The 115,343-nt window shown below is 28.9% G+C and carries 116 protein-coding genes, 1 tRNA gene, 1 other RNA gene and 1 pseudogene; 15 read left to right on the top strand and 104 right to left on the bottom strand.

The features are described from left to right. Positions 1 to 87: 87 nt before the first annotated feature. From HZY82_RS03460 to HZY82_RS03355, 22 genes are all read right to left on the bottom strand, one after another. On the bottom strand, positions 88 to 633 hold the full coding sequence (locus tag HZY82_RS03460; protein ID WP_167753207.1) for a CvpA family protein: 546 nt from the start codon (positions 631 to 633) through the stop codon (positions 88 to 90). 56 nt (positions 634 to 689) lie between these two features. Then, positions 690 to 2,303, bottom strand: coding sequence for a DAK2 domain-containing protein (locus tag HZY82_RS03455; protein WP_228098231.1), 1,614 nt, complete (start codon positions 2,301 to 2,303; stop codon positions 690 to 692). A 44-nt stretch (positions 2,304 to 2,347) separates the two neighbouring features. Continuing rightward, positions 2,348 to 2,710 carry an Asp23/Gls24 family envelope stress response protein gene (locus HZY82_RS03450; protein ID WP_135155939.1) on the bottom strand — a complete coding sequence of 121 codons (363 nt, stop codon included), beginning with the start codon at positions 2,708 to 2,710 and terminating at the stop codon, positions 2,348 to 2,350. Between the two features lie 79 nt (positions 2,711 to 2,789). Beyond that, positions 2,790 to 5,618 carry an excinuclease ABC subunit UvrA gene (gene uvrA, locus HZY82_RS03445; RefSeq protein ID WP_135155940.1) on the bottom strand — a complete coding sequence of 943 codons (2,829 nt, stop codon included), beginning with the start codon at positions 5,616 to 5,618 and terminating at the stop codon, positions 2,790 to 2,792. A 54-nt stretch (positions 5,619 to 5,672) separates the two neighbouring features. Then, positions 5,673 to 6,734 carry a hypothetical protein gene (locus HZY82_RS03440; RefSeq protein WP_135155941.1) on the bottom strand — a complete coding sequence of 354 codons (1,062 nt, stop codon included), beginning with the start codon at positions 6,732 to 6,734 and terminating at the stop codon, positions 5,673 to 5,675. Positions 6,735 to 6,798: 64 nt separating this feature from the next. Next, positions 6,799 to 6,872, bottom strand: a tRNA-Arg gene (locus HZY82_RS03435). Between the two features lie 128 nt (positions 6,873 to 7,000). Beyond that, positions 7,001 to 7,273 carry a 30S ribosomal protein S15 gene (gene rpsO / locus HZY82_RS03430; RefSeq protein ID WP_135155942.1) on the bottom strand — a complete coding sequence of 91 codons (273 nt, stop codon included), beginning with the start codon at positions 7,271 to 7,273 and terminating at the stop codon, positions 7,001 to 7,003. A gap of 100 nt (positions 7,274 to 7,373) precedes the next feature. Continuing rightward, positions 7,374 to 8,324: a bifunctional riboflavin kinase/FAD synthetase gene (locus HZY82_RS03425; protein WP_135155943.1), complete on the bottom strand. Its 951-nt coding sequence runs from the start codon at positions 8,322 to 8,324 to the stop codon at positions 7,374 to 7,376. A gap of 13 nt (positions 8,325 to 8,337) precedes the next feature. Next, positions 8,338 to 9,258 (bottom strand): tRNA pseudouridine(55) synthase TruB, encoded by a 921-nt coding sequence (gene truB, locus HZY82_RS03420; protein WP_135155944.1) that lies wholly within the window; start codon positions 9,256 to 9,258, stop codon positions 8,338 to 8,340. A 29-nt stretch (positions 9,259 to 9,287) separates the two neighbouring features. Next, entirely contained in the window at positions 9,288 to 10,619 is a 1,332-nt protein-coding gene (locus HZY82_RS03415; RefSeq protein WP_135155945.1) for a DEAD/DEAH box helicase, read from the bottom strand. 121 nt (positions 10,620 to 10,740) lie between these two features. Beyond that, complete coding sequence (gene deoC, locus HZY82_RS03410; RefSeq protein ID WP_135155946.1) at positions 10,741 to 11,403, bottom strand: deoxyribose-phosphate aldolase; 663 nt, start codon at positions 11,401 to 11,403, stop codon at positions 10,741 to 10,743. Between the two features lie 13 nt (positions 11,404 to 11,416). Beyond that, positions 11,417 to 12,721, bottom strand: a complete 1,305-nt coding sequence (locus tag HZY82_RS03405) for a thymidine phosphorylase (protein WP_135155947.1) — start codon at positions 12,719 to 12,721, stop codon at positions 11,417 to 11,419. Positions 12,722 to 12,836: 115 nt separating this feature from the next. Beyond that, positions 12,837 to 13,139: a hypothetical protein gene (locus HZY82_RS03400; RefSeq protein ID WP_135155948.1), complete on the bottom strand. Its 303-nt coding sequence runs from the start codon at positions 13,137 to 13,139 to the stop codon at positions 12,837 to 12,839. A 4-nt stretch (positions 13,140 to 13,143) separates the two neighbouring features. Next, on the bottom strand, positions 13,144 to 13,554 hold the full coding sequence (locus HZY82_RS03395) for a hypothetical protein (RefSeq protein ID WP_135155949.1): 411 nt from the start codon (positions 13,552 to 13,554) through the stop codon (positions 13,144 to 13,146). 9 nt (positions 13,555 to 13,563) lie between these two features. Continuing rightward, on the bottom strand, positions 13,564 to 14,541 hold the full coding sequence (floA, locus tag HZY82_RS03390) for a flotillin-like protein FloA (protein WP_167753210.1): 978 nt from the start codon (positions 14,539 to 14,541) through the stop codon (positions 13,564 to 13,566). A 47-nt stretch (positions 14,542 to 14,588) separates the two neighbouring features. Beyond that, on the bottom strand, positions 14,589 to 15,224 hold the full coding sequence (locus HZY82_RS03385; RefSeq protein WP_135155951.1) for an NfeD family protein: 636 nt from the start codon (positions 15,222 to 15,224) through the stop codon (positions 14,589 to 14,591). A 9-nt stretch (positions 15,225 to 15,233) separates the two neighbouring features. Next, a complete protein-coding gene (locus HZY82_RS03380) occupies positions 15,234 to 15,956 on the bottom strand; it encodes an MBL fold metallo-hydrolase (RefSeq protein WP_135155952.1) in 723 nt (240 codons plus the stop codon). Between the two features lie 94 nt (positions 15,957 to 16,050). Further along, a complete protein-coding gene (locus HZY82_RS03375) occupies positions 16,051 to 16,950 on the bottom strand; it encodes a C39 family peptidase (protein ID WP_179938637.1) in 900 nt (299 codons plus the stop codon). 62 nt (positions 16,951 to 17,012) lie between these two features. Then, positions 17,013 to 18,335 (bottom strand): DUF2130 domain-containing protein, encoded by a 1,323-nt coding sequence (locus tag HZY82_RS03370; RefSeq protein WP_135155954.1) that lies wholly within the window; start codon positions 18,333 to 18,335, stop codon positions 17,013 to 17,015. A 79-nt stretch (positions 18,336 to 18,414) separates the two neighbouring features. After that, on the bottom strand, positions 18,415 to 18,987 hold the full coding sequence (locus tag HZY82_RS03365; protein ID WP_135155955.1) for a hypothetical protein: 573 nt from the start codon (positions 18,985 to 18,987) through the stop codon (positions 18,415 to 18,417). A gap of 8 nt (positions 18,988 to 18,995) precedes the next feature. Beyond that, the gene (locus HZY82_RS03360; RefSeq protein WP_209304962.1) at positions 18,996 to 19,529 is read right to left on the bottom strand and encodes a GNAT family N-acetyltransferase; all 534 of its coding nucleotides are present in this window, start codon (positions 19,527 to 19,529) and stop codon (positions 18,996 to 18,998) included. Positions 19,530 to 19,647: 118 nt separating this feature from the next. Continuing rightward, a complete protein-coding gene (locus HZY82_RS03355) occupies positions 19,648 to 22,227 on the bottom strand; it encodes an ATP-dependent Clp protease ATP-binding subunit (protein ID WP_179938635.1) in 2,580 nt (859 codons plus the stop codon). Between the two features lie 142 nt (positions 22,228 to 22,369). On the opposite strand from HZY82_RS03355, the gene HZY82_RS03350 reads away from it, so the two are divergent. Next, complete coding sequence (locus tag HZY82_RS03350) at positions 22,370 to 23,218, top strand: RluA family pseudouridine synthase (protein WP_135155958.1); 849 nt, start codon at positions 22,370 to 22,372, stop codon at positions 23,216 to 23,218. Between the two features lie 19 nt (positions 23,219 to 23,237). Here HZY82_RS03350 and HZY82_RS03345 read toward each other — a convergent pair whose 3' ends face one another. From HZY82_RS03345 to gmk, 17 genes are all read right to left on the bottom strand, one after another. After that, positions 23,238 to 24,377 (bottom strand): MFS transporter, encoded by a 1,140-nt coding sequence (locus HZY82_RS03345; RefSeq protein ID WP_179938633.1) that lies wholly within the window; start codon positions 24,375 to 24,377, stop codon positions 23,238 to 23,240. A gap of 13 nt (positions 24,378 to 24,390) precedes the next feature. Continuing rightward, positions 24,391 to 25,095, bottom strand: a complete 705-nt coding sequence (locus HZY82_RS03340; protein WP_179938631.1) for a CPBP family intramembrane glutamic endopeptidase — start codon at positions 25,093 to 25,095, stop codon at positions 24,391 to 24,393. Positions 25,096 to 25,128: 33 nt separating this feature from the next. Further along, positions 25,129 to 26,124 carry a tRNA dihydrouridine synthase DusB gene (dusB, locus tag HZY82_RS03335; RefSeq protein WP_135155961.1) on the bottom strand — a complete coding sequence of 332 codons (996 nt, stop codon included), beginning with the start codon at positions 26,122 to 26,124 and terminating at the stop codon, positions 25,129 to 25,131. Continuing rightward, on the bottom strand, positions 26,117 to 26,596 hold the full coding sequence (gene folK / locus HZY82_RS03330; RefSeq protein ID WP_135155962.1) for a 2-amino-4-hydroxy-6-hydroxymethyldihydropteridine diphosphokinase: 480 nt from the start codon (positions 26,594 to 26,596) through the stop codon (positions 26,117 to 26,119). The genes dusB and folK overlap by 8 nt, the downstream gene beginning before the upstream one ends. Beyond that, on the bottom strand, positions 26,593 to 26,976 hold the full coding sequence (gene folB, locus HZY82_RS03325; protein ID WP_135155963.1) for a dihydroneopterin aldolase: 384 nt from the start codon (positions 26,974 to 26,976) through the stop codon (positions 26,593 to 26,595). Before folB ends, folK begins: the two co-directional genes overlap by 4 nt. A gap of 100 nt (positions 26,977 to 27,076) precedes the next feature. Then, complete coding sequence (locus HZY82_RS03320) at positions 27,077 to 27,439, bottom strand: single-stranded DNA-binding protein (protein WP_135155964.1); 363 nt, start codon at positions 27,437 to 27,439, stop codon at positions 27,077 to 27,079. A 341-nt stretch (positions 27,440 to 27,780) separates the two neighbouring features. After that, positions 27,781 to 28,404 (bottom strand): nitroreductase family protein, encoded by a 624-nt coding sequence (locus HZY82_RS03315; RefSeq protein ID WP_135155965.1) that lies wholly within the window; start codon positions 28,402 to 28,404, stop codon positions 27,781 to 27,783. A gap of 142 nt (positions 28,405 to 28,546) precedes the next feature. Continuing rightward, positions 28,547 to 30,538 carry a methionine--tRNA ligase gene (gene metG / locus HZY82_RS03310; RefSeq protein WP_135155966.1) on the bottom strand — a complete coding sequence of 664 codons (1,992 nt, stop codon included), beginning with the start codon at positions 30,536 to 30,538 and terminating at the stop codon, positions 28,547 to 28,549. A 122-nt stretch (positions 30,539 to 30,660) separates the two neighbouring features. Then, positions 30,661 to 31,722 carry a PTS sugar transporter subunit IIC gene (locus tag HZY82_RS03305; protein ID WP_135155967.1) on the bottom strand — a complete coding sequence of 354 codons (1,062 nt, stop codon included), beginning with the start codon at positions 31,720 to 31,722 and terminating at the stop codon, positions 30,661 to 30,663. Positions 31,723 to 31,879: 157 nt separating this feature from the next. Continuing rightward, entirely contained in the window at positions 31,880 to 32,590 is a 711-nt protein-coding gene (gene rsmG / locus HZY82_RS03300; protein ID WP_135155968.1) for a 16S rRNA (guanine(527)-N(7))-methyltransferase RsmG, read from the bottom strand. Further along, positions 32,583 to 34,469, bottom strand: a complete 1,887-nt coding sequence (mnmG, locus tag HZY82_RS03295) for a tRNA uridine-5-carboxymethylaminomethyl(34) synthesis enzyme MnmG (protein ID WP_135155969.1) — start codon at positions 34,467 to 34,469, stop codon at positions 32,583 to 32,585. The genes rsmG and mnmG overlap by 8 nt, the downstream gene beginning before the upstream one ends. Before the next feature lie 147 nt (positions 34,470 to 34,616). After that, positions 34,617 to 35,063: a flavodoxin domain-containing protein gene (locus tag HZY82_RS03290; protein WP_135155970.1), complete on the bottom strand. Its 447-nt coding sequence runs from the start codon at positions 35,061 to 35,063 to the stop codon at positions 34,617 to 34,619. A 47-nt stretch (positions 35,064 to 35,110) separates the two neighbouring features. Further along, on the bottom strand, positions 35,111 to 35,626 hold the full coding sequence (locus HZY82_RS03285; RefSeq protein WP_135155971.1) for an Rrf2 family transcriptional regulator: 516 nt from the start codon (positions 35,624 to 35,626) through the stop codon (positions 35,111 to 35,113). A 12-nt stretch (positions 35,627 to 35,638) separates the two neighbouring features. Next, positions 35,639 to 36,775 (bottom strand): THUMP domain-containing class I SAM-dependent RNA methyltransferase, encoded by a 1,137-nt coding sequence (locus HZY82_RS03280; RefSeq protein ID WP_135155972.1) that lies wholly within the window; start codon positions 36,773 to 36,775, stop codon positions 35,639 to 35,641. A gap of 120 nt (positions 36,776 to 36,895) precedes the next feature. Beyond that, positions 36,896 to 37,277, bottom strand: an RNA gene (gene rnpB, locus HZY82_RS03275) — RNase P RNA component class B. A gap of 888 nt (positions 37,278 to 38,165) precedes the next feature. Further along, positions 38,166 to 38,363 (bottom strand): DNA-directed RNA polymerase subunit omega, encoded by a 198-nt coding sequence (gene rpoZ, locus HZY82_RS03270; protein WP_135155973.1) that lies wholly within the window; start codon positions 38,361 to 38,363, stop codon positions 38,166 to 38,168. A 12-nt stretch (positions 38,364 to 38,375) separates the two neighbouring features. Beyond that, on the bottom strand, positions 38,376 to 39,002 hold the full coding sequence (gmk, locus tag HZY82_RS03265; RefSeq protein WP_167753208.1) for a guanylate kinase: 627 nt from the start codon (positions 39,000 to 39,002) through the stop codon (positions 38,376 to 38,378). A 134-nt stretch (positions 39,003 to 39,136) separates the two neighbouring features. Here gmk and HZY82_RS03260 point away from each other — a divergent pair, with 134 nt between their 5' ends. After that, positions 39,137 to 40,789 (top strand): Rqc2 family fibronectin-binding protein, encoded by a 1,653-nt coding sequence (locus HZY82_RS03260; protein ID WP_135156184.1) that lies wholly within the window; start codon positions 39,137 to 39,139, stop codon positions 40,787 to 40,789. Positions 40,790 to 40,810: 21 nt separating this feature from the next. On the opposite strand, the gene gorA is transcribed toward HZY82_RS03260, so the two are convergent. The 3 genes from gorA to rny form a co-directional block, all read right to left on the bottom strand. Next, a complete protein-coding gene (gorA, locus tag HZY82_RS03255) occupies positions 40,811 to 42,163 on the bottom strand; it encodes a glutathione-disulfide reductase (protein WP_135156183.1) in 1,353 nt (450 codons plus the stop codon). A 14-nt stretch (positions 42,164 to 42,177) separates the two neighbouring features. Further along, on the bottom strand, positions 42,178 to 44,283 hold the full coding sequence (locus HZY82_RS03250) for a DNA topoisomerase 3 (RefSeq protein WP_179938629.1): 2,106 nt from the start codon (positions 44,281 to 44,283) through the stop codon (positions 42,178 to 42,180). A gap of 108 nt (positions 44,284 to 44,391) precedes the next feature. Beyond that, positions 44,392 to 45,942 (bottom strand): ribonuclease Y, encoded by a 1,551-nt coding sequence (rny, locus tag HZY82_RS03245; RefSeq protein ID WP_135156181.1) that lies wholly within the window; start codon positions 45,940 to 45,942, stop codon positions 44,392 to 44,394. A gap of 248 nt (positions 45,943 to 46,190) precedes the next feature. On the opposite strand from rny, the gene rplK reads away from it, so the two are divergent. Both rplK and rplA read left to right on the top strand, forming a co-directional pair. Next, a complete protein-coding gene (rplK, locus tag HZY82_RS03240; RefSeq protein ID WP_135156180.1) occupies positions 46,191 to 46,616 on the top strand; it encodes a 50S ribosomal protein L11 in 426 nt (141 codons plus the stop codon). A gap of 13 nt (positions 46,617 to 46,629) precedes the next feature. Then, on the top strand, positions 46,630 to 47,322 hold the full coding sequence (gene rplA / locus HZY82_RS03235) for a 50S ribosomal protein L1 (protein ID WP_135156179.1): 693 nt from the start codon (positions 46,630 to 46,632) through the stop codon (positions 47,320 to 47,322). A gap of 90 nt (positions 47,323 to 47,412) precedes the next feature. Here the strand turns inward: rplA and msrB are convergent, their stop codons facing one another. The 8 genes from msrB to HZY82_RS03195 form a co-directional block, all read right to left on the bottom strand. Further along, a complete protein-coding gene (gene msrB, locus HZY82_RS03230; RefSeq protein ID WP_135156178.1) occupies positions 47,413 to 47,850 on the bottom strand; it encodes a peptide-methionine (R)-S-oxide reductase MsrB in 438 nt (145 codons plus the stop codon). Between the two features lie 2 nt (positions 47,851 to 47,852). Next, on the bottom strand, positions 47,853 to 48,083 hold the full coding sequence (acpP, locus tag HZY82_RS03225) for an acyl carrier protein (protein ID WP_135156177.1): 231 nt from the start codon (positions 48,081 to 48,083) through the stop codon (positions 47,853 to 47,855). 5 nt (positions 48,084 to 48,088) lie between these two features. After that, positions 48,089 to 49,054 carry a phosphate acyltransferase PlsX gene (gene plsX, locus HZY82_RS03220; protein WP_135156176.1) on the bottom strand — a complete coding sequence of 322 codons (966 nt, stop codon included), beginning with the start codon at positions 49,052 to 49,054 and terminating at the stop codon, positions 48,089 to 48,091. Between the two features lie 12 nt (positions 49,055 to 49,066). Continuing rightward, positions 49,067 to 51,088 carry an ATP-dependent DNA helicase RecG gene (recG, locus tag HZY82_RS03215; RefSeq protein WP_135156175.1) on the bottom strand — a complete coding sequence of 674 codons (2,022 nt, stop codon included), beginning with the start codon at positions 51,086 to 51,088 and terminating at the stop codon, positions 49,067 to 49,069. 68 nt (positions 51,089 to 51,156) lie between these two features. After that, positions 51,157 to 52,827 (bottom strand): ribonuclease J1, encoded by a 1,671-nt coding sequence (gene rnjA, locus HZY82_RS03210; RefSeq protein WP_135156174.1) that lies wholly within the window; start codon positions 52,825 to 52,827, stop codon positions 51,157 to 51,159. Beyond that, positions 52,820 to 53,038, bottom strand: a complete 219-nt coding sequence (locus tag HZY82_RS03205; RefSeq protein ID WP_135156173.1) for a DNA-dependent RNA polymerase subunit epsilon — start codon at positions 53,036 to 53,038, stop codon at positions 52,820 to 52,822. The genes rnjA and HZY82_RS03205 overlap by 8 nt, the downstream gene beginning before the upstream one ends. Before the next feature lie 124 nt (positions 53,039 to 53,162). Further along, positions 53,163 to 54,365: an NAD(P)/FAD-dependent oxidoreductase gene (locus HZY82_RS03200; RefSeq protein ID WP_179938627.1), complete on the bottom strand. Its 1,203-nt coding sequence runs from the start codon at positions 54,363 to 54,365 to the stop codon at positions 53,163 to 53,165. A gap of 32 nt (positions 54,366 to 54,397) precedes the next feature. Further along, on the bottom strand, positions 54,398 to 54,742 hold the full coding sequence (locus tag HZY82_RS03195; RefSeq protein WP_179938625.1) for a HesB/IscA family protein: 345 nt from the start codon (positions 54,740 to 54,742) through the stop codon (positions 54,398 to 54,400). A 168-nt stretch (positions 54,743 to 54,910) separates the two neighbouring features. Here HZY82_RS03195 and HZY82_RS03190 point away from each other — a divergent pair, with 168 nt between their 5' ends. From HZY82_RS03190 to HZY82_RS03175, 4 genes are read left to right on the top strand one after another with little or no spacing between them, the layout of a single operon-like run. Beyond that, positions 54,911 to 55,360, top strand: coding sequence for a MarR family transcriptional regulator (locus HZY82_RS03190; protein WP_135156170.1), 450 nt, complete (start codon positions 54,911 to 54,913; stop codon positions 55,358 to 55,360). A 2-nt stretch (positions 55,361 to 55,362) separates the two neighbouring features. Further along, the gene (locus HZY82_RS03185) at positions 55,363 to 56,070 is read left to right on the top strand and encodes a metal ABC transporter ATP-binding protein (RefSeq protein WP_135156169.1); all 708 of its coding nucleotides are present in this window, start codon (positions 55,363 to 55,365) and stop codon (positions 56,068 to 56,070) included. Continuing rightward, positions 56,054 to 56,857 (top strand): metal ABC transporter permease, encoded by an 804-nt coding sequence (locus tag HZY82_RS03180; protein ID WP_135156168.1) that lies wholly within the window; start codon positions 56,054 to 56,056, stop codon positions 56,855 to 56,857. Before HZY82_RS03185 ends, HZY82_RS03180 begins: the two co-directional genes overlap by 17 nt. A gap of 12 nt (positions 56,858 to 56,869) precedes the next feature. After that, complete coding sequence (locus tag HZY82_RS03175; protein ID WP_135156167.1) at positions 56,870 to 58,369, top strand: metal ABC transporter solute-binding protein, Zn/Mn family; 1,500 nt, start codon at positions 56,870 to 56,872, stop codon at positions 58,367 to 58,369. 66 nt (positions 58,370 to 58,435) lie between these two features. Here the strand turns inward: HZY82_RS03175 and HZY82_RS03170 are convergent, their stop codons facing one another. From HZY82_RS03170 to malQ, 7 genes and pseudogenes are all read right to left on the bottom strand, one after another. After that, complete coding sequence (locus HZY82_RS03170; RefSeq protein ID WP_135156166.1) at positions 58,436 to 60,130, bottom strand: septation ring formation regulator EzrA; 1,695 nt, start codon at positions 60,128 to 60,130, stop codon at positions 58,436 to 58,438. Positions 60,131 to 60,224: 94 nt separating this feature from the next. Next, positions 60,225 to 60,998, bottom strand: a complete 774-nt coding sequence (gene truA / locus HZY82_RS03165; RefSeq protein ID WP_135156165.1) for a tRNA pseudouridine(38-40) synthase TruA — start codon at positions 60,996 to 60,998, stop codon at positions 60,225 to 60,227. A 106-nt stretch (positions 60,999 to 61,104) separates the two neighbouring features. Then, positions 61,105 to 61,581, bottom strand: coding sequence for a PTS sugar transporter subunit IIA (locus tag HZY82_RS06615; RefSeq protein WP_245174671.1), 477 nt, complete (start codon positions 61,579 to 61,581; stop codon positions 61,105 to 61,107). 54 nt (positions 61,582 to 61,635) lie between these two features. Then, a pseudogene (locus HZY82_RS03160) lies at positions 61,636 to 63,273 on the bottom strand (PTS transporter subunit IIBC); the annotation flags it as partial. A gap of 30 nt (positions 63,274 to 63,303) precedes the next feature. Then, positions 63,304 to 64,095 carry an endonuclease/exonuclease/phosphatase family protein gene (locus HZY82_RS03155; protein ID WP_135156163.1) on the bottom strand — a complete coding sequence of 264 codons (792 nt, stop codon included), beginning with the start codon at positions 64,093 to 64,095 and terminating at the stop codon, positions 63,304 to 63,306. 22 nt (positions 64,096 to 64,117) lie between these two features. Next, positions 64,118 to 66,379: a glycogen/starch/alpha-glucan family phosphorylase gene (gene glgP / locus HZY82_RS03150; RefSeq protein WP_135156162.1), complete on the bottom strand. Its 2,262-nt coding sequence runs from the start codon at positions 66,377 to 66,379 to the stop codon at positions 64,118 to 64,120. A 1-nt stretch (position 66,380) separates the two neighbouring features. Next, positions 66,381 to 67,877: a 4-alpha-glucanotransferase gene (gene malQ, locus HZY82_RS03145; protein WP_179938623.1), complete on the bottom strand. Its 1,497-nt coding sequence runs from the start codon at positions 67,875 to 67,877 to the stop codon at positions 66,381 to 66,383. A 176-nt stretch (positions 67,878 to 68,053) separates the two neighbouring features. Between malQ and HZY82_RS03140 the strand changes: the two genes are divergently transcribed. Next, positions 68,054 to 68,761 carry a GntR family transcriptional regulator gene (locus HZY82_RS03140; protein ID WP_179938621.1) on the top strand — a complete coding sequence of 236 codons (708 nt, stop codon included), beginning with the start codon at positions 68,054 to 68,056 and terminating at the stop codon, positions 68,759 to 68,761. 132 nt (positions 68,762 to 68,893) lie between these two features. Here HZY82_RS03140 and groL read toward each other — a convergent pair whose 3' ends face one another. From groL to prmA, 24 genes are all read right to left on the bottom strand, one after another. Beyond that, entirely contained in the window at positions 68,894 to 70,495 is a 1,602-nt protein-coding gene (gene groL / locus HZY82_RS03135) for a chaperonin GroEL (protein ID WP_135156159.1), read from the bottom strand. Between the two features lie 19 nt (positions 70,496 to 70,514). Next, positions 70,515 to 70,787 (bottom strand): co-chaperone GroES, encoded by a 273-nt coding sequence (locus tag HZY82_RS03130; protein ID WP_179938619.1) that lies wholly within the window; start codon positions 70,785 to 70,787, stop codon positions 70,515 to 70,517. A gap of 81 nt (positions 70,788 to 70,868) precedes the next feature. Further along, positions 70,869 to 71,069, bottom strand: a complete 201-nt coding sequence (gene mtrB / locus HZY82_RS03125; RefSeq protein ID WP_135156157.1) for a trp RNA-binding attenuation protein MtrB — start codon at positions 71,067 to 71,069, stop codon at positions 70,869 to 70,871. Positions 71,070 to 71,079: 10 nt separating this feature from the next. Further along, positions 71,080 to 71,640, bottom strand: a complete 561-nt coding sequence (gene folE, locus HZY82_RS03120; protein WP_135156156.1) for a GTP cyclohydrolase I FolE — start codon at positions 71,638 to 71,640, stop codon at positions 71,080 to 71,082. A gap of 63 nt (positions 71,641 to 71,703) precedes the next feature. Next, positions 71,704 to 71,976 (bottom strand): HU family DNA-binding protein, encoded by a 273-nt coding sequence (locus tag HZY82_RS03115; RefSeq protein ID WP_135156155.1) that lies wholly within the window; start codon positions 71,974 to 71,976, stop codon positions 71,704 to 71,706. Between the two features lie 126 nt (positions 71,977 to 72,102). Further along, the gene (locus HZY82_RS03110; protein ID WP_179938617.1) at positions 72,103 to 73,113 is read right to left on the bottom strand and encodes an NAD(P)H-dependent glycerol-3-phosphate dehydrogenase; all 1,011 of its coding nucleotides are present in this window, start codon (positions 73,111 to 73,113) and stop codon (positions 72,103 to 72,105) included. 96 nt (positions 73,114 to 73,209) lie between these two features. Then, on the bottom strand, positions 73,210 to 74,517 hold the full coding sequence (gene der, locus HZY82_RS03105; protein ID WP_179938615.1) for a ribosome biogenesis GTPase Der: 1,308 nt from the start codon (positions 74,515 to 74,517) through the stop codon (positions 73,210 to 73,212). 116 nt (positions 74,518 to 74,633) lie between these two features. Then, positions 74,634 to 75,839, bottom strand: coding sequence for a 30S ribosomal protein S1 (gene rpsA / locus HZY82_RS03100; protein WP_135156152.1), 1,206 nt, complete (start codon positions 75,837 to 75,839; stop codon positions 74,634 to 74,636). Positions 75,840 to 76,005: 166 nt separating this feature from the next. Next, positions 76,006 to 76,743 carry a tRNA (guanosine(37)-N1)-methyltransferase TrmD gene (gene trmD / locus HZY82_RS03095; protein WP_135156151.1) on the bottom strand — a complete coding sequence of 246 codons (738 nt, stop codon included), beginning with the start codon at positions 76,741 to 76,743 and terminating at the stop codon, positions 76,006 to 76,008. Beyond that, positions 76,743 to 77,249, bottom strand: a complete 507-nt coding sequence (gene rimM / locus HZY82_RS03090) for a ribosome maturation factor RimM (protein WP_135156150.1) — start codon at positions 77,247 to 77,249, stop codon at positions 76,743 to 76,745. The genes trmD and rimM overlap by 1 nt, the downstream gene beginning before the upstream one ends. Before the next feature lie 9 nt (positions 77,250 to 77,258). Further along, entirely contained in the window at positions 77,259 to 78,821 is a 1,563-nt protein-coding gene (locus tag HZY82_RS03085; RefSeq protein WP_228098227.1) for a PhnE/PtxC family ABC transporter permease, read from the bottom strand. Further along, positions 78,793 to 79,527, bottom strand: a complete 735-nt coding sequence (gene phnC / locus HZY82_RS03080) for a phosphonate ABC transporter ATP-binding protein (RefSeq protein WP_135156149.1) — start codon at positions 79,525 to 79,527, stop codon at positions 78,793 to 78,795. The genes HZY82_RS03085 and phnC overlap by 29 nt, the downstream gene beginning before the upstream one ends. A gap of 151 nt (positions 79,528 to 79,678) precedes the next feature. Next, on the bottom strand, positions 79,679 to 81,391 hold the full coding sequence (ptsP, locus tag HZY82_RS03075; protein ID WP_135156148.1) for a phosphoenolpyruvate--protein phosphotransferase: 1,713 nt from the start codon (positions 81,389 to 81,391) through the stop codon (positions 79,679 to 79,681). A gap of 1 nt (position 81,392) precedes the next feature. After that, on the bottom strand, positions 81,393 to 81,656 hold the full coding sequence (locus HZY82_RS03070) for a phosphocarrier protein HPr (RefSeq protein ID WP_135156147.1): 264 nt from the start codon (positions 81,654 to 81,656) through the stop codon (positions 81,393 to 81,395). 177 nt (positions 81,657 to 81,833) lie between these two features. After that, on the bottom strand, positions 81,834 to 82,835 hold the full coding sequence (gene ruvB, locus HZY82_RS03065; protein WP_135156146.1) for a Holliday junction branch migration DNA helicase RuvB: 1,002 nt from the start codon (positions 82,833 to 82,835) through the stop codon (positions 81,834 to 81,836). A 1-nt stretch (position 82,836) separates the two neighbouring features. Next, on the bottom strand, positions 82,837 to 83,412 hold the full coding sequence (ruvA, locus tag HZY82_RS03060) for a Holliday junction branch migration protein RuvA (protein WP_135156145.1): 576 nt from the start codon (positions 83,410 to 83,412) through the stop codon (positions 82,837 to 82,839). 75 nt (positions 83,413 to 83,487) lie between these two features. Beyond that, positions 83,488 to 83,937, bottom strand: coding sequence for a signal peptidase II (gene lspA, locus HZY82_RS03055; RefSeq protein ID WP_135156144.1), 450 nt, complete (start codon positions 83,935 to 83,937; stop codon positions 83,488 to 83,490). Position 83,938: 1 nt separating this feature from the next. Then, positions 83,939 to 84,592: an endonuclease III gene (gene nth / locus HZY82_RS03050; protein ID WP_179938613.1), complete on the bottom strand. Its 654-nt coding sequence runs from the start codon at positions 84,590 to 84,592 to the stop codon at positions 83,939 to 83,941. After that, positions 84,573 to 85,100 (bottom strand): DnaD domain protein, encoded by a 528-nt coding sequence (locus tag HZY82_RS03045; RefSeq protein WP_135156143.1) that lies wholly within the window; start codon positions 85,098 to 85,100, stop codon positions 84,573 to 84,575. The genes nth and HZY82_RS03045 overlap by 20 nt, the downstream gene beginning before the upstream one ends. A 1-nt stretch (position 85,101) precedes the next feature. Beyond that, on the bottom strand, positions 85,102 to 86,388 hold the full coding sequence (gene asnS, locus HZY82_RS03040) for an asparagine--tRNA ligase (protein WP_135156142.1): 1,287 nt from the start codon (positions 86,386 to 86,388) through the stop codon (positions 85,102 to 85,104). Between the two features lie 68 nt (positions 86,389 to 86,456). Continuing rightward, the gene (locus HZY82_RS03035; RefSeq protein WP_135156141.1) at positions 86,457 to 88,301 is read right to left on the bottom strand and encodes an exonuclease domain-containing protein; all 1,845 of its coding nucleotides are present in this window, start codon (positions 88,299 to 88,301) and stop codon (positions 86,457 to 86,459) included. Positions 88,302 to 88,305: 4 nt separating this feature from the next. After that, on the bottom strand, positions 88,306 to 89,475 hold the full coding sequence (locus HZY82_RS03030; protein ID WP_167753218.1) for a CCA tRNA nucleotidyltransferase: 1,170 nt from the start codon (positions 89,473 to 89,475) through the stop codon (positions 88,306 to 88,308). Then, positions 89,453 to 90,748, bottom strand: a complete 1,296-nt coding sequence (gene purB, locus HZY82_RS03025; RefSeq protein ID WP_135156139.1) for an adenylosuccinate lyase — start codon at positions 90,746 to 90,748, stop codon at positions 89,453 to 89,455. Before purB ends, HZY82_RS03030 begins: the two co-directional genes overlap by 23 nt. Before the next feature lie 124 nt (positions 90,749 to 90,872). Continuing rightward, entirely contained in the window at positions 90,873 to 91,808 is a 936-nt protein-coding gene (gene prmA, locus HZY82_RS03020; protein ID WP_135156138.1) for a 50S ribosomal protein L11 methyltransferase, read from the bottom strand. A gap of 133 nt (positions 91,809 to 91,941) precedes the next feature. On the opposite strand from prmA, the gene uvrB reads away from it, so the two are divergent. The 3 genes from uvrB to HZY82_RS03005 are packed head-to-tail and all read left to right on the top strand — an operon-like array spanning position 91,942 to position 96,423. Beyond that, on the top strand, positions 91,942 to 93,936 hold the full coding sequence (gene uvrB, locus HZY82_RS03015; RefSeq protein WP_179938611.1) for an excinuclease ABC subunit UvrB: 1,995 nt from the start codon (positions 91,942 to 91,944) through the stop codon (positions 93,934 to 93,936). Positions 93,937 to 93,992: 56 nt separating this feature from the next. Further along, positions 93,993 to 95,060, top strand: a complete 1,068-nt coding sequence (locus HZY82_RS03010) for a D-alanine--D-alanine ligase (protein ID WP_179938609.1) — start codon at positions 93,993 to 93,995, stop codon at positions 95,058 to 95,060. 1 nt (position 95,061) lies between these two features. Continuing rightward, positions 95,062 to 96,423 carry a UDP-N-acetylmuramoyl-tripeptide--D-alanyl-D-alanine ligase gene (locus HZY82_RS03005; RefSeq protein WP_179938607.1) on the top strand — a complete coding sequence of 454 codons (1,362 nt, stop codon included), beginning with the start codon at positions 95,062 to 95,064 and terminating at the stop codon, positions 96,421 to 96,423. A gap of 102 nt (positions 96,424 to 96,525) precedes the next feature. Here the strand turns inward: HZY82_RS03005 and HZY82_RS03000 are convergent, their stop codons facing one another. From HZY82_RS03000 to HZY82_RS02895, 22 genes are all read right to left on the bottom strand, one after another. After that, entirely contained in the window at positions 96,526 to 97,065 is a 540-nt protein-coding gene (locus HZY82_RS03000) for a 5-formyltetrahydrofolate cyclo-ligase (protein WP_135156134.1), read from the bottom strand. Positions 97,066 to 97,226: 161 nt separating this feature from the next. Then, positions 97,227 to 97,964, bottom strand: a complete 738-nt coding sequence (locus tag HZY82_RS02995; protein WP_135156133.1) for a type 1 glutamine amidotransferase — start codon at positions 97,962 to 97,964, stop codon at positions 97,227 to 97,229. 2 nt (positions 97,965 to 97,966) lie between these two features. Further along, positions 97,967 to 99,277: a MurT ligase domain-containing protein gene (locus HZY82_RS02990; RefSeq protein WP_179938605.1), complete on the bottom strand. Its 1,311-nt coding sequence runs from the start codon at positions 99,275 to 99,277 to the stop codon at positions 97,967 to 97,969. A 9-nt stretch (positions 99,278 to 99,286) separates the two neighbouring features. Then, positions 99,287 to 99,985, bottom strand: a complete 699-nt coding sequence (locus HZY82_RS02985) for a response regulator transcription factor (RefSeq protein WP_135156131.1) — start codon at positions 99,983 to 99,985, stop codon at positions 99,287 to 99,289. A 20-nt stretch (positions 99,986 to 100,005) separates the two neighbouring features. After that, positions 100,006 to 100,734 carry a pseudouridine synthase gene (locus HZY82_RS02980; RefSeq protein WP_179938603.1) on the bottom strand — a complete coding sequence of 243 codons (729 nt, stop codon included), beginning with the start codon at positions 100,732 to 100,734 and terminating at the stop codon, positions 100,006 to 100,008. A gap of 12 nt (positions 100,735 to 100,746) precedes the next feature. Next, a complete protein-coding gene (scpB, locus tag HZY82_RS02975) occupies positions 100,747 to 101,298 on the bottom strand; it encodes an SMC-Scp complex subunit ScpB (protein ID WP_135156129.1) in 552 nt (183 codons plus the stop codon). Between the two features lie 21 nt (positions 101,299 to 101,319). Next, positions 101,320 to 102,012 (bottom strand): segregation and condensation protein A, encoded by a 693-nt coding sequence (locus tag HZY82_RS02970; protein WP_179938601.1) that lies wholly within the window; start codon positions 102,010 to 102,012, stop codon positions 101,320 to 101,322. 6 nt (positions 102,013 to 102,018) lie between these two features. After that, positions 102,019 to 102,906: a tyrosine-type recombinase/integrase gene (locus tag HZY82_RS02965; protein ID WP_135156127.1), complete on the bottom strand. Its 888-nt coding sequence runs from the start codon at positions 102,904 to 102,906 to the stop codon at positions 102,019 to 102,021. Positions 102,907 to 102,914: 8 nt separating this feature from the next. Beyond that, the gene (locus tag HZY82_RS02960; protein WP_167753217.1) at positions 102,915 to 103,625 is read right to left on the bottom strand and encodes a YoaK family protein; all 711 of its coding nucleotides are present in this window, start codon (positions 103,623 to 103,625) and stop codon (positions 102,915 to 102,917) included. A 742-nt stretch (positions 103,626 to 104,367) separates the two neighbouring features. Beyond that, positions 104,368 to 104,571 carry a DNA cytosine methyltransferase gene (locus HZY82_RS02955; RefSeq protein WP_245174670.1) on the bottom strand — a complete coding sequence of 68 codons (204 nt, stop codon included), beginning with the start codon at positions 104,569 to 104,571 and terminating at the stop codon, positions 104,368 to 104,370. Between the two features lie 60 nt (positions 104,572 to 104,631). Beyond that, positions 104,632 to 105,162: a restriction endonuclease subunit S gene (locus tag HZY82_RS02950; RefSeq protein ID WP_179938599.1), complete on the bottom strand. Its 531-nt coding sequence runs from the start codon at positions 105,160 to 105,162 to the stop codon at positions 104,632 to 104,634. A 17-nt stretch (positions 105,163 to 105,179) separates the two neighbouring features. After that, a complete protein-coding gene (locus HZY82_RS02945) occupies positions 105,180 to 105,707 on the bottom strand; it encodes a restriction endonuclease subunit S (RefSeq protein WP_179938598.1) in 528 nt (175 codons plus the stop codon). Further along, complete coding sequence (locus HZY82_RS02940) at positions 105,694 to 107,478, bottom strand: HsdM family class I SAM-dependent methyltransferase (protein ID WP_179938597.1); 1,785 nt, start codon at positions 107,476 to 107,478, stop codon at positions 105,694 to 105,696. The genes HZY82_RS02945 and HZY82_RS02940 overlap by 14 nt, the downstream gene beginning before the upstream one ends. 219 nt (positions 107,479 to 107,697) lie before the next feature. Continuing rightward, on the bottom strand, positions 107,698 to 108,144 hold the full coding sequence (locus tag HZY82_RS02935) for a type II toxin-antitoxin system HicB family antitoxin (RefSeq protein WP_135156123.1): 447 nt from the start codon (positions 108,142 to 108,144) through the stop codon (positions 107,698 to 107,700). A gap of 32 nt (positions 108,145 to 108,176) precedes the next feature. Then, positions 108,177 to 108,356, bottom strand: a complete 180-nt coding sequence (locus HZY82_RS02930; RefSeq protein ID WP_228098224.1) for a type II toxin-antitoxin system HicA family toxin — start codon at positions 108,354 to 108,356, stop codon at positions 108,177 to 108,179. Between the two features lie 76 nt (positions 108,357 to 108,432). Continuing rightward, entirely contained in the window at positions 108,433 to 108,693 is a 261-nt protein-coding gene (locus HZY82_RS02925) for a type II toxin-antitoxin system RelE family toxin (RefSeq protein WP_135156121.1), read from the bottom strand. Beyond that, the gene (relB, locus tag HZY82_RS02920) at positions 108,693 to 108,920 is read right to left on the bottom strand and encodes a type II toxin-antitoxin system RelB family antitoxin (protein ID WP_135156120.1); all 228 of its coding nucleotides are present in this window, start codon (positions 108,918 to 108,920) and stop codon (positions 108,693 to 108,695) included. Before relB (HZY82_RS02920) ends, HZY82_RS02925 begins: the two co-directional genes overlap by 1 nt. 171 nt (positions 108,921 to 109,091) lie before the next feature. Then, on the bottom strand, positions 109,092 to 109,367 hold the full coding sequence (locus HZY82_RS02915) for a helix-turn-helix domain-containing protein (RefSeq protein ID WP_135156190.1): 276 nt from the start codon (positions 109,365 to 109,367) through the stop codon (positions 109,092 to 109,094). Between the two features lie 62 nt (positions 109,368 to 109,429). Next, complete coding sequence (locus HZY82_RS02910) at positions 109,430 to 109,708, bottom strand: type II toxin-antitoxin system RelE family toxin (RefSeq protein WP_135156119.1); 279 nt, start codon at positions 109,706 to 109,708, stop codon at positions 109,430 to 109,432. Further along, the gene (relB, locus tag HZY82_RS02905) at positions 109,701 to 109,925 is read right to left on the bottom strand and encodes a type II toxin-antitoxin system RelB family antitoxin (protein WP_135156118.1); all 225 of its coding nucleotides are present in this window, start codon (positions 109,923 to 109,925) and stop codon (positions 109,701 to 109,703) included. The genes HZY82_RS02910 and relB (HZY82_RS02905) overlap by 8 nt, the downstream gene beginning before the upstream one ends. A 245-nt stretch (positions 109,926 to 110,170) precedes the next feature. Beyond that, positions 110,171 to 110,770 carry a GNAT family N-acetyltransferase gene (locus tag HZY82_RS02900; protein ID WP_135156117.1) on the bottom strand — a complete coding sequence of 200 codons (600 nt, stop codon included), beginning with the start codon at positions 110,768 to 110,770 and terminating at the stop codon, positions 110,171 to 110,173. Further along, entirely contained in the window at positions 110,761 to 110,940 is a 180-nt protein-coding gene (locus HZY82_RS02895) for a hypothetical protein (protein ID WP_135156116.1), read from the bottom strand. Before HZY82_RS02895 ends, HZY82_RS02900 begins: the two co-directional genes overlap by 10 nt. A 330-nt stretch (positions 110,941 to 111,270) precedes the next feature. Here HZY82_RS02895 and HZY82_RS06610 point away from each other — a divergent pair, with 330 nt between their 5' ends. From HZY82_RS06610 to HZY82_RS02885, 3 genes are all read left to right on the top strand, one after another. Next, positions 111,271 to 111,396 (top strand): hypothetical protein, encoded by a 126-nt coding sequence (locus HZY82_RS06610; RefSeq protein WP_255459276.1) that lies wholly within the window; start codon positions 111,271 to 111,273, stop codon positions 111,394 to 111,396. Positions 111,397 to 111,547: 151 nt separating this feature from the next. Next, entirely contained in the window at positions 111,548 to 111,739 is a 192-nt protein-coding gene (locus tag HZY82_RS02890; protein ID WP_135156115.1) for a hypothetical protein, read from the top strand. 202 nt (positions 111,740 to 111,941) lie between these two features. Further along, on the top strand, positions 111,942 to 112,424 hold the full coding sequence (locus tag HZY82_RS02885) for a hypothetical protein (RefSeq protein WP_135156114.1): 483 nt from the start codon (positions 111,942 to 111,944) through the stop codon (positions 112,422 to 112,424). Positions 112,425 to 112,536: 112 nt separating this feature from the next. Here HZY82_RS02885 and HZY82_RS02880 read toward each other — a convergent pair whose 3' ends face one another. Next, positions 112,537 to 114,228 carry a relaxase/mobilization nuclease domain-containing protein gene (locus HZY82_RS02880; RefSeq protein ID WP_135156113.1) on the bottom strand — a complete coding sequence of 564 codons (1,692 nt, stop codon included), beginning with the start codon at positions 114,226 to 114,228 and terminating at the stop codon, positions 112,537 to 112,539. Positions 114,229 to 115,343: the final 1,115 nt, after the last annotated feature.

Raw genomic sequence — 115,343 nt, 5'->3', positions numbered from 1 at the left:
ACAATATTATACTATGTATTAATCTAAAATACCACTATTGTTATACTATAAAAAGGCTTTGATTAAGTTAATCAAAGCCTTTTTATCTTAAAATTTATAATTAAAATATTCTTCTAATATTTGTTTCGATAAAATTGGTGTTTCTTCAAAAATGAAACTCGCAAAAGTAGATTCATATAGATATGATTTCCATTCAAAATCTAAAGGTAATACATATAATAAGTAAACTACAACAAATATTATAATATATACTTCTACGAAACCTAGCATAGCACCTAAAAATTTATTAACTGTGCTTATTACTGGAATTTTTGTAACAACTTTAACCGAATTAAATATTATTTTTAAAATTAATCTAATAGTAAAAAACAAGATAAAAAATATTATAATTTTATGAAATCCTTGATTAATATTCAAATTAGTTAAAGTCTTACTGATATTCATAACAATTAGATTATCATCTATATTTATAAAGCCCGGTAAAAACATAACTAGCCTATTTGCTAATACAAATGATAAAACATAACCTATTACTATCATTAATAGACTAAATAATTGATCTAAAAATCCTTTTCTATATCCTCTAAGGATACCTAATAAAATAAGTATCAAAATTATTATATCTACTATCACACTCATCCTCCTTGTAGTTAACAAAGCAAACTGAGATTTAATCTACTTTACTAATATTACTCTAGTCCTATTACAAATTGATATACTGGTTGACCTGATTCTACTATCTCTACTTCCACATCAGCATATTTTTTTTCTAATAATTCTATTATAAAATTCGTTGTTTCTTCTGTTGCATCAGCTCCAACATACACAGTTAAAATTTCAACATCTTCATTTACAGTTTTTTCAAATAATTGAGTAATTAATTCTTTGATATCTTTTTCAGATGACACAATCTTCCCATCTGCAATCCCCATAAACTCAGAAGCCTTTATTTCTACACCTTCAATATTAGTATCTCTGATTGCATGTGTAACTTCTAATGTTTTAACTGTAGATAAACTACTTTGCATGTTTTCAAAATTTTCTTCCGGACTAGCATCTGGAGAAAACACCATTATTGCAGACACTCCTTGAGGTGCTGTCTTACTCTCTATAACAAAAACATTTTCTTCAACTAAATCTGCAGCCTGTTTAGCTGCTAATTGAATATTTTTATTGTTTGGAAGAATGTAGATATTTTCAGCATTTACTGATTTAATAGCCTTTATCATATCCTCTGTCGATGGGTTCATTGTTTGACCACCCTCTACAATATAAGAAACTCCCAATGATTTTAATAATTTACTTAAGCCGCCGCCCATTGAAACAGCAATACTGGCATATTTAACTTTTTCTTTTTGTTCTTTTTTAACTTCTCCTTTTCTAAGAACTTCTCGATGTTGCTCTCTCATATTTTCAGATTTAATCTTAATTAACTCTCCATACTGTTGACCATAATTAAAAACATCTCCTGGACTTTCAGTATGAACGTGAGTTTTTGCATACTCATCATCAGCAATTACTAATAATGAATCTCCAAATTTACTTAAATCTTCTCTAAATTTTTCTTCGTTAAATTCCTTTTTAGATTTATCTAATCTTACTGTAAATTCTGTACAAAATCCATGAACTATATCTTCCGGCGACATAAAATCCATACTAGCATGATCGTCTTCAAATTCCATGTTTAAAATATCTGTTTCTACAGAATCAAGACCTTCTATTTCTTCTCCTTTAAGAGCAGCCAAGAATCCTTGATAAACACAAACTAATCCCTGTCCCCCAGAATCTACAACACCTACTTCTTTCAATATAGGTAGTAATTCAGGAGTTCTTTGCAAAGATTTTTGTGCTCCTTCTAATAATGCCTCCATTACTTCTATAACAGAATCTGTATTTTTAGCCGCTTCTACGGCAATTTCAGCCGATTCCCTTGCAACTGTTAAAATAGTTCCTTCTACAGGTTTCATTACTGCTTTATAAGCTATCGAAACTCCATTTTGAACTGCAGCTGCAAATTCTTTTGCATTAATTTCTTCTTTTATTTCAATATATTGAGATAAACCTCTAAATAATTGTGATAAAATAACCCCTGAGTTACCACGAGCTCCCATCAATAATCCCTTAGAAAATGATTTTCCTAATACACCTATATTGTTATTTGGATTAGTTCTTACTTCAGCTGCTCCTGATGTCATAGATAAATTCATGTTAGTTCCAGTATCTCCGTCCGGCACTGGAAAAACATTTAATGCATTTATTTTTTCAGCATTCTTAGTTAAATTTCTTGCTCCCAAGTCTATCATCTGAGCAAATATTATACCATCTATCTTTTTCAACGATCTTCCTCCTAGTTGTCTACAACTTTAATTCCTTGTATATTTATATTTATTGCATTCACACTAACACCTAGTGTTTTTTCAATTTGATATTTAACAGTTGACTGTACATTATTTGCTATAACAGAAATTTTTGTTCCATACATAACTATTATATACATATCAATAATTAATTTGTCTTCACTTCTATTTATTACTATACCTCTTGAATAATTCTCTTTCCCTAGGATATCACTTATTCCATCTTTTACTTGATTTTTACTAGCCATTCCTATAATTCCATAACATGAAACCGCAGCACCACCAGCTACTGAAGAAATAACATCATCATTTATAGATATTGTTCCAAAATTATTTTTTATTTCTAAAACCATCATATCCTCCTAAATATAAATTTTACTATCAATTATACCTTTATTAAAGAAAAAATACAAGTTCAACTATTATTGTATATTAATTCAATAATTTTTTTAAGAACTGACCTGTATAGCTTTTCTTAATTTTTGTTAATTTTTCTGGTGTACACTCTGCTACTATTTCCCCACCTTTTACTCCACCTTCGGGACCTAATTCAATTAAATGATCACAACATTTTATCACATCTAAATTGTGCTCAATGACTAGTACACTATTGCCACTATCAACTAATGTATCAATAATTTTAATAAGTTTACTTATATCGTGTATATGTAAGCCTGTAGTAGGTTCATCCAATATATATAATGTTTTACCTGTCGATTTCTTATATAATTCACTAGCTAATTTTACCCTCTGTGCTTCACCACCCGATAAAGTTGTTGCACTTTGACCTAATCTTATATAATCTAAACCAACTTTTATTAGTGTTTCTATTTTATTCTTAATTTTAGGTACATTATAAAAGAATTCATAAGCATCTTTTACCGTCATATTTAAAACATCAGAAATATTTTTTCCTTTATAATTAACCTCTAAAGTTTCTCTATTATATCTTTTTCCTTGACATTGTTCGCAAGCTACATGAACATCTGGTAGGAAGTGCATCTCGATTTTTATAATACCATCTCCTGAACAAGCTTCACATCTCCCGCCTTTAACATTGAAACTAAACCTCCCTTTTTTATATCCTCTAAGCTTGGCTTCATTTGTACTAGCATATAGATCTCTTATATCATCAAATACGCCAATATAAGTTGCTGGATTACTCCTTGGCGTTCGTCCAATTGGAGTCTGGTCTATATCGATTATTTTATCAATATTACCTTCTACTCCGACTATATCTCTAACTACTGTTCTATCTATACTTTCTTTACTTAAGATATTTTTTACAGACTTGAATAATATTTCATTCACTAAAGTAGATTTACCACTTCCAGATACTCCTGTTACCCCAACTAATTTTCCAAGAGGTATTTTCACAGAAACATTTTTTAAATTATTCTGTTTCGCTTTAATAACCTCTATGAAACTTCCATTTCCTTTTCTTCTTTCTTTAGGAAGTTCTATTTTCATTTTTCCAGACAAATATTGTCCTGTAAGAGAATTTTTATTTTCCATTATTTCCTTAAGTGATCCTTTGGCTACCACTTGACCTCCGTGTTCCCCGGCACCTGGTCCTATATCAACAATATAATCACATTCTCTCATAGTATCTTCGTCATGTTCAACAACTAATACTGTGTTACCTAACTCTTTCATTGACTTCATTGTATTAATTAGTTTTTCATTATCTCTTTGATGTAGTCCAATAGAAGGTTCATCTAATATATAAGTTACCCCCATAAGTTTAGATCCTATTTGAGTTGCTAATCTAATCCTCTGTGCTTCACCACCAGATAAAGTACCTGCTGCTCTATCTAAAGTTAAATAATCTAATCCTACATCATTTAAAAATTGTAACCTTGCTTTAATTTCTTTAAGGACTAGATCAGCAATTTGGGCATCTTTCTCACTCAATTCTATATTGTTAAAAAAGTCATATCCATCTCTTATTGATTTCGCTACTATATCAGCAATATTTTCATTACCAACATAAATAGATAATATCTCTGGTCTTAATCTTTTACCTTTACAAGATTTACAAATATCTTCTTTTATATATTTTGACATTGCTTCTCTAGTGGACTTTGACATACTACTCGTATATCTACGATAAACTATGTCCCTTACACCTTCAAAATAATTAACTCTAGTCTTATTTAGACCTTCCATATTAATATATTTATGAATTACCTCTTTTTCCCTATTTCCATTAAAAATAATATCTTGATCTTCTTGAGATAACTCTTTAAAAGGAGTATTCATATCTATTCCAAAAGTCTTGCATACACATTCAATTAGCGATGGATAGTAAACTGATGTAGCACTAGAAAAAACATTTATTGCCCCTTCTTTAATGGATAAGTCAAAATTTATAACCTTATTTATATCTACATTATCACGAAAACCTAAGCCATCACAATTTTGACAAGCTCCTTGAGGGTTATTGAAAGAAAAAATTCTAGGTTCTACTTCTCCTATAGAATAGTCACAATACTTACACGAATACTTTGTTGAATATAAATTTATACTATTTTCATTAATATTTTCAACTTCTACCATTCCATTATCAGCTAATTTTAATGCAGTTTCTACAGAATCAGCCAGACGATTTTGAATATCTTCTTTAATAATTATTCTATCTACAATTACACTTATAGAATGTTTCTTATTTTTATCAAGCTCAGGTAAATCATCAGATTCATAAATTTCACCATCAATCTTGAATCTTACATACCCATCTTTAAGTAATTTTTCTAGAACTTTCTTATGAGTTCCTTTTTGTTCCTTTACTACAGGTGCTAAAATTTGTAATCTAGAACGCTCTGGCATTTCCATAATCGAATCTACTATCTGACTCACAGATGATGGCTCTATTTTTTCCTTATGCTTAGGACAATACACCTGTCCTATTCTAGCATAGAGTAATCTTAAATAATCATATATCTCCGTAACTGTAGCTACTGTTGATCTGGGGTTTCTAGACGTTGTTTTTTGGTTAATGGATATAGCTGGGGATAAACCTTCAATAGAATCCACATCTGGTTTTTCTAAATTACCTAAAAATTGCCTTGCATAAGCACTCAAACTTTCTACATATCGTCTCTGTCCCTCAGCATAAATCGTATCAAAAGCTAAAGAACTTTTACCACTTCCAGAAACCCCAGTTATTACAACAAAACTATCCCTAGGAATTTCTAAATCTATATTCTTTAAATTATTTTCTCTAGCTCCTTTTATTACTATATTTTTATTACGTCTCATTTATTTATCTCCTATATTTAAAAAAGCACGATCCAATCGTGCTTTATATGTATATTAATTACCAGTAGCAGTAGATGCACTAACTGTATTATTTGTTGTTGAATTTTCTGCTATAACTTCTACTGAAGTAGAAGGAACAGTTGTTGAAACAAATGAATTTGACATTGTCGTTACTACTGGAACATTAGTTGTATTTACTGTAGAAGTAGGTGGCCCTGAAACATATCCATATATTTCTACACTAGTTGTTACTGTAGCCGGACTTGGTTGTTGCACTCTATCTGTTATATTTGAAGAATTTTTAGTTGTTATAGACTGTTGAACTGAATTCACTCTAGTAGAACTAATTTCGCTTGAAATACTTGTATCTGATGTTGTAACAGCGGTATTTGTTTCAACTAAGATAGCATTACTCTCTACCTTTAATTCTTCTTCACCATCTTTAAAAACAATATGATCACTAGATAAATTTATTTCTTCAATTATTTTATTTTCTTTTAATAATTTCTCTATCTCTTCTATAGTTTTAGCAGATTCAATTTTCTTAATAAGTTCATCTTTTAAGCTTTGTTCCAAGGAGCTCATTTCAACTTTTTCAATATAAAATTCTTTTTCTTGTGCTTTAAGACTAGATACTAAAACTTCACCTTTATTATCACCAACAAGAAATTCTACACTCTCTATCATTCTAAAGTTACTTGTTAATTCTGGAACATTTTTTATTGTTAATGATTCTAATTTATTTCCTAAAGGAACCTCCATTTTTTTTATAGCTCCTTTTTCTAAGATAGGAATTAATACTTCTGCAATCTTATTTTCTTTATATGATACTTCAACTATAAGCTCTGTAAGATTTCTTTCTGCTAAATTTTCTAATGAAACAATAGCTGTATTTTCATCTTTAATTTCCGTTGAAATCTTAACATTTTTTTCATTCAATTTTAATTCATTTTTAGTCGTAGTTACTGCCGTCGTAGTCTCTATAACCGTAGATTGTGTCTGACTAATTTTTTCGTTAGATTTGGATGTATTTGCATTATAATAATATATCGCACCTCCAATTACCAACACCGACATAACAGAAATAGTTATTCCTAATTTATTACTTTTACTCATATCTATCTCCTCAATTATTAATTTTTTAAAAAAATAACCAAGAGAATACTCTCTTGGTTTCTGACGTCCCGAAAGGGATTCGAACCCCCGACCGACGGCTTAGAAGGCCGTTGCTCTATCCTGCTGAGCTATCGAGACTTAATTAATAAGTTGTACTCTCAAGTACTGTTTTAGTATATAACATTTTTAAAAACTTGTCAACATTTTTTTAAATTTTTTTAAAAAAAGTTGTAGAAGATTTTTAAGTCTTCTACAACAATTAAAAATTATCTTCTCAATCCAAGTGACTTAATTAATTCACGATATCTTTGAATATCTTTTCTAATTAAGTAGTCTAATAAGTGACGACGACGGAATACTTTTTTAAGTAATCCACGTCTACCTGCGTGATCTTTCTTGTGAGTGTTTAAGTGAGCAGTTAAAGCTTCAATTTCAGCTGTTAAAACTGCAATTTGTACTTCTGGTGAACCTGTATCAGATTCGTGAGTACGATATTTAGCGATAATCTCGTTTTTTCTTTCTTGACTAATTGCTGCCATGAGGCACCTCCATAAAATTATTTTTAGCCATTAATCTGAGTGTAAAATCTGGAGTGTTTCTACACCAAGAATAAGGACAATATTAATTATATATTACTTTTTATTTTTTTTCAATACTTAATTCCATATTAAATTTTTCTGCTAAAGCTTTGTCATTTAATAATTGTTTTTTTAATTCTTCTAATCCTAAAAATTTCTGCTCTTTTCTAAGATAATCATAGAACTCTAACTCTATTTTCTCACCATATATATCTTCACTAAAATCTAGAATATATGTTTCTATGGATAAATTTCCTGAGTCAGAAACCGTGGGGTTTTTGCCTATATTGGTTATTCCTTTATAATATTTACCCTTTACCTTAACTTTTGTCAAATATACTCCAAATTTATTAGGAATTACATACTCTTCGTCTAATTCTAAATTTACAGTAGGAAATGAGATCGTTCTTCCTAATTGCTTTCCTTTTTTTACTTTCCCTGAAATTTTATAATTAACCCCTGAAATTTCTTTATATTCAAATACCTTACCTTCAATAATAAGATTTCTTAAATATGTTGATGATATTTTATTATTATCCTTTGATTTGATTAGTTTTACAATATTTACTTTAATACTTCCTTTAGTATACTCTTCTATAAAAGCAGGGGTCCCTTGGCCTTTGCTTCCGAATAGATAATCTTCACCACAATATACACTTACTATATTTAATTTTTTTAAAACAGTTTCTATAAATTCTTCTTTTGAAATTTTACTTAATTTATCATTAAATTTTAAAATATAAAGTTCATCAATACCTAATTCATTTAAGATAGATATTTTCCTTTGCTTAGGAGTTAATAATTTTATTTCTTTTCCTGAAAAAAATTCCTTCGGACAAATATCAAAAGTTAGCAAACAAGACGTCATACCCTCATTTTTTGCACCTGATATTGTATTCTCTATTATCTTTCTATGCCCTTTATGGATACCGTCAAAAAAACCTAAAGCTACTGCTCTTTTAATATTATCCTCTTTTATTTCACTCATATCATTTATGTAAAAAACCTTCATAGTTCCAACTCCTTTAACTTATTTCCTTAGGAAAAGTAGTTTTCACTGATAGTAATTCATCATTTTTATCACGCAAATGATAAATAGCAATTGCATCTCCTTCATAAGTAAAAACAATTCCTTCAGTGAAATCTAATTCAGAAAATTGATTTTTTCTAAATCTTAATCCATTCATTACCTGCTTAGCTCGATATTTAGGTAACTCATAAAATTTATAGGATTCTAGTGCATATTCTTTTTTATAAAGAATTTGAGATATCTCTTCTTTGGTCATCTCACTAATTTGTTTTAGAGTATAACAATTCTCTATTGTTATTTTTCCACTACTTGTTCTCCTTAAACTACTCATACAACTTGGAACATTCAATAGCTCTCCTATCTGTGTTGCAATTGTTCTTATATAGACGCCCTTACCACAATGCACATTTATAGTAAAATATATTCTACTCTTCTTGTTTACAATACTAGCTTCATCAAGTTTAATACTATGTATATATACTTCTCTACTAGGTCTTTCTACATCAAAATTCCCATTTCTTGCATACTCATACAATTTTTTTCCCTTTACTTTAACTGCTGAGTAAATAGGAGGAATTTGAGTGATTCTACCTATTAATTTTGAACAAGCATTCTTAATTTCTTCAGCTGTTATCTGTCCTAATCTAACTTCTTCTACAATATCTCCACTTATATCTTCAGTAGTAGTACTTAAACCTAAGCATACTTCTGCCTTATAAGATTTACCAAGATTCATAGCATAGTCACTAACCTTCGTTGAATTACCTAATAATATTAATAAGACACCATCTACTTCAGGATCTAATGTTCCAGAGTGACCTATCTTTTTCATTTGCAATATCTTTCTTAATTTAAATACTACATCATGGCTAGTCATACCTTTTTCTTTAAAAACCGGTAATATACCATCTAACATACTTATTACCTACTTCCAAAATTTTAAATTTACTTAGCTCTATTAGCTCTATTTTGTCGTTTAGCAAATTTTCTTCTTTCCTTTTGCTTAAGTTTATCCATTTTATACTTATGTTTCTTTTTGTAACCTGGTTTAACTTTATTGCTTGACTTAACTTTTGATTTTAATTTCTCAGTTAGATTATGATCAGCAATAACTTTCTCCCTATTTTTACGTTTATTTCTATCTTTTATTTCAATAAATTCATTATTCTTAATATCTACATGATCAAACTTGATTCCTCTACTTTCAAGTTGTTGTAATTTTTCTTCATCCTTATTATCAAAGATTGTTATACAGTCACCATCTAAACCTGCTCTAGCTGTTCTTCCTGCTCTGTGTATAAAGAAATCCAAATCGTTAGGAATATTGTAATTGATTATGTGACTAACTCCCTCTATATCAATTCCTCGACTCATTAAATCACTAGCAACTATATATGTAAAGTCCAGATTTGCAATTCTTTTTTGCATTTGCTTTCTTTCGCGAGGTGTTAAATCGCCATGAATAATACCTACATTTAATCCATTACTGCTTAAATAAGAACTAACTTCTTCAACTTCAGTTTTCTTGTTGGCAAAAATAATAGCTAAATAAGGATTAATAACTTTTGTAATATCTAATAATTTTTCCAATCTACTAGAACTCTTAATATGTATTAGTGAATAAGTAATCTTACCTTTATTTGCATTATCCACTTCAATATATTGTGGATTTTTTACATATTTTTTCAAGAAGTGTGACATTTGAGTTGGAATTGTAGCAGAAAATACTAAGAATTGCGAAGTTTCTGATGATCGTTTAGCAATCTTATCAATATCTTCTATAAAGCCTAGATCAATCATCATATCACATTCATCAACAACAATAGTTTCAACTTCTTTAATATTTAATGAACTTGCCTTATCTAATTCTAAAATACGAGTTGGTGTCCCAATTAAAATATGAGGTGTATTTATAACCTTTTCTTTATCTCTTTGTAAATCTTGACCACCAATAAATAATCCAACCTTGAATTCCTTCTCAGAAAATTCTGCTATATGATTTGCCATTTCATATAACTGACGAGATAATTCACGAGTTGGTGCCATAATTATTGCTTGTACTTTATTTACTTCTAAATTTATTTTACTAAAAATTGGCAGCAAGAATGAGTGGCTTTTCCCACTCCCTGTTTCAGATTTTGCTACAACATTTTTCCTTTTTAAAACAGGAGAAAAAACTCTTTCCTGTATCTTTGTAGGATTTTTAAATTTCAAATCGATTATCGCTTCATTTACAAAATCTTTAAACTTAAATTGTTCAAATGATTTAGATAGCATATTTTATTATCTCCATTCTTTATAAAATTATTTTTAATTATACAATATCTAAATGAATTTTACCAAAATTTAAATAAACATTTACTTCAAGAGCAAATGTTTATTTATAAAACTTAAGATATTAATATATAGAATTACTTACTTCATCTTTCATTATTGCTATACCTGAACTAGTCCCAAGTCTTTCTGCACCTAATTCGATATATTTTAAGGCACTTTCCTTATCTCTAACCCCGCCAGAAGCCTTAACTTTAGCATCTTGTTTGACTACCGACTTCATTAATTCCACATCTTCAAAAGTAGCACCACCGCTTCCAAATCCAGTAGATGTTTTAACATAATCAGCACCTGCTTCTACAGCTAATTGGCAAGCTTTAACAATATCTTTTTTATCTAAGTAACAATTTTCCAAAATTACTTTCAATGTATTACTTCCGATAACTTCTTTAATAGCACGTATTTCATCTTCAACATAAGAATAATCACCATCAAGTAATCTTGAAATATTTAATACCATGTCTATTTCATTAGCACCTTTTTCTATTGCATCCTTAGCTTCAAAAACTTTTGCTTCCGTACTCATAGAACCCAAAGGAAATCCTACTACTGCAGCAATTTTTACATCAGTTCCTCTCAATTGTTCTTTACAAAACTCTATATATGAGCTATTGACACATACGCTAAAAAAATCAAATTCTTTAGCTTCTTTACACAATGTTTCAATTTCTTCTTTTCTTGCTGTTGCTTTTAATAATGTATGATCAATATATTTATTTAATTTCATGAATTTCTCCTGTTTATTCAACTATTTCTAATACTACTTTTTTCTTTTCAATTTGACTATCTTGAATTTTATAAGCATCTAGTATCATATTTCTACTATTTTCTAAATTTTTTTCATCGTTAAAATGGATCCTTGCTAGTAATTCACCACTTTTTACATAATCACCAACTTTTTTATGCAAAGTTATACCTACTGCATGATCAATTAAATCTTCTTTAGTAGCCCTTCCAGCACCAATAATCATTGCTGCTATTCCTATCTCTTCAGCTTTTATCTGATTAACATAACCTGTTGATATAGATTTTACTTCATAAAAACTCTTTGCTGTAGGTAACAATGAATAATTATTTACTAATTCAGGCTTACCTCCACTTTCTTTAATAAATTCTTTGAAAATAGCTAAAGCAGAACCATCCTCTATAACCTTATCTAGTAAGAAACTTGCTTCTTCAAAAGTGGTCACTTCTCCCTTTTCTTTAAGGGCTAAATAAGTTATATAATAGACTACTTCTTTTACATCATCTGACCAATTACCTTTTAAAGCCTCTATTCCTTCAATAATTTCATTAGAATTTCCTACTTCACTTCCTAATGGTTCTTCCATACTTGTAAGTAAGGCAACTGTTTTTCTTCCAAGGTTATTTCCTATCTTAACCATAGTTCTAGCTAATTCTCTTGCATCATCAACAGTTTTCATAAAAGCACCATCTCCAAATTTTACATCAAGAATGATAATATTTGACTCTATGGCAAGTTTCTTAGACATAATGCTGCTTGCTATCAATGGAATAGAATTCACAGTCCCAGTCACATCCCTAAGCGAATATAGCTTTTTATCTAAAGGTACGATAGTATCACTGTAGCCCATTATTCCAACACCAGTTTTATTAACTATATCTACAAGTTCCTTTCTAGTACTAGAAAACTCAAAATCTTTAATGGATTCAAATTTATCAATAGTTCCACCAGTATGTCCTAAGCCTTTTCCTGAAAGTTTAGTAGTAGCCATACCTAAAGCTGCAAGTAAAGATCCTAAAATGACTGTTACCTTATCTCCAACCCCTCCTGTAGAGTGTTTGTCAACTAAAAATTTATCTATATCAGGAAATGATATTACATCACCAGAATCCCTCATTTTTAATGTGAAATATGCTAACTCATCTTCCGTCATTCCTTTAAAAAAAACAGCCATTAAATAAGCACTCATTTGATAATCCGGAATATTATTATTTAAATACTCATCCAATAGAAAATCTATTTCACTCTTTTCTAAACTTTTACCACTTTTCTTTTTTTCAATAATATCAACTATTCTCATAATGACCTCATTAAATTTATTTATCTTATTCTTAGTTTATTATATAACATATCTTACAAACTTGACAATATAAAAACAATAGGAAATTTGTGATATCACAAATTTCCTATTGTTTTTATTGTTTTTTACTTTTAGGTTTTGCAAGAATTTCTGCCATTATATAATCTTGAAGAAAGCTATCGTTTTTTAATAGATTCTTTCCACCAAGAATTTCATCTTCTTTATCAGCGACCCTTAACCTTGAAGAACTAGTTTCCGTATTAGAATTTGTAGAGAAATGCCCATTTGCTTGTTCTTTACAAACATCTATAATTTCATCTTGCTCTTCAGTAATATCTTCTTTTATTTCCTTTTTTCTATGCTCATAGACATGCTTTCCAAGCAAAAATATTATACTCAAAATACCCCATATAGTCATAAGATCATCCTCTACCTTTCTTTTCAAGATATTCTTTTGTAATCAAACCTTTAACTATATTAGTTTTAGAAAAATTAAGAATAGATTTATTCTCAACAATATTAGAAATCTCTTTTTTCTGCGAATTCTTTCTTAATTCCTCTAACTCTGCTCTAAGTTTTTCAATTTCTTCTGCTTGAGTATTAACTTTAGAATTTAGATCGTCCATTTCATTTGAATTTTCTTCTAGAGTAAATTCCCTATTTTTTAACTTTCTTACTTCTTCTAAAGCCGCTTCTTTATTTCTTTCTAATTCTAATTGCCTTGCTGTATCCATATTGTTCACATGTTTATTACTATCGCTAAACATAACTATAACAAATATAAGACCAACCAGTACAACTATAACTGGAATTGCTACAAATAGAAAATTCATGATATTCTCCTATTTATTAGACTCTGCTTCTGGTTGTGACATTTTCTTAATAGAATCTCTCATTCCTGTATCTGCTTCTAGATTTTTATAATTCATATAATCCATTACTCCTAGATTTCCTTCGCGGAAAGCTTTTGCCATAGCAAGTGGTAATTCTGCCTCAGCTTCAACAACTTTAGCTCTCATTTCTTGGATACGTGCCTTCATCTCTTGTTCTTGGGCTACAGCCATTGCTCTTCTTTGCTCTGCCTTAGCCTGAGCAATATTTTTATCAGCAATTGCTTGTTCAGTTTGAAGGTTTGCACCAATATTTTGACCAATATCAACATCTAAAATATCAATCGATAAAATTTCAAAAGCTGTTCCAGCATCTAGACCTTTTTCTAAAATTGTTTTAGAAATTCTATCAGGATTTTCTAATACGACTGTATGTGATGCAGAAGAACCAATAGTTGACACGATACCTTCCCCTACACGGGCAATTACTGTATCTTCTCCAGCTCCCCCTACTAGCCTTTCAATATTTGCTCTAACTGTTATACGAGCCTTTGCTTTTACTTCAATACCATTAATAGCAACACCCGCAATATATGGAGTTTCAATAACTTTTGGATTAACACTCATCTGTACTGCTTGAAGTACATCACGTCCAGCTAAATCAATAGCTGCACATCTTTCAAAAGTTAAACTAACAATATTTGCTCTATGAGCCGCAATTAAAGCATTAATAACTCTATCTACATTTCCACCTGCTAAATAGTGACTTTCTAATTGATTAATTGTTACATCCAATCCGGCTTTATGAGCTTTAATCATTGGATTAATAACTCTACTTGGAACTACACGTCTTAATCTCATACCAACAAGTGTAAAAATTGAAACCTTTACTCCTGCCGCAATTGCACTAATCCATAATCCTATTGGAAAAAATGTGAAAAATACCGATAATATTATTAATACAAAAATTATCGTTAGACCTGGTGTCATAACCGAAAAAATTGATTCAGATAACATAAATTCCATCTCCTTTTATTTTATTTTTTTCTTACTACTATTCTCATACCTATAGTTTCCGTTACTATAAGGCTACTATTTTTTTCTATAAACTCTCCTTGACTTACTACATCATACTTTTTGCCATCCAAAATAGCAATTCCTGCGGGTCTTAAATCAGTATAGGCCTTTAACTCCTTGCCGACTAGACTTATATCACTCTTATTTGCAATGTAACCTTCTTCAGTTAATAATTTATCTTTAAGAATTAATTTATTCAAAAATAGCATTTTTTTCTTAAAGAGATAAATATTTAAAAGTGACATGATAACAAAGACTATCAAGGATACAACTATGGCTAAAACAATGTACTGATTAATTTTATTTATAGAAACTAGGGCATATCCTAAAACTAAAATACCTAGTATTCCTAGTATTCCCCCTGGAACAAATAACTCCAGTATTATAAATATTATTGCAGATATAAACATCAACAAAGCTAGAATATTAAAATTTGAATATATGGAATGCAATGAAAAATATAAAGATATCGATAAAATAGCAGTTATTCCATAAAAATTAAATTTGCTTGAAAACAGTTGCTGACTTGTTGAAAAACTCAGAATAAATAATAATAAATAGTCTAAATAAATTAAATATTCCGGATTATTCATCATAACACCTCCTTAATTTAATTTATAAAATTCTTCTTCTAAAGTACTTAGTAATTGTTCTTTTTCATATATATTGCCGTGGCCTGGTATTGCAAAATCAAAATCTAAATTTCTTATAAAATCAATATAGTCTCTTAATTTTTTTTTATCAAAAGACATAGGATTTGTTGAATAACTTTTTGAATGGCTATCTCCAATAAATATAACTCTATCTTCTGTAGAGTGAATAATTATAGCGTCATCAGAATGAGAATTATCATTTATATAAAACTTAATTACATTATTTCCCAAATCAAAAGAAAAATTGTTAGCTTTAGTTAAATCTGGTATCTTTATTCTGATATCTTTTAGATCAGGGTAAACTTTTTTCATAGTATCCACTGAAAATTTAGTTTCCTTATTAAGAGCTAGCCTTTCGTCAAGTAGAGAATCAGTCCACTCTCTACTATTGAAATCTTGCAAATATTTCTTTGCCTTTAAACTTGAAATAAGTGGAATGTCTGTATGAGCAGCTCCAAAACTATGGTCCCAATGATGATGAGTTAATATTATGTAACTTGGTAATTCTAAATTATTTTCCTTTAGTAATTCAAAAAATTTTTCAATTTGTTCTTTCGAATTACCAGAATCAATCATTATGGAAATTCTATCCCCTTTAATATATCCAATAGCTGGTTCTAAATACATAAATCTATGTTTACTATAATATACTCTATCTGAAAATTTGTATAACATCTACTTATCTCCTTATGTTATATACTTACAATTATACCATTTATAACGTTTTCTTTCAAATATAAAAGGCAGCTAACCCAATGTTAGCTACCTCTTATACATTTTCAGTTTTTTTACTTAATGAGAACATTCCCTTTATTTCTGTACTTAATTCGTTATAAGACCACACTTTCAAAGATCTCCCTAAGGAATTTGGATCATTAATTATATAATTTCCTGATTCATCTTTACCTGTAATCAATACAATATGTCCTACTGTTGTAAATTTACCGGGCTTTACTGATAAAATTATAGGTTTACCGTCATCTATAACTTTATCTATATCTTCTCTGCTTATATTTACCTCTTGGTAATTCATATTATACCTATTTGCAATATATTTAAAGAAAGACCATGCAGTACCACTAGGAGTATAGTGTCCAGATTGATTTTCAATTTCAACTATAGTTCTTGGTGTAATTGATGGATCTTCTAATTCTCCTGATAGTAACATTGCTACAACCACCGGTCCACATCCACCAATTGCAACATCGTCTGCTCCCAACGGATCATAAGCCCAACGTCTATCCCATTGAATATAGTATGGATACTTTCTATCTAACTCAACAGACTCTCCCTCTCTATATTCCACTCGTTTTCCAGTTAAATATCCATAAATATAGTCTACTGTATCTTTATTATTAGCTAGTAATCTTTTTTGAGCTATCGGTAATCTATCTATATTATCATAAATATATTTTGCTTTCATGTTTTCAGTAGAATATTTCTCTAAATCATTCTGCACAAGCCCTTCATCTCTTAAAAATGGAAAAGGTTGCGTTACTCCGCGTATGTTATCTTTACTTAAGTGTTCAGCATTAGCAACTTCTATTTCTGTACTTTTAGTGTAAGTTGTTAGTAATATTGTCGTTAATAATCCTACTCCTAGCATCTTCATAACTCTATATTGTTGTTTTTTCCTAATTTTTTTCCTTCTTATTTTCTGCCTTCTCATTATCTCTCCTTAAAATAAACTATAACAGTCTAAGATATTAGACTAAAAATAAATATATAGTTCTACTTATCTAGTCCCTCAAATTTCGATTTCATTGTTGGATTTTTTTTTACTAATTTTTGAACAGTTACTGCTTCTGCCTTATTATTAGCTAATCTCAGATTATTTTCCGATGATAACAAGGCCTCCTTAGTTTTTTGAAGATGACTTATTGTCTTATCAATTTCATCAATAGCCGTTTTAAATTTTCTACTAGCCAGTTCATAATTTTTAGCAAAAGCTGCCTTAAATTTATTTAAATCATCTTCAAAATTAGTAATATCTATATTTTGTTCACGTATAATTTCTACTTCTTTCTTATATGATAAAGCATTTAAAGCTGAATTTCTAAGTAAAGAAATAATTGGTATAAAAAATTGTGGTCTGACTACATACATCTTTTCATATTGGTAAGAAACATCGACAATACCGTTATTATATAAATCATTATCAGCTTCTAACATAGATACCAAAATTGCGTATTCACATCTCTTTTCTCTTCTATCCTTATCTAATTCCTTAAAGAAATGCTCATTTTTCTTTTTTGTTCCCGTTGTTTCATTCTCATTTTTCATCTCAAACATAATAGAAAGTATTTCTACACCATCTTCATCTAACTCTCTAAATATATAGTCACCTTTACTCCCGCTACTAGCGTCATTATCTTTACCAAATTCTGCTCTAGGAAAAGCTGTCATACGTAACTTATTAAATTCATTCTCACAATGCTGCTCCAAGCTTTCTCCAACCATCTTAGTAGATTGTTTAGCCTTAAAATCTTTATAAAAAGCTACTTCTTCTTCTTTTTGTTTCAGTAGTAACTCATATTTTTCTTGAATCGATTTTTTCTCTAATTCCTTCTTCATATCAATAGATGCTAATTCAGATTTAAATTTATCTAATTCTTTATCCTTTTGACTAATAGCTTTATTTAGTTCTATTTCCAAATTAAGCTTATTTTTTTCCTCTAACTGCTGAATTTCTAAATAAATTTCCTTGTTCTTTAAAGCTAGTTCTGCAAGTTCTCTTTCTTTAAAAATAAGTTTTTCTTCTAATTCTTTTTTAGCATTTAAAATTTCTAATTCCTTATCTTTATCGCTAGCTGATAATTTAGCTTTTAATTCTAGAATTTCTTCATTTTTTTCATTTAAATACTTTTCTTGAATATTTTTATTTTTTTCTTCAAAAAGGCGTAATTCTTGATCATAAGTTGCTCTTACCTGCTCTAATCTAGCATGTACTTCATTGTCAAACTCTAGGTTTCTAATTTGATTTACTATATTTTCATATTTAGACTCATCTATTGTAAAAGATTCATTACAATGCGGACATTTTATTTGTTGCATATCTACCCTTTCTTTTATTATATTCATCATGGACCTATAATAATTTTCACTTCTAACAGATATTTAATATCTACTTTAACTAATATTTCTTTTTAGGATGCTTATCAACTATCGCCTGATTATTCTCTAATGCAGCTTCCCCTTTTTCAGTCAGAGCATACTCTCTAATCAATTCCTTGCTTAACAATTCTTCTTCACTATAATTCTCTCTTATAGCAATATGTACATCATCTTTCTTCATCTTTGATACACCTTTAATAGACTTTTCTTTTAGTAAGTTTTTTAATATTGCTAATGGTGTATGTTTCAAAGATTCCATAATTGATTTTATGTAAACCAATTCGTTTTCTAATAAATTCTCTAGATTTTTCTCTCCATTTATACCATATGTATACTCAAAATATTTTGGAAAATAGTTTGATTGTACTGTGTCAGTTGTAAATGTCCCAAAATGTACACGCCATAATAAAATAATATCCCCTGCAATCAGACCCTCGTCTGTTTTTTCCATATTTTTCTTCGGCACCAATTTAGATTTTGATAAAGAAACCTCTTTTAACCAAGTATCAAAATCCCTATCGTCTGATATATAAGGAACTGTTTCATAATCTAAATAATATTTTTCTACTATTTCTTTAATTTGTTTTGTCATATATCCCCCTAAAATTCAACATCTATTTCTCCTATCCATTTAACTTTTCCTGGATTATCTTCATGCTTAGTTAATGCCTTTTCATACCAAACAACATCATGCCACTTACCAAATTTATAACCTACCTTAGTGAAATGTGCTACTTTCTTGAATGAGTTTTTTTCATGAAAAATAATACTTTTTTCATTTGGATATGTTATACAAGCTTGAATAGTTACTATATTTTGCATTTTTAATATTTCTATAAGTTTATCTAATAATATTTGCCCTAGTCCTTTAGCAGAATAATTTTTATCAAGATATATCGACCACTCTACTGTCCAATTATAAGCAGTCCTTTCTTTAAATGTATTAGCATATGCATATCCAAGTACTATGCCATTTTTTTCTGCTACAATATAAGGATATTTCGATGATATATTCCTTATCCTGTCTTTAAATTCTTCCTCACTAGGAACACCATATTCAAAACTTATATTTGTTTTTTCTACATAATAAGAGTATATTTCTAACAACCTAGTAGAATCACTATCTTTAACCATTCTTAATCTAATTTTCTACACCCTCCTTCTATTTCACTATTCCTCATATATCTCTATTATCTTATCATACTTATAAAATAATATAAAGCAGACTGATAATAAATCAGTCTGCTTTATATTATTTTATTTCTATATCTAAATTTCCATTGTAGTTTAGACTTATGTAACTATTTTCTTCTACACTTTTCCTAATTATTTCCAAAGCTAGTTTATTTTCTATATTAGTTTGAATAAATCTTTTCAATGGTCTTGCTCCAAACTTAATATCATAGCCTGCTTCTGCTATCCATTTTATTACTTCTTCTGTATAAGTAAGTTTTAGATTGCGTTTACCTAGTCTCTCTACTAAATCATTTAATAATTTTTCTACAATAGCTCCTATATTTTTCTTACTTAATGGACTAAATATTATTATATCATCCATTCTATTTAGAATCTCTGGTTTGAAATAAGAGTATAATTGATCAGTTACTCCTTTTCTTGTTTCATCATCTATATTACCATCTTTAGCATTTTCTAATAAATCTAAAGAACCAATATTTGATGTCATTATAATAATAGTATTCTTAAAGTCAACATTTACTCCCTTAGAATCTGTTAATCTTCCTTCATCTAATAGTTGCAATAGAATATTAAATACATCTGTATGAGCTTTTTCCACTTCATCTAATAAAATTATACTATAAGGATTTCTTCTAACAGCTTCTGTTAACTGTCCTCCTTCTTCATAGCCCACATATCCTGGAGGTGCTCCTATTAATCTACTTACCGAGTGTTTTTCCATATACTCACTCATATCTATTCTTACTATATTTCTCTCATCATCGAATAGATTAAGTGCTAATGCTTTAGCCAGTTCTGTTTTACCTACTCCAGTTGGTCCAAGGAATAAGAAAGAACCTATTGGTCTATTAGGATCAGATATTCCTGCTCTTGAACGAATGATAGCATTTGTTACACTTTGCACAGCCTCATCTTGCCCTACTACTTTCTTATGTAAACTATCTGCTAAATTTATTAATTTTACTTTTTCATTTTCAGCAAGTCTTTTTACAGGTATCCCTGTTATTTGTGCTACTATGTTAGCAATCTCATTCCCTCCCACTTCTTGTTTCAATAGCATATAATCGTCTTTTGAAAAGGTATCTTCTGCTTCTCTTAAGTCATCTTCTAATTTTGGCAATATAGAATATTTTAATTCTGATGCTTTTTCTAAGTTATACTCATTCTCTGCCTTTTCTAATTCTAATTTTACCCTATCTATATCAAATCTTAACTTACTCACAAGTTCAATTTTTTCTTTTTCTTTATCTACTTGCAACTGTAATTTATCTTGTTTTTCTCTTAATTCTGCTAACTCTTTTTCTATATCTACTAATCTCTTAGCTGAAATTTCGTCATCTTCAGAATTTAGGGCTTTTTCTTCTATTTCTAACTGCATTATCTTTCTATTAATACTATCTAATTCTTCTGGATTTGAAGAATTTTCTGTTTTTATAGTTGCACAAGCTTGATCTATAAGATCTATTGCCTTGTCCGGTAAAAATCTATCACTAATATATCTGTCAGATAATTCAGCAGCATCTACTATTGCCCTATCTGATATCTTAACTCCATGATATAGTTCAAATCTTTCTTTAAGTCCTCTTAATATAGAAATAGTATCTTCAATAGTTGGCTCTTTAACAAGAACTTTTTGGAATCTTCTTTCCAAGGCAGAATCTTTTTCTATGTAATTACGATATTCATTTAGAGTAGTTGCTCCAATACAGTGTAGTTCTCCTCTAGCAAGCATTGGCTTTAAAATATTACCTGCATCCATAGCTCCATCAGTTTTTCCTGCCCCTACTAGCATATGAATCTCGTCAATAAATAAAATAATATTTCCATCTTGTTCTTTGATTTCCTTAAGAACAGCTTGCAATCTTTCTTCAAATTCTCCTCTAAATTTAGCTCCTGCAATCAAGCTAGTTAGATCTAATTCGAAAACAGTTTTATTTTTCAAATCTTCTGGTACATCTCCCCTAACTATTCTTTGAGCTAAAGCCTCTACTATTGCTGTCTTCCCAACACCCGGCTCTCCAATTAAAACTGGATTGTTCTTAGTCTTTCTTGACAATATTCTTATTACATTTCTAATTTCATCATCACGACCTATTACTGGATCGATCTTTCCATTTTTGACTTCTTCTACTAAATTACGTCCATATTTTTCTAAAACTTCATAAGTGTTCTCTGGATTTTGTGTCATAATTTTCTTACCCCCTCTTATTGTAAGTATTAATTTTTCTAATTTTTCTAAGTTTGATTTTTTATCTATATTTTTCTTTATTATTTCATTTTTAATATATGCTGCTAGTACTACATGCTCCAAGGAAAGATAAGTATCTTCATACTTTTCTCTGTATTTATCTGCTTCTTGAAGCAAGATATACAAATCACCACTTATATTTGTTCCATATTCTATACCTTGACCAGAAACAGCATTTATTTTCTTAATCTCTATATCTAAATCTTTTAAAATTTCTTTTACATTTGCACCAATCCTAGATACTATATCAAAAAATAAATTATTATAGGATAATGCTTCATAAATTAATATATCACTAGTTATAAATTGACTCTTTACTTCTCTTGCTTTCTCTTGTGATTTAGCAAGAAGTTCTTTCATTGAATTAGTCATTTTTTCTATATTCATAAAATATACCTCGCTTTGACCTTTTTTGACTTTATTTAATTATACACTATTTGACTAAATTTGACAATAGTTTTTATTAAAATTTACAAAAAATTTTTTTAATGATACAATTAAATATAGAAAAATCAAAGGATAACAAGCAATGAAATTTATTATAAATAAAGATTATAAAACTATTAGAGATTATCTAAGTAAATTTTTATTATTATCTAAAAAAAATTTACATGTGCTTAATATGGCAAAAGATGGAATAAAATTAAATGGAGAAAATGTAACTTTATATAAACAAATACATTCAAAAGATCTTTTAAATATTGACATAGAACTTGCTAAATCTAACTATATAAAAAATAATTCTAAAAACATTAAAATTGAATATGAAGATGAATATATCTTAATAGCTTCTAAACCATTTGGTATGAAAACTCACCCTAACCAAACAACACTTGAAAATGATAGTCTTGTAAACTATCTCATAGGTGATAGACCATACTTAGAAGCTATTCATAGACTTGATATTGATACCTGTGGATTGGTAGTATTCTCCAAATCAAGCCTGGTAAAATCAAAATTAGATTATATGTTAGAAAAAAGAAAAATAAAGCGGATTTATTATGCTCTTGTAAAGAATTATATGCAAGAACAGACAATCATAACTAATATTGGGCGTGATTCTATAAACAAAAACAAAATGGCTGTCACTTCAAAAGGAAAAAAAGCCATTACCAATATTTTAAAATGTGAAAAATTTAAGGATAAATATAAACTAACCCTATCTTTAGAAACAGGACGAACTCATCAAATCAGAGTTCACCTAGCCTACTTAAATAATCCTATTCTAGGTGATAGGCTTTACTCTAAAGACTACGGTATGTATGAAAATATGTATCTAGGTGCTATAAGAATAGAGTTTATTCACCCAATTACTCTTGAAAAAATTTTGGTAACTTCTTCCTTAGATAACTTATTTAATCAACAAAAAAAGCAATAGAAAATTTCTATTGCTTTTTTTATTTTAATCTCAACTTTCTTGATAATATTAAAGCCATTAAGGCTATTAATGACGATACTGCAAATACCATTTCTGTACTAATTTCCCAAATATATCCTACTATGTACATACCTATAAAGGCTGATAATTGGAAAGCTATTGATGAATATAAATTTTGCATAGTTAATATTTTTCTTGAAGAAAAATTTTTATTCAGAAGCAAAATGAAAGATAGCTGTGCCAAAGCAAATGTAATTGCATGTAATAGTTGCGTAAAAGCAAATATGTATATATTGGGAAATATTGCTAATATTGCCCATCTAAATACTGCAACTGAACATACAAACGTAACTAAATTCTTAATATTTATTTCTAAGGGAATCCTATTAGAAAAAGCGAAGAATAAAATTTCAGCTACTATTGAAAGACTAATTAAAATTCCTAACATCCACTTCACTGATAAATTTAAACTCTCTACATATAATACACTATAATTATTATAGGCAGCATGGCTTAATTGTAATAGAAAAAATAATAATATTATTAATATTGCATTCTTATCATCTTTTATCCAATAGAAAGAAATAGGTTCTTTTTCATCTCTCTCACTATCTTCTAAAGATTTTGGAAGCGGAATAAAGACAAATATTACATGGCTTATTATCAGCGCAATCAATATATAATATATAAATTCTTTACTTATATAAGCTAATATTGTACCTACTATTAGTCCCGTTAGCATATAAGATGCAGACCCAAACATTCTTACTTTACCGTAATCTAAATTTTCTTTTCTTAGAAATATAGAAGCGGCTGTCTCTGTTAGTGGAGATAAAGAAAAAAATGTTGCACCTACAAATAAAGTAACTATACTCAAAGTTAAATTACTATCTGTAAAGTTATAAAGCAATGCCGACAATAAGCCACCTATACTTAATATTCTATATGATATTTTCATATCAAATTTATTTACTAAACTAGTGACTAATACAACTCCTCCTACAAATCTTCCTATGTACACCATTGCAAAAATAGAACTCGCTTCAAGTACTGTAAAACCTTTGGTCACAGTCAAGTAAACTAACCAATATTGAAAAAATACTCCTTGAACCGCAAATTGTAAAAAATAATTTAAGGATAACCATTTTTTTGATTTCATATTTTTATACCGCCTATGCCAAATTAATTTGTACTATAACTACTGCTAAATTCATCAATATATGTGCTGTTATTGGTGCTATAATATTTGATGTTTTTTTATACAAATATGCAAAAATCATAGCCATAACTATATAAACAATAGCTATTGGTGAAATCCCGTCATGAGGAATTGCAAATATTAATCCAGATAAAAAAGCAGCTAATATAAATCTTAATTTTTCTCTGGATGTATTTATTATATCGTAAAGATAAGCAAATATAGCTTTTCTAAACACTAATTCTTCCAATATAGGAGCAAATACAACAACATAAAGTATTATAATTGGTTGACTTTTAATTGCTAGAGAAATTTCTTGGGTATTTTGACTAACTGGATTAAAAGAAAAAATATGGGCTAATATTTGAAGTATTATACTTAATATCATTTGTAACAACATCATTATAAAAAAGAAAGACATTCCTTTACCTACGGATTTTAGAAAACCATATCTTTGATTAGTATTTTCTAAAGAATTTAGTCCATTTTTTTGTATAATTATAGTCATTATTACTATAGCTATTACTTGCCAAAATAATAAGACGTAATATCTTTGTCCTGCTTCTGTTATATTTAAAAAATGCAATGTTATCTTTGGCATCAAGAATAAAGATAATACATATGTACAGACGATTGATAGAAGTAATATAAGATTACCATTTTTAAAATTAAATTTCATTATGTCACCACTTTCTTAAATTATATAGACTTATTATAAAATAATCTTCTTCTCTTTATTTTCTACAAAATCTACATACTCAGAAAGTAGTGCTTCCATTTCTGCATAAGTATTCATTTCATTTAAACGTGCTTTTACTTTAGCTCCCCCTTTGATACCTTTCATGTAATAAGCCGCGTGTTTTCTCATCTCATGTACTGCAACTTTCTCAGGTTTAATTTCCATTAATCTTCTTAAATGTAATAAACATACATCAATTTTTTCTCTTGGAGCCGGTTCATTTGCTATTTCGCCTGTTTCTAGATATTTTACAGTTCTATACAGCATCCATGGATTACCTAAAGCTGCACGACCAATCATGATTGCGTCACATCCAGTCTCCTCTAATCTCATCTTAGCTTCTTCTGGGCTAGTAATATCTCCATTACCAATAACAGGAATTTTTAACATTTCTTTTACTTCTTTTACATACTTCCAATCAGCTTTTCCTGTATACATCTGCATCTTAGTACGACCATGAATAGCAATAGCGGAAGCCCCTGCTTTTTCAGCATTTAAAGCATTTTGATGAATATATATCTTATCCTCATCCCATCCTGTACGCATTTTTACAGTTACAGGCTTAGCTACTGCATCAACAACTCTAGATACTACATCGTAAATTTTATCTGGATCTAATAATAATTTAGAGCCACAATCACTTTTAGTTATTTTCGGAACTGGACATCCCATATTAATATCAATAATATCCGCTTCTGTATTTTTATCTACATATTTAGCAGCCTCTACTAAAGTTTCGGCTTCACTTCCAAAAATTTGTAAACTTAAGGGCCTTTCTCTAGGATCTATATATAACATATTCATAGTCTTTTGGTTATTGAATAAGATAGCTTTATCACTTACCATTTCAGCACAAACTAATCCTGCACCAAATTCTTTTACTGTTAATCTAAAAGCTGCATTACAAACCCCAGCCATAGGGGCAAGTACTACTCTATTCGATATATCTATATCTCTAATTTTAAACATTATCTACTCCTATATCTATTATTTCTATTTTTTCTTTAATTTTTTCTAACCAGGTACTTAGCTTAACATCCTCTAATTCTATATCTCCTACTACATCTATTAATGGCTTTAAAACAAAATTTCTATCTTTTATATATTTATGAGGTACAATTAATTTTTCATCATTATATACATCATCATTATATAGAATTATATCTATATCTATTGTTCTATCTGCCCAATGTTGATCTCTAGTTCTACCCAATCTGTACTCTATTTCATGGCAATTTTCCAATAATTTATAAGCATCTTCCTGAGTTTCTATAACTATACACATATTTAAAAATTCATTTTTTGCAACTCCACCCCATGCTAAAGTTTTATATACCTTACTTTTTTTCAATATTGGATATTTTTTTTCAATTTCTACTAAAGCATCTTTCAAATACTTATCTTTAGGTTCTATACTACTACCCAAAGCTAAAACAATCATATTAATTCCTCTAACTCTCTTCTAGAAATTTTTAAAAAAACACCGCACTCTTTGAATAGTTGCTTTACAGGTGCATTAGGTTTATCGATAGTCAAACTAATATCATCTATCAATTTATGTCTTTCGAATATTGTTTCTGCAATTTTAAAGGCTAATCTCTCTAATAATTTGTAAGTATTATTTGTTGAAACTTCTTCTATTATTTTAGCAATATCAGCATAGCTTACACTTTGGTCTAGTTCATCAGTAAACATAGCATTCTTGAAATCTAGACTAGCCTCAATATCAAAAATAAATTTTTGTCCTAAACATGTCTCTTCTGGAAATACACCATGATAAGCATATATCTCTATCCCTTTTATATAGATTTTATTTCTCATAATTAAACCTCTATTTAAAAATTCATATTTTTCTATTTTAGCACATATTTATTTATTTATCTAAATAAAAAGAACTATAGTATTTCTACTATAGCTCTTTTTATTGTCCCAAGGTAAAGACATCATCCATATCTTTAATTTCTTCTTTTTTATTCACTCTACTTAAAAAATTTATCTGATTTGCTATTACAGACAACTGATAATGATTAACACCATTCTTATCTGTATAGGTATTATTTGATAAGGAAGCTACTATATTAATCATACTCCCTTTATCACAATACTTAACTGTATTATGGGCTAACTTTCCAAAAGCGGTAAAATCTATAAATTCAACAGATCCATCTTTTGACTTATAAGACTGTACAGCAATGCATGCCTTTAGATATTCTAAGCCAGATTCACTCGTTCTTAACTCTGGTTTCCTAACTAATCTTCCTATTAAAGTCACTTGATTTAACATCTTATTCTCTCCCCTTAAAATTTTATTTATTTTTATATCTATATCTTACAACAAGTTTTTGAAAAATACTATGGGGCTCTTGCTTCTGAAAAGATTGAAAATTATAGCTTTCTTTTTAGAAGGATTATTAATTCAAAATATCTAAATATATAAATATTTATTGTGAAAATTTTTTTGATAATTTTTGTAACTATTAAAATAAGTTACTTTTAAGAATAAAATAAAATTTAACTTTTTATCAAAGTAACTTTTATCTGCTTATACTTATTTACAATTTAATATATACTTTCGCATATTTACTATAATATCATTTCTAAATTGCTACTTCTTTAATTATATATTTACAAGAAAGTGACAATATCTCTCACATCACGTCTCACACTTGGTCTACCTTCTTTTGCCGCTTTACCAATAGAAATTAACATAACTGTGCAGTATTCATTTTTACTTAGTCCCAACATATTTAAGACACCCTCAGAATCGAAACCTCCTATGGCATTAGTAGCATAACCGTGGGATCTTGCTACAAGCATTAGCTGCATAGATGCTAACGATGCGTCAATTTTAACTACCTCTATCATTTGTTTCTTTGAAAAAGAATCATACATCTTAGTGTACATTGGGAATAATTTTTCCTTAACTTCCTTAGACATATAACCTTTCTCTACTGCTTTATCATATATTTTCTCTGCTGATTTTTGTGGTTTTAAGTCTGCTAATACAACTATCATAGCTGAAGATGTATCATTTTGTTCCGTGTTAAAAGTTACATGAGGACGCAATTTTTTTTTCCCCTCTTCCGTATTTACTACTACAAATTTCCAAGGCTGAAAATTTACTGATGACGGAGCACTAGTAGCTTCTTCTATCATTTTTAATAATTCTTCATTTGAAATTTTTACATTTTTATCATAAACTTTAACACTTCTTCTACCTAATAATATATCTTTAAAATCATTATTCATTCTACACACATATCTCCTATTTATTTTATTCAACTTTTAAAAGTATATTTTAAATATCAAGGAATGTCAAATTATTATCCTTAATCATTACTCTCAATAATTAATAAAAGTATCTCAATAATTATTGAGATACTTTTATTAATTATCTTATTTCCGCTCCATTTGGAACTTCAGAATTAATTTCTACAAGTCTTAAAACTCCATCTTTTTCAGCAGATAAAATCATACCTTCACTTAATTCACCCATTAGTTTTACAGGTTTTAAATTAGCAACTACTGCTACTTTTTTTCCCATTAAATCTTCTGGTTTGTAAAATTTAGCTATCCCTGATAAAATTTGACGCTGGTGATTCCCCATATCGATCTTAAATTTCAGAAGTTTAGATGATTTCTTAATCTTTTCACATTCTATTACTTGTCCTACTCTTAGCGAAGTTTCAAAGAATTTATCAATACTAATTTCTTCTGCAAGTGCTACATAAGTATCTTCTTTCTCCTCTGTTTCAAGATTTTCTAATGCTTCAGCAGACATTTGAGATTTAATATATTCAACTTCAAGCTCTTTATCAAATCTTGGGAATATTGGCTCAGCTTTTTCTATTACTTTAATAGTCCCTTTAAACACCCCAAAGTTTGAAACTGTTTCATATTCTAAATGTTCCTCACTTAAATTTAACTGCTCTTTTATTTTTGCCGGTGCTTGAGTTAAGAATGGTGTAATTACTATAGTAGCAATACGTAAAGATTCTGCTAAATAATTCATTACTTTATCCAATTCTTCTTTTTTGGATTCATCTTTAGCTAACACCCAAGGTAAAGTTTGATCAATATATTTGTTTGTACGAGAAATAAATTTCCAAACAGATTCTAATGCTCTAGAGAATTGCATAGACTCCATATAGTTCTCATATTCTTCAACAAGAACTTTAGCTGAATTAATTAAATCATTATCAAACTCATTGTCAGTTTTAATAAAAGCAGGAATTATTCCATCACAGTACTTGTTAATCATAGCTATTGTTCTGTTTAAAAGATTACCTAAGTCATTAGATAAGTCCGAGTTAATTCTATCGATAAAACTTTCTGGAGTAAATATTCCATCTTGTCCAAAAGCTACTTCTCTCATTAGATAGTAACGCACTGAATCTAGTCCATACCTTTCAATTAACATATATGGATCCACTACATTCCCTTTAGATTTCGACATTTTGCCATCTTTCATAAGTAGCCAACCATGAGCAAATATTTTTTTAGGTAATGGTAAATCTAGTGCCATAAGTAGAATTGGCCAATAGATAATATGAAATCTTACTATTTCTTTACCTACTACTTGGACATCTGCAGGCCAATATTTATTGAAAAGTTCTTCACTTTCTCCAGTTGCATAACCTAAAGCCGTGATATAGTTTACTAGAGCGTCAATCCATACATATACAACATGTTTTGGATCTGAATTGACCTTTACTCCCCAGTCAAATGTTGTACGACTTACCGCTAGATCTTCAAGCCCAGGCTTAATGAAATTGTTTAACATTTCATTTTTTCTACTTTCAGGTAAAACAAAATCTGGATGTTCTTCATAATATTCTACTAATCTATCTGCATATTTACTCATTTTAAAGAAGTAAGATTCTTCTTTCACTAGCTTTACTTCATTTCCACTTGGAGCAATACCTCCAATCATTTTTCCATCTTCATCTTTAAAAACTTCTTTTAGCTGAGTTTCTGTAAAATATTCCTCATCACTAACCGAATACCATCCCTCATATTGACCTAAATAAATGTCACCTTTTTCTAATAATTTATCAAAAATTGCAGCAACTGCTTTTTTATGAGACTCATCAGTTGTTCTAATGAACTTACTATAATCAACTTCCATTGCAGACCATAATTTTTTAACATCTGCAATCATTCCATCTACATATTCTTGCTCACTTATAGCTTTTTCTTTAGCCTTTTCTTGAATTTTTTGACCGTGTTCATCCGTTCCAGTTAAAAAGAAAGTATCATAACCTTTTATTTTCTTATATCTTGTTAAAGAATCGCATGCTACTGTTGTATAGGCATGACCTATATGTAAATTACCACTTGGATAATATATAGGAGTTGTAATATAAAATGTTTTCTTTGTCATTACAAGTTTTCCTTTCTAAATCAATATAGATATTTCATACTATTTTACCATAAAGAATAGTCTCTGTACATAATGAACCTGTAAAAAATAGACTATCCTACAGGATAGTCTATAAAAATATTTTATTTTCCGTAATTTCCACTTTCATAAGCATCTTTTTTGTATAATTTTAATACATCTCCAAATAACTTATCAAATAGGAAAGCTGATGAAAATGGAATTACAACATAAGTTAATAATGCTACTAAAAGACTAGCTCCTTTTTCAATAGCTTTTAATGGTCCTATCAAACCAATTATTCCGAATCCAGCACTTGTTTGATCTCCTAAGATATTAAAGAACCAAGCCCCTAATCCACTAACTGCGGCTGTTGCAAAAATTGGAACTAATAATAAGGGTGTTCTTGCTACATTAGGCATCATAAGTTTTATTGCTCCAAGTACGATAGCAACACTTACCCCTGAAGGATTCTTAATTTTTATAGAACCTACCATTAATACTGCCGCCGCTGAAACAACTCCGATTGCTGCTGCTCCAGCTCCTAAGTAGTTAGCATTAGAGAACAAAACAATTCCCATAGCTACTGTAGATAGTGGAGTTACGATAAATAATGAAAATGAAAGAGCAATTAATACTGCCATAGTCGCTGGTTGAAGAGTAGTAAATGTCATTACTCCATCAGCTAAAAACTTAGTAATTTTCTTAACATGTGGTAATGTATATAAACCTACTAAAGCAGGAATTCCCCCACCAATTATCGGTAAAAAAATGATTGTTAAAGACCCAAATTTACCACTTAATTTATGAATTAAGTAAGTAGCAAATAAAGCAATCAATAATACATTAATTAAATCACCCATCGGTACCGTTGTATATACTTTTAATTCTGAATTATAAACTATTGAACCCGAAGCTACCAGTAGTGCTGCACCTAAAACTGTATTTTCTAATGCAGTAAACTTCATAGTCATACCTATGGCAGTACCAACTAATACCGGTACTGCAAATTGTAATAAATAGACTGCTTGAGACGCTGTTTTAAAAAATTCTGGTAAAAATAACATTCCTGCATATTTGAATACTGCACTTAATACAGCATTAGCAATTAAACCAGAAACAACCCCTACAGCCATACCGTTTAATACGGTATTAAATAAAGACTTAAATGTTAGTTTTTCAGTCATAATACATATCTCCTAAAATATAAAATTAATATCAATAAATATAAATACATAAATGATATAAAAATATGATAACATATTTTCAGAATATTTCAATAGTTTTTTTTATTTTTCCCAAAAATAAATGCACTCTATTTAAAAATAGAGTGCATCTCCTAGTTTATATTATCGGATTTTTAAGCGGTGTCCCTGCTTTTCTTGGATATTTATTAGGAGTTTCTTTTAGCTTTATAATTTTTAGAATATGTCTTTCATCTCCATCAATGTAAAATTCTGAATCAGTTTCTAACTCAGCACCCAGTAATTTTATAGCCTTAGTAGCTTCTTCTTTTTCTTGATTAGATTTCTGTGCCTTAAGACTTAAGAAATAACCACCTTTTTTTACCAATGGAATACATAACTCTGATAGTACATTTAACCTGGCTACAGCTCTAGCTGTAACTATATCGAATGATTCTCTATAATTTTTGTTTTGTCCAAAATCTTCCGCTCTTGAATGTACAAAATTATAATTTTCTAAACCTAATTCTTCTGCCAGTAGATTTAAAAATTTAATTCTTTTATTTAAAGAATCCACAATTGTAACTTCAAGATGTGGGTATATAATCTTCAAAGGAATCGATGGAAATCCTGCTCCACTTCCCACATCACATATTGATTTTACATCTTTAAAATCATGATAGAATGCAGTTGCTATGGAATCATAAAAATGTTTAGTATAAAAATCATCTTCCTCTGTTATAGCTGTAAGATTAATTCTTTCATTCCAATATACAACTAATTTATAGTATTTCTCTAATTGAGATTTTTGTAAATCATTAATTAAAATCCCATTAATTTCTAAATTATTATAAAAATCTTCCTTATTCATTAGTTTTTCCTGCTCTTTTTTGTTCTAAATAGATTAATAAAATAGATATGTCTGCTGGATTAACTCCCGAGATACGTGATGCTTGCCCTATTGTTAAAGGCGCTATTTTAATAAGTTTTTCTCGAGCTTCTAGGGATAAACTTGGAACATCATTATAATCTATATCCAATGGAATTTTTTTAGCATCCATTTTCTTCATTTTTTCTACTTGTTGTAGTGACTTCTTAATGTAGCCTTCATACTTAACTTCTATTTCAATTTGCTCAATAATTGCCATAGGTAATGTGACCTCTTGATTAGCTAAGTACATAATGTGTAAATAAGTTAACTCCGGTCGTCTTAGCAAATCAATAGCTAAAATACCATCACGAAGTTCAGCAGTATTCAATTCCCTCATTTTTTCTAAGGTTGCTTTTGTTGGTGTAATTCTAAAAGTTTTTAATCTTTCAATTTCCTCATTAATCAATTCACGTTTTTTCTTGAATTCTTCATATCTATCATCACTAATAAGTCCATTTTTATAAGCAATGTCAGATAAACGCATATCAGCATTATCATGTCTTAATAATAACCTGTGCTCTGCTCTAGATGTTAATAAACGGTAGGGTTCATTAGTTCCTTTAGTTACTAAATCATCAATCATTACCCCTATATAGGCTTCATCACGTCCCAAAATTAAAGATTCTTGTCCTAATACTTTAGCAGCTGCATTAATACCAGCCATGATCCCTTGACCAGCAGCCTCCTCATATCCAGACGTTCCGTTTAATTGACCCGCAGTAAATAAGCCAGAAATCAATTTAGTCTCTAAAGTTGGATATAATGTTGTTGGATTAATTACATCATACTCTATTGCATAACCATTTCGCATAATTGTAGCATTTTCCAATCCTTTGATTGATTTAATCATATCCCTTTGAACATCATCTGGTAAAGAAGTTGATAAACCTTGAACATAAATTTCTTTAGTCCCACGCCCTTCAGGCTCTAAAAACAATTGATGTCTCTCTTTATCATTAAATCTTACATACTTATCTTCAATACTCGGGCAATATCTTGGACCAGTACCTTTAATAACTCCTGAATACATAGCCGAACGTCCTAAATTATTAGCTATAATTTCATGAGTTTCTGAATTTGTATAGGTTAACCAACAAGGTACTTGATCCTTAACAAATTCTGTTGTTTCATAAGAAAATGCATATTCTTTCTCATCTCCAGGCTGAATTTCTGTCTTAGAAAAATCTACCGTATCAGCCTTTACTCGTGGAGGCGTTCCTGTCTTAAATCTTAATAATTCAAAACCTAATTCCTCTAATTGTTTTGGTAAGTCAATAGATGGCAACTGGTGGTTAGGTCCTGAAGAATACTTAGTTTCTCCAATTACTATTTCCCCACGTAAATATGTACCCGTTGTTATAACTATCGCTTTGGCACCATAACGTGTTTTAAGCATAGTTTCTAAACCTACTACTTTACTATCTTCTATTAGCAATCTTTTTACCATTGCTTGCTCAATATCTAAATTCTCTGTATTTTCTAATAAACGTTTCATTTCTAATTGATACTGAACTTTATCAGATTGTACCCTTAAAGCTCTAACTGCAGGTCCTTTGGCTGTATTTAACATTCTAATTTGAATATTAGTTTTGTCTGCTATTCTTGCCATAGCACCACCCAAAGCATCAACTTCCCTAACTACTACTCCTTTAGCTGGCCCTCCAATAGCTGGGTTACATGGCATAAAACCAATAGTATCTAGATTAGTAGTTACCATAAGTGTTTTAGCACCCTTTCTGCTAGAAGCTAAAGCAGCCTCTATTCCTGCGTGTCCCCCACCTATTACTATTACATCATATTCTTTAAAAAATTGTGTCATAATTCCTCCTAAATATTTACTTAAATAAATATCAAAATTATGCTTTCACCAAAATTTTGAATAAAATAAACTTATAACTTATACTAACATAATTTTAATTTTTTAACTACTAATTCCTCCTCTTAAAAAAACTAGCACTTAGGCTAGTTAATTTAATGCTGCTATAAAATCTTTAACAAATTTTTCTAAATTTTCCTCTTCTTCTTCCGTATCTACTTCAAATTCAACTTTTAAATTTTGAGTTGGATTATTTGCACCTGAAGCTTTTATTCGTTTATCAAATTGGTCTACAGCAGAACAAAAATGCTCATAGATTGTATCTCCTGTACCTATAACTCCAAATATCTTTCCAGATAAATCCATATCTGCTAATTCTTCAAAAAATTCTTCCATTTCACTCGGTATATCACCTTCATCATAAGTATAGCTTGCAACTATAAAAGCATCTGATTCTTCCACTATTGAAAAATCATCCATATCTTCAATAAAATGTAATTCTACATCAGTATCCTTTTCACGAAATTTTTCCACTACAAGTTCACTCAGTGTTTCTGTATTCCCTGTCAGACTTGCATATATTAAATTGACAACCATTTTCTTTCTCCTTACCTACTTAATTTAATAAAAGATTGTAAGCATAGCTACAATCCTTTGTTTTCTTCCATTTTTTTATAAATATTTTCTAACTCTTTTTCCCACTTATTCCAGTCTAACTTAATATCAACATTTTCTTTCAAAATATTTGCTACAACATCATCAATCGTAAATGAGTTAAGGGCCTCCTCTAAAGCTAGGTTTATAGCATTTAGATGCTCAAGATATTCTTCATATCTTGTATGGGTATGCCTAACACCTGTAAATATTTTCTCGATATAGTCAGATTTTAAAACAAAAATCTCTACTTTTCCGTTTATAGCTTTATATATTTGATAAAATGTTACTTTTTTCTTAGGTCGATATTTGTACCCGCCTCCTACTCCTGGATTAGCTTTTACTAATTTATTAAGAACTAACTTTCTCATAATTTTTTTCAGATAAGTTTGAGAAATATCCAGACGCTCACTTATTTCTTTAGAACTTAAATAAATATTTCTATCTTGAATATACAACAAAATCATTATGCAAATAGCCTGTTCTGTTCCTTTTGTTAAATGCATAATTTAATCTCCTTAATTATTATTTCTTAATCTTTCTCCCCAGTACTGGTAGTAAGTACACTCAATCGAACCATTGAACAATTTTCTTCTTTTAGTAGCTTTCTTACCATATAGATTCTCAAATAATTTATGTGAAGTTAATAAATATAAAGACCAGTATGGTTTATCTTTTAAAGCTTGCCCTAAAAAACGATACATCTTCTCAACTTCTGCTTTTTCCCCAATACGCTCTCCGTAAGGTGGATTAGCAATTATGCAAGCTGTTTCTTTTTTAGCAACAAAATCATAAACTGTCATTTGTTTTAACTCTATAAGACTACCTAAGCCAATTTCATCAACATTATTTTGAGCAGTCTCAATCATTTTAGGATCTAAATCAGAACCATATAATTCTAATTCTTTTTCATAGTCAATTGCTTCTTCTGCAAAATTTCTTTCTTCCTCCACTAATGCCTTTGGCATCCAGTACCATTTTTCAAAATCAAATTTTCTGTTTATACCTGGTGCCATATTTTGTGCCATCATTGCTGCTTCTATTAATAAAGTACCTGATCCACAAAATAAATCATAAAAGGGAATATCACCTTTCCAGTTTGTTAACTTAACCATTGCTGCAGCTAATGTTTCTTTAATAGGTGCTATCCCTTGGTTAGCTCTATAACCACGTTTGTGCAACCCATCTCCAGAAGTGTCTAACAATATAGTAGCTTCATCATTAAGCATTATAATTTCTAACCTAAATCTTGCTCCTGTTTCCTGTAACCAACCAGAAATACCATATGATTTTTTCATTTTTTCTACTATTGCTTTTTTTACAATTGATTGACAATCCGAAACACTAAACAATTTTGACTTATGACTTCGACCATCTACCGGAAATTTAGCATCTTCTGGTAGATACTTAGCCCAATCAATTGCTTTTGTTTTTTCAAATAATTCTTCAAAGGTATAAGCTGGAAATTTAGCAACAACAATCTTAACTCTATCAGCACATCTTAACCACAAGTTAGATTTAACTATAGCTCTCTTATCTCCCGAATAATATACCCTTCCATTTTCCACTTTAGTTTCATATCCTAATTCCTGTACTTCTTTAGCTACAATCGATTCTAAACCCATAGGCGTTGTAGCAACTAAATTATATTTCATTATTTTCTCCTAATTAGATTGATATACTAATAATCATTGTACTATATTTCTCAAAATTAACCTAGTAAAAATCTATAAATAAAAAGGTAGAATTAAATTCTACCTCCTAGTTATTTACTTTATCATAAGCCATATTCTGTCTCTATCCTTACTCAAACAAGAACTAGAACTTTCGTAAAGATAGCTGTGATCATCTGTCTAGACAATATTATTGTCTCCTATTTCTATATTCATTTCTATGAAATAAGTGCTTCTACCAAAATTTGAATTGCTCGCTCAAGGGGTTTACCGCGTTCCACTTCTCATATTTCTATGAAAACTCCGTCACTGTGGCACTTTCAAGATATAATATTCCATATACAGAGTACTTAGGAATATTTGTCTGCCGTTACAACATAGGTGTACCTAAACTTATTGTTTCGTTTAGCATGAACACTACAAGCATCTCAGCTTGTGCGAGTATGGACTTTCCTCACCTAAAAAGGTGCGATCACATCAAAAGCAAATCTAATTATATCATAATTTCTATTTTTTTACCATAGGATTTAAAAAAGTTAGTAAATAGTCGCAAAATGCAGAAGAGTAATCTTAGAAAGATAAGATTTAAACGAAATAAAAAAGAGTATGACAAATTGAAAGTGATAAATGTTTTACAGCTTTCGACAGCTATCATTCAATTAATCAATACTCTTTTAAAAATTTTTAGATGAACTATAATCAGCCGAAAAGTTAATTGTAGAACTCATCTTTAGTATACTATGAAATTAAATATTTTACAAAAAATAACAATTGTTTGTTTAGTAATAACATTCATATTACAATTGTATATAATATTTTTTAAATAAGGAGTTTTATATGAAAACAAGTGATGTACAAAAAAGAGCTAGTGTCAAATGAAATAGTAATAGATAGATGAAAAAAGAATTATATAGTGAAAAAATCAATAGCAAAAAGTTTTATAAAAACACTTAACTTCTGTGATTTCTAAAATATGATGTAGCTATAAAAAATGATATATAAGATTTAAAATTTTTTAATTTTTAACAAAAATATACTCATTTCATCCCCCATAATAAAAAAACTAATACAAATGTACTAGTTTTTTAACTTAACAAATAATACTATAAAAATTCAAAATAATGTAAAAGCTAATATAGAAAATTTAGATACTAAAGCTAAAAAAATCTAATTAACTTGAAAAACCCCTAAGCATTTATTTACATTAATTATAAGTCAAAAAATTTTGAATAAAAATGGATAAAAACTCTATATATTTTAAAAGTCTAAAGTAATACTTAAAGTTTCATCTCCAACTTTATAAACTACTTTTAATAACTCCTACTAGATTAATAAGTCTAATTTTCTTATTTATAGATATTTTTTATAGTATTTATTTTTTTAAAACATTTATTTTTTCTGCTGCGATTTCTTCTAATGCTCTTCCTACTTCTTTGTGAGAAACATATTCATCTAATTTTCCATCTTCAGGATTTTCAAATAATTCTCTAGCTCTCTTACTGGCTAAAGACACTAACATATATTTAGAATTTACAGCTTTTTTTAATACGTCTAACTTTGGATATAACATCACTATTCTCCTTTAAATTTCATCATCTTCTAATTCTAATAAAGCTCTACGGTATTGCATTTCAACGCGTTCTCTTCTCAAATGCTCACTCTTAATAATAGCATTAATTCTATCAACCGCTAAATCTACTTCATCATTAACCACAACGTAGTCATATAGATACATCATTTGAATTTCTTTTCTTGCTTTTTCTACTCTTTCTTGGATAACCGCCTCAGTTTCTGTTCCTCTACCTTTAAGACGACATTCTAAATCTACAATACTTGGTGGTGCCAAGAAAATAAATAAAGCTTCTGGCATCTTATTTTTAACCTGCTCAGCTCCTTGAACTTCTATTTCTAAAAAGATGTCCTTACCTTTCTCCATTGTTTCCCTAACATATTTTACAGGTGTTCCGTAATAATTATCCACATATTTAGCATATTCCAATAATTCACCTTGTTCAATTAATTCTTCAAATTCTTCCTTTGTCTTAAAAAAATAGTCCATCCCTTCTTCTTCTCCCACTCTCTTAGAGCGAGAAGTCATAGAAATAGAATATTCATAGTCTACATTATTTTCAAACAATGCTTTTCTTACTGTTCCTTTCCCGACTCCAGAAGGTCCAGATAGTACAATTAATAATCCTTTCTCAATCATATCATACCCTTTACTAAATTATTTAATATTATCTATTTATCTTATCACATTTGTAGTGTTTTTAAAACTGATTATGTGTTAATTAGTCTATTTTTATGTTATCATTAATTCTAGTATAAGAAAGGAGTATTAATATGACATTTGATGGTTTTTTTATAAATAAACTAATTACTGAATTAAAATCCGAATTAGAATTCTCTAGAGTAAATAAAATAAATAATATTTCTAACAATGAGTTTATACTTACTATGAGGAAGAATAAAAATAAAAAATTGTTTATTTCATTAAATCCCCAAAATTCAAGGTTACATATAACTACACATAATTATGAAAATCCTAAGACACCCTCAAATTTTTGTACTTTATTAAGAAAGCATCTCAATAACTCTTTATTAGAATCTATTAACCAGATTAATAATGATAGAATTATAGAATTTAAATTTAAAACAACTGATGAGTTGGGCTATAGAAAAAATATTTACTTGATTGCAGAACTTATGGGAAAACATTCAAATTTAATTCTTACAGACCAAAATAGAAAAATACTTGATTCTGTAAAAAATAGTTATGATATAGAATATGCAAGAACAACTATTGCAGGACTAGATTATAAACTTCCTCCAACTAGTTTTAAAATTAATCCATTTAATTTCGATAAATATATAAATATAAATAGTTCTGATTTTTCATTCAAAACTCTACTCAATAATTTCTACGGTGTCTCTAAAAAATTAGCTCAGCAATTTACATCTCTTGAGGAGTTTAAATTTTTTTGTAAGAACTTTCAAAATATTGGTAGACCCCTATCTTTAAATATAGACAATAAGGTAGATTTTTATTTCTTGAACCTAAAAAATTCTACCGAAAGGTTTTCTTTCGATACTTATTCTGAATTATTAGATTTTCATTATATGAATATAAACAATAGTGACAATACTGTAAAAAATAGTAAATCCTATCAATTTGTGGTTAATAAAATACAGAAATTAGAGAAAAAAATTATTATCTTACAAAAAGAAATTGAAAAAGCATCATCTGAGAATATGTATCAAATAAAAGGTAATTTATTATTAGCGAATAATTATCTATATAAAAATTCTATTCCAAAAAAAATCATATTACAAAACTTCTATTCAGATGAATTAGAAAATATAGAAATAAAATTAGACCCCACTCTATCTATAGAACAAAATGCAAAATATTACTTCAATATAGGTAAAAAAAATAAGAAAAAGCGTGAGATTCTATCTGAACAGGTTGAAATTAGTAAAAATGAATTACTATATTTCAAAAATTTGGAAACTCAGATTGAAAATGCAAACGTATCTGATTTAGAAGAAATTAAAGAAGAACTACTTAATTATGGCTATATAAAGGAGAAAATAAACAAAAAAAATAAGAAAATAAAATACACTATTATTAACTATAATGGAACTGACATCTATATTGGAAAAAATAATCTTCAAAATGATACAATAACAAATAAATTGGCCAAGAAAAACTATTTATGGTTTCATATAAAAGACTTGCCTGGTAGTCATGTAGTCATTTTTGATGCAAATCCTGATGAAGAAACTATTAATATTGCTGCTATGCTAGCCGCCTACTTTTCTAAATCAGCTTCGGAAGACTCAGCAATAGTAGATTACACTTTAATAAAAAATGTTAAAAAAATACCTTTTGCAAAAAAAGGTATGGTTACATATACTAACCAAATGTCTATTAAAACTAAAATCGATAAGCTAGTCTTGCTTAAACTTCTAAATAAAAATACTAAGTCCAATTAAAATCGGACTTAGTATTTTATTTTATCTCATTGTTACAAATTCTTCTGACCCTGTTGGGTGGATAGCTACTGTATTATCAAAGTCTTTCTTTGTTGCCCCCATTTTAATAGCAACAGCAAATCCTTGAATCATTTCATCAACACCATAGCCTATTCCATGTAATCCTATAACCTTTTCATCAGGACCTAAACATATTAATTTCATCACTGAAGCTTGTCTATGACTTGTTATAGCTGAGTACATCGGCGTAAATGATGATTTATAAACTTTAATATTTTCCTTTCCATACTTATCTATAGCCTGTTTTTCTGTTAAACCAACCGTTCCAATTGCTGGATGTGCAAACACAACTGTTGGTATATCAGTGTAATCTAAATGTTCTTCTGGCTTATTGTTAAATAATCTTTCTGCTAATTTTCTTCCAGCAGCCACTGCTACTGGCGTTAATTCAACTTTTCCAATGACATCACCAACTGCATAAATTCCTTCAACATTTGTATTTTGGAATTTATCAACAACAATATATCCCTTTTCGTTTAATTTAACACCTGTTACATCTAGGTTTATTTCATCAGTCAATGGTTTACGTCCTATTGCCCATACTAAATAGTCAACAGTAAATTCTCTTCCATCTTCTAATATTAATGTTAAAGAATCATCCTCATTTTTAACAACTTTCTTAGGTACTGCAAAGCTATGTAAATTTGGTCCTTCTTTTTCAATAATTTCTTTCAATGTTTCTACAATAGTTTCATCAAAATTTCTTAATGGTGCATGTTGTCTTACAAATAAGTGAGTTTCAGAACCTAGTTCCTGTAAAACTCCTGATAACTCAACAGCTATGTAACCTGCTCCTACTACTGCAACACGTTTAGGTAATTCTTTAAGGTCAAATATTTCATTAGATGTTACTCCATATTCTGCTCCTTCAATATTAGGAATTACTGGTTTTCCTCCAGTTGCAATTAAAATATGAGGTGCTGTATACTGCTCTCCGTTTACTTCAATAGTGTTTTTATCTACAAACTTTGCATATCCTTTTACTACATCTACTCCATTGTTAGTTAATACTCTATTATAAGATGCGTGAATTCTTTCAATATAAGCTGTTCTGTTTTTCACTAATGTTTCAAAATTAAAGTCTTTAACCTCTACATTAAAACCATAATCACTAGAATATTTGTATATTGCTTCTGCTACCTGAGCACCATACCACATAACTTTTTTAGGAACACATCCAAGGTTAACACAAGTACCTCCTAAATCTTTAGCTTCTACCAATAAACATTTTTGTCCGTATGATGCAGCTCTATTTACAGAAGAAATACCTCCACTTCCTCCTCCTATTGCGATATAGTCATATTTTTTTACCATAGTCTTTCTCCTTATTATTTTAATTTCAATCCTGTTAATAATTCTTTCATAGGATTATGATTTTCGGTTTCTTTTTTCATATACTTCTTCAAATCTTTATATGAAGCCTTATCTCTTTTATTTGACTTAATATTTTTATCAACTTCCTTTTGTTTAATAGAATTACCACATACACATCTATATGTAGCATTGTCACCTTTACCGAACATCGTCATTCTCTTTTTACAATTTTGGCAACGAAGGTTTGTTAACCTACTAATGACTTTTCTATTCTTACAACTTGGACTAGAACATTTAAGAATTTTACTTCCTTTTTTATCAACCACAAGCATATAGCTACCACAGTCTTCACATTTTTTACCAGAAATATTATCATGTTTAAACTTATCTTCACTAGTTTTAATTTCTGAAATAAATTCCTTGGTATATGATTTTACTTCATTTAAGAATGTATCTTTAGATAGTTTATTCTTAGCAATATTATATAATGATTTTTCCCATAAAGCCGTTAATGATGGACTCTTTAATTTTTCAGGAACTAGATTCAATAATTGCCTAGCCTTATTGCTAGTTTTAATTATCCCATTATCTAATACTAGATAATCATTAGTAAATAATTTTTCTAATATATCTGCTCTTGTAGCTACTGTTCCAATTCCATTTGTTTCCTTTAGAATCTTCCTTTCAGCTTCACTATCTACATACTCAAAAGGATTTTCCATAGCATAAATCAAACTTCCTTCTGTAAAGTATGAAGGGGGGGTAGTTTCTTTCTTCGCATATGTCAGGCTTTCCACTTGTCCGGATTTTATAGGTTCAACTGATTTTTTCGATTCTTCATCAAAAATTTTATAACCTAATTTTAAGCTTTGTTTACTAGTATTTGAAAATTTCTTACCATCAATTTCAAAGTACATTGTTATTTCTTTATACTCGTAATTATCGAGCAGATTTTCTAAAAATCTTTTAGTTACTAAATTATAAATCTTAGTTTCCATATCCGACATAAGCATATAATTTGCTCTCTCTTCTGTTGGAATAATTGCATGGTGATCAGTAACCTTAGCATTATTTACTATCTTAGTAGATTTAATATCTTTTGCTTGTAATATTTGCTTAGCTACACTTGAATATTCTCCACCACTTATTGCCCTCACTCTATCAATAAGAGTAGATTTCATATCACTTGTGATATAGCGACTATCTGTCCTTGGATATGTCAGAACTTTATGCTTTTCGTATAAGGACTGTACAATATTCAAAGTTTGCTTGGGAGAAATTTTATAAAGTGAACTTGCTAATTGCTGTAAATCTGTAAGATTATATAGAGCTTTTGGACTAGAACTTTTAACTTTTTCCAAAACTTTTATGTTAGTAATATTAAAGTTTCTATTTTTCTTAACAAAATTATCTGCCTTGTCTATACTAAAATCACTATCATTGGATACAAATGTTATCCCATCAACTTTAGCTTCGTAGGTGAAATATTCTTTTGGTTTAAAGTTCTTAATTTTTTCTTCCCTATTTAGCACCATTTGTAAAGTTGGAGTTTGCACTCTACCACAATTTAAGGAGGCATTATATTTAAGAGTTAATGCCCTTGAAGCATTTAATCCAACAAGCCAGTCAGCATTTGCTCTAGCAATACCTGAATGATATAGACCTATATAATCTTTAGCGTTTTTAAGATTTCTAAATCCCTCTTTTATAGCCTTATCAGTTACAGAAGAAATCCACAACCTTTTTAATGGTTTATTTGTTTTAGATTTATCAATAATATATCTAGCTACAAGTTCTCCCTCACGTCCAGCATCGGTGGCTATAATGATTTCATTTATGTCTTTTCTATTTATTGCTGTCTCAATGATTTTATATTGTTTAAAAGTTTTCCCTATAACTTCTGTTTTCATAAATTTTGGAATCATTGGTAAATCTTCTAAAGTTACATTTGAAAATTCCTTATACTTATCAGGAGTTTGCAATGTTATTAAGTGACCTAAAGCCCAGGTAACTACATAATTTTCTCCTTCTAAACATCCATTTTTGTTTTCTTTAGCAGCCAAATTTCTAGCAATATCTCTGGCTACTGAAGGTTTCTCACAAAGTACTAAACTTTTCATTTCTGCTCCTTCTTAATTTCTTTGCTTTAATTATAAACCTTCACTACATATTTTCCCAATAATTGAACTGAAAGATAATAAAAAAGAAGTAGCTTTCGCTACCTCTATTTATTTTGCAATCTTAACTGCTCGAACTTCTCGAATTACATTTACTTTTATATTTCCTGGATACTGCATTGTTTCTTCAATTTTATTTCTGACTTCTTTAGCAATCTTATATGCCCTAGTATCATCAATTTCTTCCGGATTAACAATTACTCTTATTTCTCGTCCGGCTTGAATAGCATATGTTTTCTCGACACCTTTATGCTCATTTGCTATTTCTTCTAATTTTTGAAGTCGTTTAATATAAGTTTCTAACGACTCTCTTCTAGCTCCCGGTCTAGAGGCTGACAAAGCATCTGCTGTTGCAACAATTACAGAAATTGGATTATCTGCTTCATAATCTCCATGATGTGATGCTATAGCATTTATTACAATAGAGTTCTCTTTGTATTTTTTAGCAAGCTCAACTCCAACTTCAACATGCGATCCTTCTACTTCATGATCAACTGCTTTACCTATATCATGGAGTAATCCAGCACGTCTAGCTATAGTGACATCAAGACCAAGTTCTCCAGCAATAATTCCGGAAATATAAGCTACTTCTATAGAGTGTTGTAGTCCATTTTGGCCATAGCTTGTTCTATACTTCATTTTTCCTAATATCTTAATTAAATCTGGATGCATATTATGAATACCTAAATCAAATGTAGCTTGCTCTCCTGCATCTCTTATGACTTGATCAATATTTCTTCTAGCTTTTTCTACAGTTTCTTCTATTTTAGCTGGATGTATTCTACCATCTTCAATAAGCATGTGGATAGCTGTCTTGGCAACTTCTCTTCTTATCGGATCATATCCTGACAGTAAAACAGCTTCAGGAGTATCGTCAATGATTAAATCTACCCCTGTCAAAGTTTCAAGAGTTCGAATGTTACGACCTTCTCTACCAATAATTCTACCTTTCATATCATCTGTAGGTAGATTTATCACTGAAACCGTAGTCTCACTTACCACATCAGCAGAAAATTTTTGCATTGATTGAACAATAAGTTCTCTAGCGCGCCTATCTGCTATATCCTTAGCCTCAATTTCTCTATTCCTTATATAAATAGTTGTTTCTTTAGTCATTTCTTCTTCTAACGAAGACATAATTTCTTCTCGAGCTTGTTCTTCAGTAAGATTTGCAATTCTCTGCAACTCATTTTCTTGTTGAATTTTCAACTCATTCACTTCACTATTTTTTTCTTCAAGTAGTTGTAATTTTTCATCTACTTTAAATTCCCTAGAACTGATAAGCTCATCTTTTTTACTAATAAGCTCACTTTGTCTTTCTAAAGTGGATTCTTTTTGAATAAGTCTTTCTTCTTGTTTTATAATATCTTGTTTTTTAAATTCAATTTCTTTATTAGCTAAATTAATTATTTCACTAGCTTCTTTTTTTGCTAAAAGAACTTCTTTTTCTGAAATAAATTTAGCCTCTTTTTTTGCTTCGTTAATGATATGATTAGCGTCTTGTTTTGATTGAATTAATTTACTTTGAATAAGATTTTTAGCAACAAAATATCCAAATAAAAGGCCAACAAGTAAAGTTGCAATAATGCTTCCTACAAACATCTGCAACCTCTTCCTACTAAATTAAATTTTGATACACCTTTTAGGTAATATCACTTTCTAAATTCTACTATATAACCTAATAAAAGTCAATATTATAAGAAAAATCTAGTATAAATACTTGCACAAGTATAATTTATATGCTAGAATAGTCTAAGTATTTGAAATCAAATACTTATTTGTTTGAGTGGGAGAACAAAATATCAGTGTTCATAGACCACATCACGAAAAAATAATTAGGAGGATTTATCGTGGCTAAAAAAGTTATAAAATTAGTTAAGTTACAAGTACCAGCAGGTAAAGCTAATCCAGCTCCACCAGTTGGTCCAGCGTTAGGTCAAGCTGGTGTTAACATCATGGGATTCTGTAAAGAATTCAATGCTCGTACACAAGACCAAGCGGGATTAATTATCCCAGTAGTAATCTCTGTATATGAAGACCGTTCATTTACATTCGTTACTAAAACTCCACCTGCTCCAGTATTACTGAAAAAAGCAGCTAAAATCGACAAAGGATCTTCAGTTCCTAATAAAGATAAAGTTGCGACAGTAACTAAAGCACAAATTCAAGAAATAGCTGAATTAAAAATGGAAGATTTAAATGCAGCTTCTGTAGAAGCAGCTTCTCGCATGATAGAAGGAACTGCACGTTCTATGGGTATCTTAGTATCTGAATAATAGGAGGAAAAATATAATGGCAAAAGGTAAAAAATATCTTGAAGCAGCTAAATTAGTAGATTCTTCTAAATTATACTCAGTACTAGAAGCAATCGAATTAGCTCAAAAAACAAGCGTTGTTAATTTTGACGCAACAGTAGAAGTAGCTTTCCGTTTAGGAATTGATACTCGTAAAAATGACCAACAAGTACGTGGGGCAGTAGTTCTTCCAAAAGGAACTGGTAAAACTGCTAAAGTTTTAGTATTTGCTAAAGGTGATAAAGCAGCAGAAGCAGAAGCTGCCGGTGCTGACTATGTAGGACAAGGTGAATATATCACTAAAATCCAACAAGGTTGGTTTGATTTTGACGTAATCGTTGCTACTCCAGATATGATGGGAGAGGTTGGAAAAATTGGACGTCTGTTAGGTCCTAAAGGATTAATGCCTAACCCTAAAACTGGAACTGTAACTATGGACGTTACTAAAGCAGTTAACGAAATTAAAGCTGGTAAAGTTGAATACCGTGCTGAAAAAGCTGGTGTTGTTCACACTCCTATCGGTAAAGTTTCATTTTCAACTGCTGATTTAGTAGAAAACTTCAATGCAGTTCAAGATGCTATTGCTAAAGCTAAACCAGCAGCAGCAAAAGGAACTTACATCAAGTCTGTAGCTGTAACTACAACTATGGGACCTGCTGTTAAAGTTGATACTGCAGAATTCAAGTAAAAATGAAATTAAAGAACTAGAATTATTTCTAGTTCTTTTTTCATACTATTAAAAATTAGCCAAAATTAAAAACTAATTACTATACAGTAATTAGTTTTTAAATATCTTTATATATTCTCCATATCCAGCAGCCTCCATTTCTTCAAATGGAATAAATTTTAATGCTGCAGAATTTATGCAGTACCTTAGGCCCCCCTTATCTTGTGGTCCATCTGGAAATACATGTCCTAAATGTGATCCAGCCTCTCTCGACCTTACTTCAACTCTATGCATATTATGAGAAAAATCTGCATGATTAGTTAGCATCCTATTCTCAATTGGCCTAGTGAAGGCAGGCCAGCCACAACCAGAATTGTACTTATCCCTTGATGAGAATAAAACTTCTCCACTTACCACATCAACATAGATGCCTTCCTCAAAGAAATTGTCATATTCTCCAGTAAAAGGTCTTTCCGTAGCTGCATTCTGAGTTATTTCATAAGCTAAATCCCCTATTCTTGATCTCAGTTCTTCTTTATTTTCTTTCATAACTATAAACTCTTTTCAACATATTCTACTAAATCAGAAATTTTTTTAATCTTTGTAGCATCTTCATCTGAAAACTCAAAATCATATTTTTCTTCTATATCCATTACTATTTCTGCAATTTCAATTGAATCAGCAGACAAATCTTCATTAAATCTAGCATCTAAAGTAATAGTTTCTGCTTCAACTCCTGTATGTCTTATAATTATTTCTTTTAATTCATCTAAAACTGTCATTTATCTTATTCTCCTTTAAATTCTTTTATCATTTTATCATATAATTTACTTTTATGTATATTTTTTGCTTGTTGAACAGCATAATATACAGATACTTCATCAGAAGATCCATGTATCTTTATAGCTGGTTTTTTTAATCCCATTAAAATTGCTCCACCATATTCACTATAATCAAATTTATTTTTAAATTTTTTTAATCCAGATTTAACTATTAAAGCAGCCAGCTTTGTAAATATATTCTTTAAAAATACTGATTTTAACAAAGAAGATAATGTAAGTGCCACGCCTTCTATTGATTTAAGTAATACATTTCCTGTGAAACCATCAACAATTACTAGATCATAGTTGTGTTCTAAAATATCCCTAGCCTCAATATTTCCTTTAAAGTTAAGCATATTTTCCTTTAATAATATATGAGCATCCTTATATAACCTGCTTCCTTTATTATCTTCAGCACCTACATTTATAAGTGCTGTTGTTGGTTTTTCTATATTATAAATATTTTTAATATATAATTCACCTAATTTTGCATAATTAAGTAAATCAGTTTCCTTAGTTTCTACATTAGCTCCTAAGTCTGTTAATAAAAACTTATGATCCGTTTTTGTTGGGAGCATTGTAGCTAAGGCCGGTTTTGCTACACCATCTATTCTTCCAAGAATAAATATTCCACTTGCCATATATGCTCCTGTTGAACCAGCTGATATAGAGGCATCTATTTCATTATTTTTTAAATCCTCCAACATTTTTATCATTGAAGAATCTTTTTTTCTACGGTGCACTCTAGCAGCATCATCCGAAATAAGTACTTCTTCTGTACATAATATTTTTTTTACATTAGACCCAATCTTATTTAAATCCTCTTCTAATCCGTATGCTACTAACTCTACTTCACTATCCTTAAAATCATTTACAAAATTTATTATTTTACTTTTATCATCGGCACCCAACAAATCTATTCCTATTTTCATTCTATACTCCTTTTAATATGTTCTTTCAGAAAAATCAACATATTTCTGTAATCTTTCTTTGTCGTCAGTAACTTCTATAATTTTTGTAGCTAATTTTTTAGCTAAATACATTAATTCTACATCATTTAATAAATCCGCTACTTTAAATGAAGGCAGTCCACTTTGTTTTGTTCCAAAAAAATCTCCTGGACCTCTTTGCTTAAGATCAAATTCTGCAATCTTAAAGCCATCATTTTCCAAACACATTATATCAATTCTTTCCGTTTTAGAATCAGATACTAATACACAGTACGATTGATATTCTCCACGTCCTACACGCCCCCTTAACTGATGAAGTGTTGCCAAACCAAATCTATTGGCATCTACTATTATCATAAAAGAGGCATTAGGGACATTAACACCTACCTCTATTACGGTTGTAGAAATTAAAACATGACTTTTCTTTTTTACAAACCTCTCCACTACATCATCTTTTTCTTGATTTTTCATTTTACCGTGGAGTATTTCTATTTTATATTTATCAGGAAGATAAGATTTTAATTTTTTAAACATCTCCCCCACATTTTCTAAATCCATTTTTTCTGATTCTTCTATCAAAGGACATACTACATATGCTTGTCTTCCTTTATCTAATTCCTTAATTAAATTATCAAAAACCATCTTTAATTGTTTAGAACTTGCTTTATATGTCTCTATTTTCTTCCTTCCACTAGGTAACTCATCAATAGTAGAAACTTTTATATCTGTTATTAGAGTTATTGCTAAAGACCTTGGTATTGGAGTTGCTGTCATCATTAAAGAGTTTACCTTCTCCCCTTTTTCACTAAGTGATTTTCTTTGATTAACCCCAAACCTATGCTGTTCATCTGTTATTACAAATTTCAAATTCTTAAAGGCAACATCTTTTTGAATTAAAGAATGGGTCCCTACAAGCAAATCAATATGCCCTTCTTTTAATAATTTCAAAATTCTAGTTCTTTCTTTTTTTGGTGTTGAACTAGTAATTAGAACGATACTTAAATTTAAATCTTTAAAGAAATTAAAAAATGTTTCAAAATGTTGAGCAGCTAAAATTTCTGTAGGTGCCATAATAGCTGCCTGGTAACCTGCTTGGACTATACCATAAATTAGTGTTGCTGCAACTACAGTCTTACCGGAACCAACATCTCCTTGGAGTAATCTATACATAGGGTATGGGCTTGATAAATCATCTCTAATTTCCCTTACTACTTTCTCTTGTGAATTAGTAAGTTTAAAGGGCAATGTTGACGTAAATTCTAGTATTTTATCCATACTAAACTCTACACTATAATCATAGTCTTTCTTTTTCTTTTGATAATTTTTTAATTGTAACTTCATTTGATACTCAAACAATTCATGAAAAGCAAACATTTTCTTAGCTTTTTCATATTCTTCTATATTTTCTGGATAGTGTAAGCTTCTATAAATCTTTTCTAAAGGCCAGATTCCCTTAAAATTTTCAGGGACTAGGTTTACAAAATTTCTCCCAGGATGTATTAGAGAAAAACATGCATCTACTATTTTTTTATATTTTTTTTGAGTCATACCTTTTTTTAAATGATATACCATCTCTAATTTAGGTCTTTCATCACCAAGTACACTCTTCTCTTTTCCTTTATCTAGAGAAATACTTGATGCAGTTATAGTATTGGTATTAGCATTATAATTGCCTTTTACTACAAGTATATTTCCTTCCACAATTATTTTTTTTAAATATACTTGATTGAAAATGACTACTTTTATTGAACCTATATTAGATTGTAATGAAAAAAAAGATCTACTTCTCTTGTTCCCATAAAACTGTGTTATTAATCTACTTTCTACTTTTCCTACAGCAATAATTTTTTCTTTATCTTTAATATTACCACTTAAATTTGATACGCTTTCTATACGGTAAGGTATATTACCTAATAAATCTTTTATTGTATAGATATCCATAGAATTAAGCACTTCTAGGGTCTTAACACCCACGCTTTTAACATTGCTTAAGGGGACATTTAAAATATTATCCATTATTTACACCTATTAAATCTTATTATTTTTAAAATATGAGCAGTATGATCTCTCACACTGCTCATATACTAAATTTCAATAATTGCTGGAACTACAACTGGACGTCGTCCAACTTGTTTTTCTAAGTGATTTACTAAAGTCTCAATTATAATTTGTCTTATAGTAAATACTGATGCTGAATCTTGTAATAAATTATTTGCTATCGCTTCTTGTAATATCGTTTTAGATTCCTTTATTAATTCTTTCGAATTATCATCTTGTCCAAAACCTCTAACAATAATATCTGGTTGTGCTAATAAAATCTTCTTTTTAAAATTAACTACAAGGGAAACAACTGCTACTCCATTTTCAGACAGATCCTTTCTATCTTTGATAACAACATTTCCAATATCACCGATTCCTAGACCATCCACATAGACGTCGTTAGCTTCAATTTTACCAGTTACTCTTGCTGAATCTTGTGTCAACGCTAATATATCACCATTGGCTAAAATAAAAGTATTCTCTTCTTTTACATCACATTCAACTGCCGTTTTTGCATGTAATACTTGCATTCTATATTCACCATGAATTGGCATGAAGTACTTTGGTTTAATAAGTCTAAACATTAATTTTTGTTCTTCTTTAGCAGCATGTCCCGATGTATGAACATTATTAATACTTGATGTAATAACATTTGCTCCTAGTTTAGATAGTAGATCAATATTTTTATTAATAGAAACAGCATTTCCTGGTATAGCAGATGAAGCAAACACAACTGTATCTGTTGGCATTATTGTTATTTTTTTATGAGTTCCATGTGCAATTCTAGTTAAAGCAGCCAATTCCTCACCTTGTGTTCCTGTACATAAAATTAGTAATTTATTAGGATCAATCTGTTTTAATCTTTTAGGATCAACAAATGTATCTTTCGGTGCCTTAATATAGCCTAGGTCAGTTCCTATTTTTATTGCTTTTTCCATAGAGCGTCCGAAAACAACAATTTTTCTATCGTGCTCAATACATGCTTCTACTACCTGCTTGACTCTAAATACGTTTGATGCAAATGTGGCAAATATTATTCTGTGCTTTACAGTTCGCAAGATATCAGAAATAGTATGACCTACCTCTTTTTCACTCATTGTAAATTCACTTCGCTCAGAATTTGTAGAATCTGATAATAAACATAGGACCCCTTCCTCTCCAACTTTGGCCATTTTATATAAATTAGCCGGCTCTCCTACAGGGGTAAAATCAAACTTAAAGTCTCCAGTATGAACTATCTTTCCTTGCGGGCTATTTATAATAACTCCAAAAGCATCAGGTATAGAGTGAGTGGTATTATGGAATTCTACACTTAAATTTTTAAATTGTAATACTGTATCTTCATTTATTTCATGAAATTCAGCTTTAGCTAATAAATTATGCTCTTCTAATTTGGATTGAATTAATCCGATGGCTAGAGGCCCTGCATAAATTGGTAGTGATACTTGTTTTAATAAAAACGGAATTCCTCCAATATGATCCTCATGACCGTGAGTTATTATTAGTGCCTTAACTTTATCAATATTGTTTACGATATATGTATAATCTGGGATTATATAATCTATACCTAATATATTATCTCCTGGAAATTTTACTCCAGCATCTATAATAATTATTTCATCTTGATATTGAATTGCATATGTATTTTTTCCAATTTCACCCATTCCACCGATAGCTGCAACTCCAACTTCATGTCTTTCGATGAACCTATCCATTTATTTTCTCCAATTTGAAATTAACAGACTCTTTTTCAAATTTTAAATATTGCTCACTTAATTCTTGAACAAATTCTAAATTGTAATTTTTGTCTTCTACATATTTTACTACTTCAGGTGTATTATTCGCTTCAACGTACAATACTTCTGTATTTTCCCTTACTGGAATTTCTTTATTGTTTGCTTGATAAAACACTTTAAATACTGGCATTTTATTCCTCCTTAATTTTTTAAAATTATTATATAAATACCTATCCATATTACCATATTTTTTTTATTTTTTCAAACTTCCAAAAATAGAAAACGAAGCATTAATATGCTTCGTTTTCATAATATTAAAAAATTCTTTGATTTTTAATTGCAGTCTTAATATCCGTACATTCATAAATAGCTTTAGCTTCTATAGCTTTTTTAGTTTTAGCAGCTAGGAAACCTTTGTATTTGAATTTTCCAAATGTAAAGGCAATTGCATCTTTAGCTCCCAATGAACATACAACACCACGGTTAATATACTTGAAGTTTCCAATAGTACTGGCTACTAATCTATTTTCTATATGTTTTCCAACATATGCACCCATTTGGTTGGCAATTTGAGCTGTTGTTGGATAAGGTCTCTCTTGACCTTCCTCGATAAATGCGGCACAATCTCCAACTATATAGATTTCTTCTAATCCAGGAACTGTCAATTGCTGAGTAGTTACTAAACGACCATTTTTAGCTTGTTCTGGGAAAGTAGCGTCCATAAGTCTACTTCCTTTAACACCTGCAGTCCAAACCAATGTAGAAGCCTTAAGTTCTTTTCTTTCACCATCAACTTCAATTATAAATGAATCTGGTGTAGAACCTTTAATTCCTGCTCCTAAAATAATTTCAATCCCTCGATCTTCTAAATATTTTCTAGCATAGTCACTATATTCTTTCTCAAACATCGGTAATAACACAGGTGCTGCATCTAGTCCGTAGATCTTAACTAATTTTTCATCAATTCCATACTTAGTGCATAATTCTTTTCTTTTATCTACTAATTCTGCCAAGAACTCAATCCCTGCTAATCCAGTTCCTCCTACAATAATAGAAATATCTTTTTCATCTTTTTCTGTAGATTCTGCATATTTTTTGAAGTTTTCTTCAATTCTTGCAGATATTTTCTCTGCTGCATTGATATCAGTAATTGGCAATGAATTATCTAACATTCCCTCTATTCCAAATGTATTAGATTCAAACCCTAATCCTATTACTAAATAGTCATAGTCCAATTCTTTAGTTTTTGTATAAACAATCTTTTTATCTGTATCAATCTTGATAACTTCATCTTGTACGAAATCAGCCCCTGCTGGCATAATATCAGGAATTTCAATACAAATAGCATCGCGTTTAATTGTTCCTGCTGATACTTCATGTAAATTCACCGTATCATAGTGATAAGAATTCTTGTTTACAAGTGTAACTTTCACATTTCCATCTTTAATTACACCTCTTAAAGCTTTTAGAGTTGTTAATCCTCCATACCCAGCTCCTAAAATAACGATATTTTTCATTATAAATACTCCTTAGAAAAGTTATTAATAAATTAAGAGCAGCAGCTACAACCACCTGTATGCTCTAATTCGAGATTATGAGGATTTTCTATTATAAAACCTCCTCCAGCTTCATCTTCTATATACTCAATCTTTGTTCCTTTAAGTAAATTTTCATCTTTTTTGTTGATTAAAATTCTTAAATCTCCAAAGATAAATTCTCTATCTCCTTCATAGATTTCCTCTTGTATATCAATACCATAATAGTAACCTGTTGTCGACTTATCTATAGAAATTTTAATTGCTGATCCCTGGCTACTAGAGTCCAATAGTAGTTTTTTTAATTCTTGTATAGCTATATCTGTTATAGATATCAACTGATTATTTTCAAAATTCATAGCGATCCTCTTAACTTTCTCTAAATTTAATTATAACGTATTCTTATCCCTTTTTTCAAGTCTTATCTAAAATTTTATTAATATTTTTATATTAAAGTTTGTGCAAAATTATTGATATTTATAAGTATACATTATATACTTAACTAGTTAAGTATTTAGGAGGTGTGTATGTCACAAGATAATATATCAAAAAAAATTGAAGAAACTATTAAGGATATCATATTGCAAGCAGGCAATAAAAATGAGATTCTCGTGGGTGATTGCCATTGTAATCATAATTATACAAATACACAAAAACATATACTAATGTTATTGAAAAATGAAAATATAAGCAATAAAGAATTAGCCTATCATTTGAATATTAGTCAAGCCGCTGTCACTAAAGCAATAAAATTTTTAATAAATGAAGATATTATTATTCCAGAAAAAGACCCCAATGATGCAAGAATCATTAAATATATTCTTTCGGAAAAAGCTATATATATTGCTAAAGAACACGAAGAACATCATAAAAGAACCCTAAATCATTATGACAATCTTTTATCCAAATATTCAGAATCAGAAAAGAAACTTATTTCAAATTTTCTTGATGACTTAGTAAAAAGTATAAGGGGGTAAGTATGGAGTACATATCAATAAAAAATTTATCTTTTCAATACGATAAAGATCCTGTCTTGGAAAACGTAAACTTTACTATTAATAATGCTGAATTTGTAACCTTGACTGGAGAGAATGGTGCTGCTAAATCTACCCTAATAAAAATAATATTAGGGATACTTAAAAATAAAACCGGTGAGGTCTTTGTAACCGATAAAAATGTCCATGGAGATATATTTAAAATTTCTTATCTTCCTCAGCATGCCGTACACTTCAATTCTGGTTTTCCTACAACAGTATATTCTTTTGTAAAATCCGGCTTATTTAGAAAAAATACTTGGTTTAAAAAATTTACCGAGGAAGATAAAAATATCATTAAGCATTCTCTTGAATCCATGAAAATATGGAATCTTAGAAATAAAAAAATTGGTAATTTAAGTGGCGGGCAGAAACAAAGAGTAATTATAGCTAGAATCTTGGTATCAAAGCCTGATCTACTTATATTAGATGAGCCTACTACCGGAATGGATGAAATCACAAGAAATAACTTTTATGATTTACTTCATACCATGGTTGAAGAAAAAGGAGTCTCAATTCTTATGATTACCCACGATAATGAAGTTGTAGATAAATACGCTGATAAAAATATTCACCTATGTAAATCTGAAACTAACTCTTGGTGTTGTAAATTCAATTTAAAAAAGGAGATTTCTAATGCTGGAAATATTTAAATACCAATTTATGCAAAATGCATTATATGCAATCATTGCTATGAGCATATTTTCTCCATTCCTAGGTTCTTTTCTAATACTAAGACGCCAAAGCCTTCTTAGTGATACTTTAGGACATATATCACTTGCAGGTATAGCAATAGGAATTCTTTCTGGTTTTTCTACAACTTTTTCTACAATTATTGTTGTCACAGTAACTGCGATTTTTCTTGAATATCTAAGAACTATTTATAAAAACTTCTTAGAATTAGCTACTGCTATTTTAATGTCTGCTGGTTTAGCAATAGCAATGATTGTTATGAGTAAGACATCCTCTAGTTCTATAAGTTTAGAAAATTATTTATTCGGTTCCATTGTTACAATTAATACAGAACAATTAGTTCACTTATTTATAATTGGATTAATTATTGTCTTATTTATGACTATTTTCTTTAGGCAACTTTATATTATGACCTTTAACGAAGAAATTGCATTTTCTGAAGGATTGAATGTAAGACTTTTATCTATATCCTTTAATATTATTACAGGTATAGCAATCTCCTTCATGATTCCTACAGTTGGTGCCTTGTTAGTATCTACTGTAATAATTCTTCCTGCTAGTATTGCTTTGATTATAAGTAAGAACTTTAAGTCAGTCATTATTATAGGAAGTCTTATTTCTTTCCTAGGTATGTTTTTAGGATTAATTATTTCTTACTTTACTGAAAAACCGACTAGTGCAACTATAACATTAATATTTATAAGTATTTTTGTTTTAACAACTATAATTACTAAATTAAAAAAATAAGGAAAAGTCACAATGAAAAAAATATTATTAATAGTTACATCTCTATTTACAATTATATTAACGGCTTGTAGTAATTTAAATTTATCTTCTACTTCTAGTAAAGATACTATTATCACTACATTCTATCCCGTTTACGAATTCACCAAACAAATAGTTGGTGATCAGGCCAATGTTGAACTACTAATTTCTGCTGGAACAGAAGTTCATGGATATGAACCATCTACTAAAGATATGGCTAAAATTCAAGAAGCTAACGCTTTCGTCTACCTAGATCCAAATATGGAAATGTGGGTTCCAAAATTACTAAATTCTAGCAAAAAAGATTCTAATCAAATTATAAAGGCTACTGAAAATATTGTATTACTTCCTGGTCAAGAAGATAGTGACCATGACCGTTCTGATGAGGAGCATCACCATAACTTTGATCCACATTTATGGCTTTCACCATATAGAGCCATCCACCTTGTAGAAAATATTAAAAATGGACTAATAAACAGGTATCCCGATAAGAAAGACATATTTGAAAAAAATGCCAAGGAATATACCCATAAATTAAGTGAATTAGATAAAGAATATAAAGATAGATTTTCTAAAGCTAAACAAAAAAACTTTGTGACACAACACACAGCCTTTTCATATTTAGCTTTAGACTATGGATTAAATCAAATCTCAATTACTGGACTTACAGCAGATACAGATCCATCAATATCTAGATTACAAGAACTTACATCCTATATCAAGGATAATGATATCAAATACATTTACTTTGAAGATAATTCTAAAAGGGCAGTAGCTGAAACACTCGCAAAAGAAACTGGTGTGAAATTATCAATACTTTATCCATTAGAGAGTTTAACAAAAGAACAAATAAATGAAGGTAAAGATTATATCTCTCTAATGAAAGAAAATCTTACGAATCTTGAAAAAACAACAAGTCAAGATACTAAAGCAGAAAATAAAAATGATATCAATAAAAGTATTTATAATGGTTATTTTGAAGATTCTTTAATAAAAGATCGTAGCTTATCGGATTTTGTAGGTGAATGGCAATCTGTTTATCCGTATCTAAAAGATGGATCACTTGACCAAGTATTTGATATTAAGGCTAAAAAGACAAAAACTATGTCCGCTGAAAAATATAAAGAATACTATAGTAAAGGCTATACCACTGATATTGATAAAATTATAATTTCTGATGATTCTATAGAATTCTTCCAAAACGGAAAATCTAAAAAATTCAAATATAAATATACTGGATATAAGGTATTAACATATGAAAAAGGAAACCGAGGGGTCAGATATTTATTCGAAACAGAGGATACTGAAGCTGGACCATTTAAATATATTCAATTTAGTGACCACAATATTTCACCAACTAAAACTGGACACTTTCATATCTATCTAGGGGGAGATAGCCAGGAGAAGCTATATAATGAATTAGAAAATTGGCCAACCTACTATCCAATTAAATTAAATTCCTTTGAGATTGCACAAGAAATGGTTGCTCATTAATATAAAAGAAACTCGATGAAATTTCATCGAGTTTCTTTTATTATCTCCTTTTATTTAAATCTAATCTCACTTACCTTTTACTTCTTTTTTTATTCTATCATAAGCTCCAGCCTCAACCTTTTCTAGAGAAGTTCTAATAATATCTAATGTTTTATTATATCTATATTCTTTATAATATTGCTCGGCTATTGATAGCTGTTTATGCAAATCGGCATTATCTCTTCTATATCTATTACTGTATCTTATTAATTTTTCAATTAAGTCAATATCAGTCAAGATATTTTCAACTTCATTTTTATAAATACTTAAGGACTCTTCAGCCTCTGTTACCGCCTCTTTTACAAGATCAATATTCATAGGCTCTTTTTTCAATTCTTCTAAAGCATATTTGTATGAATCTGCAACTTCTTTATATAAGACTATAAATCTATCACTAAAACCTGGAACTCGAGAATTTGAAAGTTTTCTTCTAACAACTTCTTTTTCTTGATTAATGAAATTGATTTTATTTCTTGCAGTAACCTCCTCTTCTCTTAAACTTGTCAAATATCTAGAATATGCTGCTTGTTCTTCTTCAATTTTTTCAATATCTTGTGATAATTTTTCAATTTTCTCTTTTAAATCTTTATAGTTAAGTCTTGGTTGATTACTGATATAAACATCAATATCATGTTTTACATCAAGGATATTTCCTAATAAATCGTAATTTTTAGAAACCATTTCCTCATCTTCTGAATAAATTTGATATCTATTTTTAATCTCTTGAATATTATCGTATAAAGCCTGATTCAATTTATCTTGATTTTTTATTCTATTACTTACTTCAGAATAATTTTGTTCTACATATTTTTTATAGTCAATCTCTTTCTTTAGACCGTTAGAAACTTCTTCTATTACATCATAGATTCCATCTAAAATAGATTCTATTAGATCAATATCTCCCGTTTTTACTTTTTCTCTAGCGTCATTTAATTGCCAAACACAATTTTCTACCTTAGTTGATATTTCCAAGTGACTTAATTTAAATCCTTTTTTTTCCATTTCTTCTACTTTTAATCTTAAAGATTGAATTTGTGCTGGAGTTGTTTTTTCAATTTCCTTAATTATATCTGGTAATATTACCATTCTTTCTTTAAGGTTTTGAATTTTTAAATTAATATCGCGAATAGTCTCTTGCGCTTCAATATATTTACCGCTTGCAGTCAAAGCTTTAAAGTCATCTAATTCAGGTGCTAATCCCTTAATATCTTTTTCAAAAGTTTCAGCCGCTCCTCCATATTGATGTCTTTTAGCTAATAATTCTCTGTTTAATTCTTTATATTCTTTAACTATTTCTTCATATTTCTCCTTATTTTTAGGATCAATCTCTTTCAATTCTTTAATTTCTTTCCTAATAGTTAATATCTTTTCATTAATATTGTTTATATTAGAATCACAGTTAAATATAACTTCTTCTGCATTTTTGAAATTGAATTTATCAATATATGATTCAGCTAATTCTAAATCTTTATCTAATTCATCAAGATCAATACTTTGAATTTCATACCATGCACTTTCCCAGTCTTCATATCTATTCAATGCCTTACCAGCCAGATTTAAATTCTTAACTTCTTTTAATTCCTCTGACAAAGTTTCTCTTTCAAGATTATCCTTTATCTCTAGTAGAGGTAGGAGATCTTGTTTTTTTCTATTTCTAAGCATAAATAAGTAGACAACTACAGCTACTATCGCTATACCTAGAAAGGAATAAAAATAAATCATATTTATCCTCCTTCATATTATGTTTAATAATGTGCAAAATAAATTATTAACAGCATTATACCACTTTTTTTAGTAAAAAAAAAGTATTTTTAGCTTACTTTAAAGAATTTATTACTTGATTTACTTCTTCATTCTTATAATATACTTTTTTTAAATATAATCCACTTGCATCAGCTGTTTTCCCAGCAAAAGCTCTATCTTTTTTCAAAATTATTTCATTGATATATTGAGGAGAATATTTACCATTTGCTACTTCTACAATAGTTCCTATGATAATTCTAACCATATTATAAAGAAATCCGTCTCCACTAATATTAAATACTACTATATCTCCTTCTCTTTTTATATTAAAATCCGTAATGGTCCTAACCTTATCTTCCACACTCGATCCTGATGAACAGAAAGATGTAAAATCGTGTCTTCCTAAAAAATATTTTAAAGACTCTTCTGCTTTTTTATAGTCAAAATTGTACTTACAATGTCCTACATAATTCACCAAAAATGGGTCTAGATATTTTCCTAAATACAATCTATATTCATATGTTTTAGAAACTGCATCATATCTCACATGGAAATTATCATCTACAATTTTAGCAGCCAAAATTCTTACATCTTTTGGTAAATTAGAATTTAAGGATTTTAACCAAGCTTCTTCTGAAATTTTATAGGGCGTGTCAAAATGAATAGGTTGCATATATCCATGAACCCCACTGTCAGTTCTCCCACTCATATATATTCTTATATCCTGACCTTTATGTATTTTCTTCAAAGCTTTTTCCAATACTTCTTGAACAGTTATTTTATCTGGTTGTATTTGAAATCCAAAATATCCAGATCCATCATATCTACAAAATACTACTACTCTCATTTTATCTCCTATTTATTTTATAAATTAATTATAACTTATGTATGTCTAGTACTCAAATAAAATTAAAATTCCCACCCTAATTTCTTAGAATGAGAATTTTGATTTACTATAATTCTACTTTTGCAACTTTAGAATTTTTTGTATATTGTCCTGTTTTTTCAAGACTTACAGATTTTATTTCTGTTGTATTTGTAAATACTACAATTGTTGTTACTTCTTTACCTGCAGATTTAATAGCATCTAAATCTGCAACTAATAATAGATCTCCTGCCTTAACCTTGTCTCCATCTGCTACTTTTACTGAGAATGGAGCACCATTTAGAGCAACTGTATCTAATCCGACATGAATTAGTACTTCTAATCCACTATCTGTTAATAAACCTATAGCATGTTTTGTTGGGAAGACACTCGTTACTACTCCTGAAACCGGTGAATAAATATTTCCATTTGTCAATTCAACTGCAAATCCATCCCCCATCATTTTTTGTGAAAATACAGGATCTTTTACTTTTTCTAAAGCTATAACTTCTCCATCTGCTACTGTAGTTACTTCTTCAACTAGTCCTTTAAATTTATTATCCACTTCCGCATTTACTGCTGCTGCAAATGTTGATTTTGGAATAACTAATCCTGAATCTAATAAATCTTGAATATCAGATTTTAAAATATCTGCTTTGGGTCCATATATTGCTTGAACTCCAGAATCTTTAACTATAAGTCCCATAGCCCCTGCTTTTTTCCACTCATCACCAGACCCTACTTGAGATACATCTTTTACAGATACACGTAAACGTGTCATACATGCATCAACATCTTCAATATTTTCTTTTCCTCCAAGTAAATTTACAATTTTTACAACTTGTGAGTTAGCGTCTGCTACATCAGATGGGTCTGCAGTCGCTTCTTCTACTAAATCTGCATCATAGTTTCCATTTCTTCCTGCTGTTGCAAGATTGAATTTTTTAATCATAAAGTCTGCGATAAAGTACATTACTACTGCAAATAATACCGTTACCCATACATAGTTGATAATATCTCCTACTAAACCTGCTTTAGCAGCCATCGGTGTACGAGTTAAAAATTCAATATTACCAAATGAGTGAACACGTAAATTAACAAGGTCTGCCATAGCAAATGCTAATCCTTGTACTACAGCATATACAGCGTATAAAGGCATAGCTGCAAACATAAACATAAATTCAATCGGCTCAGTAACCCCTGTTAAAAATACTGCTAGGGCAGCTGATATAAACATACCTTTATATTTTTTCTTTTTATCTTCATCAACATTTCTGTACATGGCATAAGTTAATCCCATTAAAATTCCACTTGACCCAATCATTTGTCCAACTTTGAAACGTGCTGGTGTATAATCAGTTAAAATTGAATTATAAGCACTTAAATCTCCACTTCCTTTTAAGTTAATTAAATCCGTAACCCAAGCTAACCATAATGGATCTTGTCCAAATACTTCAATTCCTTTTTTAGCTCCTGTAGCCACAACATAAGTTCCACCTAAAGCTGTATAGTTTATAGGAATTGTTAACATATGATGTAATCCAAATGGTAATAATAAACGCTCTAATGTACCAAAGATAAATGGTGAAATAAATGGTGCTGTTTCTTGAGAACTAGCAATCCATTTACCAAACCCATTAATTCCCGATTGAACTAACGGCCAAAATACTGATAAAACTAGTGCTACGATTAATGAATTTAAGATAACCACAAATGGTACAAATCGTTTACCATTAAAGAATGATAGTGCATCTGGTAATTTTCTGTAATTATAATACTTATTAAACGTATTAGCCCCTAAGAAACCAGCAATAATCCCTACAAATACCCCCATATTAAGTGCAGGTTGCCCTAAGATGTTAACAAAATACCCGTCAACTGGTATTGTTTGTCCGAAAATAGTTTGTACTGTTGCTTCCTTATCAGCTAGCATCTTAGTTGTCACACCAAAGAAGTTACCAGTAATTAAATTAATTAAAATGAATGCAAGTCCCGCAGCAAAAGCTCCTCCAGCTCTTTCCTTAGCCCACGAACCACCTATCGCCAATGCAAATAGTAAATGTAAGTTACCAATAATTCCCCAACCTATTTGAGCAATTACATTAGCAAATCTTGCTAATATTTCAGAATTTTCATTGATTAATGGTAAAGAATTACCAATACTAACCATTAATCCTGCAGCTGGCATAACTGCAATAACAACCATCAGTGCTTTACCGAATTTTTGCCAAAATTCGAAATTTAAAAATTTCTTCATTATAGTTGCCTCCTTGTTAATATTTAATTTTTAAATTTTTAATTCTACTTCAAGACCAAAATGATCTGAAATTATGTCTTTATTTTTACCATTAAAAATAACACTACTTGATAAGACCTCTTTTTCTTTACTTAAGAAAATATAGTCCAATCTTTTTTCTTCAGAATGATTACTCCAACCATCTATAGATTTCTCTACAGTTATCCCTGAATCTTTGCTTTTTGCTAGATTATAGGTGTCAATTAAGCCTAAGTCTAATATAGCTTTATAATCTGCTTTTCTAGATATAGCATCAGTATTAAAATCTCCTAAAAATATTTTTAGATTCTTTGTTTTACTTCTATCTAAAATAGTTTGAATATTTTCTAATTGATTTTCATCTGTCGCTGTCGGTAAATTAATATGGCAAGAATATGCCTCTATAATTTTATCTTTCCACTCTAAACAAAGACGTAGTATTTTTCTAGAATTAATCGAATTTACTGTAGTAGATCTACTACAGTAAAATTCGTCAATTTCTAAAACTGGAAGTTTTGTTAATATAGCTATTCCCTCATCATATATATCGTATCCTGTATGGGAATTTGACCAATAATAATTATATTTATTACAGCCTAAGTCTTTTAATTTTTCAAAAAGAATAACCAGATAATTGTCATCATTAATTTCATTAACATTCTCTTCTTTAAACTTTAATTGAGATACCTCTTGGAGAGCAACCAGATCATAATCTTTCTCTGCAATTTCTTTAGCCAAAATTTCAATCTTTTTTTCTTGATTATCTTCTTGCCAAGAATGAACATTTACAGTTAGTAATTTCATGAATTGCTCCTCTCTATAATAACTATTTACTTTTCCAAATATCCTTATTATATTGCTCTATAGTTCTATCTGATGAGAAGAAACCTGCCTTAGCTATATTTCTTATAACTTTTTTATTCCACGAATCCCTATCTTCATAATCTTCAAATACTTTTTCTTTTATTTCAATATATTCTTTTAAATCAATAAGAGTCATAAACCAATCTTTATTTACTAATTCATTATGAAGTCTAGTTAATCTCTCTTCATTTCCTACTTTTTTAACTTCATCACTCAAAATAAAATCTACTGCTCTTTTTATCAATTCATCATTATTATAGTATTCAGATGATTTATAAGCGTGTCTTTCATATAAATCAATGATATAATCTGAATCTTTACCAAAAGTATAAATATTTTCAAGACCTGCTAACTCTGCTATCTCTACATTAGCACCATCCATAGTTCCTAATGTCAATGCACCATTTAACATAAATTTCATATTACCTGTACCTGATGCTTCTTTTGAGGCAAGAGAAATTTGCTCTGAAATATCTGTTGCTGGAATAAGTTTCTCAGCTACCGTCACATTGTAATTTTCAACTAAAAATACATTTAAATGCTTACTTACTTCTGGATCATTATTAATTAATTCTGATAAACATAGTATTAAATGAATAACATCTTGTGCTATTGTATAAGCTGGAGCTGCCTTTCCACCGAAGATTACTGTAATTTTTCTCTTAGGTAATTTACCAGCTTTAATCTCTAAATATTTATGAATTACATATAATGCATTCATTTGTTGTCTTTTATACTCATGGAATCTTTTAATTTGAGTGTCAATTATAGAATTTTCATCAAGTTCTATTCCCTTATTATCTTTCAGATATTTCTTAAGAGCTACTTTATTTTTAAATTTAATTTCTTCTAATTTTTTACCAACTTCTTTATTATCAACAAATTCTAATAATTTTTCTAATTGAGTAGCATCTGTTAAATATTCTTTACCAATTAATTCTTTAATGTAGTCTGCTAAATCTTGGTTGGCAAATTCCAACCATCTTCTGAATGTTATACCATTCGTTTTATTATTAAATTTGTTTGGATATATTTCATAAAAATCTTTAAGTTCAGACTTTTTAAGAATATCTGTGTGTAGTGCTGCAACCCCATTTACTGAATTAGCAAAATGAATATCCATATGAGCCATGTGAACACGACCACTTTCATCAATTATTTGTAAAGCTGAATTATCAAAGTACTTTCCAACCAATTCATCTAATTTTTTAATTATTCCTACTAAGTGTGGCACTACTTCCTCTAAGAATGATAATGGCCATTTCTCTAGAGCTTCTGCTAAAATTGTGTGATTCGTATATCCCGTCATCCCCATTACTATTTCTACTGCTTCAGTAAATTCTAAATTATGTTTTTCAATTAATAATCTTATCAATTCTGGGATAACTAAAGATGGGTGCGTATCATTTATTTGAACATATGCATACTCGGCCAAATCTTTAATATTTGAACCACGTTCAATTGCTTCATCTAAAATTAATTGAGCTGCATTAGATACCATAAAGTATTGTTGATAAATACGTAGCAATTCTCCATTTTTATCTGAATCATCTGGATATAAGAATAGAGTTAAGTTTGACTTTATATCTTTTTTATCAAAAGAAATACCTTCTTTAATCAACTTGTAATCTACAGCTTCAATATCGAATAAATTCAAATAATTTTTAGTATCTTTTTCATATCCTAAAACATCCAGTCTATCTAACTTAGACTTCAAAACGAAATCTTTGAAAGGAACTTCATAACTTATATCCGTTGGAATTAACCAAGAATTATTTTCAATCCAAAAATTAGGTTCCGCTTCTTGTTCGTTATTTCTGAAAACTTGTTTAAATAAACCGCAGTGATAGTTTAATCCAACACCTTCCCCATTTATTCCTAAAGATGACATAGAATCTACAAAGCATGCTGCTAATCTTCCTAGACCACCATTTCCTAATGATGGTTCTGGTTCTATATCTTCAATCTTACTAATTGATTTCCCTGCTGCTTCTAATTCTTTTTTTACATCTTTATAGATCCCTAAATTAATTAAATTATTAGATAATAATTTACCGATTAAAAATTCTGCTGAAATGTAGTAAACCTTTCTTTTAGCAGTATTTTTTGTTTTATTTGCTCCTAATTCCTTAACATAATTTAGTAACTCTAAATATATTTCTTCATTACTTAAAGACGATAATTTTTTATTTAATTTTGTTTCCACAAATTTTGTAAAATTCATTTTATTTACCTCTTTGATATAAATTAGTTAATTCTTTGAAATAACTCTCTCTTTCTTCCGTTAAATCTTCCCACTTCATTCTCCATTTCCAGTTCTCTCCAACTGTATTAGGAGTATTCATTCTACTACTTGAACCTAAATCGAGTAAATCCTGCATGCAGGCAATCGTAGTATTAGAAACCGATGCATATAAAGTTCTTAACATAGCTCTTGTAATAGGCTCTTCTTTTTCTCTCTTCATATACTTATCAGCAAATTTTTTTTGATTTTCTGTTAAAGAATCGTACCAACTATTCACGACATCATTATCGTGGGTTCCTGTGTAAGCAACTGAATTGGCTGTATAATTATGTGGTAAATCTAAACTTGTTCCTGATTCATCTAAAAAACCAAATTCTAAAATTTTCATACCTGGAAAAGCTGTATCTGCTAATAATTTATTAGCTTTATCATCTATATATCCTAAGTTTTCAGCAATTATTGGCAAGTCTCCTAACCTTTCCTTAATAACCCAAAATAATTCATATCCAGGCCCTTCCTGCCAAGTACCATTTTTGGCTGTATCTTCTTTAGCATCAACTTGCCAAAAATCTGAAAAACCTTTAAAATGATCTATCCTCAAAACATCATACATTTTAAAACTTTCTTTTATTCTATATACCCACCAGTCATAATTACCTTCTCTATGTTTAAACCAATCATAAATTGGATTTCCCCAATACTGACCTTCATCAGAAAATTCATCAGCAGGAACTCCCGCTACATATAGTGGTGATTTATTTTCATCTAATTTAAATAAATGTGGCATTGTCCAAACTTCTACACTATCTGCAGATACATAAATTGGCATATCTCCTATTATCTGTATTCCATTTTTATTAGCATATCTTTTCAAATCATTCCATTGTTTAAAGAAGAAAAATTGTGTTACTCTATGATATTCAATTTCTTCGGCTAATTTACTTTCATATTTTTGTAGAGTTGAAATATCCCTCTTAATTAATGAAATATCATCCCATTCTTGTAAGGCTTTATTATCAAAATGTTCTTTATAAGCCATAAATTGAGAATAATTATCTAACCAAGATACATTATCTTTTTTAAATTCCTCATATTCTTTCTCAAATTTTCCACTTACTTTAAAATTCTTTACAGCTTTTTCTAAAATTGGTCGTCTTGTATGAAATAATAATTCATAATCGATATATTCTTCATTTTCCTCAAATTTCACATCTAAATAATCTGACTCATCTAATAATGAACATTCATTTAATAACTCAAAATCTATTAAATTAGTATTTCCAGCAATAGCTGAAAATGATTGATAAGGTGAATCCCCATAACTAGTTGTAGTTAATGGCAGTATTTGCCAATAGGTTTGATCTGTTTTTTTCAAAAAATCTACAAACTTATAAGCATCTTTTCCAAATGTTCCTATTCCAAATTCACTTGGTAATGAAGTTATATGCATTAATACTCCACTATTTCTCCCTTGCATTTAGTAACCCCTTTCTTAATAACTATAAGTCTATTTTAACAAAAAAATATATTCTAGTCAATAACTTTTACGTAAAACTTTAAATTTATTTGCATAAAAGATCATTTTTGAATTATCGCCCTTGAAAATAATATAAAATTTATGTTACAATTCTATAATAGCAAAGGAGCTACTATATGAGTAAGTATAAACAAGTGTATATAAATATTAAAAATAAAATTGATACTGGCGTTCTTAAAAGTAATCAAGAATTACCTACAGAAAATGAATTGATGAAAAAATTTGGATTTTCTAAAGATACAATAAGACGTGCCTTATCTAAATTAGAATTGGATGGATATATTCAAAAAAATCAAGGCAAAAATTCCATAGTTCTTGAACACGGAAGAATTAAAAATAATTATCTAACTGAGATAAAAACATCTAGTGAATTAAACAAAAATAATTTCTATAACATAAAAACTAAACAAATTTCTTTCGATACTATTCAAGGCCAACTAGAATTAATGAATATTTTTAAAGTAGATGCTACTGTAGATTTTTATAAAATCTGCAGAAGTAGAGAAATAGACGGGGAAAAAATGGAATATGAAACCTCATATTTTGATAGAAGAATTGTTCCGTATCTAAATAAAGAAATAGTTGAAGAATCTATCTACAAATATTTAGAAACTGAATTAAAACTTAAGATTACCCACTCTAGAAGAGAAATTTCCTTTAGATATGCCACAGAAGAAGAAAAAGAAAATATGGACTTAGGAGAATATAACATGGTCGTTGTCGTCACTAGCTTTAGTTACCTGTCATCAGGAAAACTTTTCCAATATGGAACTATTTGCTATAGACCTGATAAATTTACCTTTGTCACAATAGCTAAGAGATAAAAAAATCAGAGTAATTAAACTCTGATTTTTTTATAAGTTCATTTGCTTAAATAGATGTTATTTTCTCTCTTTTCTCAAGAAAAAATAAATTATCATAAAGGAAATATAGCCTAAGGATATAGTTCTAAATTATTACATCATAGGCATCTGAGGAGTTGTATCTTCTGGTGTAATATCTGCAACTACTGCCTCTGTTGTTAAAAATAGACTAGCTACAGACGCTGCATTTTGAAGTGCTGAACGTGTAACCTTAGCTGGATCTACTATCCCTGCCTTAATCATATCTATCCACTCATTTTTAACAGCATTGTATCCAATACCAACTTCTGCCGACTTAAGTTTAGATACTATCACACTTCCTTCAATACCCGCATTTTCTGCAATTTGTCTCACTGGAGCTTCCAGTGATTTTTTAATAATATTAATACCCGTTTGAACATCGCCCTCTTCATCTAGTTTCTCCACTTCAGAAATAACTTGAACAAGTGCTGTTCCTCCTCCAGCAACAATTCCTTCTTCTACTGCTGCCTTAGTAGAATTAAGTGCATCTTCTATTCTTAGTTTTCTTTCCTTTAATTCTACTTCAGTTGCAGCACCTACTTTAATCACAGCTACACCTCCTGATAATTTAGCAAGCCGTTCTTGATATTTCTCTTTATCAAATTCAGACGTAGACTCAGCATGTAATGCTTTAATTTGCTTTATTCTACTTTGGATTTTTTCCTTATCCCCCTTACCATCGACAATGACAGTATTATCTTTAGTAATAGTTACTTTAGTTGAACTTCCTAACATATCTAAAGTTGTATCTTTAAGTTCTAATCCTAAATCACTAGTAATTAATTTAGCTCCTGTAACAATCGCTATATCTTCTAATATAGCCTTCTTTCTTTCACCAAATCCTGGTGCTTTTACTGCAACTACATTAAATACTCCTCTTAACTTATTAACAACAATTTGCTGACTTGCTTCTGATTCGAAGTCATCAGCAATCAATAGTAATGGTTTTGATGTTTGTACAACAGCCTCCAAGACAGGTAGCATTTCTGATATATTACTAATCTTTTTGTCAGTTACCATAATATATGGGTTTTCTAGATTGGCCATCATTTTTTCTGTATCTGTAACCATATACGGTGAAGTATATCCTCTATCGAACTTCATACCTTCTACTATTTCTAAAGTAGTTTCCAACCCTTGTGATTCTTCAATCGTTATTATTCCATCATTTCCTACTTTTTCCATAGCATCAGCTATATAATTTCCTATTTCTTCATCAGCTGCAGAAATTGCTCCTACCTGTGCAATCTTATCTTTAGAATCAACTGTAACACTAATTTCTTGTAACTTAGTAACAGCTACTTTTACTGCTAATTCCATACCCTTTCTAAGACTAATTGGATTAGCTCCAGACGTTACGTTTTTCATTCCTTCATCTATCATAGCCTGTGCTAAAATTGTCGCAGTTGTTGTACCATCTCCTGCTATTTCATTAGTTTTATTAGCTACTTCTGTAACTAACTTAGCTCCCATATTTTCATAAGGATCTTCTAATTCAATCTCTTTAGCGATTGATACCCCATCATTTGTAATTAAAGGAGATCCAAATTTTTTATCTAATACTACATTACGACCTTTAGGGCCTAAAGTAACCTTAACAGCATTAGCTAACTTATCTATACCTCTTTTCATACTTTGTCGTGCATCTTCAGAAAATTTAATATCTTTTACCATTTTTTTACTCCCTATCAAACTAGCCTAAAATAGCTAATAATTCCTCTTCATGTACAATATAGTAATCTTCTCCTTTATAATTAATCTTCGTATACTTATCAGAGAAAATTACTTGTACTCCTTCTTTTAATTCTCCACCATTTTCTACAGATAGTACACTTGCTTCTCCGATTGCATAAATTTTTCCAACATTGGCTGTATCTTCTTTTGTATTTAATACAATACCGCTAGTTGTTGATTTTTCTTCTTCAATTTTTTTTATTATTACATTATCAAATACTGGTTTAATCATTCTTTTTCTCCTTAAATATTATATACTATATATTAAAATAAATATCAAAAAATGTCAAAAATGAGAAATAAATAACAAATACTATTCTGATATTACCGGATCTAGTTTAGAAACTATCCTTGCTTTCCCAATAATTTTAAAATTAATTATATTATCATGTAAATTTAAAATAAGCACTTGACCTTTATCTAATATCTCTAAATTTTCTTCATTACTTTTTTTCTTTGTTATTATCTTAACCTGCTTCTCTTCAGCTCTTATTATTATATAATTAGCATCCATACTATATCACCTATAATTTTATTTTATACTCTATATCTCTTATTAAATTAAAATCTTCCCTAAAAATACCTGTTTTCTTTGAGGTTACAGTTTTCGATCCTTGTTTTTTGATTCCTCTCATAGCCATACACATATGTTCCGCTTCAATGATAACATATACCCCCTTAGGTTGTAATTGTTCTTCCATAGCCTTGGCAATCATGAGTGTCATATCTTCTTGAATTTGAAGCCTTCTACTAGCACTTTCTACAAGTCTAGCTAATTTAGAAAGTCCTGTAATTTTTCTATTATTTGGTAAGTAAGCTATATGGCATTTTCCATAAAATGGTAACATATGGTGCTCACACAATGAATAAAATTCAATATCCTTAACTAAAATAGCTTCATCATTATCTGATTCAAAAAAAGTATTAATTTCTTCTTTAGGATCTACTCCAGTTTTAGAAAGTAACTCTTCATACATTTTCACACATCTTTTAGGTGTATCTATTAATCCTGCTCTGCTAGTATCCTCTCCTAAGTTTTCTAAAAGTTCTTTTATTAACTTTTTTGATTCTTCTATATTTTTCATTTAAGTCTCCTTATAACAAAAAGTTACCGGTACAACATTACCGATAACTTTAAATAATTTATCTTATTTAACTGCGTCTTTAAGAGCTTTACCAGCTTTGAATGCTGGGATTTTGCTTGCTGCAATTTTGATTTCTTTTCCAGTTTGTGGATTACGACCTGTACGCGCAGCTCTTTCTCTAACCTCGAAGTTACCGAATCCAATCATTTGGATTTTTTCACCTTTAGCTAAAGTTTCTTCTACAGTAGCTACAAATGCTTCAATTGCTGCAGTAGCTTGTTTTTTTTGTAATCCTGATTTTTCAGCAACTACTGAGATTAATTCTGATTTATTCATTAATAATATCCCTCCGTTAAGATTAATAGTAGCTCTGCTACTTTACTTCATACATATTATCATATACATATTTATTTTGCAAGTATTTACAATAAGTTTTTAATTATTTTTTAAGCTTTTTAAATCTTATTCAAATCTATTTAATTCTTCTGTAGCAATACCTGACATTAGATTACTAACACAGTCCTCTAAAGACATTTTTTCATATAAAACTTTATAAATATTTTCCGTTATTGGCATATATACATTATTCTCTTTAGCTAATTGATGACATACCTTGGCAGTCCTAACTCCTTCAACAACCATATTAAGTTTTTCTGTGGACTCGTCTAAAGTATGACCTTTTCCTATCAATAGACCACATTTATAATTTCTCGAGTGAATAGATGTACAGGTAACTACTAAGTCACCTATTCCCCCTAGTCCTAGAAATGTTAATTCCTTAGCACCTAATTTTTTACCCATTCTTGTTATTTCAATTAATCCCCTAGTAATTAAAGCTGCCTTGGCATTATCTCCTAATCCTAAGCCATCAATAATTCCACACCCTAAAGCGATAACATTTTTTAGAGCTCCACCTATTTCCACTCCAATTATATCTTGGTTAACATAAATCCTAAAATACTTATTTTGAAATATTTTTTGTGCCAATTGATTCAATTCAGTATCTTCCGAAGCTATAGCTACCACTGTTGGATGTCTTAATACTAACTCTTCTGCATGAGATGGTCCTGATAAAATTCCTACAGCTTTTAGATTTTTTTTATCTATTACTTCTTTAATTACTTCTGACATTCTTAAATTTGTATCAATTTCTAAACCTTTAGATACATGTATAATATACTTACTTTTATCTAGATACTTATTAATATCTTTACATACCTCTCTCATAGCTTTAGTGGGTACAGCTACTACTAATAGATCTCCGTATTGTACGGCTTCTTCTAAGGAAGATGTAGCGACTAATTTTTCCGGTAAAACTATGTCTTTTAAATATTTCCTATTGGTATGTTCTAAATTTATTTCATTTTTTATTTTTTTATCTCTTGAATATAATAAACATTCATATCCATTATCCACTATTACTTGCGATAAAGCCGTTCCCCATGATCCAGATCCTATTACTGATATTTTCATATGCCACCTCTAAAATTATACTTATAAATATTATAGCAAAATTTAATATATTATTCATTAACAAAAATAAACAGTAGCCTAGCTACTGTTTATTTATTAGTTTCTTTTTCTCGCTAATAATTTAATTGGTGTTCCATCAAAGTAGAAAGAATCTCTAATTCTATTTTCAAGGAAGCGCTCATAAGAAAAATGCATTAGCTCTGGATAATTTACAAAAAACACAAATGTAGGTGGATTAATTGCAACTTGAGATGCATAGAAAATATTAAGCCTTTTTCCTTTATCTTGTGGAGTTGGGTTCATAGAGACTGCATCCACAATAACCTCATTAAGAGTTGAAGATTGAATTCTTCTATGCCTATTTTCATATGATTCTTTAATTAATGGGAAAATATTAAATACTCTTTGCTTAGTCTTAGCTGAAACGAAAATTGTTTTAGCATAGTCTAGGTAAACAAATGAATCACGAATTTTTTCTTCAAATTCTTTCATCGTCTTATCGTCTTTTTCAATAGCATCCCATTTATTTACAACAATTATTACACCCTTACCTGATTCATGAGCATATCCTGCAACTTTCTTATCTTGCTCAATAATCCCTTCTTCAGCATTAATAACAACTAAAACAACATCCGATCTTTCTATTGCTTTTAGAGAACGTAGTACTGAATATTTTTCACAAGATTCATATACTTTACCACGTTTTCTAATTCCTGCTGTATCAATTACCACATAGTCATCTTCACCATAGCGAAAATCACTATCAATCGCATCACGCGTTGTTCCAGCAATTTCTGATGCGATAACTCTTTCTTTTCCTAAAATTGTGTTGATAAGAGAAGATTTCCCCACGTTAGGTCGTCCAATGAGAGCGAATCTAATTTTATCATCTTCCCCTTCTTCATCATTTATCTTGAAGTTTTTACAAACTTCATCTAATAAATCTCCAATTCCTAAGCCATGTGATCCTGAAATTGGATATGGATCTCCAAAACCTAGTGAATAAAAATCATAAATCATATGGTTCATATCAAAATTATCAATTTTATTTACTGCCAAAATAACAGGTTTATCTGTTTTATATAATAACTTAGCAACCTCTTCATCATCAGCAGTAACTCCATCACGACCATTGGTTAAAAAGATGATAACATCTGCTTCATCAATGGCGAGTTCAGCTTGGGTTCTGATTTGCTGTTGAAATGGTGTATCTTCTATCTCAATTCCACCTGTATCTATCATGAAAAATGAATAATTTAGCCATTCTGCTTTTGAGTAAATTCTATCTCTAGTAACACCAGCAATATCTTCAACTATTGATAATCTATCACCAATAATTTTATTAAATATAGTTGACTTTCCGACATTTGGCCTACCAATTATAGCTACTGTTGGTTTCCCCATACATCTACCTACTTTCTTAATTTTTATACATAAAAATAATAGCAATAGACATGTAATAATCTATTGCTATTACTTATTCAGTTATTACGAATATCGCAATATCCTATTAGTTAACATTATTGTAAATCTTTAAATTTATCTGCTAAAGAAAATTCTGTATCTTCTCCTTTTAAGTAAGATTTGTCAAATTCAGCTTCTTCTTTAACTTCTTCTACAACTGGTTTTTCAGTAAGTTCTTTTATTGATAATGATAATCTCTTAGCATCAAAGTCAACTTCCAATACTTTAACCTGAACATTATCCCCTTTTTTCAATACATCTTCAACTTTTTCTACACGGTCGTGTGAAATTTGAGAGATATGAACTAAACCTTCAATCCCATTCTGAACTTCTACGAATGCCCCAAAATCAGTAGTATTTCTTACTTTTCCTTCTAAAGTATCACCAGTTTTGATATTAGCTTTAGCTAATTCCCACTTAGTTGGTAATAAGGCTTTTATCGATAAAGCAAGTTTTCCATTTTCTGCATCTGCAGATAATACCTTAACTTTTACAACTTCCCCAACTTCTACTGCATCCTCAAGTTTAGCAAATCTATCGTGAGATACCTCAGATAGATGAACTAGCCCATCAATTTGACCTACATTTACAAATGCTCCAAATTTAGCTAATCTAGAAACTGTACCTTCTAATACATCTCCTTCATTGATTGTAGCAAATGCTTCAGCTATTTTCTTAGCTTCTTCTAATTCTAAGACAGCTTTTCTATTTAAAATTAATTTATCTGCATCTTTATCTAATTCTTCAATTTTGAATGTATATTCATTATTTACATATTTAGAAAAGTTGTTTACAAATTTTGTATCAACAAATGATGCAGGAACGAATGCTCTGATACCTTTAACATCTGCCAATAAACCACCTTTCGTAGTTCCTGTAATTGTAGCATTAATGTATTCACCTTTTTCGAATAGTGCTACTACTTCATCCCACGATACTTCCATTAATTTTTTATATTCTTGAGTTTCGATTGCTTTACGTGATAAGTAGATTACACCAGGTACGTCTTCTGATTTTTTTTCTCTATCAGCTCGGACTCCGGTAACGATCGCTTCTATTTCTTGTCCTACTTTTAAAAATTTTGATAAATCATCTACAAATTTTCTAGATACCTGATTTTTTAAGATAACACAGTCATATTGAGCTCCTGCTACATCTACATAAGCTTGCTCGTTTTCAATTCTTGAAACAATTCCTGTAACTTTATCTCCTTTTTTTAACATTTCTGTACTATTTAATAGTTCTTCAAATGAACTTGTCATGAGCTATTAATCCTCCTAATATTTGCAATTACTCTTATATTACCACATTTCTAAAAAAAAGTCACTAAATAATTTATTTAAATCCACATATTTTATAGTTTTACTTAAATATTTATAAAAAAATAAGAACAAGCTACATAATAACTCGTTTTTATTAATAAATATATTAAATTTTTTCACTTTCTTCCTTTTTTATTTCATCTAATAATAATAATTCATCATTAGAGAAATTGTAATTAGCAAACAAATCCGGTCTTCTTAGATATGTCCGTCTTAATCTTTCTTTCTTTCTATATCTTTCAATATTTTTATGATTCCCTGACGTTAAAACATCTGGAACTATCATGCCTCTAAAATCTTTAGGACGAGTGTATTGAGGATGCTCTAAAAGACCTGTAGAAAAAGAATCATCCTGGTGCGACTCTTCTTTAGCAATTACATTCGGTATTAATCTAGCAACACTATCAATAATTGCCATAGCTGCTAATTCTCCACCAGTTAGAATAAAATCACCTATTGATAATTCATCTGTTACCAAATGTTCTCTTATCCTTTCATCATATCCTTCATAATGTCCACAAATAAAGATAAGGTGTTCTTCTTTAGCTAGCTCTTCAGCTTTTTTTTGGCTAAATTTTTCTCCTTGCGGACAAAGCAAAATAATCCTTGGATTTTTTCCCTTATCAATACTTTCAACTGCATTAAATATTGGTTCTGGTTTTAAAACCATTCCTTGTCCACCACCGAATGGATAATCATCTACTTGCTTATGTTTATTTTCTGAAAATTGTCTAAAATCAATTGGACTAATATCTACTAATTTTTTGTCTTTAGCTTTTCCTAAAATTGAATGATTTAAACTTGTAAACATCTCAGGAAATAATGTTAATATATCTATTTTCATTAAATTAGACCTTCCATTAATTCAATATTAATAATTTTATTATCAATATCTATATTTTTTACAACTTCTTCAATATATGGAATTAAAATTTCTTTATTTTTATCAGTTTTAATTACCCAAACGTCATTTGCACCAGTTTGAAGAATATCTACTATTTCCCCAACAATATTTTTGTTTTCATCAATAACTTTACAACCAATAATTTCATAGAAATAAAATTCTCCATCTTCTAAATCGGATAAATTTTCTTCATCAACTTTTAATTGTAGATTTTTAAATTTTTCTGCTTCTTCTATATTATCAATCCCTTCAAATTTAACAAGAAAAAAGCCTTTATGCTCCCTAGCATTTTCTACAATAACTTCTTTTATTACCTGATTTCCTCTACTTATTAAAAGTACCGAACCAACTTTTAATCTTTCATCAATAAAGTCACTTGTGGACATTATTTTTAGTTCCCCTTTTAAAGCGTGTGTATTTATAATTTTCCCTACTTTTAACCTCATACTTAGTTACTACTCCTTTATTTTCATTCTTATATAATACGAAATTCTTTCAATTATTACTATAGATAATGTTAATATCAATAACAACAAAGATATCCTTGACCAATTTCTGAATTCAATATTATTTACTATAAGTTGTCCTATACCTCCTACACCTACCATCCCAAGTATTGCAGAGTTTTTTATATTCATCTCGAATCTAAATAAAACTATTGAAACAAATTCTGGTATATAAGCTGTAAATATTATTTTAATATATGCTATAAATGATGAAATTCCCATACTTTTTACTGAAAATAATAAATTTTCTTCCATCGCTTCCAAAATTTCCATGAACATCTTGTTTGTAACACCTAAAGTATAAAAATACAAGGCGAAAAATGAAGCAATAAATCCTGGTCCAAAACCTCTAAAAAATATTATAGCAACGATTACTGGAGGTACAGTTCTAAAAATATTAACTAACAACTTACTTAATATTGAGAAATTTATATTAGAAATTTTTGATACTGAAAAATATGCAATAATTATTGTAGTTAAAGAAGCAAATAGTGATGCAGCTATCGCAACCAATATACTATCTCCAAGTGCAAGTATCGCCTTATTAAAATATGTAAAATCTGGGATCAACATAGATTTAAACATAATTTTAATATTAAGCAAACCCTTATTTAATCTTTCTTCACTTAGATTCAATGTATCAATAACATACAATAAAGAGCCAAGCAACAAAATTATGTAAAACATTTTCTTAAGTGATGTATTCCTTCGATAAATTTTAAAAGTAGTTACTATTCTGTCTTTTTTATGTCTAAAATAATAACTACTCAAATCGATAATCCCTATAGTTACTACTAATAATAAAATAATTAAGGCTACCCTATCATATCTTAAATGGTTTAATTCCTTCCATAAAAGTTGGCCAATCCCTCCAGCTCCTACAAGGCCTAAAATACTAGCTCCCCTTATATTAGATTCTAAGGTAAGAAAAAATACTGAAAAAATTTTATCTTTTATATTTCTCACAATAGCAAGGTAATACAAATTAAAAGTTGTAAGTCCTAAACACTTAGCTGAATCCAGATGTCTTTGAGCAACTTCTTCTGAATATTCTTTTAATATTTTTGTAGCCATTAAAGTCGATATAAAGTATAGGGCTAAAAATCCACTAAACTTACCAACACCAAATAGTGCAACCAAAATTGATGCTATAATCAAAGATGGTAGTGTTCTGAAAACAGATAATAATATATTTACTACTTTAGGAAAAGTACTTATATTGAATATAAAATTATTAGTAAATGGTAAAATAACTAAACTTGTTACTAAAGCAAAAATACTAGAAAAAAAAGCTATACTTATAGTTTCTATTAATGATTGTAATACTTGGGGTAAGATTGATATATCCAAAGGATACATTCTATAAAATAGATTACCAATCCTAGCAAAAGATTCTAAAAGATTTTCTCTTAAAAAATATGATAAAAAATAAATACTAATTAATATTATAATGAGATACCTAAGAACTATTTCACAATATTTTTTAATGATATAAGTTTTTAATCTCATCATCACTTACCTCATTAGTATTTTTAAAAAATAAAAGTCTACCATCTTTTAAGGCCATAATTTTATCACTATATTTTTTAGCAATAGTCACATCATGCAAGTTCATTAAAATAGTTAATTTTTTCTTTTTATTTAAAGTTTTAAATAGATCCATTATAGCCTTTGAATTTACCTCATCTAAACTTGATATTGGTTCGTCTGCTAAAAGTAAATCTGGTTTTTGACAAATAGCTTTAGCTATGGCTACTCTTTGTTTTTGACCACCGGATAAATATTTAACTTTTGTATAAGCATACTCTTTTAAAGCTACTTTATCAATGTACTTTAGAGCCATCTCATATTCCTCTCTACTATATATGGAAAATAAAGATTGAAAAATATTTTTATAAGCTAAAAATGGTGATAGTACATTTTCAATGGTGTACATATTGTCTATTACATTATAATCTTGAAATATAAAAGCAATCTTCCTTCTAAATAATTTCAACTTTCTATCTTTTAATATATTTATATCTTTTCCATTTATATAAATTTCACCAGAGGATGGGGTTAATCTATTTAAGGATCTTAATAATGTTGATTTTCCCGCACCACTAAGTCCTAAAATGGCGACAAATTCCCCCTTATTTACCGAAAAAGACAAATTTTTTAATATCTGTTTATCATCATATTCAACATTCAAATTTCGTATTTCTAATACTTTCTTCAAATAACTCACCTTCTTATCAAGTTTCTATTAATAAATTATATCATTTTATTTATTAAAAATAAACATACATATTTTCTAAAATATTTATTTCCCCTACTTTTACAAGTATTATTTCATAGAAAAATTCCAGTGATTAATCACTGGAATTTTCCTATTTTATGTATTCTTCTAATAAAGCTAATACTTCTTCTGTTGTTGAAGATTCTAATGCTTTCTCAACAAGTTCTTGCATCATAGGAACTTCTAAATTTTTAATTTGACTTCTTGCTTGAAGAATTGAAGTAGCTGACATAGAGAATTCGTCTAATCCCATTCCTAATAATAAAGGAATTGCTAATGGATCTCCACCCATTTCTCCACACATACCAGTCCATTTTCCTTCTTTGTGAGATGCCTTAATTACATTATTAATTAATCGTAAAATTGCTGGATTATATGGTTGATATAAGTAAGAAACTTTTTCACTCATACGATCAGCAGCCATTGTGTATTGAATTAAATCATTTGTTCCAATCGAGAAGAAATCTACTTCTTTCGCGAATAAATCAGCAATTACTGCAGTCGATGGAATCTCTACCATGATTCCTAATTCAATCTCTTCACTAACTGCAACACCTTCCGCAACTAACTTAGCTTTTTCTTCTAAGAATAAAGCTTTAGCTTGACGAAATTCTTGTACAGTAGCGATCATAGGGAACATTACACATAATTTACCAAATACAGAGGCTCTTAATAAAGCTCTTAATTGTGTTCTAAAAAGATCTTTTTCATCTAAACATAATCTAATTGCTCTAAATCCTAAGAAAGGATTCATTTCTTTCGGTAAATCTAAATATGGTAATTCTTTATCTCCACCAATATCAAGAGTACGTACTACAACGGGCTTATCACCCATTCCTTCTAGTACTGCCTTGTAAGCTTCAAATTGCTCTTCTTCTGTAGGAAGAGAATCACGTCCCATATATAAGAATTCTGTACGATATAAACCTACAGCTTCTCCTCCATTATTTTTAACTCCTTCTAAATCAGCAGGTGTCCCGATATTAGCAGCTAAAATAACTTCATGTCCGTCCTTACTTACAGTTTTTTCCGTTAATAATTTTGCCCATTCAGCTTTCTGTTCTTCAAATTTAGCAGCTTTTTCTTTGTAAGAATTGATTATTTCTTCCGTCGGATTAATTTCTATAACTCCATCAAGCCCGTCAATAATTAAAATATCACCATTCTTAACTTTTTCAGTAATATCACTAGTTCCTACTACTGCAGGAATTTCTAATGAACGAGCCATAATTGCAGAGTGAGATGTTCTACCACCAATATTAGTGGCAAATCCTTTAACAAAGTTTTTATTTAATTGAGCGGTATCAGAAGGAGTCAAGTCCTCTGCAATTACAATAACTTCTTCGTCAATTAAACTTGGATTTGGTAAATCAACATTTAGCAAGTGTGCAATAACACGTTTAGAAACGTCACGGATATCTGCAGCACGCTCTTTCATGTATTCATTATCCATCGATTCAAACATTTGGACAAACATGCTAGAAGTTTCTTTCAATGCATACTCTGCATTAATCTCTTTTGCTTCTATGTCAGTTCTCACTGTTCCCATAAATTCTGGATCATCTAAAATTAATAAATGTGCTTCAAAAATAGCTGCTTTATCAGCTCCAAGGTTAGCTAGTGCCTTATCTTTAATGATTCCTAATTCTTTTTTAGAAACTTCTACTGCAGCATCAAAACGAGCTACCTCTGCTTCAGTATCAGAGATTTTTTTCTCCACCACTGTTAAATCTGGTTCAACAAAGATGTATGCTTTAGCAAAAGATATACCTTGAGATGCGGCAATACCTTTTAATTGTGTCATCTTATACTAATCCTTCTTTCTTAAGTGTTTCTTCAATTGCATTGATTGCTTCTTCTTCATCAGCTCCCTCAGCATAAATTGAAATTTGAGCACCTTTACCAACACCTAAACTCATAACACCCATTATTGATTTTAAATTTACTTTGCGTCCATTATATTCTAATTCAACATTTGATTCAAATTTAGAAGCAGCTTGTACTAAAAGCGTAGCTGGTCTAGCATGAATTCCTGTTTCATCTACAATTGTATAATCTCTTTTTAACATAAGTATATGTCTCCTCTTCATCTATAATTTATACAATAATAATAGCATAAATAGAAACTGTTTTCAAGTGAAAAACGACATGTAATTATTTTTACAAACCGCTTTCAATTCTTTAGTTATTTATGTTTTATGTAAAAATATTGAAAAGCTGCTGCGATTTTTTCATAAAACTATAATTTACGATTTATTATAATATTCATTTAAATGTAGATATGCTTTAGGAGTAGCCTTTCTTCCTCTAGCAGTTCTTTCTATAAAACCTTCTTTAACTAGATATGGCTCATAAACATCCTCTATAGTTATAGCTTCTTCCCCTATTGTAATTGCAATGGTTTCTAAACCAACTGCCCTTCCATCATATCTTTTTACAAGACATTCCAGTATTTTATAGTCGATATTATCCAGACCTAAAACATCTACATTCAACAAGTCTAGAGAGGTTTCAGAAATATTTTTATCTATTACACCATTATTTTTTACTTGAGCAAAATCTCTTACTCTTTTCAACAACCTATTAGCAATACGGGGAGTTCCCCTAGATCTCTTAGCAATTTGATAAGTAGATTCTTCATCAATTTTGCAGTCATAGATATCTGAACTTCTTTTCAAAATTGCCTGCAATTCTTCTGTATTATAAAATTCTAACCTACAATGAACTCCAAACCTATCTCTTAGTGGTGCTGTTAAAGCACCTACTCTCGTAGTCGCCCCTATTAAAGTAAAAGGAGGTAAATCAATTCTTATACTTCTAGATTCTTCTCCCTTACCAATTACAATATCTAAACAAAAATCTTCCATTGCTGAATAAAGTATTTCTTCAATGGATCTACTCATCCTATGTATTTCATCAATAAATAAGACATCCCCTGGATCAAGAGTTGTCAAAATAGCTGCCAAATCTCCAGATTTTTCTATAGCTGGTCCTGATGTATATTTAATATTAACTTGCAGTTCATTAGCAATAATTGTTGCTAACGTTGTTTTACCTAAACCAGGTGGTCCATATATCAAACAGTGATCAAGAACTTCGTCACGTATTTTGGCAGCCTCAATAAAAATCTTCAAATTTTTTTTAATTTGGCTCTGACCTATATAATCTTTTAAAAGTTTAGGTCTAAGTGACTGTTCTTGTGATCTCTCTTCAAATGCTTGTTGATTTGATAACAATCTATCTTCCATACTATGCTCCCATCATTAATTTTAGCCCCTCCTTGACATAAGAATCTGTCTTATCATAATCAAAGGATGCTAATTTTTTCTCTATTTTCATTAAATCTTTTTTACCATATCCTAAAGCTTCTAAAGCCAGTAAAGCATCTACTAAATGAGCATTTGATTTTACAGGCTTCCTTTCTTCTGCAATAAAATCTACTTTCCCTTGTAAATCTAAAATAATTTGCTGTGCCGATTTTTTACCAACCCCAGGGAATTTAGTCATATAATTTACATCCGAAGATTCAATTGCTTTTATAATATCCGAACTATTGGCTCCTGCTAAAATTGCTAAGGCAGACTTAGGGCCGACTCCTTTTACTTTTAGTAATAATAAGAATACTTTTTTTTGTTCTTTACTATTAAATCCATACAATGTATTAGAATCTTCTCTTACTTGTTGATTAATATAAATTCTTATATTTTCATCTAACCCGTATGTATAAGGGTTAGGAACTACTATTTCATAACCTATTCCATTGTTCTCTACTACTAAATTAGTAGGATTAATTTCTTTTACTATTCCATCAATATATGCGTACACTTTTCCTACTCCTAAAATTTTTATTAAAATGATTATAACACAATTTCATAAAAAAATAAGGAACTAACTCGTCCCTTATTCTTCTCTATAAGTTTTAATTAATAAAATTCCTACTCCAATGCATATAAAAATATCTGCAAAATTAAAAATTGGAAAATTATAAGACCATATTTTAAAATCAAAGAAATCTACAACTTCTCCATTTCTTATTCTATCTATAAAATTTCCAATAGATCCGCCTAAAATTAATGAAAATAAAATTTTTTCACCCAATCTTAAGTCGGATTTATTTTTTAATATATACAAAAATAACGCTAATATAATTATAGTCGTCACTACTATAAAAAACAATCTGCTATCTTGTAATATCCCCCAAGCAGCTCCTCTGTTCCTGTGAGATGTTAAATAAAAGAAATTATTTACAACTTCTATCTGTTGGCCAATTACCATATCCTTAACAACAAAATATTTACTTACTTGGTCAATTATTACAAATATAAATACTAAAGCAAATATGACTAACATTTTAGACCTCCACTTTACTATGATATTTACAGATGTCTTTTAGACCACATACATGTCCTCGTTTTCTTTTAGCCAAACATTCATATCTTCCGAAATGAATCATTTGATGATGGATTTTTGACCATTTTTTCTTTGGAAAAATTTTCATCAATTTCATTTCAACTTCTAAAGGTGAATCTTCTTCTAAAGCCAAATCAAATCTCTTAGCAATTCTCTCAACATGAGTATCTACTGCAATTGTCGGAATAGCGAAACCTACAGATAATACTACATTCGCAGTTTTTCTCCCTACACCTGGTAGTCTCATCAAATCTTCCAATTTATTAGGAACTTCTCCGCTGTATTCATCAATAAGAAGTTGAGCCATTTTTTTTATATTTTTAGATTTAGCCTTATATAAACCTAAAGTCTTAATGTAAGATTCAATTTCTTCAGCACTAGCATTTGCATAATCTTGAACTGTATGATACTTAGAAAACAAAACAGCTGTTGCTCTATTGACATACTCATCTTTACATTGGGCAGATAATAGAACTGCAATAAGCAATTCTAAATTATTAGAGAAATTAAGTTCACACTCTACATCAGGATAGTGCATATCTAAATATTCTTCTAAGATCTTAATTTTTTGTTTTTTAGAAATCAAACCAGTCATAGTTTAAAATATCATCCTCATTATTATCTTTATTACTTATGGATTCCATTTTATTATTTAGAATACCATTAACATAATGTATATTATCCGAAATTTTGAAGGCTTCATCAATCTGTTCTTTACTAAATTTTTTATCAAACCAAGATGCAACTATATCTGTTTCCTTAGAACTCAAGATTCTATTAACATTATTTTCTGCTAAAACAAATAGTTCTTTCAAGGTGTAATATCTAGTATCTGCTGAATCAATATTGAAAACAAGAAACCCTTGTTCAGTTATATGAATAATTTGTTTATTATATAAAACACTTAAATTACCGTATAATTTTTCTTCACTAATATTGAGAATTTCAGCAAATTTTTTAGCATTAAATAAAATAGAACCGTGTTTAGAAACATAGGATAGTTGAAGAATGAAGAAAGCTTCTGCCAAACTTAAATTATATTTTTCATAATTCAAAAGGAAATCTTCTTCAACAAATAAACCTTTTATATCTAGGTTTTGCATATTATGGTAATAGCCTATTTAATAATCTTGGGAATGGAATTGTTTCTCTAACATGTCCATTTCCTGTAATCCATGCTACTGTACGCTCTAATCCTAAACCAAATCCTGAATGTTCTACAGAACCATATTTTCTTAGATCTAAGTACCAATTGTAAGCATCTATATTTAAATCATGTGCCCTAATATTTTCTAATAATACATCATAGTTATCTTCACGTTGAGATCCACCAATGATTTCTCCATATCCTTCTGGAGCGATTAAATCAGCACACAATACAGTTCCTGGATTTTCTGGATCTTCTTTCATGTAAAATGGCTTAATTTCTTTTGGCCAATGAGTAATGAATACTGGTTTATTATATGAATTAGCTATGAATGTTTCATGTGGTGAACCAAAATCTTGTCCATATTCAATATCATCAAATCCATTTTCTTTTAATAATTGAATAGCATCTTTATACTTGATACGTGGGAAAGTTCCTGTAGCAGATTTTAAGCCTTCAATATCACGTTCCAATATTTTCAATTCTGTTTCATTTTTAAGCAAGATATCATTAATTAAATAGTTTACATATTTTTCTTGAATTTCTAAACTTTCTTCATGATTACAGAAGGCCATCTCTGGCTCAATCATCCAAAACTCAATTAGGTGACGACGTGTTTTAGATTTTTCAGCACGAAATGTTGGTCCAAATGAAAATACTTTACCAAATGACATAGCACATGCTTCCATGTATAATTGTCCAGACTGTGATAGATACGCTTCTTCATCAAAATATTTAGTATTGAATAATTCCGTTGTCCCTTCTGGTGATGACGATGTTAAGATCGGTGGATCCATCTTTAAAAAGCCTTCTTTTTCAAAAAAGTCATAAGTAGACTTGATAATTTGATTTCTTATCGATAAAATAGCATGTTGTTTTTTAGAACGAATCCACAAATGACGATTATCCGCTAAAAATTCTACACCATGCTCTTTTGGAGTAATCGGATAATCAGTAGCTATAGAAACAATTTCAAATGATTCAATTTGCAATTCAATTCCAGATAATTCTCTTTGATTCTCTTTAATTGTTCCAGTTACTTTAATCGATGTTTCTTGTGTTAGATGTTTCAATTCTTGGAATTTTTCTTCTCCTAAACTCTCCTTCAAAGCAACTGCTTGGATGAATCCTGCTCCGTATCTTAGTTGAAAGAAAGCAATTTTCCCACTTGATCTCTTATTGGCAATCCAAGCACCAATTGTTACACTTTGGCCAATTTTATCTTTTAAATTATTAATATTCACAATTTTTCTCCTTTAATATTTGTTACCACTAATATTATCAAATATTACCCTACTTTACAATATTTATGCTAAATATCCAACTTCTTAAAAAGAAATATTTTATCAAAAATTTTATCGAGATAAAATGCGTATACTTTAATCTCACTACTAGCATAATATATAGTTGTAATATTTACATTTTTTAATAAATCTTTATATAAATCTGCAAATGAAGATTCTTCACTATATTGTTTATATCTTATGGTCGATTTCTTATCCCTAGACAAATATCTCAAGTCCCTATTCTTCTTATATTCAAACAAATATAGTATATTTTTATTAGTTCCTGTAAAATCAATATTCTCTTTTTCTATGTCTTCTACAATTAATTTAAATGTTTCGTTTAAATAGTTTAATTCTCTAGAATGCAATTTATTAATGATTATCTTTTGATTCTTGGGCTCATTAACTTTTAAATATAAAGTGCCGGCCATATTAATATGATCGAAAGAATAATAACCTAGACTTCCATCCGATAGAACTTTCCATAGTAAGTTAGTAAATTTTTCAGTTTTAAATATCCTTATATTTAAAGATTCTATAAGCTCTCTTATGTAGTCTATATCTTTTAATAAAAATTCTATCTCTGCCTCATACGGATCTATACTCTCATTTCTATAAAGCTCATGAAGATAAACAACTACATTATCTATGCTATCCTTAATCAAAGATAATTTTTTAGTAAATCTATTTGTTAAATTTATATTAAGTTCTGCCACTACTTCCTTGTAATAGTAGCTTTTAATATATTGTTTCTTTATCTCTTGTGCCAAGATATCTTTGTTTTCAGCAACAATTATATGTTTTTCTAAGCTTTTCTCATTTAACAAATTTAAGATTGACCTATAATCTGTCACAATAGCTGACTGCTTACTAGCATAGTCTAGATTTTTATCATAATAGTAAGTATCTAAAACCTTTTTATTTTGTTCATACCAGCTTTGGATAAGCGTTTTTTCACTTGGATCTAAATTTAATTCAGAAAAATTTCCACTTTCTGTAAATTGTAGCCAAACAAGTAACCTCATAAGCAACATGAATTTTAACTTAGAGAATTTCTTATCCACTTTAGCCAATTCAAAAATATTTAGAGCAATATATGAAAATTTATCTTTTAATATACTTATATTTTTTTCATTTGCTAAATGAATATCTATATAGCTATTCTCATCAATAGAAGAGAGGTATATATACTTCTTTCCTTGAATCACTTTAATATTTTTATTCATCACAGAAAAATCCAAACCATAGGCTTTGAAATTAAAGTTACTATTCACATTCCCTTCATTTTTTCTATATTCTTTAAAAAAATTATAATACTGTATAGAGTATTTTTTCATTAACATCATTAAATATGAGTAATTACTTTTTGTTAGCATATTAAGTTTTTCTATAATATTTCCAATCAAATTATAGGTTGCTTCGGTATCAACATCAGCCCTATGAAAATTACCTTTTAACGTGGTACCCATAGATTGACTGATCTCTCCTAATCTATAACTACTTAATGTCGGAAAGAAAATTTTACTCAATTCTACTGTATCAATTAAATATATTGGTTTATATGCTATATTACAAGTCAAGAATGCCTCTTTCAGGATCTCATAATCTTGAATTACACCATGACAAATTAGTATATCATTTCCTAAAATTTTATGTATTTCTCCTGCAACTTGACTAAAATGTGGTTTCTTCTCAACCATCTGCTGAGTTATTCCCGTCAAATTTTCCATAAACCTACTAATAGGACTAATTGATTTCAAAAGATAATCGTGTTTAGAAATAATATTAAATTGTTGGTCAGTTTTAATAATAGCTATTTCTATTATCTCTTTCTCTTCTGTTAACTCTATATCAACTATCGAATAGTTCATAGTATTACCTCTCTAAATTTTTTAGGAAATTTAGTATCTTAAATTTTTCATTCTTTAATCTATTATGTATTAACTCATTTTCTATCTGATATATCAATTCTCTTAACCAAGGGCCTGCTTTTTTATCAGGATAAACAGTCAAAATATCTACTACTTCAATATCCGCTTCTTTAAAGCTACTTATAACTAGATCTACATTCTCTATCATTTCACTAGAAATAAAATCGAAAACATTATTTACAAAATTTACCTTGTCCTTACCGAAATCATAGACCAATCTCTCTACAGAAACAAATTTTTCAAAACTTTCTTTTATTTTAAAATACTCTTTTATGCTAGTGTACTCTTTTTTGGAAAGTTTTAATTTATCCATTTCCACATAATCTATCTCATTTTCATTCATAATCAAGAATAGATTTTCTTCCCAACTATAATCACTATTTATCATGGAATAGTCTTCTACTTTATTAAAAAAATTTAGATACTTATATAGTCCTGATTTCACAAATAAGGATAATGCATCTTTAACATACTTACCCTTAAATATTTTTTTAAATTCTGCCACTACTCTTTCAATAGAAATAAATTCTATTAATTTTTTATTATCTTCAATTGCTTTAAAAGTCTTCTCTTCCATAGAAAAACCTAGTTTCGATACAAAACGAAATGCTCTAAGCATTCTTAGAGCATCCTCATTAAACCTCTCATTAGGTTCATTAACAGTTTTTATAATCTTATTCTTAATATCGTCTTGACCACCATGAAAATCAATAACTTTTCCCTTACTATCTAAAACCATAGCATTAATAGTAAAATCACGCCTTTCAAGGTCTAAATCAAGACTTCTAATAAATTCAACAAACTTAGGAATCCTATGTTTCTCATAATCAGATTCTGATCTAAATGTTGTAATCTCATAGCTATTATTTTTGTGAATAACTGTTACTGTTCCATGTTTTATACCTATGTCAAATGTTTTTGGAAATATTTGCTTAATTTCTTCCGGTCTTGCTGAGCTAGTAATATCTATATCATCAAAATTTTGATTCATTAAGAAATCCCTAACACAACCACCTACAAAATAGGCTTCATATCCATTATCATTTATTATTTCTAATATTTCTATGTAGTTTGAGAATCTTTCTTGGAAATTATTTTCCAAAAACTCTCTCATATACTTCCTCCAAACTTGAAATATGATATTGATAGTTGAAACAATCATCTAGTTCATCTACAGTGATATATTTCATAATTTCTTCATCTTTTAACAATAAATCTTTAAAGAAAATCTTATTTTCCCAAGCATGCATTGCTTTAGGTTGAACCGTGTCATAAGCCCTTTCTCTCGAAATCCCTTTTTCAATTAATTTAAGCATAATTCTCTGCGAGAATATAACTCCGTAAGTTTTATTAATATTTTCTTTCATATTTTCGTCAAATACAGTTAGATTTTCTAATGTATTTGTGAAACGAGTTAATTGATAGTCAATTAAGTTAGTTGCATCAGCAGATATAATTCTTTCTGTTGATGAATGAGAAATATCACGTTCATGCCATAAGGCCACATTTTCAAATGATGTAAGCATATACCCACGTATAACTCTCGCTAATCCTGACAAGTTCTCAGATGAAATTGGATTACGCTTATGTGGCATAGCACTTGATCCTTTTTGACCTTTTCTAAAGAACTCTTCAACTTCTCTTACTTCTGTCCTTTGTAAATGACGAATCTCTACTGCAAACTTCTCAATACTTGAAGCAATAAGTGCCAATGTTGAGTAATAGTGTGCATGTCTATCTCTTTGAAGAACCTGCGTAGAAATTTTACTTGAATTAATTCCTAGTTTTTCACATACATAGTCTTGAATATGCGTTGGAATATTTGCATAAGTTCCTACTGCTCCAGAAATTTTACCAGCTTCTACTTGTTCTGCTGCAAAATCAAAACGCTCTAAATTTCTTTTCATTTCTTCATACCATAGAGCCATCTTTAAACCAAATGTTGTTATTTCCGCATGAACCCCGTGAGTTCTTCCCATCATAAATGTATTTTTGTAAGCAAATGATTTTTCTTTTAATACTTCAATAAGCCTAACAATTTTTTGTCTAATAATTGTGTTAGCTTGTTTGTATAAGTATCCGTAAGCTGTATCAACTACATCTGTAGAAGTAAGCCCATAATGAACCCACTTTTTCTCTTCACCAAGAGTCTCACTTACAGCTCTTGTAAAAGCAATAACATCATGTCTTGTCTCTTCTTCAATTTCATAAATTCTATTAAGATCAAATGAGGCATTTTCACGAAGCTTAATGACATCTTCCTTAGGAATTTCCCCTAAGTTTGCCCATCCTTCACAGGCTAAGATTTCAACTTCTAACCAAGCTCTAAACTTATTTTCCTCCGACCAAATTTCTTGCATTTCTTTAGTAGAATATCTTTCTATCATTTAGACTATCTCCTTAATTAACTCTATTATATTAATAATTTTATCAAAAACTAGATATTTTTCCAAGTAAAGTTAAGTTTTTAATGGTTTTTTTAAAAAATATCAAAAAAAAGTACGCAAATGTTTATTTAGTAAAAACTAAAGAATACCATTCATTTTCATTAGTTTCCTCTACTAATTCGAATCCAAGCATCAATGCTTTTTCTAATAACTCATCTTTCTTATCTTTAATAATTCCTGATGTAATGAAGTAACCATCATTTTTTAATAATTTATATGCATCTGCCAACATTAATTCAATAATATGAGCTAAGATATTAGCAACAATGATGTCATAAGATTTATTTTCTTTTTCTAATAAACTAGCACATTCAACTTCTACTCTATTTTCAATATTATTTAAAATAAAGTTTTCCTTAGATACATCAACTGCTAATTTATCTAAATCAACAGCCTTTAATTTACCTCTTGTCAGATGAGATGCTGCTATTGTCAATATACCACTTCCACTTCCAACGTCTATAACATCATCAGTTTCTCTTACATATTTTTCTAAATTTTTAATACAGAGAGAGGTAGTTTCATGTCCACCAGTTCCAAACGCCATACCGGGATCAATATTAATGATATATTTATTTTCTGTATTTTCATAATTACGCCAAGTTGGAACAATAACGAATCTATTTCCTACATTCAAAACATCGAAATATTCTTTCCAAGAGTTTTCCCAATCACTATCTTTGATAATATTCGTATTAAAAGTATAAAAATTCCCAATGTCTATATGTTCTGAGAGTTTTTTTATTTCATCTTCAATTTTTCCTCTTACTTCTTCAGTAAAATTAAGTTGGTTTATATATCCCTTAACTATTATTCCCTCACTAGGAAAATCATTTTTATCTACTCCAATAATTGTTCCAAAATTATCGTCCAAATCCTCATTTAATATAGAAGCATCTTCAACACAAACTCCTGTTGAATTGTAATCTAATAAAATAGATTCAATAATCTCACTAGCCTCATTCGTAGTATGAATACTAATTTCTACCCAATTTTCCATTATAATCTCCTAAATATTTTATACTATAAAATTATAACATTAATCCACATTGAGGTCTATCCTTTCAACAAGTTTCTTTTTAAAAATTGTAGTATAATATATTAATATAATACTCATTGAAAGGAGTAAAGATTTGGAAAGAAAACACTACGACTTTAATTTACAAAGTAAATACAAACCAAAAGGAGATCAAATTCAAGCAATCGAGAAACTAACACAAGGTGTTCTAGAAGGAAAAAAATTCCAAACCTTGCTTGGAGCTACTGGTACAGGTAAAACTTTTACTATATCCAATATAATTAAAAATACTGGTAAACCAACCTTAGTATTAGCTCACAATAAAACACTAGCAGGTCAATTATATAATGAACTTAAATCATTTTTCCCAGAAAACAGGGTTGAGTATTTTGTATCATACTATGATTATTACCAACCAGAAGCTTACGTTCCTTCATCTGACACTTATATAGAAAAAGATTCGTCAGTAAACGATGAAATTGATAAGCTACGCCACTCTGCTACATCTTCTTTATTCGAAAGAGATGATGTAATTATTGTTGCATCCGTTTCTTGTATCTATGGCCTAGGTTCTCCAGAAGAATATCAATCCCTACAAATAGGACTAAGAGTTGGAATGGAAATTTCTAGAAATAAAATAATGGAGAAATTAATTTCTATTCAATATATGAGAAACGATATTGATTTCTCTAGGGGAACATTTAGAGTTCGTGGTGATATTATTGAAATTTTTCCTGCATCAAAAAGTGAAAACTCAATTAGAGTGGAGATGTTTGGAGATGAAATTGATAGGATTAGAGAAATAAACTCTCTGACGGGGGAAGTCTTATATGAACTAGACTATACAACAATCTTCCCTGCCAGTCACTTCGTTGCCGGAGATGAAAAAACAAAAGAAGCTATAAAAAGAATAAAAAAAGAATTAGATATTAGATTAGAAGAATTAGCCTTAGAAAATAAATTACTAGAAGCTCAAAGACTAGAACAAAGAACTAATTATGACTTAGAAATGATGGAAGAGATGGGATTCTGTTCCGGAATAGAAAACTACTCTCTTCATTTAACACTTAGAGAGCCTGGTTCTACCCCCTATACTTTACTAGATTACTTCCCTAAAGACTGGCTACTAGTTGTAGATGAGTCACACGTTACTATACCACAAGTAAGGGCTATGTATAACGGTGACCAAGCTAGAAAAAATGTTCTTGTAGATTATGGTTTTAGACTACCCTCTGCTTTAGATAACAGACCTCTTAACTTCTCCGAATTTGAAGATAAATTAAATCAAGTAATATTTGTTTCAGCCACTCCTGCCGATTACGAACTAGATCAATCAAGCAAAATTGTTGAGCAAATCATTAGACCTACTGGATTACTAGATCCATTAATTGAGATTAGACCCGTAGAAAGTCAAGTCTTTGATTTAACAAAAGAAGCAGAGAAAATTATTGCCAAAGGAGAGAGAGTTCTGGTTACTACTCTTACAAAAAAAATGGCAGAATCTCTTACTGACTACCTAGTGGAGATGGGGCTAAAAGTTAAATACCTACACTCTGATATTAAAACTTTAGAGAGAACAGAAATTATCAGAGATTTACGATTAGGAAAATTTGATATTCTTATAGGAATTAACCTATTGAGAGAAGGTCTTGATATACCTGAAGTTTCTCTTGTCGCTATATTTGACGCAGATAAGGAAGGTTTCCTACGAGGTGATAAAGCACTTCTTCAAACAATAGGTAGAGCTGCTCGTAATGAGAATGGTAAAGTTATAATGTATGCAGATGAAATTACACGTTCTATGAATAAAGCAATCGAAGAAACAAATCGTAGACGTGAAATTCAGAAAGCTTATAACGAAAAATATGGTATAACCCCCAAAACAATTGTTAAGGAAATCAGTCAATCTATTTCTACTAAAAAAGAAGCGGTCGAAGAAAAAATCAGTATTGAAGAACAGTACTCTGAATTATCTATTAGTGAAATCAAAGAAAAACTGCAAACTATGGAAAAAGAAATGTTCGATGCTGCTGCTAACTTTAAATTTGAAGAAGCGGCTAAAATACGTGATGAAATCGCTGAAATAAAATCTAGCTATAAAATAGACTAATAATCTATGTTTATGGTATAATAAAATCCGTATACTAACTATCAGGAGAAAAGATTATGATAAAAGAAAAAATTGCTGTAATATATGGTGGAAAGAGTGCTGAACACGAAGTTTCATTATTAACTGCAAAATCAATAATTAATGCAATAAACAAGGACAAATATGATATATCACCTATTTTTATTTCTCATGCAGGACAATGGGCAAAAGGTGCTGATATTGTAGAAAAAATTGAAGATGAAAAGACACTTATCTTCGATAACTTTAACCCTAATATAAGTGAATTACTATTTGTTGATGGACAAAAATATGATGTAGTATTCCCTGTACTTCATGGGCCTAATGGAGAAGATGGAACTATCCAAGGTTTATTTGAAATTATGGACCTAGCTTACGTGGGTAACAATGTCTTATCATCAGCAACTGGAATGGATAAGGTTGTTGCAAAAAAATTATTTGAAGTAGCCGGTCTACCGCAACTTCCTTATGTAGATTTCATCGCTTACGAATGGAAAAATAAACAAGAAGAAATTATCTCCACATTAGAAGAAAAATTAAGTTACCCTATGTTTGTTAAACCTGCTAACCTAGGTTCATCAGTAGGAATTAACAAAGCTGATAATAAAGAAGAATTAATAAAAGCCATCAAAGAAGCTTTAAAATTCGATAGAAAAATTGTCGTTGAATTAGGAGTTGTTGCTGCTAAAGAGATCGAAGTTGCTGTTTTAGGATATAACGAAGTAAAAACTACCGACCCTGGTGAAATTGTAAACATTGCTACTAGCGAATTCTATGATTATGAAACAAAATACACTGATGGCCAATCAAGAATGGATATACCTGCTCTAATCGATACAAAACTATTCCCTACATTTCGAAAAATGGCAGAAACAGCTTTCCGAGCTTTAGACTGTTCAGGTTTAGTGAGAGCAGATTTTTTCCTAACTACCGATGGGAAAATTTATATCAATGAAGTAAATACACTTCCAGGATTTACACCATTTTCTATGTTCCCATCATTATGGGCTAACATGGGATTAGAATATGGTGACTTAGTGGAAGAGATTATCACTTTGGCTAAGGAACGCTACGAAGAAAGAAAAGAAATTCAAAACGAGTGCTAATATGAGATACAGTATAAAAGAACTTTCTAAAATATTAAATGCAAAAAATGTAAAAATAATTGAAGATAAAATAATAAGTGGTGTACAAATTGATAGTCGTAAAATAAACGATGGTGATTTATTTATTCCTTTTATCGGAGAAAATCTAGATGGACACAGTTTTATAAACAAAGCTAGGGAAAATAAAGCTGCAGCTTCCTTATCGCTAAAAGATGATATTGATGAAGATATCAATACAATTTATGTAACAGATTCTCTTCTTTCTATACAAACTTTAGCAAGGGATTATCTAACAAAACTCGATGCGAAAGTAATTGCTATTACCGGATCTAATGGTAAAACTTCTACAAAAGATATTATCGCTGAAATCTTATCAACAAAATATAAGGTACACAAAACTGATGGTAATTTCAACAATGAATTAGGAATGCCACTTACAATACTAGCTGCTCCAGAAGATACTGAAGTTCTAGTATTAGAGATGGGGGCTGATGGCTTTAATCAATTAAACTTACTTTCAGATATAGCAAAACCTGACTTTGCAGTTATAACAAACATAGGAGAGAGTCACATAGAATTCTTTGGTGACCGTTCTGGTATTGCTAAAGGTAAATTTGAAATCATTTCAGGATTGAGAGAAGATGGTATTTTTATTTATAGTGGTGATGAGGTTCTACTGAAGAATTTAGTTGAAAAATCTTCTATTAAGTCTATTAAATGCGGATTTGAGAATGAAAATGATATTCTAGTAGAATCTTATAAACAAGAATACGATCATATTTCATTCAAATTAAATATTTTTGAAGATATAGCTGTTAGTAAATTGAAGGGGAAACATAATATTTTAAATATTATGTACGCTAGCGCCATCGCAAAAAATCTTGGATTGACAGAAGATGAGATTATATCTTCCTTAAAAAATCTTGATAAAATTACTAAAATGCGATTAGAGTCAATTAGCTATGGAGAAAATTCACTAATAATAAATGATGCTTATAACGCTAGTCCTACATCTATGAAAGCTGCTATTGACGTATTAGAAGATTTAGAAAATTTTAGTTATAAGACCATTATTTTAGGAGATATGTATGAACTAGGACCAAGTGAAGCAGACTTCCATAAAGAAGTTGCTTACTATCTAAACAAAAATATCAATACAAGCATCAATAGACTTATCTCAATAGGAAATCTAGCTAAACATATCACTGAAGCTACAACAAATACCAAAATTGAAAAACTACATTTTAATAATAAAGAAGAAATATCTAAATACTTACTTGAACATAAAATTAATGAAGAAGTTATTTTATTCAAAGCAAGTCGTGGTATGAAATTAGAAACTATTATCGAAGATCTAATATAAGAGAGTAGCAAGTTAAACTTGCTACTCTCTTATATTTTATTACTATATCTTTTATTCAAAGTTACTAGCCTTTATATTCCTACTAATTGCTAGCTTTTGAAATTATTCGACTAAAATCATTTGTACAGCTATATCATGATCTTCTTTATAGATATTTTCGTATATCTGATCTTTAGATGCCAAAGCAATTGTTTTACCTTGGTAATCGGCAAGATATCTATCATAGTATCCTCCACCAAATCCTATGCGATAACCTTCTTTATCAAAAGCTATACCTGGAACAATTATTAGATCCATTTCTTCTTTACTTAGAATTTCCCCTTCTATGGGTTCCATGATACCAAAGATTGATTTCTTTAATTTTGTACTGTAATTATATACAAAAAAATCCATTTGTCCATCATTGTTACATTTAGGAATACCTATTCTCTTTCCTTGTTTCAAGGCTTCATCAATTACTACGCTCGTTACCCATTCTAGAGAATGTGATATAGTTATAGCTATAGATTTAGCTTCCTTGAACTCTCTAGTAGCCATAAGTTTTTTACTTAGTGCTTGATTTATATTTTTTCTTTCCTCATCACTATATTTTACTAGTTTTTCAAAAACTTCTTTTCGTATAGCTTCTTTTATTTTTTTCATATATCTTTCTCACCTAAAATTCCAAAATTATTCCATTAAATAAGATTTTATACATTTAAATTTAAATAAAGTAAAAAATTTCTTATATAGCAATCTTGTTCACTCTTCCTACATACTTTTTCTTTATTATAACATAAAAAAGAAGCCTGCATAGGCTTCTTTTATTTCTTCATAGACTTTCTTAATTGCTGTGCTATAAATTTATTTGCATCTAATTCAATATCACTATTTAATTCAGGCAAGATGTAATTCCCTTTTCCATATTTATTATCAAGGGCTCCTTGAATTAAGAAATCTGATACTTTTGGATTTTTCGGTAAGATTGGTCCATGTAAATAAGTTCCGATCAAATTATTGTAAAGTATTCCTTCTTTTTTATCATCATCATTATTTCCAAATCCAACTGACACACTTCCTAATGTATCATAATTATGATAAGTTCTTCCTCCATGATTTTCAAAACCAACAATATCTCCAAACTTGTCTGATTCTACTAAGATATTTCCAATCAATCTTGGTTTATCTGCTAAGGATTCTGTATAAAAATCCAAAATATTAAGACCTGCCAATTTACTTCCGTCTGCTGCCTTATAATATTCCCCTAAAAACTGATAGCCTCCACAAATAGTAAGTGCTGGAACTCCTCCCTCTATAGCTGCCTTAAACTCATCTTTTATCTTAGCAAATTGCTCTGTGGCAATACACTGTTCTCTATCAGAACCACCACCTATAAAAAACATATCGCAATCGGTTAATTTAATTCCTGTTGTATCAGTAATATTTTCAACTTCTAAATCAATCCCACGCCATTCACAACGTTTTTTTAATGAGATAACATTACCAATATCTCCATATAAGTTTAGCTTATCTGGCATAAAGTGATATAATTTTAATTTCATATTTACCTACTTTCTAACTCTTTTTGAGTTTCTACTAAAGCTGTGTAGTTTGGTATTACAATATTGTATTCTTGATCAAATGTTTTAAGTTTAGCTACCGCTTCTGTAATGTTTTCATTTACAAAAACATTAGCCTTAATATCAGCATACTTAAGTCTTAGGGCCAATTCCTTAGCACGTTTACCTGAACATACTATATTCTTAATATTTTGTCCCTGCAAGATATCAAAGTCAGTATCCCAAATCCAAGAAATATCAAATCCATCCGCTCCATTATCATTTAATACTAATAGGTAATTTATCTCAATAGATTTATCCATAGAATTAGCTATTGCTAATGAAGCATTCATACCTGCTGGATTTTTTGCAAGGTTAAGCAGATTTGTTGTTTTTTCTGATGTTTTAATAGTCTGCATTCTTCCATTTTTAGAAGTATAGGTCGATAAACCATCAATTATCTTAGTTTTATCAAGCCCAACTGTATCAAGAGTTGCATAAGCTGATAATAAATTATAAATATTAAAATCACCTAATTGAGAAGTTGTAAATTCTTCTTCATTACTAATAGATATAGTGATAAGAGGATTTACCTTAGCAAATGTGACCTTATAGTCAGGTTCTATTCTCTTGAAATCACAATTATCACAAGCGTATATACCCATTTGGCTATAATGTACATGTGAATAATTTAATTCTTTAGAACATGACGGACAGAATTTAGATTCAGTGATCCCACTGTCTTTAAATTGATAAGCATCAGCATTGACACCAAAATATCTATTATTCACTCCATACTTATCCAATCTAATTACAAAAGGGTCATCTGAATTTAAAATTAACTGTATATTTTTACCTTTAATTTGCTTAACGATACTTTCAATTAATGTATCAATTTCTCCAAATCTATCAATTTGATCTCTAAAGAAGTTATTAAAAACAAATTTTGTAGGAGTAATATATTCCATTACTCTCTTAATTGAACCTTCATCTATTTCAATAATTGCAAGTTTTGTATCTTTATTAGTTTGAATAGCAAATGTTGAAATAATTCCATCGAGCATATTTGCTCCTTCAAAATTATTTACTATCTTCACATCTGCTTTTCTCAATGTATAACCAATTAAATTCGATGTAGTTGTCTTACCATTAGTTCCCGTCACGAAAACTATTTCATCAAAATCTTTTGTTATTTCTTTTAGTACATTAGGATTTATCCTTCTTAAGACCTTTCCGGGTAAATCTGTACCTTTTTTACCAACCAATCTACTAGCAAATCTAACAGATTTAGCTATTATTTTATATACACTAGTCATACTTACTCCTTAAATTTTGCTAGAATCAAACATATAGCCAGCTCCCCATACAGTCACTATTGCTTTAGCTAATTTTTCTGATTCTACTTCTAATTTCTTCCTAATCCTTTTGATGTGGGTATCTACTGTTCTAGGATCTCCGTAAATTTCATAGTCCCAAACTTTATCTAACAATTTATCCCTAGAAAAAACTTTATCACAATTCTGTATTAAAAAAAGTAATAAATCATATTCTTTAGGTGCAAAATTTATTTCTTTATTCTTAACAGTAATTTTTCTAGATTCAACATGTATAAACATATCATCTATAGATATTCCTTTGTTAAAATTCTTACTATCTTTAGAATAAGTTCTATTAAGCAAAGATTTAACTCTTAATACCAACTCTCTTGGACTAAAAGGCTTCATTACATAATCATCTGCTCCTATTTCAAAAGATTGTATTCTTGCTTCTTCTTTTGAATTTCCCGAAACCATAATAATAGGAGTATTCTTTATTTTTCTCAACTCTCCTAATACTTTTGTTCCCTTTATTCCAGGTAGATCTATGTCTAGTAGAACACAAGCATAATCATCAACAACTATTTTTTCTAAGGCATCTTCACCATTATCGACTCCTTCAATTATATAGCCTTCTTTTTCAAGATATAAAGTAACCAACTTTCTTATTTGTTTATCATCATCAACCAAAAGTATTTTTCTAGCCATATTTCTCTCCTAATAACTAACTATTTACTATTCTTGGCTTTATTTACTAATACCCTTACTTCGTGAATAGTTAATGGTCTATATTCTCCAATTTTTAAACCTTCCAATGTTAAGTCATCAATAGATGTTCTCTTAAGTTTGATAACCTCATATCCTAGAGCTTCAAACATTTTTCTTACTTGCCTATTTTTACCCTCATGAATAGTAATTTGTACCAAAGTATTGCTTGATTTATTTTTATTTTTCAAAACTTCTACTCTAGCTGGTGCTGTTTTGTAGTTTTCAATTCTTACTCCAGTTTTTAAAATTTTAATATGTCTTTCTTCTACTTTACCTTTGACCTTGGCAATATAAGTTTTCTTAATTTTATGACTTGGATGATTAATTAAATTAGTAAATTCTCCATCATTAGTCATAATAAGTGCTCCAGACGTATCATAGTCCAATCTTCCTACTGGAAACACACGTTCACTAACTTCATTAAAAAAATCTTTAACACACTCTCTATTTTTTTCATCAGACATTGATGTAATTACTCTTTCTGGCTTATAAAATAGGTAGTATCTTTTATTTTCCTTTAATAGTCTAGTTCCTTCCACAATGATAATATCACTTGCCCTTGCTTTTGTACCTAACTCTTTTACTACTTGACCATTTACACTTACTTTTCCATCTAGTATTAATTGTTCTGCTTTTCTTCTGGATGCATATCCTGAAGCTGCTATTATCTTCTGTAATCTTTCTTGCATTATATTTCTCTCCTATTGATTCAAAAATTCATCCAGCTCATCATCAAAATTTGTTTCCTCTATGTCAACTTTTGGTAATTGATCTAAACTTTCTAATCCAAAAATATCTAAAAAGTATTCTGTTGTTTCATACAATTTAGGTCTACCTACTTTATTCATAACTTTGTCAGAGAAAATCAGTTCTTTATCTAATAAACTTGTTATAATATTGTCACTAGCTACTCCTCTAATTTTCTCAATTTCTACTTTAGAAATTGGTTGCTTATAGGCTATTATAGCTAAAGTTTCCGTAGCAGCTTTTGATAATTTTGTTAATTTTTTAGAAGATAACTTATCTTTTATATCCTTAAATATTGTATCAATAACTAACATTTTATAAATTTTACCAAAATTCTTTATCATCAAAGCTGAATTTTCTTCATTATATTTTTCTTTAAATTCATCTAACTGACTTCTAGCCTCTTCTTTAGAGATTTCTTTAAATTGTGAATAGAAATCTATATGTATTCCCTCTTCTCCCTTTATAAAAAATAAGGCTTCCAATATATTATAGTTTTTTTTCAATCTTTCTCTACACCACCTACTCTATAATAATATAATTTTTAAATTATTAGCCTCTCCTATACAGTCAATTATACCTTCTTTTAACATGCCAAGCATGCAAATAAAACAAGCTACTAGTTCTTCTCTTGTATCATATAAAGAAAAAAGATCGTCCAAGTATTCTTTGCCTTCATTTGTAATTTTATATATTATATCTTCTCTTATTTTTGGTAATGAGAGTTCTTTTCTATATTTAATGGAATTTTCTGCTTTTTTTTCTAAATTTTTATTAGATAATATTCTCTTAAATGCTAATTGTAATTTTTTGGCCGACATATCCATTAATTTAGATTCTAATAGCAATTCCTGGCTTTCTTTTTCACCAAAATTTTGTCTTTCTTCTTGCATGTTATAAAAAATATCTTGAACTTCTTTATAGTTTTTATATTCTATAAGTCTTTGAAATAATTCTTCTTCATTCTCTATTTCTTCAACATAAACTTCCTCATGTTGTGGAAGTAATTTTTTACTTTTTATGTGGATTAAGGTGGCAGCCATTACTATATATTCTTCTGCATTTTCTATAGAAATTTTATCCAGCGACTTTATATAATCTAAATATTCTTCTGTCAATTGTGAGATTTTTACATTATGTATATCTATTTCCATTTTTTCTATTAAATGTAAGAGTACATCTAAAGGTCCTTGAAATACTTCTAAATTAACTTTATACATATTGCTCTACCTTATTTTATTTCTAGGATGATTTTTTAACACTCTAGCTATACCTCTAGTTTCTAATCTATCTAAATACGGTTTCAAAGCGTTAATACTCCTAAGTCCTAATAATTCTTTCACATCTTCAAGTGCTATCCCATCTTCTAATAAATGAATAGCTAAAGAATTTCTAAATGTGGTTGGTGATAAGTCTTTTTTATAATCCAAGGCATTTTGACGTTTTTTAAAAATTTTCCATAAACCTTGTCTACTTAGTGCTTCTTTTTTATTAGATAAAAATAATTTTTCATGATTAATCCCTAAATCTTCTAATTTTGCTAAATATTTAGAAATTGCATCCAAAGTCTCCTTATTCAGAGGGATTGTATGAAAAATATTATCTTTCTTATATTTTAAATAACCTATGCTAAAATTGCAATCTTCACGATTTAAAGCTATACAATCTGTAGGTTTTATACCAATTGAATACACTAGCTCAAATATAGCTTTATCTCTTAATGAAAAAATATCTTCCGATTGAAAATCTAATATTTCTGAAACCTCTTCTCTTGTAAAAATAACAAATTCTTCATCACTTTTTTCTAGGTTTTTATCAAAAGGTAAATCCATTTTTGCAGTATAAGCTATCATTTTTTCATCAAATAGAAATTTATTAAATACGTTTATTGTGGATAGACTTCTACGTATGGTTGTTGTGCTATAACCTTTTTTCTTTAACATAAAAAGATAACTATTCACATCTTCTGTATTTGTTGTAAAGTTCTCTAATATTTTTTTTACTGAATATTTATTAACTTTACTTATATCTAAAATGTATGAATCTATCGTATTTTTTGATAATTTTTTATTCTCTAAATACATACGAAATTTTTCAATTACTCTTATTGACATAATTTTACCTACACATCAATCTTTCTATATCTATTCTTCTCGTGTATATTAGCACCACTTAAATTAATTATAAACACTAATATTGCTAACAATATAGCATGGTGACCCATTAACTTAGATAATATCCCACCTGTAATTACTCCTGCAATAAATGATAATAACAAGGAAGCATATATCATAAACATATCACTAGATTTCTTTTCTTTTTTGTAAAAATATCTAAATACATGTTCTGTTGCAGATCTAAGATTTCCAGTACAAAAAATACTAGCAAATTGAACTTTATTAACACTTCTAAAGGAATCAAATTGCATAGCACATACAAATGAAATTATTAATGGCACAGTATTTATAAAACAAATTTTTGGCACTAAATATGCGAATATCAACATACAAGTTTGTAATAATAACGATAAGTTAATATATCTTGCTATTGATATGTCTTTAAATTTATTCATTATATATTCGTTAAATAAGACTCCCATTATAAATGCTACGACGGGGGGAACATATCTTAAAGCTTCTTTATAATTTGTATTAGATAGTTCCATGCCTATTAAAATTATATTAGCTGTCTGTGCATTAGCAAATTGTCCATTATAATTTACAAAAGTATATGAATCAAAAAAACCACATACGAATGTTAATAAGAGTGCAAAAAATACCTGTTCATGACTAGGTAACTTTTTATCTAAAGCTAAAATTTTTAATTTTTTCATTTTTTTCCTCATATTAGTCTAACTTTACATAATTTATCTCTTATTATATCATAGAATAATTTTTAAATGAAGAAAATATTGTAAATAAAAAATTCTATTACTTCACTTACAAAATAAAAACGACTTTCGTCGTTTTTATGATAATTCTATATATTTTTGAAGCATAATTTATATTGCTACTGTTTATTTACAAACCTCATAGTAACAGTATTTCAACAAAAAATACACATCAATTACACTACAGACCACTACAAGCTCTAAAAGTCTAAAATATAGCATTTTTAAAATTTCAATACCATAACAGACCACTACAAAAATATAAACTCGTATATTTTTTCGTATTCAAAATCTAAACAATAAACAATTCATTAATAAAATTTTAGTCTTGTAAAACAAGTCTTTTTTTTTGTCTTTTTTTCCCTAAAAAAAAGAGAGTCATTAATTCTCTTAATCATTTCTGTTTATTGCAAGTTTAGATATTGAATCTGTTAATAACTCATGCTCTTAAGATATCCTGGTGGAAAATCTCAAGTATATCTAAATTATTCAGTAAGTAAGCCTGCAAAGGGAATAGAATATATATTTTATTCTACTAATTTAATTCTCCCAAAAAATATAAATTTACTAAAAAGGGTTAAAAATGTATGTTAATTAATAATATTTAAATATTTATAGAAAAAATCCTCCTTTTTACATAAATAAAAATAACAACTCAAAATGAATTGTTCTTTTATTATTAAATTCATATTTTCAAATTGAATAGCTTCCGTTCAAAACTTTTTTTATAATTTTTGCCATTATGTTCCCGAAAAGAGGTGGAACAGAATTTCCAATTTGCATATAGGTTTTTGTATACGCCTAAAAAGAAATAAGAATCTGGATAACTTTGAATCCTAGCAGCTTCTCTTGGGGTCAAACCTTTAGCTTGGAATGGGTGAATATACATATTACAATCAAATTTCATATGTGCTGTTATAGTTTTTGAAGCTTCTTTTTTATATCAATCTTATGTGATTTTGTTTTTTCTAAATAAGTCGTAACATGGTCTGAACTTTCTCTCTCTAGCGTAAAGCTGTTTTACGTATCTCTCCATATATTCCCAATCAATTTCATTTTTAATATTTACTGGTAGTTTTATATATTCCAATTTTATTGATTCCGAAGAACCCATGTCATTATATTGATATTTCCTTGTTAATGTACCTCTTATTATCGCTGCTAAAAATAAACCTGTATATTTTGTTAGTTTATCATTATACAGTAATAATATAGATGAACCTGCTCCACCTCTTCCTAAAAAATCAGTAGGTTGATAAAAAGTACTTCCATCTACTGGACTAACAGTTATACAGTTTCCCTTTTCTAATAACTCATTATCAAGTGGCATACGATAACTATCAACCCCATTATTATAGTTTCCAGAAGATACAAATGGAATACTTCCGTCATTGTACTTTTTTACACTTCTAGGGGCAGGTCTTTTAATTTGAAAAAGGCTACTTATTTGAAATTTCTTCCATTTTGTTATATCAATCATATGAGATTTTGATTTTTCTACATAAGTTGTAACATAGTCTGAACTCTCTCTCTAGCGTAAAGCTGTTTTATGTAGCTCTCCATATATTTCCAGTCGGGTTCTCCATTATTATCAATAGGTAATTTTACTACTATTTTTAATGCGTCATCTCTTGTAAATTTATTAACATAATCAAAATTCATTAGCTTAGCTTTTTTCTTGAATACTGCTGTGAAAAATATTAAACACTCTTTATTCCACTTTTCATTATACTTAATAGGTTTTAATACTTGAACATGTGAATATCCTACAAAATCATTTTCTTGGTAGAATATACTATCTGCATTAGTTGTATCACTAAATGTTATAACATTTCCTAATTCTGTATTCTCATAATTGGTATATCCGCCTATACCATTATTATAGCTTGAATTTACTACTACTGGATTAGCACCGTTTTCATGCATTAAATCTTTATTTGTTACTTTATGATTTTTTGTAGGATTTACTGAAAATAGCTCCTCTATTTTAAACTCTTTCCAATCTTGTATATTAATTTTCTTCATTTACATCACCTAAATCTAAAATTAATTTATTATCTTCTATATTTGATTTGTACAATACATTATCCAGCAATTTTGCATTAAACTCTTTTACATCTATATTTTGTTCAAACATAATGTAATCTAGTATTGTCTTTTTAAAATCTTCCTCAAATATTTCAAATTCTTTTTGTGGTTTTTGGTATGATAGATTTTCTTCTGGATTTAACCACTGATGAGTATTATATTTTTCATCTATTCTTGTATGAGCCACTTCTAACCAATATTTTTCTATATCTTTCCAACGATTTTTTATATCTTGTCTACCTTGATTTTTTACTCTTTCTAACCCGTCTTCTTCTATATAGAATGCAAATACTTTTTTGCTATCTTGAGGTTTTCCAGTTTCAAACACAAAAATACTTGTTGTTACACCTGCATCAAATAAATTTTCTGGAAGTTTTACAATCATTTCTAAAGTATGTTTCTTTAATAATTTTTGCATTTTATCTTTTTCTAATTTTTTATCTGGTAAAATAAATGCACACTTTGTACCAGCAGGAACATTTGTTAAAACATTTTCTACTATTTTCTTACAACCATATTTTCTTTCATACGGTGGGTTCATTAAAACTTTAGTTATGTTTTTTGATTTTATCCAATTACACGCTTTTTCTTCTCTAGTATCTAAATGTTCTAAGTTAGTTTTTCCGTCTTTATGAATAAGCATATTTGCACAAGCTAAAGCAAATATTTCTCTATCGAACTCAATTCCAAATAATTTATTTTGTTTTATGTCCTCTGCTTCTTTTGTATTATTTCCGCCAACTTCTCTAATCATATTAGACATTGCCTTAGCTAAAAATGCCCCACTTCCACAAGTAGCGTCTAATACTCTATCATTATAACTTACACCTATTAATTCATACATAAAAGATGTGATATGTTCTGGTGTAAATACTTGACCACTTTCAGATTTTTTCTTATATCTGTTAAATTCGTTGAAGAAAATCCCCATTACATCTTCACCGTTCCAGTTATCAGAGTTTACAGAATTCGAAATTTCGATAATAGAATCTATAAATGTATTTATATCCTCTTGATTTTCAACTATATTTACTTTTATTTTACTGTATACTTCTAATAAAATATCAATTTTTAAATTTTGTTGTCTATGTTCTTGTAATGATTTTGCTAAAGTATCAAAGATTTTGTTTCTAAATGGTTCATACCCATTATCTTTAATAGCATTTAAATTACCACCAAAACGCTCAACAACTAATGCAGAAGTTGTAAATATCATTCTATGGTATAAGTTTTTTATTCCAAATTTGAAATGTAATAAATCATTTATACGCTTAGTTACAGTAAATATCTTACCTTTATCTACAAAATCCAACTTAAATAAATCTAAATAATATTGTTTTTCTTGTAGAGTTTTAGCAACTTTTATTTCTTCTTTATTTTTGAATACTACTACATCTTCACCGTTATACAAAATACCTATCGTATTTTTGTATTTAGAAGAAATTATATCAATATTCTTAAATAATTCATCTATTATAGGTTTTTTACTTAAATCTTTATCTGATGATTTTGTTTCTAATATTATTGCAGGTTCACTAACATTGTTAGGTAAATACCAACCATCAGGTTTATCATTAATACCTTTAAACCCTAATTGATTAAAAGTGGTTATTTGCCCTGTTCCTTGTTGAGTGTTCTTTTCATCTTCATCGAACTTTAAAATTATCTTTGCTTCATCTCTTACTTTATCTTCTGTTTTAATTACCATAATTTCCTCATTATTTACTTTATTCTTGAATTAATACATCATCAAATAATAATTCCAGTATACTTAAATCATTTTCATTTAATGTTGCACTTACTTTTAATATCTCATTATTTATCTCTTATACTATTTTATTTCTACTTCAAAAAATATTTATTTGGATCTTAATAATACACTATTTAATAACAAATATCATTTAAAAAAAGAGAGTCACTAACTCTCTTAATCATTTCTATTTATTGCAAGTTTAGATATTGAATCTGTTAGTAAATTTGAAAAATTTACATTTAATTTAATCCCAAGATCATTTGCCCATTTTGGAATATTCAACGTTTTCTTAACTAACTTATTACTTTCAAAATACTCAGTAAGATCAACATATACCAATGAAATAAAAGATTCTTCTATATCATAATAATCTTTTAAATCATTTTCATCTTTAAATGGATAATCTTCTATTACTGATATATCTGTTATTTTACTTGCTTTAGGCACAATATCTCCACTTTCTATAATACTTGAAATCATAATACCTAAATAATCGCTTGCCATATCAACAGCCTCTGAAATATTGCTACCTTGTGTTCCACTCGATTTTAAATCTGGAAAATAAATATAATAACCTTCTTCTTTATTATAATAAAATATTGCGGGATACGTTACTAACATATTACAACCTCCATAATATATTAGAAGAGAGCTTATAAAAGCCCTGCTTCTTTCAAAATTCCCCTTTCAGTTCCCTTTCTAAGTTCTCCTTTTGGGATTATTATTGGTCTTCTTAATCCTTTTTTAGTAATTTTAATATGTGAACCTTTTCCACCTTTAATTTTACTAAATCCTTTTGAAATTAAGAGTTTAACCATTTCTTCTTGTGTCATTGGCATATTTATTACCTCCTGACATATATATTATACCACGTATAAGTACGTAGTATCAAGAGGTTTTACAAAATTACTAATAAATATTTCTTCTATGACCAACACCTAATGCTAATACTATCAATCTATCATCAATAATTTCACAAACTACTCTATAATTACCTACTCTATAACGCCACAAACCTTGCTTGTCACCAATTAATGCTTTTCCTCTGATTCTAGGGTCAGTTATACCATCTACATTTTTATAAAGCCATCTAACAATCATCTCTGCTACTGGCTTATCTAACTTTTTCAATTGCTTTAATGCTTGTTTATCAATTTCAAGTTTATACATTACAGCTCGATACCTAATTCTTTAGCAACTTCTTCTATACTATACGTTTTTGGATTTTTCTTATGTTCTTCTAAGGCTTTAATTCCCAACTCATAGTCTAGCTGGTCTTCTATTTCTTCTGCTAATGCCCTTTTAAATAATTCAGATAATGATTTTCCAGTCAATTCCGAATAAGCATTAAAAATTTTTTCTTCTCTCTCATTCAATCTCAATGAAACTATTCCCATAATATATCTCCTTATTTTTTATTATATGTAATACATTGTAATACACTTTTTTAAATGTTGTCAAATATACTTACTCTCAAAATTCCGTTTCTAATATCTCAAAAACTCTAAAAGGTAAAACTTTCATTAATTTGTATACAAAAAAAGACAGGACGCTCCTCCTGTCTTTTTTTATGTGAAACTGATAGTTAACTCTTTTCCGAGTGCACGAGCTATTTTACTTAATGTTGCGATACTTGTATTAGCCCCTTTTTCTATCCGTGCAAGGGTAGTTTGGGGCACTTGGGCTAATTCTGCTAGTTCTCGCTGACTGTATCCTAATGCTTCTCGCTCCAAAATAATAGCAATTGCTTGTTTTGATCGTACTTGTAATTCCTCAAATTCTTTTTTCAAGTTGTCATCTTTGAGTTGTTCTGCTAGATAATCGTCAAATTTAATTGTTGTCATTTTGTTTTCTCTCCATCTCTTCAAATTCTTGTTTTAGTTGTCTAGCGTGTTTAATCTCGCTTCTAGGTGTTTTCTGAGTCTTTTCTATGCCCTACTTCAAATAAAAACACAATAAATTTATTATCTTCTATTGTAGCAAATAATCTATAATCTCCTACTCGATATCTCCAAACACCTTTTAAATTACCTGCGAGCGCCTTTCCCTTTATTCTAGGATCATTTGTATCCAATAAATTTTTTCTAATCCAATTTCTTATAAGTTTCACATTTTGCTTATCCAGCTTTTTCAATGACTTTTTAAATTCTTCTGTAAACAATATATCATAGTGATTATTATTCATTTAAATCTCCAAATAATTCAGAAAAAGTATATGTTTCGCTATTATGTACATTTTTCTTAGCTTCCAAAATTCTTTCTTCATCTATTTTTAAATCATCTTCAATTCTATCTAGAATGGACTCTCTAATAAAATTTGATAAACTCAAGTTATTTGTTTTTACATAATTCTTTATTAAATTCTTATCTTCATCTGAAACTCTAAAAGATAATGTTGTCATAAATATATTCTCCTCCAATAATTTGTAATACTTGTATTACAAATGTATCATATATTTTCTAAAGTGTCAATCAAAAATAAGAACTTATTTCTGAAAGACACGTTATACTCTTTAAATAATACAAATTAAATTTAGCAATCAATAGAAAATATCATTATAGAACCACTAAAATCAAGTTTTTATAGAAAAAAGAACAACTCAAAATGAGTTGTTCTTTTATTATTAAATTATTAATAACTGTATTTTTATAGTTTCATAATCATAACTCTTAAACCGTTACCTGATATATAACCATCTACTTCGTAAAAACCAAATTTTTTATAAAAATTCAATATTTTACAATTGTCCTCACATTCTAACCACACATATCTAGCGTTAATTATTTTCTTAGCTTTTAACACCATTTTATACGCTTCTTTTAAAATATCAGTACCTGTCACATTACTAGCTGCAGCCTCTGGTGCAAAATTTTTCCCTATTTGACCTATTAAATAACTATTTATTATATAATCTCCTGATTCAGTTCTTGTTCCACTTTTTGTTAAATTTCTTTTTTGATTATTGCTTAACTTATTAAAATTCTTTTTACTCATTGTCAAGGGTTTATTTGCTATTGAAAAATACCCAACTAACATAAACTCACCATCAATTTCATCAAAAACAAGATAAGTTGTTGATAGGGTCATATTTTCAAATTGAATAGCTTTTGAATGTAAAAAGCACTCCACATCGTTAATCTCTCCAGATTGATGGGGAATACTTTTAAATCGTAATAATGTAGATTTCACTTGTTCTATTGTATATTTTTCTAACAAATCCTGTAAACCTACTAAAATTAACGACATTCTTCAACCTTTCTTTTATTAATTATTTTATCTAAGATACTAACATCTCTAATTACTTCGACATTAGTTTCGATTTTGACAGGTTTACGGTCCTTGTTTAACGCTTTAATTAAACTATCTGCTGACTTTTGATTAAATTTAATACTATCCGTAAAACTTTTAGTAGCCATACAACCCTCTCCCCTTTCAATTCTTTTTTTTAATATAACATTAATAAGCTTAAAAATCAATCAAAAATCGCAAAAAAACATTTTTAATATGTAATTATTATCACTTTTCTCCTTTCAATATCTCAAAAAAAAAGCAGAAAACAATAATATATAAAAAAGGATACGCTACAAATACACATCTTTTCAAACTTAAAATCTACAATCGTTTATAAACTATATTTGTAAATAATAAAAAACTTCACAAAAACACTTGACTTTATACGCATTATCGTATATAATATAATTATAAAGGTTAGAGATGAAGAATACTAAAAAAGAAAGGAGAACACGATGAGTCGTAAAAGACTTAGAAGAAAAAAAGAGCAGTCACAAAAAGAAAATAACTACATTCAACTAATCAACTTGACAATAGCGATAATCAATTTAATAACTGCTCTTTTAAATTACTTCAAATGACCATCAATCAGCCGTTTGGCTGATTGCTTGGTACATCGTTTATTATATTATGAAAATGAATAAAATACAAAAGATAACTTTTATAATTTTAATATTAACTTTAATTATTCAAATTTTTACAATATTATTTAAATAGGAGTGATTACACATTATGAATAGTAAATTATCAGAAGCACAAAAAAAAGCAATTAAAAAATGGGATGAAAAAAATAGAGAGAGAAAAAATTATATAAATAAACGTTCTACAGCTAGAAATTTTATAAAAACTATGGCTGATGAAGATGTTGAAGAATTTAAAAAATTGATAGAAGAAAGAGAAAAAAAAATAAAAAAAAGTTTATAAAAACACTTGACTTTATACGCATTATCGTATATAATATAATTATAAAGATAAGAAATAAATAAAAAAAAAGTTAGCACCTCTGAGTCGCCAAACTGAAAAGGTACTAACCACCAATGATAAAACAATTTTTTAAATGTTTTATTAATATATTATAACTTATCTTTCAAAAAAAGTAAATATTAATATATTAGGAGAAATTAAAATGAAATTATATACATTAACATTCAAAAACAAAAATTCAAAAAAAATCACGCTAGCTGGATTCGATATAAAACGTATATTTGAAAGCTATGCAGTTGATTATGATAATTTGGAAGTTGAAAATTTTATAGCAGAAAATTATGAAGAAAATTTTTACGATGTTATCACAGATGACGAATTAGTTAGATATTTAGAAAAAATGAGCGGAGATTTAGATTTAGTTATAGGTGAAGATTACAATGAATTTTGTAATCGTGAAGAATTATCAAAATTTACTGAAGAAGAAAAAAAAGCTTTGTATTTTGAACATATTTTGAATTATGAAGATTTACTTTTAAGTAAGTTTCTTGAACAAATCGAATCACTAATGGACGATGAAAACATTACAAATTTACAAGATTTCATAAATTACGGAAACATGCACAGTGAATTGAAATACTATGAATTTGACGATAAACACAAAGCGTTATATATTATAGATTAATTCAAATTTTATTAAAACACAAAAAAAGAGCGTAAATTAATACGCTCTTTTTATTATGCACATACAAAAAATAAAATCTTTTGTTCTTAATTCTTTTGTAAATTACATTATGCTACAATTTCTTCTCTCTGCCAATTTCCCTTTTTTCAATTATATTTTTATTTCTTACCTCGACATTTTTCTCAATATCTTTTGCATATTTATATTCATGCACTATACTATTGAATTTTGAATTTAAAATTGATCTTTCTTGTCTTACTTCTTTCAACAATCTATCAAGTTCTTTTCTATTTGTATTTTTAGGTATTCTTAATTTTTTAAAAATATCAGTTACAACTTTATTAGATTGATTAGATTTTTCATTTTTTAATAACAAGGCATGTACTTTGTTTAATTCTGCAATTCTTGAATCCAATCTATTTAATTCATTTTGTGTTTTCTCTAATGTATCTTGTAATCTATTTTGAAAATCTACAAAAGTACTATAACCCGTCACATTATTTTTTGATAAAAATGAAAATTCTTCTAACAATCTGTCTAAAGCATTAACATTATAATTTTTATAAATTGCAGCTTCTCCATTTTGAATAGAAATCTGTTTAGCAAATGTTGTAGCTTTTATGAATTTGTTATCTTCTGATTTTTGTGGATTTACAAAATAAAAAAAGTCATTTCTCTTTATAAATGCTTCATAGTAATCATCTCTTTTTTCTAATTTATTATGGGGTACAAATACTGTTCCCCTATTTAAAAAACCAAACTCAACATTAACATATAAACCACGATTTGTTTCTTCTGAAATTTGCCAAGGCTCTATGAAAAATCTAATATCAAAATTATCTTCTATTTCTTTTTTATGTATTTCATATAATTTTACTATATTTTCTTTAGGGTGTTTATCTACATTTGCTTTAGTCATTATTTCAATTTTTTCTTTAGAATAATTTCCTTTTTTAGACAAACTTCTATCTCTGATAAATCTTTCTTGTGAACTATTTAATAATTTATATCTTAATTCTTTTCTCCCATCAACAACTTTAATGTTCAATAATTTTGCTTTCTCTTTAAAATCAGAATATGAGTTTGAATGTTTTATTAAAAAATTCAATTTATTTTTTATCTCGTATCTGTAAGAATTTTTTTGACGATATGCTTCATATTTTTTATGATCAATAATATTTTCTCTTTCAATTATTTTTGCTCCAAAAAGATCAGCATGCTTATCTGAAATATTTTCTAAAGATTTTTTTGTTCCCTTCTGCCATCTAAATTTTTTTAAAGTAACATTATTTGTTGAATTAAAAATTATATGATTGTGTAAATGCTCTTTGTCTAAATGTGTAGCTATCAGAAATTCGTGTTCACCATTTGTTAATTCAATTACAGTTCTTCTTCCAACTTCATGAACTTCTTCAGGATTCAAATTGTCTTCTGGAGAAAATGATTGTATTATATGATGAGCTAATACATCATCTTTATTTCCCTGACGATTTATATTTCGATAAATTGCTTCATCTTTAGTCAACATCATTTCGTAAAATGCAGTTTCAATATATGCTATACCATATGCAGAAACTAATTCTTTTTCCCCATTTTCATTTATAAACATATCAACTGAATCAATATATTTGTTTTTTGATTTTAAAGTTTTATTTTCATCTATAATATAGTTTACTTTTTTCTGAAGAATATCATTATATTCTTTTTCACTAAATGAATTTATTTTCTCTTTATTATTTATATAATTTAATGCAGTATTCAATCTATCCTCTTTTTTAATTTGAAAAACTTTTGTGATTACCATTTTATCCTCCTAAAAATTTTTTAAAATTATTTTCTACTTTGTTTTGAATTTTACTATCATGATTTTTTGATTTTCTAATTTTAGAAATTTCATTTTTTGGATTTTGCTCTTCTCAAATTTTTAATTTTCTAATTTTAGAAATTTCTAATTTTTAAATTTGTTCTTCCTAAATTTTTGATTTTCTAATTTTAGAAATTTCTAATTTTTAAATTTGTTCTTCCCAAATTTTTGATTTTCTAATTTTAGAAATTTCATTTTTTGAATTTTGTTCATCACAAATTTTGGATTTTCTAATTTTAGAAATTTCTATTTTTTAAATTTGCTCTTCCAAAATTTTTGATTTTCTAATTTCTAGAAATTTCATTTTCCGAATTAGTCAAAATAAATCAAAATGAAGAACCTATTAGTCAAAATAAATCAAACTTAATCGGAGTTATTGGTCAAATTTAGTCAATAACGAGGGTAAAATTTAGCCCTTTTTTTTCATTTACTGTGGCAAGCGTAGCATTTGTGTCCACAAAATGCGAAAAAATATAATATAATTTTGGGGAAGACCCCAATCCCCTAGTTTTTGATCTATTTTGACTAAATGATCTTTCTTATTTCTTCTATCATCTTTATTTTTAAATTTTTGTGTTTTAAGTAATTTTTAACTTTTTGAATTTACGATTTTTTAATTTTCATCATCACAAATTTTTAATTTTTAATTTTCTGAAAATTATTTTTTTGAATTTTGTTCATCATAAATTTTTGATTTTTGAATTTTAGAAATTTCATTTTTAAAATTTTAGTTATTGCAATTTTAAAATTTTAATTTTTATTTTTTATTTCGTTCGCTTAAAAAATTTCAAGAGATTTTAAAATTTTTTCTTCGTCCCTTGAAAAATTTTTAAAATTATTCTCTTGATATTTTTCATTTTTCGCTTTTTCTTTTTACTGCGAGCAGACAAAAAAGAATTTTAAATTTTTAATATCTGCTCTTTTAAAAAATTATAAAGCGAAAAAATCGCCTTGTAATTTTTCTGTTTGAATTTTTTTGCAAGCACCAAAAAAGAAACTTGAAATTTTTCTAAATTTAATTTTTTGAAAATTATTTTTTTGAATTTTGTTCATCG

It is taken from the genome of Gemella sp. GL1, assembly GCF_013415365.1.
GTDB lineage: Bacteria > Bacillota > Bacilli > Staphylococcales > Gemellaceae > Gemelliphila.
The sequence above is the reverse complement of the archived record's forward strand: the minus strand, read 5'-3'. Positions and strand labels throughout refer to the sequence as shown.

Excerpts from the sequence above, each read along its gene's own strand:
- HZY82_RS03000 (WP_135156134.1), bottom strand. The coding sequence starts at position 97,065 with ATGAAAAAAATAAAAGAAGCTATACGAAAAGAAGTTTTTGAAAAACTA.
- HZY82_RS03425 (WP_135155943.1), bottom strand. The coding sequence starts at position 8,324 with ATGAAGGTTTTTTACATAAATGATATGAGTGAAATAAAAGAGGATAAT.
- HZY82_RS03195 (WP_179938625.1), bottom strand. The coding sequence starts at position 54,742 with ATGAATTTTGAAAATAATCAGTTGATATCTATAACAGATATAGCTATA.
- folK (WP_135155962.1), bottom strand. The coding sequence starts at position 26,596 with ATGATTGTTTTAGCTTTGGGTAGTAGTATAGAACCTAAAGATAAGTAT.
- relB (WP_135156120.1), bottom strand. The coding sequence starts at position 108,920 with ATGGGAATAGTTTCATTGAGATTGAATGAGAGAGAAGAAAAAATTTTT.
- HZY82_RS02950 (WP_179938599.1), bottom strand. The coding sequence starts at position 105,162 with ATGATTGATATAACAAAATGGAAGAAATTTCAAATAAGTAGCCTTTTT.
- glgP (WP_135156162.1), bottom strand. The coding sequence starts at position 66,379 with ATGAATTTTACAAAATTTGTGGAAACAAAATTAAATAAAAAATTATCG.
- HZY82_RS02985 (WP_135156131.1), bottom strand. The coding sequence starts at position 99,985 with ATGGCTAGAAAAATACTTTTGGTTGATGATGATAAACAAATAAGAAAG.
- HZY82_RS02970 (WP_179938601.1), bottom strand. The coding sequence starts at position 102,012 with ATGTATAAAGTTAATTTAGAAGTATTTCAAGGACCTTTAGATGTACTC.
- groL (WP_135156159.1), bottom strand. The coding sequence starts at position 70,495 with ATGGTAAAAGATATTAAATTTTCTGAAGATGCACGACAAAGTATGAAA.
- relB (WP_135156118.1), bottom strand. The coding sequence starts at position 109,925 with ATGACAACATTATCTTTTAGAGTTTCAGATGAAGATAAGAATTTAATA.
- HZY82_RS02935 (WP_135156123.1), bottom strand. The coding sequence starts at position 108,144 with ATGTTAGTAACGTATCCCGCAATATTTTATTATAATAAAGAAGAAGGT.
- HZY82_RS03045 (WP_135156143.1), bottom strand. The coding sequence starts at position 85,100 with ATGCAAAACCTAGATATAAAAGGTTTATTTGTTGAAGAAGATTTCCTT.
- HZY82_RS02910 (WP_135156119.1), bottom strand. The coding sequence starts at position 109,708 with ATGAATAATAATCACTATGATATATTGTTTACAGAAGAATTTAAAAAG.
- HZY82_RS03185 (WP_135156169.1), top strand. The coding sequence starts at position 55,363 with ATGGAGTACATATCAATAAAAAATTTATCTTTTCAATACGATAAAGAT.
- nth (WP_179938613.1), bottom strand. The coding sequence starts at position 84,592 with ATGACTGGTTTGATTTCTAAAAAACAAAAAATTAAGATCTTAGAAGAA.
- HZY82_RS03385 (WP_135155951.1), bottom strand. The coding sequence starts at position 15,224 with ATGATGAATAATCCGGAATATTTAATTTATTTAGACTATTTATTATTA.
- dusB (WP_135155961.1), bottom strand. The coding sequence starts at position 26,124 with ATGTTTAAAATTAGAGATATAGATATATCGAATAGAGTAGTACTTGCC.
- HZY82_RS03290 (WP_135155970.1), bottom strand. The coding sequence starts at position 35,063 with ATGGTTGTCAATTTAATATATGCAAGTCTGACAGGGAATACAGAAACA.
- HZY82_RS03285 (WP_135155971.1), bottom strand. The coding sequence starts at position 35,626 with ATGCATTTAACAAAAGGAACAGAACAGGCTATTTGCATAATGATTTTG.
- HZY82_RS03395 (WP_135155949.1), bottom strand. The coding sequence starts at position 13,554 with ATGAATTTTCTATTTGTAGCAATTCCAGTTATAGTTGTACTGGTTGGT.
- truA (WP_135156165.1), bottom strand. The coding sequence starts at position 60,998 with ATGAGAGTAGTAGTATTTTGTAGATATGATGGATCTGGATATTTTGGA.
- HZY82_RS03355 (WP_179938635.1), bottom strand. The coding sequence starts at position 22,227 with ATGAATATAGAAAAAATGACTAATTCAATGAAAGAACTTCTTGCTAAA.
- HZY82_RS03375 (WP_179938637.1), bottom strand. The coding sequence starts at position 16,950 with ATGAGAAGGCAGAAAATAAGAAGGAAAAAAATTAGGAAAAAACAACAA.
- mnmG (WP_135155969.1), bottom strand. The coding sequence starts at position 34,469 with ATGACACAATTTTTTAAAGAATATGATGTAATAGTAATAGGTGGGGGA.
- HZY82_RS03170 (WP_135156166.1), bottom strand. The coding sequence starts at position 60,130 with ATGATTTATTTTTATTCCTTTCTAGGTATAGCGATAGTAGCTGTAGTT.
- HZY82_RS02955 (WP_245174670.1), bottom strand. The coding sequence starts at position 104,571 with ATGTATATTCACCCATTCCAAGCTAAAGGTTTGACCCCAAGAGAAGCT.
- rpsA (WP_135156152.1), bottom strand. The coding sequence starts at position 75,839 with ATGACAAGTTCATTTGAAGAACTATTAAATAGTACAGAAATGTTAAAA.
- recG (WP_135156175.1), bottom strand. The coding sequence starts at position 51,088 with ATGGATAATATTTTAAATGTCCCCTTAAGCAATGTTAAAAGCGTGGGT.
- HZY82_RS02960 (WP_167753217.1), bottom strand. The coding sequence starts at position 103,625 with ATGAAAAAATTAAAAATTTTAGCTTTAGATAAAAAGTTACCTAGTCAT.
- HZY82_RS03415 (WP_135155945.1), bottom strand. The coding sequence starts at position 10,619 with ATGCTATCTAAATCATTTGAACAATTTAAGTTTAAAGATTTTGTAAAT.
- HZY82_RS03380 (WP_135155952.1), bottom strand. The coding sequence starts at position 15,956 with ATGTTATACAAATTTTCAGATAGAGTATATTATAGTAAACATAGATTT.
- folE (WP_135156156.1), bottom strand. The coding sequence starts at position 71,640 with ATGAAAAATATAGAAGAATCAAAAAAGTTAATAAAAGAACTTTTAGAA.
- HZY82_RS03405 (WP_135155947.1), bottom strand. The coding sequence starts at position 12,721 with ATGAGAATAGTTGATATTATTGAAAAAAAGAAAAGTGGTAAAAGTTTA.
- HZY82_RS03340 (WP_179938631.1), bottom strand. The coding sequence starts at position 25,095 with ATGAAATTTAATTTTAAAAATGGTAATCTTATATTACTTCTATCAATC.
- HZY82_RS03400 (WP_135155948.1), bottom strand. The coding sequence starts at position 13,139 with ATGACTATATGGGGTATTTTGAGTATAATATTTTTGCTTGGAAAGCAT.
- HZY82_RS03260 (WP_135156184.1), top strand. The coding sequence starts at position 39,137 with ATGACATTTGATGGTTTTTTTATAAATAAACTAATTACTGAATTAAAA.
- malQ (WP_179938623.1), bottom strand. The coding sequence starts at position 67,877 with ATGCAAGGGAGAAATAGTGGAGTATTAATGCATATAACTTCATTACCA.
- ruvB (WP_135156146.1), bottom strand. The coding sequence starts at position 82,835 with ATGGAAGATAGATTGTTATCAAATCAACAAGCATTTGAAGAGAGATCA.
- HZY82_RS03455 (WP_228098231.1), bottom strand. The coding sequence starts at position 2,303 with ATGATAGACTTGGGAGCAAGAAATTTAACTAAGAATGCTGAAAAAATA.
- HZY82_RS03115 (WP_135156155.1), bottom strand. The coding sequence starts at position 71,976 with ATGAATAAATCAGAATTAATCTCAGTAGTTGCTGAAAAATCAGGATTA.
- HZY82_RS03035 (WP_135156141.1), bottom strand. The coding sequence starts at position 88,301 with ATGAACTATTCGATAGTTGATATAGAGTTAACAGAAGAGAAAGAGATA.
- HZY82_RS03085 (WP_228098227.1), bottom strand. The coding sequence starts at position 78,821 with ATGATGAGATTAAAAACTTATATCATTAAAAAATATTGTGAAATAGTT.
- HZY82_RS02925 (WP_135156121.1), bottom strand. The coding sequence starts at position 108,693 with ATGTATAAACTTGAAATTGATAAACAAGCATTAAAGCAATTGAAAAAG.
- HZY82_RS03350 (WP_135155958.1), top strand. The coding sequence starts at position 22,370 with ATGAAATTTATTATAAATAAAGATTATAAAACTATTAGAGATTATCTA.
- msrB (WP_135156178.1), bottom strand. The coding sequence starts at position 47,850 with ATGAAAGAAAATAAAGAAGAACTGAGATCAAGAATAGGGGATTTAGCT.
- HZY82_RS03130 (WP_179938619.1), bottom strand. The coding sequence starts at position 70,787 with ATGATTAAACCAGTATTTGATAATGTAATAATAAAAAAAATTGAAGAA.
- HZY82_RS02880 (WP_135156113.1), bottom strand. The coding sequence starts at position 114,228 with ATGGTAATCACAAAAGTTTTTCAAATTAAAAAAGAGGATAGATTGAAT.
- gmk (WP_167753208.1), bottom strand. The coding sequence starts at position 39,002 with ATGATTGAGAAAGGATTATTAATTGTACTATCTGGACCTTCTGGAGTC.
- HZY82_RS03070 (WP_135156147.1), bottom strand. The coding sequence starts at position 81,656 with ATGTTAAAAAGAGATTATACAATTGTAGATGAAACAGGAATTCATGCT.
- rnjA (WP_135156174.1), bottom strand. The coding sequence starts at position 52,827 with ATGGATAGGTTCATCGAAAGACATGAAGTTGGAGTTGCAGCTATCGGT.
- HZY82_RS02965 (WP_135156127.1), bottom strand. The coding sequence starts at position 102,906 with ATGTCAATAAGAGTAATTGAAAAATTTCGTATGTATTTAGAGAATAAA.
- truB (WP_135155944.1), bottom strand. The coding sequence starts at position 9,258 with ATGTTAGATGGTATATTACCGGTTTTTAAAGAAAAAGGTATGACTAGC.
- HZY82_RS02885 (WP_135156114.1), top strand. The coding sequence starts at position 111,942 with ATGAAATTATATACATTAACATTCAAAAACAAAAATTCAAAAAAAATC.
- HZY82_RS03140 (WP_179938621.1), top strand. The coding sequence starts at position 68,054 with ATGAGTAAGTATAAACAAGTGTATATAAATATTAAAAATAAAATTGAT.
- HZY82_RS03450 (WP_135155939.1), bottom strand. The coding sequence starts at position 2,710 with ATGGTTTTAGAAATAAAAAATAATTTTGGAACAATATCTATAAATGAT.
- HZY82_RS02990 (WP_179938605.1), bottom strand. The coding sequence starts at position 99,277 with ATGACTAGTGTATATAAAATAATAGCTAAATCTGTTAGATTTGCTAGT.
- ptsP (WP_135156148.1), bottom strand. The coding sequence starts at position 81,391 with ATGACACAATTAAAAGGTATTGCCGCATCTCAAGGTATATCTTTTGCT.
- HZY82_RS03370 (WP_135155954.1), bottom strand. The coding sequence starts at position 18,335 with ATGCAACAAATAAAATGTCCGCATTGTAATGAATCTTTTACAATAGAT.
- HZY82_RS02890 (WP_135156115.1), top strand. The coding sequence starts at position 111,548 with ATGAATAGTAAATTATCAGAAGCACAAAAAAAAGCAATTAAAAAATGG.
- HZY82_RS03440 (WP_135155941.1), bottom strand. The coding sequence starts at position 6,734 with ATGAGTAAAAGTAATAAATTAGGAATAACTATTTCTGTTATGTCGGTG.
- HZY82_RS03250 (WP_179938629.1), bottom strand. The coding sequence starts at position 44,283 with ATGAAAAGTTTAGTACTTTGTGAGAAACCTTCAGTAGCCAGAGATATT.
- HZY82_RS03010 (WP_179938609.1), top strand. The coding sequence starts at position 93,993 with ATGATAAAAGAAAAAATTGCTGTAATATATGGTGGAAAGAGTGCTGAA.
- HZY82_RS03280 (WP_135155972.1), bottom strand. The coding sequence starts at position 36,775 with ATGAAATATAATTTAGTTGCTACAACGCCTATGGGTTTAGAATCGATT.
- rimM (WP_135156150.1), bottom strand. The coding sequence starts at position 77,249 with ATGAGGTTAAAAGTAGGGAAAATTATAAATACACACGCTTTAAAAGGG.
- HZY82_RS03005 (WP_179938607.1), top strand. The coding sequence starts at position 95,062 with ATGAGATACAGTATAAAAGAACTTTCTAAAATATTAAATGCAAAAAAT.
- metG (WP_135155966.1), bottom strand. The coding sequence starts at position 30,538 with ATGACAAAGAAAACATTTTATATTACAACTCCTATATATTATCCAAGT.
- rpsO (WP_135155942.1), bottom strand. The coding sequence starts at position 7,273 with ATGGCAGCAATTAGTCAAGAAAGAAAAAACGAGATTATCGCTAAATAT.
- HZY82_RS03360 (WP_209304962.1), bottom strand. The coding sequence starts at position 19,529 with ATGGTTAAAGATAGTGATTCTACTAGGTTGTTAGAAATATACTCTTAT.
- rny (WP_135156181.1), bottom strand. The coding sequence starts at position 45,942 with ATGTTTGTAGGAAGCATTATTGCAACTTTACTTGTTGGCCTTTTATTT.
- lspA (WP_135156144.1), bottom strand. The coding sequence starts at position 83,937 with ATGTTAGTCATATTTGCTTTAGTATTTATATTTGTAATAATTGACCAA.
- gorA (WP_135156183.1), bottom strand. The coding sequence starts at position 42,163 with ATGGTAAAAAAATATGACTATATCGCAATAGGAGGAGGAAGTGGAGGT.
- HZY82_RS03155 (WP_135156163.1), bottom strand. The coding sequence starts at position 64,095 with ATGAAATTACTAACTGTAAATGTTCATTCTTGGCAAGAAGATAATCAA.
- HZY82_RS03365 (WP_135155955.1), bottom strand. The coding sequence starts at position 18,987 with ATGACAAAACAAATTAAAGAAATAGTAGAAAAATATTATTTAGATTAT.
- HZY82_RS03320 (WP_135155964.1), bottom strand. The coding sequence starts at position 27,439 with ATGTTAAATCAAGTGACTTTAATAGGAAGATTAGTTAGGAAACCAGAG.
- HZY82_RS03205 (WP_135156173.1), bottom strand. The coding sequence starts at position 53,038 with ATGCCAGTATTTAAAGTGTTTTATCAAGCAAACAATAAAGAAATTCCA.
- der (WP_179938615.1), bottom strand. The coding sequence starts at position 74,517 with ATGGGGAAACCAACAGTAGCTATAATTGGTAGGCCAAATGTCGGAAAG.
- folB (WP_135155963.1), bottom strand. The coding sequence starts at position 26,976 with ATGAGAAATAAAATCTATATAAAAGGGATAGAGATATATGCTTATCAT.
- HZY82_RS03200 (WP_179938627.1), bottom strand. The coding sequence starts at position 54,365 with ATGAAAAATATCGTTATTTTAGGAGCTGGGTATGGAGGATTAACAACT.
- HZY82_RS03180 (WP_135156168.1), top strand. The coding sequence starts at position 56,054 with ATGCTGGAAATATTTAAATACCAATTTATGCAAAATGCATTATATGCA.
- HZY82_RS02995 (WP_135156133.1), bottom strand. The coding sequence starts at position 97,964 with ATGAAATTAAAATTATATCACTTTATGCCAGATAAGCTAAACTTATAT.
- HZY82_RS03175 (WP_135156167.1), top strand. The coding sequence starts at position 56,870 with ATGAAAAAAATATTATTAATAGTTACATCTCTATTTACAATTATATTA.
- HZY82_RS03345 (WP_179938633.1), bottom strand. The coding sequence starts at position 24,377 with ATGAAATCAAAAAAATGGTTATCCTTAAATTATTTTTTACAATTTGCG.
- purB (WP_135156139.1), bottom strand. The coding sequence starts at position 90,748 with ATGATAGAAAGATATTCTACTAAAGAAATGCAAGAAATTTGGTCGGAG.
- HZY82_RS02930 (WP_228098224.1), bottom strand. The coding sequence starts at position 108,356 with ATGACACAAGAAGAAATGGTTAAACTCTTAATTTCAAAAGGATTTAGT.
- HZY82_RS02915 (WP_135156190.1), bottom strand. The coding sequence starts at position 109,367 with ATGACAACAATTAAATTTGACGATTATCTAGCAGAACAACTCAAAGAT.
- HZY82_RS02980 (WP_179938603.1), bottom strand. The coding sequence starts at position 100,734 with ATGCAAGAAAGATTACAGAAGATAATAGCAGCTTCAGGATATGCATCC.
- HZY82_RS03110 (WP_179938617.1), bottom strand. The coding sequence starts at position 73,113 with ATGAAAATATCAGTAATAGGATCTGGATCATGGGGAACGGCTTTATCG.
- acpP (WP_135156177.1), bottom strand. The coding sequence starts at position 48,083 with ATGACAGTTTTAGATGAATTAAAAGAAATAATTATAAGACATACAGGA.
- HZY82_RS03190 (WP_135156170.1), top strand. The coding sequence starts at position 54,911 with ATGTCACAAGATAATATATCAAAAAAAATTGAAGAAACTATTAAGGAT.
- HZY82_RS02940 (WP_179938597.1), bottom strand. The coding sequence starts at position 107,478 with ATGGTAATTAAAACAGAAGATAAAGTAAGAGATGAAGCAAAGATAATT.
- uvrA (WP_135155940.1), bottom strand. The coding sequence starts at position 5,618 with ATGAGACGTAATAAAAATATAGTAATAAAAGGAGCTAGAGAAAATAAT.
- plsX (WP_135156176.1), bottom strand. The coding sequence starts at position 49,054 with ATGAAAATAGGAATAGATTTGTTGGGTGCCGATGATAAAAGTAAAATA.
- rsmG (WP_135155968.1), bottom strand. The coding sequence starts at position 32,590 with ATGAATAAGGAAGATTTTTATAATAATTTAGAAATTAATGGGATTTTA.
- rpoZ (WP_135155973.1), bottom strand. The coding sequence starts at position 38,363 with ATGTTATATCCAAAGTTAGACGTATTAAAAAAAGCTGTAAATTCTAAA.
- HZY82_RS02945 (WP_179938598.1), bottom strand. The coding sequence starts at position 105,707 with ATGAAGAAAATTAATATACAAGATTGGAAAGAGTTTAAAATAGAGGAG.
- mtrB (WP_135156157.1), bottom strand. The coding sequence starts at position 71,069 with ATGGATGCTAATTATATAATAATAAGAGCTGAAGAGAAGCAGGTTAAG.
- prmA (WP_135156138.1), bottom strand. The coding sequence starts at position 91,808 with ATGGAAAATTGGGTAGAAATTAGTATTCATACTACGAATGAGGCTAGT.
- HZY82_RS06610 (WP_255459276.1), top strand. The coding sequence starts at position 111,271 with ATGAGTCGTAAAAGACTTAGAAGAAAAAAAGAGCAGTCACAAAAAGAA.
- HZY82_RS03030 (WP_167753218.1), bottom strand. The coding sequence starts at position 89,475 with ATGAGAGAGTTTTTGGAAAATAATTTCCAAGAAAGATTCTCAAACTAC.
- HZY82_RS02900 (WP_135156117.1), bottom strand. The coding sequence starts at position 110,770 with ATGTCGTTAATTTTAGTAGGTTTACAGGATTTGTTAGAAAAATATACA.
- HZY82_RS03305 (WP_135155967.1), bottom strand. The coding sequence starts at position 31,722 with ATGACTGAAAAACTAACATTTAAGTCTTTATTTAATACCGTATTAAAC.
- floA (WP_167753210.1), bottom strand. The coding sequence starts at position 14,541 with ATGACACCAGGTCTAACGATAATTTTTGTATTAATAATATTATCGGTA.
- deoC (WP_135155946.1), bottom strand. The coding sequence starts at position 11,403 with ATGAAATTAAATAAATATATTGATCATACATTATTAAAAGCAACAGCA.
- HZY82_RS03315 (WP_135155965.1), bottom strand. The coding sequence starts at position 28,404 with ATGAATAATGATTTTAAAGATATATTATTAGGTAGAAGAAGTGTTAAA.
- trmD (WP_135156151.1), bottom strand. The coding sequence starts at position 76,743 with ATGAAAATAGATATATTAACATTATTTCCTGAGATGTTTACAAGTTTA.
- HZY82_RS02895 (WP_135156116.1), bottom strand. The coding sequence starts at position 110,940 with ATGGCTACTAAAAGTTTTACGGATAGTATTAAATTTAATCAAAAGTCA.